At 44.0% G+C, this 115343-nt stretch carries 117 protein-coding genes (1 of these 117 only partly in view); 38 read left to right on the plus strand and 79 right to left on the minus strand.

Annotation, left to right across the window (positions count from 1 at the left end; genetic code table 11):
- The 16 genes in view from PO830_RS11210 to PO830_RS11285 are tightly spaced (at most 58 nt apart) and all read right to left on the minus strand, a layout consistent with a single transcriptional unit that may run on beyond the window.
- Positions 1–221: the start of an O-antigen ligase family protein gene (locus PO830_RS11210; RefSeq protein ID WP_272853663.1), read on the minus strand. Its footprint begins 1108 nt before the window's first position; the window shows 221 of its 1329 coding nt (coding positions 1–221); its start codon is at positions 219–221; the stop codon falls past the left edge of the window.
- A 58-nt stretch (positions 222–279) separates the two neighbouring features.
- Positions 280–1332: a glycosyltransferase gene (locus tag PO830_RS11215; RefSeq protein WP_272853664.1), complete on the minus strand. Its 1053-nt coding sequence runs from the start codon at positions 1330–1332 to the stop codon at positions 280–282.
- Positions 1329–2441, minus strand: a complete 1113-nt coding sequence (locus PO830_RS11220; RefSeq protein WP_272853665.1) for a glycosyltransferase family 4 protein — start codon at positions 2439–2441, stop codon at positions 1329–1331. The genes PO830_RS11215 and PO830_RS11220 overlap by 4 nt, the downstream gene beginning before the upstream one ends.
- A complete protein-coding gene (locus PO830_RS11225; protein ID WP_272853666.1) occupies positions 2438–3565 on the minus strand; it encodes a glycosyltransferase family 4 protein in 1128 nt (375 codons plus the stop codon). Before PO830_RS11225 ends, PO830_RS11220 begins: the two co-directional genes overlap by 4 nt.
- Positions 3565–4935 carry a hypothetical protein gene (locus PO830_RS11230; protein ID WP_272853667.1) on the minus strand — a complete coding sequence of 457 codons (1371 nt, stop codon included), beginning with the start codon at positions 4933–4935 and terminating at the stop codon, positions 3565–3567. Before PO830_RS11230 ends, PO830_RS11225 begins: the two co-directional genes overlap by 1 nt.
- Positions 4929–6146 carry a hypothetical protein gene (locus PO830_RS11235; protein ID WP_272853668.1) on the minus strand — a complete coding sequence of 406 codons (1218 nt, stop codon included), beginning with the start codon at positions 6144–6146 and terminating at the stop codon, positions 4929–4931. Before PO830_RS11235 ends, PO830_RS11230 begins: the two co-directional genes overlap by 7 nt.
- Positions 6136–7251, minus strand: coding sequence for a dTDP-4-amino-4,6-dideoxygalactose transaminase (gene rffA / locus PO830_RS11240; RefSeq protein WP_272853669.1), 1116 nt, complete (start codon positions 7249–7251; stop codon positions 6136–6138). The genes PO830_RS11235 and rffA overlap by 11 nt, the downstream gene beginning before the upstream one ends.
- Positions 7248–7874, minus strand: a complete 627-nt coding sequence (locus PO830_RS11245; RefSeq protein WP_272853670.1) for a NeuD/PglB/VioB family sugar acetyltransferase — start codon at positions 7872–7874, stop codon at positions 7248–7250. Before PO830_RS11245 ends, rffA begins: the two co-directional genes overlap by 4 nt.
- Positions 7871–8800: a glycosyltransferase family 2 protein gene (locus PO830_RS11250; protein WP_272853671.1), complete on the minus strand. Its 930-nt coding sequence runs from the start codon at positions 8798–8800 to the stop codon at positions 7871–7873. Before PO830_RS11250 ends, PO830_RS11245 begins: the two co-directional genes overlap by 4 nt.
- Positions 8797–9453, minus strand: a complete 657-nt coding sequence (locus PO830_RS11255; protein ID WP_272853672.1) for an HAD family hydrolase — start codon at positions 9451–9453, stop codon at positions 8797–8799. The genes PO830_RS11250 and PO830_RS11255 overlap by 4 nt, the downstream gene beginning before the upstream one ends.
- Positions 9454–10434, minus strand: a complete 981-nt coding sequence (locus tag PO830_RS11260; protein WP_272853673.1) for an ATP-grasp domain-containing protein — start codon at positions 10432–10434, stop codon at positions 9454–9456. It abuts the gene before it with no gap.
- The gene (locus PO830_RS11265) at positions 10413–11276 is read right to left on the minus strand and encodes an NAD-dependent epimerase/dehydratase family protein (RefSeq protein WP_272853674.1); all 864 of its coding nucleotides are present in this window, start codon (positions 11274–11276) and stop codon (positions 10413–10415) included. The genes PO830_RS11260 and PO830_RS11265 overlap by 22 nt, the downstream gene beginning before the upstream one ends.
- Positions 11246–12763, minus strand: a complete 1518-nt coding sequence (locus PO830_RS11270; protein ID WP_272853675.1) for an HTTM domain-containing protein — start codon at positions 12761–12763, stop codon at positions 11246–11248. Before PO830_RS11270 ends, PO830_RS11265 begins: the two co-directional genes overlap by 31 nt.
- 2 nt (positions 12764–12765) lie before the next feature.
- The gene (locus PO830_RS11275) at positions 12766–13464 is read right to left on the minus strand and encodes an acylneuraminate cytidylyltransferase family protein (RefSeq protein WP_272853676.1); all 699 of its coding nucleotides are present in this window, start codon (positions 13462–13464) and stop codon (positions 12766–12768) included.
- The gene (gene neuC, locus PO830_RS11280) at positions 13464–14624 is read right to left on the minus strand and encodes a UDP-N-acetylglucosamine 2-epimerase (RefSeq protein WP_272853677.1); all 1161 of its coding nucleotides are present in this window, start codon (positions 14622–14624) and stop codon (positions 13464–13466) included. Before neuC ends, PO830_RS11275 begins: the two co-directional genes overlap by 1 nt.
- Positions 14617–15618: an N-acetylneuraminate synthase family protein gene (locus PO830_RS11285; protein ID WP_272853865.1), complete on the minus strand. Its 1002-nt coding sequence runs from the start codon at positions 15616–15618 to the stop codon at positions 14617–14619. The genes neuC and PO830_RS11285 overlap by 8 nt, the downstream gene beginning before the upstream one ends.
- 117 nt (positions 15619–15735) lie before the next feature.
- On the opposite strand from PO830_RS11285, the gene PO830_RS11290 reads away from it, so the two are divergent.
- Together PO830_RS11290 and PO830_RS11295 are read left to right on the plus strand one after the other, a co-directional pair.
- Positions 15736–16509, plus strand: a complete 774-nt coding sequence (locus tag PO830_RS11290; protein WP_272853678.1) for a class I SAM-dependent methyltransferase — start codon at positions 15736–15738, stop codon at positions 16507–16509.
- Positions 16510–17655: a glycosyltransferase gene (locus tag PO830_RS11295; protein ID WP_272853679.1), complete on the plus strand. Its 1146-nt coding sequence runs from the start codon at positions 16510–16512 to the stop codon at positions 17653–17655.
- Here PO830_RS11295 and PO830_RS11300 read toward each other — a convergent pair.
- Genes PO830_RS11300 through PO830_RS11325 form a run of 6 tightly spaced genes read right to left on the minus strand, consistent with a single transcriptional unit; the run spans position 17652 to position 23144 of the window.
- Entirely contained in the window at positions 17652–18668 is a 1017-nt protein-coding gene (locus PO830_RS11300) for a glycosyltransferase (protein WP_272853680.1), read from the minus strand. The two genes, PO830_RS11295 and PO830_RS11300, sit on opposite strands and share 4 nt — an antisense overlap.
- A 2-nt stretch (positions 18669–18670) precedes the next feature.
- The gene (locus PO830_RS11305; protein ID WP_272853681.1) at positions 18671–19561 is read right to left on the minus strand and encodes a glycosyltransferase family 2 protein; all 891 of its coding nucleotides are present in this window, start codon (positions 19559–19561) and stop codon (positions 18671–18673) included.
- On the minus strand, positions 19549–20355 hold the full coding sequence (locus PO830_RS11310; RefSeq protein ID WP_272853682.1) for a glycosyltransferase family 2 protein: 807 nt from the start codon (positions 20353–20355) through the stop codon (positions 19549–19551). Before PO830_RS11310 ends, PO830_RS11305 begins: the two co-directional genes overlap by 13 nt.
- Positions 20355–21584 (minus strand): glycosyltransferase, encoded by a 1230-nt coding sequence (locus PO830_RS11315; RefSeq protein ID WP_272853683.1) that lies wholly within the window; start codon positions 21582–21584, stop codon positions 20355–20357. The genes PO830_RS11310 and PO830_RS11315 overlap by 1 nt, the downstream gene beginning before the upstream one ends.
- Positions 21584–22330: a glycosyltransferase gene (locus tag PO830_RS11320; protein ID WP_272853684.1), complete on the minus strand. Its 747-nt coding sequence runs from the start codon at positions 22328–22330 to the stop codon at positions 21584–21586. The genes PO830_RS11315 and PO830_RS11320 overlap by 1 nt, the downstream gene beginning before the upstream one ends.
- Positions 22320–23144 carry a glycosyltransferase family 2 protein gene (locus PO830_RS11325; protein WP_272853685.1) on the minus strand — a complete coding sequence of 275 codons (825 nt, stop codon included), beginning with the start codon at positions 23142–23144 and terminating at the stop codon, positions 22320–22322. Before PO830_RS11325 ends, PO830_RS11320 begins: the two co-directional genes overlap by 11 nt.
- A gap of 90 nt (positions 23145–23234) precedes the next feature.
- On the opposite strand from PO830_RS11325, the gene PO830_RS11330 reads away from it, so the two are divergent.
- A complete protein-coding gene (locus tag PO830_RS11330; protein WP_272853686.1) occupies positions 23235–23909 on the plus strand; it encodes a sulfotransferase family 2 domain-containing protein in 675 nt (224 codons plus the stop codon).
- Between the two features lie 3 nt (positions 23910–23912).
- Here the strand turns inward: PO830_RS11330 and PO830_RS11335 are convergent, their stop codons facing one another.
- The 14 genes from PO830_RS11335 to PO830_RS11400 form a co-directional block, all read right to left on the minus strand.
- A complete protein-coding gene (locus PO830_RS11335; RefSeq protein WP_272853687.1) occupies positions 23913–24920 on the minus strand; it encodes a hypothetical protein in 1008 nt (335 codons plus the stop codon).
- The gene (locus PO830_RS11340; RefSeq protein WP_272853688.1) at positions 24917–25741 is read right to left on the minus strand and encodes a glycosyltransferase family 2 protein; all 825 of its coding nucleotides are present in this window, start codon (positions 25739–25741) and stop codon (positions 24917–24919) included. The genes PO830_RS11335 and PO830_RS11340 overlap by 4 nt, the downstream gene beginning before the upstream one ends.
- 9 nt (positions 25742–25750) lie before the next feature.
- Positions 25751–26767, minus strand: coding sequence for a sulfotransferase family protein (locus tag PO830_RS11345; protein WP_272853689.1), 1017 nt, complete (start codon positions 26765–26767; stop codon positions 25751–25753).
- Between the two features lies 1 nt (position 26768).
- Positions 26769–27614, minus strand: coding sequence for a glycosyltransferase family 2 protein (locus PO830_RS11350; protein WP_272853690.1), 846 nt, complete (start codon positions 27612–27614; stop codon positions 26769–26771).
- Positions 27615–27632: 18 nt separating this feature from the next.
- Positions 27633–28559, minus strand: a complete 927-nt coding sequence (locus tag PO830_RS11355; protein WP_272853691.1) for a sulfotransferase family protein — start codon at positions 28557–28559, stop codon at positions 27633–27635.
- Complete coding sequence (locus PO830_RS11360; RefSeq protein WP_272853692.1) at positions 28544–29362, minus strand: hypothetical protein; 819 nt, start codon at positions 29360–29362, stop codon at positions 28544–28546. The genes PO830_RS11355 and PO830_RS11360 overlap by 16 nt, the downstream gene beginning before the upstream one ends.
- Before the next feature lie 56 nt (positions 29363–29418).
- The gene (locus PO830_RS11365) at positions 29419–30930 is read right to left on the minus strand and encodes an FkbM family methyltransferase (protein WP_272853693.1); all 1512 of its coding nucleotides are present in this window, start codon (positions 30928–30930) and stop codon (positions 29419–29421) included.
- A gap of 3 nt (positions 30931–30933) precedes the next feature.
- Positions 30934–32241, minus strand: coding sequence for an ABC transporter ATP-binding protein (locus PO830_RS11370; protein ID WP_272853694.1), 1308 nt, complete (start codon positions 32239–32241; stop codon positions 30934–30936).
- Positions 32241–33104 (minus strand): ABC transporter permease, encoded by an 864-nt coding sequence (locus PO830_RS11375; RefSeq protein ID WP_272853695.1) that lies wholly within the window; start codon positions 33102–33104, stop codon positions 32241–32243. The genes PO830_RS11370 and PO830_RS11375 overlap by 1 nt, the downstream gene beginning before the upstream one ends.
- A gap of 70 nt (positions 33105–33174) precedes the next feature.
- Positions 33175–34149 (minus strand): SDR family oxidoreductase, encoded by a 975-nt coding sequence (locus PO830_RS11380; protein WP_272853696.1) that lies wholly within the window; start codon positions 34147–34149, stop codon positions 33175–33177.
- Between the two features lies 1 nt (position 34150).
- The gene (locus PO830_RS11385) at positions 34151–35434 is read right to left on the minus strand and encodes a nucleotide sugar dehydrogenase (protein WP_272853697.1); all 1284 of its coding nucleotides are present in this window, start codon (positions 35432–35434) and stop codon (positions 34151–34153) included.
- Positions 35435–35531: 97 nt separating this feature from the next.
- Positions 35532–36116 (minus strand): sugar transferase, encoded by a 585-nt coding sequence (locus PO830_RS11390; protein ID WP_272853698.1) that lies wholly within the window; start codon positions 36114–36116, stop codon positions 35532–35534.
- Between the two features lie 15 nt (positions 36117–36131).
- The gene (locus PO830_RS11395; RefSeq protein WP_272853699.1) at positions 36132–38603 is read right to left on the minus strand and encodes a GumC family protein; all 2472 of its coding nucleotides are present in this window, start codon (positions 38601–38603) and stop codon (positions 36132–36134) included.
- A 3-nt stretch (positions 38604–38606) separates the two neighbouring features.
- Entirely contained in the window at positions 38607–39404 is a 798-nt protein-coding gene (locus tag PO830_RS11400) for a polysaccharide biosynthesis/export family protein (protein WP_272853700.1), read from the minus strand.
- Between the two features lie 106 nt (positions 39405–39510).
- On the opposite strand from PO830_RS11400, the gene PO830_RS11405 reads away from it, so the two are divergent.
- From PO830_RS11405 to secA, 7 genes are all read left to right on the plus strand, one after another.
- Positions 39511–41379: an ABC-F family ATP-binding cassette domain-containing protein gene (locus PO830_RS11405; RefSeq protein ID WP_272853701.1), complete on the plus strand. Its 1869-nt coding sequence runs from the start codon at positions 39511–39513 to the stop codon at positions 41377–41379.
- Positions 41379–42152: an O-methyltransferase gene (locus PO830_RS11410; protein ID WP_272853702.1), complete on the plus strand. Its 774-nt coding sequence runs from the start codon at positions 41379–41381 to the stop codon at positions 42150–42152. The genes PO830_RS11405 and PO830_RS11410 overlap by 1 nt, the downstream gene beginning before the upstream one ends.
- Before the next feature lie 53 nt (positions 42153–42205).
- Complete coding sequence (locus tag PO830_RS11415; RefSeq protein WP_272853703.1) at positions 42206–42892, plus strand: ABC transporter ATP-binding protein; 687 nt, start codon at positions 42206–42208, stop codon at positions 42890–42892.
- 9 nt (positions 42893–42901) lie between these two features.
- Positions 42902–43711 carry a class I SAM-dependent methyltransferase gene (locus tag PO830_RS11420; RefSeq protein WP_272853704.1) on the plus strand — a complete coding sequence of 270 codons (810 nt, stop codon included), beginning with the start codon at positions 42902–42904 and terminating at the stop codon, positions 43709–43711.
- A 147-nt stretch (positions 43712–43858) separates the two neighbouring features.
- Positions 43859–44431 (plus strand): cob(I)yrinic acid a,c-diamide adenosyltransferase, encoded by a 573-nt coding sequence (locus PO830_RS11425; protein ID WP_272853705.1) that lies wholly within the window; start codon positions 43859–43861, stop codon positions 44429–44431.
- Between the two features lie 123 nt (positions 44432–44554).
- The gene (locus PO830_RS11430; RefSeq protein ID WP_008272287.1) at positions 44555–44776 is read left to right on the plus strand and encodes a DUF2795 domain-containing protein; all 222 of its coding nucleotides are present in this window, start codon (positions 44555–44557) and stop codon (positions 44774–44776) included.
- Between the two features lie 178 nt (positions 44777–44954).
- Positions 44955–48308 (plus strand): preprotein translocase subunit SecA, encoded by a 3354-nt coding sequence (secA, locus tag PO830_RS11435; protein WP_272853706.1) that lies wholly within the window; start codon positions 44955–44957, stop codon positions 48306–48308.
- 35 nt (positions 48309–48343) lie between these two features.
- Here the strand turns inward: secA and PO830_RS11440 are convergent, their stop codons facing one another.
- Positions 48344–48727 carry a hypothetical protein gene (locus PO830_RS11440; RefSeq protein ID WP_272853707.1) on the minus strand — a complete coding sequence of 128 codons (384 nt, stop codon included), beginning with the start codon at positions 48725–48727 and terminating at the stop codon, positions 48344–48346.
- Positions 48711–49325 carry an RNA polymerase sigma factor gene (locus PO830_RS11445; protein WP_272853708.1) on the minus strand — a complete coding sequence of 205 codons (615 nt, stop codon included), beginning with the start codon at positions 49323–49325 and terminating at the stop codon, positions 48711–48713. Before PO830_RS11445 ends, PO830_RS11440 begins: the two co-directional genes overlap by 17 nt.
- A gap of 108 nt (positions 49326–49433) precedes the next feature.
- Here PO830_RS11445 and PO830_RS11450 point away from each other — a divergent pair, with 108 nt between their 5' ends.
- Positions 49434–49784, plus strand: a complete 351-nt coding sequence (locus PO830_RS11450) for a DUF6249 domain-containing protein (RefSeq protein WP_272853709.1) — start codon at positions 49434–49436, stop codon at positions 49782–49784.
- Between the two features lie 126 nt (positions 49785–49910).
- Here PO830_RS11450 and PO830_RS11455 read toward each other — a convergent pair whose 3' ends face one another.
- The 3 genes from PO830_RS11455 to PO830_RS11465 are packed head-to-tail and all read right to left on the minus strand — an operon-like array spanning position 49911 to position 52588.
- Complete coding sequence (locus PO830_RS11455) at positions 49911–51491, minus strand: hypothetical protein (protein WP_272853710.1); 1581 nt, start codon at positions 51489–51491, stop codon at positions 49911–49913.
- Positions 51463–52062, minus strand: coding sequence for a hypothetical protein (locus PO830_RS11460; protein WP_272853711.1), 600 nt, complete (start codon positions 52060–52062; stop codon positions 51463–51465). The genes PO830_RS11455 and PO830_RS11460 overlap by 29 nt, the downstream gene beginning before the upstream one ends.
- Positions 52046–52588 carry an RNA polymerase sigma factor gene (locus tag PO830_RS11465; RefSeq protein ID WP_272853712.1) on the minus strand — a complete coding sequence of 181 codons (543 nt, stop codon included), beginning with the start codon at positions 52586–52588 and terminating at the stop codon, positions 52046–52048. Before PO830_RS11465 ends, PO830_RS11460 begins: the two co-directional genes overlap by 17 nt.
- 152 nt (positions 52589–52740) lie before the next feature.
- Between PO830_RS11465 and PO830_RS11470 the strand changes: the two genes are divergently transcribed.
- A complete protein-coding gene (locus PO830_RS11470) occupies positions 52741–53298 on the plus strand; it encodes a DUF2383 domain-containing protein (protein WP_272853713.1) in 558 nt (185 codons plus the stop codon).
- A 77-nt stretch (positions 53299–53375) separates the two neighbouring features.
- Here PO830_RS11470 and PO830_RS11475 read toward each other — a convergent pair whose 3' ends face one another.
- Positions 53376–53807, minus strand: a complete 432-nt coding sequence (locus PO830_RS11475) for an organic hydroperoxide resistance protein (protein ID WP_272853714.1) — start codon at positions 53805–53807, stop codon at positions 53376–53378.
- Between the two features lie 89 nt (positions 53808–53896).
- Between PO830_RS11475 and meaB the strand changes: the two genes are divergently transcribed.
- The gene (gene meaB, locus PO830_RS11480; protein ID WP_272853715.1) at positions 53897–54979 is read left to right on the plus strand and encodes a methylmalonyl Co-A mutase-associated GTPase MeaB; all 1083 of its coding nucleotides are present in this window, start codon (positions 53897–53899) and stop codon (positions 54977–54979) included.
- Here the strand turns inward: meaB and PO830_RS11485 are convergent.
- On the minus strand, positions 54969–55913 hold the full coding sequence (locus tag PO830_RS11485; RefSeq protein ID WP_272853716.1) for an NAD-dependent epimerase/dehydratase family protein: 945 nt from the start codon (positions 55911–55913) through the stop codon (positions 54969–54971). The two genes, meaB and PO830_RS11485, sit on opposite strands and share 11 nt — an antisense overlap.
- 94 nt (positions 55914–56007) lie before the next feature.
- Here PO830_RS11485 and PO830_RS11490 point away from each other — a divergent pair, with 94 nt between their 5' ends.
- From PO830_RS11490 to PO830_RS11500, 3 genes are read left to right on the plus strand one after another with little or no spacing between them, the layout of a single operon-like run.
- Positions 56008–56718, plus strand: a complete 711-nt coding sequence (locus tag PO830_RS11490; RefSeq protein ID WP_272853717.1) for a glycosyltransferase family 2 protein — start codon at positions 56008–56010, stop codon at positions 56716–56718.
- Positions 56715–57347, plus strand: coding sequence for a lipid-A-disaccharide synthase N-terminal domain-containing protein (locus PO830_RS11495; RefSeq protein ID WP_272853718.1), 633 nt, complete (start codon positions 56715–56717; stop codon positions 57345–57347). Before PO830_RS11490 ends, PO830_RS11495 begins: the two co-directional genes overlap by 4 nt.
- Positions 57334–58971 (plus strand): ArnT family glycosyltransferase, encoded by a 1638-nt coding sequence (locus PO830_RS11500; protein ID WP_272853719.1) that lies wholly within the window; start codon positions 57334–57336, stop codon positions 58969–58971. Before PO830_RS11495 ends, PO830_RS11500 begins: the two co-directional genes overlap by 14 nt.
- Here PO830_RS11500 and PO830_RS11505 read toward each other — a convergent pair.
- Genes PO830_RS11505 through PO830_RS11515 form a run of 3 tightly spaced genes read right to left on the minus strand, consistent with a single transcriptional unit; the run spans position 58954 to position 61145 of the window.
- A complete protein-coding gene (locus PO830_RS11505; protein ID WP_272853720.1) occupies positions 58954–59526 on the minus strand; it encodes a phosphatase PAP2 family protein in 573 nt (190 codons plus the stop codon). The two genes, PO830_RS11500 and PO830_RS11505, sit on opposite strands and share 18 nt — an antisense overlap.
- A complete protein-coding gene (locus PO830_RS11510; protein ID WP_272853721.1) occupies positions 59519–59749 on the minus strand; it encodes a hypothetical protein in 231 nt (76 codons plus the stop codon). The genes PO830_RS11505 and PO830_RS11510 overlap by 8 nt, the downstream gene beginning before the upstream one ends.
- Before the next feature lie 28 nt (positions 59750–59777).
- Positions 59778–61145 carry an MATE family efflux transporter gene (locus PO830_RS11515; RefSeq protein ID WP_272853722.1) on the minus strand — a complete coding sequence of 456 codons (1368 nt, stop codon included), beginning with the start codon at positions 61143–61145 and terminating at the stop codon, positions 59778–59780.
- Positions 61146–61261: 116 nt separating this feature from the next.
- On the opposite strand from PO830_RS11515, the gene PO830_RS11520 reads away from it, so the two are divergent.
- The 3 genes from PO830_RS11520 (at position 61262) to PO830_RS11530 (ending at position 62908) form a co-directional block, all read left to right on the plus strand.
- Positions 61262–61717, plus strand: a complete 456-nt coding sequence (locus PO830_RS11520) for a DUF1801 domain-containing protein (protein WP_272853723.1) — start codon at positions 61262–61264, stop codon at positions 61715–61717.
- The gene (locus PO830_RS11525) at positions 61714–62115 is read left to right on the plus strand and encodes a hypothetical protein (protein ID WP_272853724.1); all 402 of its coding nucleotides are present in this window, start codon (positions 61714–61716) and stop codon (positions 62113–62115) included. The genes PO830_RS11520 and PO830_RS11525 overlap by 4 nt, the downstream gene beginning before the upstream one ends.
- 82 nt (positions 62116–62197) lie before the next feature.
- Complete coding sequence (locus tag PO830_RS11530) at positions 62198–62908, plus strand: DUF1853 family protein (RefSeq protein ID WP_272853725.1); 711 nt, start codon at positions 62198–62200, stop codon at positions 62906–62908.
- A gap of 234 nt (positions 62909–63142) precedes the next feature.
- Here PO830_RS11530 and PO830_RS11535 read toward each other — a convergent pair whose 3' ends face one another.
- The 10 genes from PO830_RS11535 to PO830_RS11580 form a co-directional block, all read right to left on the minus strand.
- Positions 63143–64564, minus strand: a complete 1422-nt coding sequence (locus PO830_RS11535) for a helix-turn-helix domain-containing protein (RefSeq protein WP_272853726.1) — start codon at positions 64562–64564, stop codon at positions 63143–63145.
- A 97-nt stretch (positions 64565–64661) separates the two neighbouring features.
- Positions 64662–66080: a M28 family peptidase gene (locus PO830_RS11540; protein WP_272853727.1), complete on the minus strand. Its 1419-nt coding sequence runs from the start codon at positions 66078–66080 to the stop codon at positions 64662–64664.
- Between the two features lie 10 nt (positions 66081–66090).
- The gene (locus tag PO830_RS11545; protein ID WP_272853728.1) at positions 66091–66969 is read right to left on the minus strand and encodes a PPK2 family polyphosphate kinase; all 879 of its coding nucleotides are present in this window, start codon (positions 66967–66969) and stop codon (positions 66091–66093) included.
- 2 nt (positions 66970–66971) lie between these two features.
- Positions 66972–68135 carry a sigma-54-dependent transcriptional regulator gene (locus PO830_RS11550; protein ID WP_272853729.1) on the minus strand — a complete coding sequence of 388 codons (1164 nt, stop codon included), beginning with the start codon at positions 68133–68135 and terminating at the stop codon, positions 66972–66974.
- Between the two features lie 2 nt (positions 68136–68137).
- A complete protein-coding gene (locus PO830_RS11555) occupies positions 68138–69025 on the minus strand; it encodes a DUF6268 family outer membrane beta-barrel protein (RefSeq protein ID WP_272853730.1) in 888 nt (295 codons plus the stop codon).
- 44 nt (positions 69026–69069) lie between these two features.
- Complete coding sequence (locus tag PO830_RS11560) at positions 69070–69978, minus strand: mechanosensitive ion channel family protein (RefSeq protein WP_272853731.1); 909 nt, start codon at positions 69976–69978, stop codon at positions 69070–69072.
- Positions 69979–69990: 12 nt separating this feature from the next.
- Entirely contained in the window at positions 69991–71301 is a 1311-nt protein-coding gene (locus tag PO830_RS11565) for an ABC transporter permease (RefSeq protein WP_272853732.1), read from the minus strand.
- 1 nt (position 71302) lies between these two features.
- Positions 71303–72229, minus strand: a complete 927-nt coding sequence (locus PO830_RS11570; RefSeq protein WP_272853733.1) for an ABC transporter ATP-binding protein — start codon at positions 72227–72229, stop codon at positions 71303–71305.
- Between the two features lie 252 nt (positions 72230–72481).
- Positions 72482–73606: a molecular chaperone DnaJ gene (dnaJ, locus tag PO830_RS11575; protein ID WP_272853734.1), complete on the minus strand. Its 1125-nt coding sequence runs from the start codon at positions 73604–73606 to the stop codon at positions 72482–72484.
- A 1-nt stretch (position 73607) separates the two neighbouring features.
- On the minus strand, positions 73608–74165 hold the full coding sequence (locus tag PO830_RS11580) for a nucleotide exchange factor GrpE (protein ID WP_272853735.1): 558 nt from the start codon (positions 74163–74165) through the stop codon (positions 73608–73610).
- Positions 74166–74315: 150 nt separating this feature from the next.
- Here PO830_RS11580 and PO830_RS11585 point away from each other — a divergent pair, with 150 nt between their 5' ends.
- Positions 74316–74984 carry a YceI family protein gene (locus tag PO830_RS11585; protein WP_272853736.1) on the plus strand — a complete coding sequence of 223 codons (669 nt, stop codon included), beginning with the start codon at positions 74316–74318 and terminating at the stop codon, positions 74982–74984.
- 49 nt (positions 74985–75033) lie between these two features.
- On the opposite strand, the gene PO830_RS11590 is transcribed toward PO830_RS11585, so the two are convergent.
- The 3 genes from PO830_RS11590 to PO830_RS11600 form a co-directional block, all read right to left on the minus strand.
- The gene (locus tag PO830_RS11590; protein WP_272853737.1) at positions 75034–75936 is read right to left on the minus strand and encodes a TIGR01777 family oxidoreductase; all 903 of its coding nucleotides are present in this window, start codon (positions 75934–75936) and stop codon (positions 75034–75036) included.
- A 143-nt stretch (positions 75937–76079) separates the two neighbouring features.
- The gene (gene mnmD, locus PO830_RS11595) at positions 76080–76754 is read right to left on the minus strand and encodes a tRNA (5-methylaminomethyl-2-thiouridine)(34)-methyltransferase MnmD (protein ID WP_272853738.1); all 675 of its coding nucleotides are present in this window, start codon (positions 76752–76754) and stop codon (positions 76080–76082) included.
- A 5-nt stretch (positions 76755–76759) separates the two neighbouring features.
- A complete protein-coding gene (locus PO830_RS11600; RefSeq protein ID WP_272853739.1) occupies positions 76760–77284 on the minus strand; it encodes a DUF4920 domain-containing protein in 525 nt (174 codons plus the stop codon).
- Positions 77285–77387: 103 nt separating this feature from the next.
- On the opposite strand from PO830_RS11600, the gene PO830_RS11605 reads away from it, so the two are divergent.
- Positions 77388–78458: a branched-chain amino acid aminotransferase gene (locus PO830_RS11605; RefSeq protein ID WP_272853740.1), complete on the plus strand. Its 1071-nt coding sequence runs from the start codon at positions 77388–77390 to the stop codon at positions 78456–78458.
- A 7-nt stretch (positions 78459–78465) separates the two neighbouring features.
- Here the strand turns inward: PO830_RS11605 and PO830_RS11610 are convergent, their stop codons facing one another.
- Positions 78466–78852 (minus strand): nucleoside triphosphate pyrophosphohydrolase family protein, encoded by a 387-nt coding sequence (locus PO830_RS11610; RefSeq protein ID WP_272853741.1) that lies wholly within the window; start codon positions 78850–78852, stop codon positions 78466–78468.
- Positions 78853–78899: 47 nt separating this feature from the next.
- On the opposite strand from PO830_RS11610, the gene PO830_RS11615 reads away from it, so the two are divergent.
- The 8 genes from PO830_RS11615 to PO830_RS11650 all read left to right on the plus strand — a co-directional run bounded on the left by PO830_RS11615 (position 78900) and on the right by PO830_RS11650 (position 86298).
- Entirely contained in the window at positions 78900–79085 is a 186-nt protein-coding gene (locus PO830_RS11615; RefSeq protein WP_272853742.1) for a hypothetical protein, read from the plus strand.
- Positions 79086–79195: 110 nt separating this feature from the next.
- A complete protein-coding gene (locus tag PO830_RS11620; protein WP_272853743.1) occupies positions 79196–80299 on the plus strand; it encodes a hypothetical protein in 1104 nt (367 codons plus the stop codon).
- A gap of 1 nt (position 80300) precedes the next feature.
- Complete coding sequence (locus tag PO830_RS11625; protein ID WP_272853744.1) at positions 80301–80921, plus strand: hypothetical protein; 621 nt, start codon at positions 80301–80303, stop codon at positions 80919–80921.
- A 5-nt stretch (positions 80922–80926) separates the two neighbouring features.
- Entirely contained in the window at positions 80927–82792 is a 1866-nt protein-coding gene (locus PO830_RS11630; RefSeq protein ID WP_272853745.1) for a sensor histidine kinase, read from the plus strand.
- A complete protein-coding gene (locus tag PO830_RS11635; protein ID WP_272853746.1) occupies positions 82789–83418 on the plus strand; it encodes a response regulator in 630 nt (209 codons plus the stop codon). Before PO830_RS11630 ends, PO830_RS11635 begins: the two co-directional genes overlap by 4 nt.
- Positions 83419–83577: 159 nt before the next feature.
- Positions 83578–84570, plus strand: a complete 993-nt coding sequence (locus tag PO830_RS11640; protein ID WP_272853747.1) for a TolB family protein — start codon at positions 83578–83580, stop codon at positions 84568–84570.
- 23 nt (positions 84571–84593) lie between these two features.
- The gene (locus PO830_RS11645; protein ID WP_272853748.1) at positions 84594–85229 is read left to right on the plus strand and encodes a porin family protein; all 636 of its coding nucleotides are present in this window, start codon (positions 84594–84596) and stop codon (positions 85227–85229) included.
- A 142-nt stretch (positions 85230–85371) separates the two neighbouring features.
- The gene (locus PO830_RS11650; RefSeq protein WP_272853749.1) at positions 85372–86298 is read left to right on the plus strand and encodes a VWA domain-containing protein; all 927 of its coding nucleotides are present in this window, start codon (positions 85372–85374) and stop codon (positions 86296–86298) included.
- A gap of 72 nt (positions 86299–86370) precedes the next feature.
- Here PO830_RS11650 and PO830_RS11655 read toward each other — a convergent pair whose 3' ends face one another.
- Positions 86371–88410 carry a dipeptidyl-peptidase 3 family protein gene (locus tag PO830_RS11655; protein WP_272853750.1) on the minus strand — a complete coding sequence of 680 codons (2040 nt, stop codon included), beginning with the start codon at positions 88408–88410 and terminating at the stop codon, positions 86371–86373.
- A gap of 116 nt (positions 88411–88526) precedes the next feature.
- Here PO830_RS11655 and PO830_RS11660 point away from each other — a divergent pair, with 116 nt between their 5' ends.
- The 5 genes from PO830_RS11660 (at position 88527) to PO830_RS11680 (ending at position 92815) form a co-directional block, all read left to right on the plus strand.
- Entirely contained in the window at positions 88527–89579 is a 1053-nt protein-coding gene (locus tag PO830_RS11660; RefSeq protein WP_272853751.1) for an SRPBCC family protein, read from the plus strand.
- Positions 89579–89950 (plus strand): fluoride efflux transporter CrcB, encoded by a 372-nt coding sequence (gene crcB, locus PO830_RS11665; RefSeq protein ID WP_272853752.1) that lies wholly within the window; start codon positions 89579–89581, stop codon positions 89948–89950. Before PO830_RS11660 ends, crcB begins: the two co-directional genes overlap by 1 nt.
- Positions 89951–89973: 23 nt before the next feature.
- Positions 89974–90612 carry a hypothetical protein gene (locus tag PO830_RS11670; protein WP_272853753.1) on the plus strand — a complete coding sequence of 213 codons (639 nt, stop codon included), beginning with the start codon at positions 89974–89976 and terminating at the stop codon, positions 90610–90612.
- Positions 90613–90816: 204 nt separating this feature from the next.
- Positions 90817–92040 carry an MDR family MFS transporter gene (locus tag PO830_RS11675; RefSeq protein WP_272853754.1) on the plus strand — a complete coding sequence of 408 codons (1224 nt, stop codon included), beginning with the start codon at positions 90817–90819 and terminating at the stop codon, positions 92038–92040.
- Positions 92027–92815 (plus strand): DJ-1/PfpI family protein, encoded by a 789-nt coding sequence (locus PO830_RS11680; protein WP_272853755.1) that lies wholly within the window; start codon positions 92027–92029, stop codon positions 92813–92815. Before PO830_RS11675 ends, PO830_RS11680 begins: the two co-directional genes overlap by 14 nt.
- Here the strand turns inward: PO830_RS11680 and PO830_RS11685 are convergent.
- Positions 92793–93029, minus strand: a complete 237-nt coding sequence (locus tag PO830_RS11685; RefSeq protein ID WP_272853756.1) for a hypothetical protein — start codon at positions 93027–93029, stop codon at positions 92793–92795. The genes PO830_RS11680 and PO830_RS11685 overlap by 23 nt on opposite strands.
- A 109-nt stretch (positions 93030–93138) precedes the next feature.
- Complete coding sequence (locus PO830_RS11690; protein WP_272853757.1) at positions 93139–93576, minus strand: Lrp/AsnC family transcriptional regulator; 438 nt, start codon at positions 93574–93576, stop codon at positions 93139–93141.
- Positions 93577–93692: 116 nt separating this feature from the next.
- Between PO830_RS11690 and PO830_RS11695 the strand changes: the two genes are divergently transcribed.
- Positions 93693–94088 carry a hypothetical protein gene (locus tag PO830_RS11695; protein ID WP_272853758.1) on the plus strand — a complete coding sequence of 132 codons (396 nt, stop codon included), beginning with the start codon at positions 93693–93695 and terminating at the stop codon, positions 94086–94088.
- Here PO830_RS11695 and PO830_RS11700 read toward each other — a convergent pair.
- The 3 genes from PO830_RS11700 to PO830_RS11710 form a co-directional block, all read right to left on the minus strand.
- A complete protein-coding gene (locus PO830_RS11700) occupies positions 94078–95610 on the minus strand; it encodes an alanine/glycine:cation symporter family protein (RefSeq protein WP_272853759.1) in 1533 nt (510 codons plus the stop codon). The two genes, PO830_RS11695 and PO830_RS11700, sit on opposite strands and share 11 nt — an antisense overlap.
- A gap of 95 nt (positions 95611–95705) precedes the next feature.
- Positions 95706–96833: a helix-turn-helix transcriptional regulator gene (locus tag PO830_RS11705; RefSeq protein ID WP_272853760.1), complete on the minus strand. Its 1128-nt coding sequence runs from the start codon at positions 96831–96833 to the stop codon at positions 95706–95708.
- 31 nt (positions 96834–96864) lie between these two features.
- Positions 96865–100290 (minus strand): methylmalonyl-CoA mutase family protein, encoded by a 3426-nt coding sequence (locus PO830_RS11710; protein WP_272853761.1) that lies wholly within the window; start codon positions 100288–100290, stop codon positions 96865–96867.
- A gap of 150 nt (positions 100291–100440) precedes the next feature.
- On the opposite strand from PO830_RS11710, the gene PO830_RS11715 reads away from it, so the two are divergent.
- The 3 genes from PO830_RS11715 (at position 100441) to PO830_RS14830 (ending at position 102440) form a co-directional block, all read left to right on the plus strand.
- A complete protein-coding gene (locus PO830_RS11715) occupies positions 100441–101349 on the plus strand; it encodes a T9SS type A sorting domain-containing protein (protein WP_272853762.1) in 909 nt (302 codons plus the stop codon).
- 77 nt (positions 101350–101426) lie between these two features.
- Positions 101427–102131, plus strand: coding sequence for a DUF4197 domain-containing protein (locus PO830_RS11720; protein WP_272853763.1), 705 nt, complete (start codon positions 101427–101429; stop codon positions 102129–102131).
- Positions 102132–102257: 126 nt separating this feature from the next.
- The gene (locus PO830_RS14830) at positions 102258–102440 is read left to right on the plus strand and encodes a Lacal_2735 family protein (protein ID WP_442870106.1); all 183 of its coding nucleotides are present in this window, start codon (positions 102258–102260) and stop codon (positions 102438–102440) included.
- Here the strand turns inward: PO830_RS14830 and PO830_RS11725 are convergent, their stop codons facing one another.
- The 13 genes from PO830_RS11725 to PO830_RS11785 all read right to left on the minus strand — a co-directional run bounded on the left by PO830_RS11725 (position 102441) and on the right by PO830_RS11785 (position 114938).
- The gene (locus PO830_RS11725) at positions 102441–103208 is read right to left on the minus strand and encodes an ABC transporter substrate-binding protein (protein WP_272853764.1); all 768 of its coding nucleotides are present in this window, start codon (positions 103206–103208) and stop codon (positions 102441–102443) included.
- A complete protein-coding gene (gene pyrF / locus PO830_RS11730) occupies positions 103198–104016 on the minus strand; it encodes an orotidine-5'-phosphate decarboxylase (RefSeq protein ID WP_272853765.1) in 819 nt (272 codons plus the stop codon). Before pyrF ends, PO830_RS11725 begins: the two co-directional genes overlap by 11 nt.
- Positions 104017–104019: 3 nt before the next feature.
- On the minus strand, positions 104020–105096 hold the full coding sequence (gene prfA, locus PO830_RS11735) for a peptide chain release factor 1 (protein ID WP_272853766.1): 1077 nt from the start codon (positions 105094–105096) through the stop codon (positions 104020–104022).
- Between the two features lie 76 nt (positions 105097–105172).
- The gene (locus PO830_RS11740) at positions 105173–105907 is read right to left on the minus strand and encodes a hypothetical protein (protein WP_272853767.1); all 735 of its coding nucleotides are present in this window, start codon (positions 105905–105907) and stop codon (positions 105173–105175) included.
- A gap of 21 nt (positions 105908–105928) precedes the next feature.
- Positions 105929–106660 carry a hypothetical protein gene (locus PO830_RS11745; protein ID WP_272853768.1) on the minus strand — a complete coding sequence of 244 codons (732 nt, stop codon included), beginning with the start codon at positions 106658–106660 and terminating at the stop codon, positions 105929–105931.
- A 58-nt stretch (positions 106661–106718) separates the two neighbouring features.
- Positions 106719–107897, minus strand: a complete 1179-nt coding sequence (locus PO830_RS11750) for an AIR synthase related protein (RefSeq protein ID WP_272853769.1) — start codon at positions 107895–107897, stop codon at positions 106719–106721.
- 70 nt (positions 107898–107967) lie between these two features.
- Entirely contained in the window at positions 107968–109482 is a 1515-nt protein-coding gene (locus tag PO830_RS11755) for a carboxypeptidase-like regulatory domain-containing protein (RefSeq protein ID WP_272853770.1), read from the minus strand.
- The gene (locus PO830_RS11760; protein WP_272853771.1) at positions 109479–110912 is read right to left on the minus strand and encodes a CsgG/HfaB family protein; all 1434 of its coding nucleotides are present in this window, start codon (positions 110910–110912) and stop codon (positions 109479–109481) included. Before PO830_RS11760 ends, PO830_RS11755 begins: the two co-directional genes overlap by 4 nt.
- An 18-nt stretch (positions 110913–110930) precedes the next feature.
- Complete coding sequence (locus PO830_RS11765; RefSeq protein ID WP_272853772.1) at positions 110931–111326, minus strand: curli assembly protein CsgF; 396 nt, start codon at positions 111324–111326, stop codon at positions 110931–110933.
- Between the two features lies 1 nt (position 111327).
- A complete protein-coding gene (locus PO830_RS11770; protein WP_272853773.1) occupies positions 111328–112107 on the minus strand; it encodes a CsgE family curli-type amyloid fiber assembly protein in 780 nt (259 codons plus the stop codon).
- Positions 112108–112112: 5 nt separating this feature from the next.
- Positions 112113–112637 carry a hypothetical protein gene (locus tag PO830_RS11775; protein WP_272853774.1) on the minus strand — a complete coding sequence of 175 codons (525 nt, stop codon included), beginning with the start codon at positions 112635–112637 and terminating at the stop codon, positions 112113–112115.
- 97 nt (positions 112638–112734) lie between these two features.
- Entirely contained in the window at positions 112735–113787 is a 1053-nt protein-coding gene (locus PO830_RS11780; RefSeq protein ID WP_272853775.1) for a hypothetical protein, read from the minus strand.
- Between the two features lie 89 nt (positions 113788–113876).
- Positions 113877–114938, minus strand: coding sequence for a hypothetical protein (locus tag PO830_RS11785; RefSeq protein ID WP_272853776.1), 1062 nt, complete (start codon positions 114936–114938; stop codon positions 113877–113879).
- Between the last annotated feature and the right edge of the window lie 405 nt (positions 114939–115343).

Raw genomic sequence — 115343 nt, forward strand, 5'->3', positions numbered from 1 at the left:
CCCAATGTTAAGAACCCAATTACTGAATACTTGGCAAATTCGTAACTAATGGCTCCCCCTGTCATTCGGGAAAAAACTTCAAAACCCGTAACGTAGGCCGCTGCCAACAGTACTTCATCATGGCGGTTCTGATTTTTTACGATCAAATATAGGAACAACATTACCGCTCCAAACAGAAAGAATTTGGAGGTCCCTTGAGCGACATAAATGGTCATTGCCATCCCCAAATGTAGCAGCAGTAATTGAACGTACGATATGTTTGTGACGGCCTTCAAAGCGTTAAGACAGGTATAATTCAATCAGTTTCGGCATGAGGGCGGTAGCTGCATACTGTTCTTTAATGTGTTTTTGGTAGGCCAAAGCTTGTTGTAGACGTGCTTCAGGATCTGCCATCAACTCTTGCAGGGCTGTTTTCATAGCATCCGGTGCATCTTTAGGCACTACCCGACCAAAGGTACTAATAACTTTAGAACATTGTCCTACGTTCGTTGCCACCACGGCCAGTCCCGCCGCGCCATACTCCAACAACGCCATGGGAAGTCCTTCTGAATCACTGGACAGCACTCCAATGGCCGCTCCTCTCAGCAATGCTGAGACATCGCTACGCTTACCTAAGATGTCAACCTGACGTTCCAATGCATGTTTTTTCACAAAGGAATATACTGCTTCGGAATATGCATCTTGATAATCAGCTCCCACCAATACCAAGGTCCATTCGGAAAAAGACACAGACAGTTTCTGAAAGGCACGCAATAAATTGAGATGATTCTTCGGTTCGCGAAGGTTGGCGAGACAGACGATTCGAAGCGGACGATCCTGACTAGCACCAACAAAACTAGCGTCGGGAACAATGTTGGGAAGATAGTGCACCTGATTGCACCGCAGCTCTTGTTGGCACCACTGCTGAAGCGCTTCATTGACCGTTATTACAGCGGTGAAAAAGCGGGAACAAAGTCGTAATACCTTATGTTGAGATCCGGAAGAATCAACTCGTTTTCCATGATGTTCGTGCCAAATGAGTGTTATCTCCGGGCGTATAATTTTTAGTTGTGTCGCCAAGAAATAAGAAGTGGTATGGGCATGGACATGCGTTATCTTTTCCTTGCGAACAAAACGCTTAAGTAGCCCTAAGGCAGAAACGTCCAGACTGCGTTTTTTATTCAGAAATAGATATCCTACTGCTGGGGCTAAAGTAGCTTTCAATACGCCCTCTTTTCGCGTTGTTATTAAATAGGACGCCTCCACAAAGGGCACTAGCGCATTGGCGAGGGTCACCGCCATGCGCTCGGCGCCACCAGCATCCAAAGAATCGATAAGCTGAAGCACCCTCATATAAGTAATTTTTTGATAGCGGTTTCAAAAGCATCTAAAGTGTATTGATGCGACCAATGCTGTGCCGACAGACTCATGGTCGTATACGTTTCTTTGGAAGCGATCAAGGTGTGAAGGCGCGAGGCGTCTTCGGGCAGCTCACCCGTTAAGAGTACGCCTCGATTCCCTCCGTCCAGCATCCACGGGATACAGGACACTCCCAAGGCTACCGGAATACACCCCCAGAACATGGCTTCGGCAACGACTTTCGGCCAACCTTCAGAGCGACTGGGTAGTAGTAAAAAGTGCGCCGACTTGTACGCGTTCTCCACAGTTTCCGCAGTTTGATTGCCATGCAAGGTAACCCATGAAGCCTCATGAGCATTGATCCATGCTTCTAATTTGAGTCGTTCTGCCCCGTCGCCGTATATATCAAGTGATGTTGCAATTCCTTTCTCACGTAAGGTGTGCACTAGTTCTACGGCATACATCGGTTGCTTTCCGGGCGTTAAGGCTCCTACAAAAATACAGCGTACCGGTAGCTGCATTTCCTTTGGAAGAACTTCCGGAATCTTTTCATTCGAATAGGTCGCTGTAAAGAACGAAGTGATATTAGCCGTTTGTAAAGGCCAATCGCCATAGACCAAAACATCCATGTTTCTGGTCACCAGTGTATTTCGTAGAATTTTTTTTTGAAGTCGGTAACTAAAAGGTTGTTTCGCCTCAGGATCCCAATTCCCGGCATATTTTGCTGTCTTTTTTTTCCACGGAAAGAGCACTTGAACGACACAGCCTACGAGCCCAATAGTCCCCGGGCAACGCAAATGTATGTGTTTCGCGATCGTCATAGCCCGTAGCATCTGAAAAAGCACCCACGGCAATAGCAAAACGGAAAGAACAGCCATCGTTGGCGTTACAAACCCCAATTTTGGAATACGGTAGATCCGAAGCTGTTCATGATGGTAGGCGGCGTGAATTTTAGAGGTTTCAGCCTTACTTATGGGGGCAACTACGATCACTTTTTCTACATGGCGAATCCAGAGATTCATTTCGCGCACATAGGGACCATAGGCCAAGACATTTTCCTCTTGCAGAAAATGGGGCGTATGTGTGATGATCGCGAAGGTCATGCGTAGAGGCTTTGGTAAAAGTCAATATTTTGTTCTAAAATACGGCTTTTGTCGAAGTTCGCTTGAATATGGTCTCGAGCATTGACTCCCATTTCTTTAGCCTCCTTGGGATGTTCAATACACCACTTCATGGTCTCAGCAATGGCTTTGGGGTCGTACACATCACACAGCCACCCGCTCACGCCGTTGGTGATCGTCTCGGGACCCGGACCGTATTGTGTGAAAATCACCGGTTTTTTCATTAACATAGCTTCAAGCGTCACTAACCCTTGCGTTTCCATATGCGACGGAAATACGCAGAAGGCAGCTTCGGCGTAGCGTTTCATCAGTGTTTCTTTTGGAATGCTTCCGTGGAACTGTACGTGCTCAAAATGGGATGTAGGTAATTCTTTCTGAATTCGTTCTATATACGAATCGCCATTAGGATAGTACCAATCCCTTCCGAAGAGATCCAGATGTTTTTCCGGATGCGTTTTCCGAAGCAAATAAAAGGCCTGAAGCAATTGTCGTACTCCCTTTTTCTCGCAAATGGTTCCTGCAAAAAGGACGCGATTGTTATTCACGTTCACCTCCGGGACTGCGAGATCGGTATCCATGGGATGTGGAACTACGGCAACAGGTTTGTTGTGATAACTGAGGTATTTCGCGGTATGCGCTTTGACATAGTTGGATACCGCGATGAATCCATCGGCTTTCGCGAACGAACGCTTTTCGAGCCAGCCTTTCTTTGTATCGATCCCTCTCTTTTCTGCTTCCGCAAAGAAGTGATGCCCGCCGTGGAGTCGGATGACCTTTTTTGCCCTGTGCTTTCTAGACAAGAAGGCCAAGCCCAATTCTGCCGATTCAATGATGTCGATGGGATGCTGTTGCTGTAGCTTCCGTAATTTGCGGTTCAACACGCTGGCATTGTGCCAAAAGGCCGGCTTCCATCCCGTTTTCTTAGGAAGACGGATGAGCTGCACCCCTTCATCTTCCCATCTAATTTCTTGAGCGTCTTTTCCTGCTCCTACAACGGTTACGCGGTGTCCGTTCTGTACCAAGGCGCGACCAAAGGTTTGTAAAAAGCTACCTACGCCGCCCGGCGACCATACTGGGTATTCATGAGAAAGAAAAACGATATGCATTACAACAGCTTTTTGATGTTTTGAGACGCTTCCTTTGGGTGATTCACTACCACCTCGAACCAGGAATCAATTGAGGTTTGAGGCTGTGCTAAGGCTTTCTTAATGATTGTCGCAATATGTTCTTTATCGTTCATCCAGTATACGGCATCGGGAGATGGCATGCTTCGGAAATGCTGGTATTGGTAGATGGTTTCTGTGGACCAGGCCGGGTCCTCCACCGCGTCGTAATTAATATAAATGCAGGGCTTCTGAAACATTCCAAAATCGAATGCCATGGTAGAGCCTACGTTGATCACGGCATCGGCGTGTTTTGCCAGACTTACTAGCAAGCATACATCTTCATAGGTTGGGTAGACCGCTGTCCATACCTTTTTATTAAAATTCCATAAGGGAGGCATGTCGATAATCAAATCGGGATATTTGGCGACCACGGCATCGTATCGGCCAGAAACATCCACCGGACAGCGCCTAAAGAGCAATTGAACCTCCCTATCCATCCCGGCTTCGGTAAGGGCCGCCGCGATATCGGCTAAATATTGCGGATCGTGAGGAGAGGTGCCTACGTCATCTCCTGAAAAGCAGATCCATTGTTTTTGCAGATCAAGTTGGTACGTTGCAGCAAAATCTTCTTTGGAAACAAGGTTGTTGGGATCGTAATAAAACTCAAATTGCGGCGTCCCGGTGACATGAATCGATTCCGCAGGCAATTCAGGATAGAAATACAGCAATTCCTTTTTCATATGCTTTGACCAAACCAAATATTGATCGGCACGTAGGGCCAGTCGCGCCTTCGGAATATTATCCCAAGAATAAATCACAGCTGTCGTTTTAATAGAAATATCCTTTGCGGCAGCAAAAACAGTAGGTGCTTTGAGGGCCCGTTGATGGGTACAAAACACACTGGTAATATCTTCTTCCTTCAATAGTTGCGTCACTTGAGTATAGAAGGTATTTTTCCGAAGCGCCGCCTGATATTTCTTTTCCAGTGATTGAATTTTTTGATACGAACGGATACCACGGGAAGCTCTTGCCACCGACCTGTAGAACAAATTCTTTTTTAGTCCGCCTTTTTTCTTTTTCCAGAATTTTAAGAGGGTCGGATTTTTTGTGATACGGGCGTTGTACTTGATTCGAGCGACATGGATCAACTCGCGATACCAACGTTCTTTCAGGCTTTCATGATAGGATGGAATGACCACATCCCGTTCGATAGTGAGGTGTTGTTTGATCTGTCGCAGGGTGTCTGCATCAAAGTTGTGAAACAGGATGATAGGGCGATCAGAGTCTTGAAATACCTTTGAGTACAGGTAGTTTTTAATTCCTGTTCCGTCTGGAACCATCAGAAGTACGTTTCCGTTCTTAGTCACCATGATATTTTACTAAAATAACCATAACTTCCATAGAGTCCCATGAGGATCAACACCGCGTAATTTCCTACCACGACCCAATTGGGAAGCTGTCTTTCTTCGGAATAGTTCCAAAACCCGATCACCGCGACTGCGAACAGGGAGGTGAGCCAGCGCAATTCCACAAAGGAAATGATAATAAAGGCGAACACCGCGATCATTAACACCAGGAGCATCGGGATGTAATGGGCCGCTGTAATCGCTTTTTGTTTCCAAATACTAACAATTCCGAAGCCAAGTACCGTAAGCAGCAGTAAGCCTACCGATCGCACGCTATACACCAGGATGTACCCCAGATCTTTTACAAATTCTTTTAGGGTAACTACCGGATCGTGTGTGAGTCCGCTAAACACAGATGCAGGCAAGGAATCGTCACCATTGGCAGCAAGATACGCATCGGTTTCCTTCCATGAAGGGTGACTAAAACTAGCGCGTTCGCCACGGTTTACTTGAAGTTGCGCCAAATACTGACGTTGCGCCCAGGTAGCCTTGGTAGCTTTGGGAGGGCTTTTTTGATCATAAGAAATGCCCCAATCCGCTTGAAAGGAGGGAACATTGAGTAGGAGCATCAATACGAGTACGGTAAGCGGAAGAAAGAGTGTTTTCCCACGAATCGAGGCATAGCGCCACAGCATAAATACGGAGAAGGCAACCCCCGGAAGAAATACGATCCAGAGTTTCCGCGTAAAGATCATGAGCACCAGGGCGACCCCCCACCAGATCAGGGAACGATATGACTTCTCCTGGATGAGCCGATAGGTTTCCGCAAAGAAAATAACGGCGCACACTGTAAAGAGTCCGTCGTTAAGCCCCACCATAAAATAGCCAATGGTACAGCACACAAACAACAGCAAGGCAGCAAAGCGCAGGGATCGGATTTTAAGGGTATGAACGCAGTAACCAACCAAAAATGCCAGGAGCAGAATATTAACCAACCGCAACGCCCATACGTCTTCCATTAAGAAGGTAAAGGGATACGTTAGTAGCATGTAAGGAAGCGATATTCCTTTAGCGATCGCCGCCCACCATCCTTGCTCTTGAACAAGCAAGAGATCGCTAATGAATAAGGACTCATCTCCCGTCCCGGCAGGTTTTGACAGAAAATAATAGCTGTTAAAGAAAACATATATGCCCATCACCAGCAAGAAGAGGGGATTCAGCACTCTACGAATCATAGCCTAGCAATGCTTTTATGACCGGTTGGGGGTCGAGTTCATAGTAGAGCGGAAGGCGTACCAGGCGTTCGGTGTATTGATCGCTGTTTTGTAATGCTCTTCCGTCGTGTTTTTTATAGTAAAACGGACTCTCATGCAGGCTCAAGTAATGAAATACTGCGTGTACTCCATGTGCTTTGAGATGCTGGATAAGCCGTGTGCGCTGTTCATTATCACGACAAAACAAATAAAACATATGTGCATTGTTAATGGCATAGTCGGGAATCACGGGAAGTTGAATGCCCAACCTGGCTGCCCATTCCTTTAATTGCTTGTAGTACGCTTCCCAAATAGCAGTTCGTTGTTTCTGAATGCGCTCGCTTTCCTCTAATTGGGCGAACAAATAAGCGGCGTTCAATTCGCTTGGTAAAAAGGAAGAACCAATATCTACCCAACCGTATTTATCGATCTCTCCCCGGAAAAAGGCACTGCGATTGGTACCCTTCTCCCAGATGATTTCCGCTCTGGCTTGTAAGTTTTCTTCATTGATCACCAATAGCCCTCCTTCACCACATTGTATGTTCTTGGTTTCGTGAAAGGAAAAGGCGCTCAGTGCTCCGAAACTTCCCAGAGGTTTCCCTTTGTAGGTAGCTCCAAATGCTTGAGCGGCGTCTTCAACAATAGCCAAGTTATGGGTATCGGCTATCTTCTGAATGAGGTCCATATCGCAAGCGACCCCCGCATAATGCACGACCACAATAGCCTTGGTGTTATCATTGATCAAAGCCTCAATGGCGTGTTCGTCCATACCGGGATGGTCAGATCTGGAATCTACAAAGCGAATCGTGGCGCCTCGCAGTACAAACGCGTTTGCCGTTGAGACAAACGTATAGGCCGGCATGATTACCTCATCGCCCGGTTGAATGTGCAACAAGATAGCTGCCATTTCAAGGGCATCGGTACAGCTAGTAGTGAGCAATACTTTTGGAAACCGGAAGGTGCTTTCAAAATAGGCATGGCATTTTTTCGTGTAGTCGCCATTGCCAGAAAGCTGGCCTCGTGCCACGGCGTCCTCGATGTACCGTAGCTCTTTTCCGGTGATATAGGGTTTGTTAAAAGGTATCATTTTATAAACTTAGCTGGAACACCCACATAGAGACCGCTATTTTTTAAGGAGTCGATCACCACAGCGCCTCCTCCCGTCTGAACGTAATCGGCGATGGTGATGTTATCGATAACGGAGGTGTTGATTCCCAAATTGCAACAGCTTCCTACGGAAACAAATCCGGCGAGCGCCACTCTGGGCGATAAAAAGCTGTGTTCTTTTACGCGTGAATGATGCGCAATAGTACACCCTGCGTTGAGCAGTACATTATTTCCCAGTTGCGCATATTGATCGATTACACAGCCCGGAAAAATGACGAGGCCCTCTCCCAACTCACAACTGGCATCAATAAAGGAGGAGTCATGAATGACATTGGCAAAAGGTATATGATTTAAGAACCGTTCAAAAATCATTTTTCTAAACCCAAAATGTTTGTATCCTATACCTACACTAAGACAATCAAAAGTTTCTTGTTGAAACTGCAGTTCAATTTCAGCCACGCTTCCTAGAACGGGAATATTATAGATGGTTTCACCCACATTTTTTGTGTCATCGAAATAGCCCACTACCTCGAAGGCATCCTTTGCCATATGGGCAATCAGTTGCCCTAAATCACCCGCACCTATGATCGCTAGCTTTTTCATTCGTCCTCGATATTGGTTAATTCTTTGATTGAGAATAAGGGTCGGCTTTTAGATTCTTTGTAGATCTTCCCGATGTAGAGCGCTGCGATTCCGATAAAGAACAAGAGAATTCCTGTAGAGATGATCATAGCGCCAATGATGGAGGGCCATCCCGACTGAAAATCGACTATGGTAATTTTTAAGATGACGATCGCCAGCAGTATTAGAATTCCGAAAATAATAAAAAACACGCCCATCTTTAGCGCTAGCTTTAGGGGCAGTTCCGAAAAGTCAAAAATGGCATTAAAGGCCAATTCCATTTTCTTTCTGAAATTAAATTTACTCGTACCGGCAAAGCGTGGACGCTGCTCAATTTCAATATGCGTTTGTCGCAGTCCGATATGCATAAAAATACCTTCAATAAATCGGTTCTGTTCCTTGTAGCGCAAGAACTGATCGGCAAAACGCCGATTAAAAATTCGCATAACCGCTAGGCCTTTGGGCAGTTGTAGTCCTGTAAACTTGCGTAGTACTGACCAAAATATTTTGGAGAATATGCGATTGACGAAGCTGTCTTTCTTTTCCTTGCGAACGCCAAAAACCAGATCATAGCCTTTTTCAATTTCTCTAATAAAACGTGCAATTTCCTTCGGCGGATCTTGTAAATCGGGATCCATATAGAGTACGTATTCTCCTTTGGCATGCGTAATCCCCGCAGTGAGAGCTGCTTGTTTACCGTGATTATAAGAAAGCTCAATGAGTTTTAAGCGCGTGTCCTCTTTTGCCTGTTTTTTAATGATCTGAACAGTGTTGTCGGTACTGCCATCGTCAATAAACACGATCTCGTAGGAAATACCAAGTTGTGCGAGCGCTTCTGAAGTTTCCAGAATAAACTGAGCGATCACCTCCTCTTCGTAATATACCGGTACAACGAGCGATAGCTTCATACTTCCCAGATTTTTAGAAGTTCATGTAAGGATGTTATGCGATCCTTATTCTCACTAAAATATGAATCGCGATCGATAAGCCTTACCTGCATGCCTAGTTTCAGGGCAGGAGCAATGTCTAGACGTATTGAATCTCCCACATACAACACGTTCTCTGCAGCAATCCCTAGTTGCGCTAAAGCTTTTTTAAAAATTTCAGTATCAGGTTTACGAATGTTCATTTCTTCGGAAATAAATACGTCTGAAAAGGAAACTTTTTTCATCTTTTCCTCTATAAGGGAGCGTAGTCCGGAATTAAAATTAGACAAAATTCCGATCTTCACGGGTATACTCGTTAGTGCCGAAGTATCCTCAAAAGTATCCCACGGTAAATTTTTACAACGTGTGAATAATGTGTTAAGCAGCGCCTCTTCCGCAACGATCCCGAGGTTATTCAAAAAACGAGTATTAAATCGTGTGTAGAATGTTTCCGAAGTACGATCCGGAAACTCCAATGTTTCACTGGTTAGTTTGTGCACGTATCGCACCCGCTCCATCGGAAGCACATATCTTTCGCTTCGCAACACTTCCTCCACACGTTCCCACAACAGAGGTTTGTGTAACAAAGTATTTGCTACATCGAAAAGGACATATTTCACGGGAGCCTGTTTCATTTAATACAGATAATGAGCATTATTCTTATCGGTAAGTTGTGAATACTCCTGTGTTCCTTTATAGATAACATCCATGAGAATTCGCGCGGCACTTCCCGGCTGAATAACAGGAGGTTTGGGTATTTCATCAAAAAGGTATTCGGCTAAGGTATATTCTACATCTCTAAAGCCAAATTGAGAACGAATGGAATTAGTTCCTGAAATCCGACAATTAATTTCAAAGGGAATTATCGCTCCCTTGTCATTTACAATGGATTGTACATTGGCAGCCCCTCGTATTCGGGTAGCCGAAATCATCTTTTTGATTATGCTTTCCATAGCCTCGTCATACGATTGGGTTACCCGACATAGCTGTGTGGCGCCATTTTCTAAGGATCTTACAAAAGTAATATGCCCATGTAGTGTATTGTCTTTGGTCACATAAAAGGCTGTGGTGATTTCTTTGCCAATAATTAGGTCTTGAATCATGTACGCTTCATCCGAATATTCGGAGAAATCTACAGGGTTGTGTACGAGTCCGCGCGACCCTCTCCCCTCTCTTGGCTTTGCGATACAATTTCGGAAGGAATGATCGTAGGCGCTTGGCAGATACGCTTCGGCAAAAGGAATTTCATGGGCTTTAAAAAACTGAAAGGTCTTGTATTTATCAAGATAGATGCGGGCGGTATCCAGATCGGAAACCGCAACGGCACAGGGAATCTGGTCTTTGAAGGAAGCGAGATAAAACACCTCATAATCGGTAGCAGGAATGATCAGGTCTACTTTCTCTTTTGCAACAATATTGAGAATCGCATGCAGGTAGTTGTCTTCATACGCATAGGGCACCTTGTAAAAAGCATCACACAAATGATTTCCGCCAGAGAATGAATCCACGTTAGTACCAATCACGAAGGTATCGTAGGGTGAAGCATGGATATTTCGAAGTATCCCCTGGCCCACGTTTCCGCCAATTCCGGTAACTATAATTCGTTTTTGAGGCATGTAATCAACGTATCTATAGCATTCTTAAATGACCTATGCGTAACAATCCCTAACGCCTTTCGCGTAGCCGCATTGTCGTAACAAAAAGAGGGAGATGTATCCGTTCCCGTATGTTTAATAGTGGTGTCGGGTAGCGCCTCTTGAATGACTTCAGCGACTTTCAGATTGCTGACAGATTGTTCGCTTACGGCCAAATATACCCCATTATTTTCAGCCTTGGCGGCTTTGATTAAATATTTTGCCGCATCGGCAACGGCAATATAGTTTTGTTTCCGGGTTCCGTTTCCGAAGAGCGTGATATGATGCTCGGTCAACGCCTGCAACGCGATACGTGGAAGGAAGGTCGTAGGACGCATTCGGCATCCAAAAATAGAGGAGAAACGCACGATTGCATACGAGCGACATCGCGCAACCATCTGTTCTCCGGCAAGCTTACTTTTTCCGTAGGCGGTGGCAGGCGCTAACGCACTCTTTTCGTCCCGTACAGCAGCAGAGGCTTCATAGACGGAAACGGAAGAACAAAATACGATCCGTGTCGTTGAGAAGGTTTTTATCACCTGATCTACCAAATCAATATTGGTTTTTTGAAGGTTCGCTTTTATCTCTTTGTCGGTTTTCTTCGGAATATAAGCGGCCACAAGAAATACCCAATCGAAGTTTGTTTTCAGATGAGACAGCTCAGTATAGGCAACCTGAGACATCGACGGCTCCAAATTTTCGGTCCCTTCACGATAAACACCCGTAACCTGATGGCCTTCCGCCAGCAGTTGTTCACTCAGTTCACGCCCCAAGAAACTATTGGAGCCAATAATCAAGGCTTTTTTATTGCCGTGTCTTTCCATAGTTTTAATGTTGATGACGATCCGTCCCATTGCAATTCGCCCACGGCCTTCCACTCGTTCTCTAGATTGTTCTGAAGCCAATCTTTTTCCCATTCAAAAGTGACATCTGTTTTTTTCATAACGACCGTAAACGATTCCCCTTCCAAATTAAGTTGTTGCTCATGCGCCCAAAACGCCGCATACCTTACGAGTCCGCGTTCCAGGTCATCTATATTTTGCAGCACTTTTGGGCCATTCACCCGAAAGTTAAAATTAGCCCATACGCCTCCTTTCAAATACGCTCCAGGCATTCCGTCTTCGGTATACATAGGAAGTAAGGCTCCTTTATACGAGAGTGTAAAAATCTGATTGTACCCAATAAAATGATTGTCTACAAAAACACCATGTGGCGTGATTCCCATAGCGTGTTTTGAGAAGGTTCGAAGGTCTTTCTTCAAATGAATGAATCCATCAAGCCTCGATTTGCTATTGGGCATTTCTTTGTTGATGTAAGAGACAATGCCTTCGCTTAAAGGAAAATTAAAAGAGGAATTAAACTGAAGCAGTACCAACGATACCAGCAGCATCTTATAAAAATTGGTTCTAGGGTCCTTGGTAGCTTGCTGTTGAACTGAAGGCGCTGTTTCGCTTCCAAACCCGGACACTTTCTTCTCCATATACTCCCAAAGACTCACGGGCAACAATAAGGTATAGATCGCGAGAAACCCAAAGGCAAAATAAGGAATCGGGAATTGCAGAAATATTCCAAAGTGAAGTAGGAAGCCAATAGAAAATACGAGGAGTCGATATTTTTTCCGAAAGAAGAAAAACAGAAATAGCAATTCAAATAGAAAGGTAATGTACCCCATGGAAACTATGATCCACTGTTGATTCAACAGCCATTGGTTGTTCCAAATAGTGGCCTGGGGCATAGAGGCCGGTAGCCATAAGCCCAAGCCGCTTGTCCAGCTTACACTCTTCACCTTAAAAATAATGGAGTCCACATACACGAATCCAATGCCCACTAACACGATCAAAAAGTAATGCAACACCGCTACTTTTGAGAGTTGCGGCTGACAAACCAATTTGCGGAACCCCCTTCCTAAATTGTAACTAGCATCAACCGAATAGTGTGCTCCCAAGGGAGTAAAAATCGTCACAAAAGAGATCATCAAATAGATATGATCCATATGATATTCGAAGAGCCCAACCTTATTGAACACATAGACTGCAAAGAGATAATTCAATACAGAGAAAAGTCGGGTCGCCACTCCCAGCACTAAGCACATGAGCACCCCCATCCAAAGAATTAACCACAATCCCATGTTGACCTCCGCAGGGATAAGAAATGGAATAGGATCAAAATACAATTCGTGTTTACCGTAGATCCAATAGACCTCTAAGAAAAGATTAAAAAAGAATAGGATTCTGAAGACGGCCAATCCTTTTGCAGAGATTTTTTTTAGATATAATTTTTCTACAAAAGCTAATGGATCTCTACGCACCATTTTTATTTGATTGAATTAATAACTCGCTGCTCTGCCTCATTCCAGTCGGCTATCGTATCAATATTAATACTTTGATCACTTTCGTGTAGCACATATGTTATGTCCTTTCCGTAGAACGTCTTTTCCGAAAGAAGTAGTGAAGTAGCGGTGATATAGATCGCACCGTTTCGGATATACGCCTTTGGCAATTCCTGCCGTCGCGTGATAATGGTTTCTTCACCGGTAGCCAACGTAAGCTTACCCTTATTGCACTCTTCAAACACCCAATGCGGATTGTATTGATGCGGAACCTCGGTGACCGAAATCAACGAATCTGCCTGCTGTGATTGAAACGTTTCAACCGCCTCATCAATTTGCTTTGCGGTACGAAAGGGCGTCGTAACCTGCAATAAGCAAACCGCATCATACGATTTGCCCAATGCCGCTAATGTTTCAACGGCGTGGACTACCACGTCAATTGACCGCGCGCTATCGGTTGCCAGGGCTTCGGGCCGTTCAAAAAGCACCTGAGCTCCAAAACTTGAAGCCAAGGTTCGGAGCGATTCATCTTCCGAAGAAAAAACCACATCGGTCAATAGCTCTGTTTGCAAGGCCGCTTCCACCGTATATTGTAGTAAGGGCTTTCCGCCCAACAATTTTTTGTTCTTATTCGGAATGCCTTTGCTTCCCGCACGCGCCGGTATCAATCCAAGAATCCGCATTAGTAAGTAATGGTTTTGTGAAAAGAAAGCGGAGCTTCCGCTAAGATCTCAGCAATTCTTTTTCCACTATTCCCGGAACCATAAACGTCGCTAGGAGTATTTCTAGGCTGTTCCAGTTGCTGCTCAATGGCAAGTTTTATGGCTGCCTCTTTGTATGTAACATCGATTACATTATTGCCTCGTAATCTTCGGTTTTGCCGCGTTCCTATATTGACCACAGGAACGCCTAAAAAAGAACATTCTCGAATGCCCACGCTACTGTTCCCGATAAGACAGGCGCTATTTACGAGCAATTTCAGAAAATCATTGGGCTCCATGTTCTTAAAAAACCGAATGTGCTGCGGATTGTGCTTCTCACGGTACGAACGGATACCGTTAGACGTCCCGTCGGCTCCGGCATCCACATTAGGCCAAAACCAGTAGGTGGGAATTTTCAGTGCATCGATCACTCGAAGTGTTTTTAATACATCCTCTTTGGCCTGATGGTATTCGGTAGTCACAGGGTGTTGCATGACGACCAAATATTGCTGATCTGCCTTGAACGAACCTCCTACACCGCCATAGCGTTCAATAGGGTCAAAATCCAAAAAAGGAGCATCTTTAACTTCCGCAGCAATATCGATAGACGGACAACCGGTATTATAAACGGCTTCCGGGTTTTCGCCCATTTTTATCACCCGTTCTTTGGCGTCTTCGGAAGTCACGAAATGAATATCCGCCAGCTTGGTATTGGCATGACGCACTTTTTCGTCAATATTTCCGGTCACTTCCCCTCCCTGTAAATGGATCAGAGGGATATTTTGATAGGCGGCTGCAATGGAAGTGGCGATGGTTTCAAACCGATCGGCTATGGTGAGCACCGCGTCGGGTTGCAGGTTATAAAACACATTGGAAAGCTCCATGACGCCGAGTCCGGTAGTCTTCGCCATGGCTGTTTTATTCTCTCCTTCCAGCACCATAAAGACTTTCTCGTTGATGGTAAATCCGTCTTTTTCAATAAAGTGAAGGGCGTTTCCGTAGCGATCTAATAAGGCCGACCCAGCCACTACGAGCTGCAATTCCAGCATAGGATGTTCTTTAATAGCCTGTAGCGCCGTCTTTACTCTGCTGTACGAAGGTCGTGCCGTGATCACAGCGCATATTTTTCGGGGCTTACTCATGCTCAATATCGTTTTCCGTTACAAAATCCCAGGCCTTCAGGTCGTGTTTCAGTTTGCTGCCGATGACGGTTCGAAATTCTTTTGCGTCGATGCCAAAGCCTTTTGGTTTCTTCGCTTCCAGATCGTCGAAGGTTAACACATGTCCCTTGGGTAACGCCTTGTTGACGGCTAACGATTTCTCAAAAATAGCCTTCAGGTCAGAAAAAGCGTTATTGGAATGTTTATCGACAGGATGCTGGAGGGCTTCAGCAATGGCATTTGCGCCTGCTACTAATTGGGTAGTTTCCTCCAACGTGAGGGAAGAACTTACATCAGGACCAAATTGTGCTTTACTGAAAACTACGTGGAATTCTAAGAGGGTCGCTCCTAAGGCTACCGCTGCGATGCCGGTAGCGACTTCCGCAGAATGATCCGAAAAGCCCACCGGAACCTGATAACGGTCTTTAAGTTCCTGAATAACATTCAATCCGTATTGTTTTGGTTGGGTAGGATAGCTGGTGGTACATTGTAAAAGGGAAAAATCGGTCTTGTGCTCTTTCAGAAAGTTTACCGTATCATCCAATTCAGCATACGAACTCATGCCACTGGAAATTATAATGGGTTTGTTGGTTTCCACTACTTTTTTCAGCAGCAAAAAATTAGAAACTTCTCCACTTCCTATCTTGTACTGTTGCACATCGGCTGCTTCTAAAACGTCGACTGCGGCGTTGCTAAAGGGACTGCTAATGAAGGTGAGTCCAACTTCCGCACAATGCGCCCCTAATTCTTTCCACTGTTCGGGTGTAAACTCCATGCGCTTCCAGTAGTCAAATCGCGTCTTGTCTTGGGTAGAGAAACGTACTCTAAAGGGTTCGTGAATACTGCTTTCGGCCTGAGCGATATGGGTTTGAAATTTAATGGCCGTAGCCCCCGTTTTGGCAACGGCATCAATATAGGCATGCGCCATTCCTAAACTTCCTTCGTGGGCTTGTCCTATTTCAGCGATTGTAAAAATCAATAATATTATGTTTAGTTGGTGGTTCTTTTCTTAAAAACCCTATTTTTCCGACAAATTAAAGGATGCATCGCTAATCACTGTAAATGATGCTATATTTATGGAAAATTTCGTCGAATGGGAGTCGTTAAAAAATTAAAATCTAAGATAAAAAATTTACCTGCAATACACTATTATCTTGCGGGAAAGACACTTTTGAATGACAAAACCTTCAAAGAAGGCCAAGAATTAAGCACTCTAGAGAAGAAAAAGCAGCCCAAACGAACGGTGATACTTAATTTCCTCTTAGATCAGTTTTCGGGACCTACCCATTATCTAGAGATTGGGGTAAGAAACCCAAACCACAATTTTAACCATATCCATGCGACTCACAAGTATTCGGTTGATCCCGGAATAGAATACGCCGAAAACCCTGTGGATTTCCCATATACGAGTGATGTGTTTTTTGACAAGCTTTCCAAAGGCGAATTATTGGAAAAGAATACCAAGTTTCATGTAATCTTTATAGATGGCTTACATTTGGCGGATCAGGTAAATAGAGACATTGAAAACGCGTTAGCATGTATTGAGGAGGATGGTTTTATTGTGCTACATGATTGCAATCCTCCTACCGAATGGCATACACGCGACACCTACGGTTATACACAAACACCAGCCAACAATTATTGGAACGGCACCACCTGGAAGGCCTTCCTAAAGTTTCGGATGAGAACGGATCTATATTCGTGTTGCATCGATACCGATTGGGGGGTGGGCATTGTATCTAAGTCTAAAGATTTTGGTGGTAGTGTTGCGCCGTCAAACGAGTTTTACGAATATCACCTATTTCATCACCACCGAAAAGAACATTTGAATTTAATGCCCTTTACAGACTTTAAGAGCCTCTTTTAATTGAACCGTTCAAAAGACATAAAAGAGGTTACGGTTTTTACCAAAGGTGATGCTTCTAAATTGCGTACCTGGTCTAATGTGCCCTATTTTTTTACCCACACCTTAGAGGAGAAGGGAATTATTGTACGTCGTGTTGCGATTGAAACCAACCCACGACTGGAACGGATTTTCACCAAAACTATATATCGTATCTATAGCAAACTTTTTCCGGGTACAACCTATAGCTTCCAGCGCTCTTTCTTGCACTATATTGCTGTGCGTCGGAGTATCAAAAAAGCAATCAAGAAGTATCCTGCAACCGATGTGTTTTATTTTATGACCTTTAGTTTCTCGTCTATCGGACTTTCCAAAAAACCGTGTGTAATGATTTGTGACTGGACCTACGAATACTATTTCAAATACTTCGTAGAACGAGCTCCCGATACGCTGGAGCGTACCGCCATTGCCCGGGAGAACAAACAGATACGGGATTCGGATCTTACGGTTCCCTTATTTCCCGGGGTAGCTGAATTTTTACAGCATACCAAGCACATGGATAAGGTCCATTATTTTGGACACATTATCAATTCGTTGGAATCTTGTAATGTGCAGGAGGTACTTGAAACGAAGCAACATGCAACGAGTATTGTTTTTATAGGAAGTAAAAAGTACCTGCAGGGCGCGGAAGTATTAATACAAAGCTTCCAACAACTTAAAAAGAGGTATCCACAGCTAACGTTGCATATTATTGGGATGGATGGAGATGGTTTTTCGGAGCTTCCGGAAAGTATCGAATTCCATGGATATCTAGACAAAGAAATACCTTCAGAGCGAGCCACATACTACAACATTCTTCGAGAGGCAAAATTTATGGTCAATACAACGCCTAAATGGGGCGCTTTTTCGGCTACCGTGGAGGCCATGTATTTCTGTAATCCTGTGATCGTAGCTCCGTACAGAGAGTTCGTAAAGACCTTTGGCACGGAGATTTCTTTTGGCAGCTTTTGTGAGGAAAATACTACCGAAGTTTTGGCGTCTCTTATGGAACAGCTACTATTACACTCTGAATACAAAGCGGTTTGCACCGCAGCGCATCAAGCCGTTTCCTCTTTTACCTGGAATACCTTTGTAGACCGGGTACTCACCCATACTCAAAAGAATCTCTAATATTCAGAACGTTCGTTTGCGCTAAATCCTTTTTGTCGTAAGAACTGTTTTTGAAAAAAGGAGGAGGAAGAAAGTTTTCCTAACAATCGCACCACTAGGTTTGCTACCCATGTAGGTTTTCGCATGGGAGGAAGCTTCGGTTTCGGAATCGGTTCTTTGGAGGGCTCAATGGTTCTTTGCGTTTCTGCCATCCAAGATTCCGCGGTATTGCCCATGTGATACGTGTAGTTTTGCGCCGTCGCCAAACGCCACATGCTGCGATTGGCTACCGGAGCATCCAAAAAGGTGCGAACGCTATCGGCGCCTAATTTGAGATGTGAATAGGATTTCTGCAATTCATAAAAGATCTCCCCGCGATAGGTCGCTACAAAATGACCACTTCCTAGTACGGCTTTCGTACCATTCTCGTAAAGCGTCAATGCTTTCGCATAATGAACCTCTTTAAAAAAGCGATCGTTACCAATACTGGAGGCAAAATGCCGGAGCGCATCTGGATTCTCGATGGGGGCTGCTGTTAGTCGATTAGAAAAGAAAAATCGCCACAACAAGGCTCCGGTGTGGTATTTCCACAATTTTGGATTGGGCGTGGTGGATACAAAACCGGTTTTTGGGTAGGCTTCAAAGATCGCATACGAAGCCGCCTGCCATCCATTTAAAAAGAGTACATCTGCATCGGCAATGGTGATGAGTGAAAACCGATGTCCGCCTATCCCTTTAAAAAAGGCATTGATCTTACCTACGTTAGTCGTGTGAATCACTTCATGGATTTTTTGCTCTTGATACAAGGTATCGATATACGAGGCCACTTTGGCCATACTACCATTATCGACAAGGGTTATGAACGTTTGCGGATGACAGCTTTTTAAAACGGATTGTATGCAATGTTTAAAAATGACAAAACTGTCTTTGTAATACCCTTGGTCTTCCGGGATATATACAGGAATGACGAGCTGATGGTAGAAATCGCCTTGGGCAACTTCGGTATTCTTTTCGGGGTTGGTACCAATGCGCATTCTTATGAATCTAAGATGAATTTCTTTACGAACAGTTTTGCATTTCCAGGATGAAAGTACCAAAAAGGAGATAATTGAAAAAGTCTTCTTAGCGTTTTTCGCTTTCCATGAAAAGACTCCTTTAGCTGCTTTCGAATAATATTCACCCGAAGCGAACGCCAAACTTCCGAAGTAATAAGATTTTTACGATAGGCTTCAGAAACGGCATGATAAAGATGTTTGGGCAAATCAAAATACGCTTCTCGATGTAACTGACTAATTCCATCATGGCGCCGATATCGCACAAACGGAGTTTCCAAATAATAAAACCGTCCGTAGAAAGAGCAACGGGTCCAAAACTCGGTATCTTCTCCGGCTGCCTCCATTTGCTCGTTAAAACCGCCTACCCTTTCAAAAAGACTTTTTTTCAGTAGGACCGAGGAGGTCATAAGCGTCCAGTTTCCCGCCATTCGACCGGCTACGTTCCCGTGCTTTAATTGCGGTGTTGCGGGGCGACCAATAACTTCATCGGTAGGCGTACCCTCAAGATCCATCACCTGGCAAGGAGTGTGCACCAAATCGTAGTCCGGATGGTTTTGCAAGATTGCTACTTGTTGCTGTAGCTTCTCGGGTTCCCAACAGTCATCATCATCTAAAAAAGCTAGGTACCTTCCGATTGCCTTGGAAGCACCTATATTTCTAGGATGTGCCGGTCCGCCTGAATTTTCAATCTTTTCATAGCGAACATGAGGGAACTGATTGCATAGCGTTTCATTTTCTTGATGCGGTGTACCATCATCGATGACCAAAATCTCAAACCCTTGAAAGCTTTGACGCACCACACTTTCAATAGCCTCTTTAAGGTAAGTAGGCCTGTTATATGTGGGGATAATAATACTCACTAAAGTCTCCATAAGGCTCGTATTCTTTTTTTCACGCGCTTCATAATACCCTTCACAGAATATTTAGGAACTGCATTTGCCTTTCGTTCTTGCTGTAATTGCTTCCAATACGTCTCGAAATCGTTTCCATAGAGCGCTCGCATCATGTGAAGGTCTTCCTCTTTTTTTTGTTGCTGAAAAGACGGATCGTTACTTCTGCCAGAAAGGTCAAATTTCGTTAAAAAAACGGGAAGATGTTGAAATTGGAAAGCGCCCGATAGATATGCTTTAATATAAAACGCTCTATCGGCTCCAATGGCGTAACTTTCGTCGTATCCACCCAATAGGTCAAAAACCTTCTTGTGAAACAAGGTTGCCTGGTGCGGCAGCGAGGTTTTCATAAAGTAAGTAGGTGTTAGCTGATCAGGATACCGTTTGTGTCCCTTTTCATACTGATAATCCCCATAGATGATATCTCCCGAAAAATTGGAATGCCGAATAAACTGCCCTAAAGAATCGTTAGAAGTGAGCGTATCGCCTCCATTCAAAAAAAAATAATAGGTACCCTTAGCCTGCTTCAACCCTTTGTTCATGGCATGATAGATGCCACGGTCAGGTTCCGAAACCCAATAGTCTATCAGCGATGTGTAGTTGGAAATAACCGCTTTGCTGTGATCTGTTGAACCGCCATCGATCACCAGAAGCTCAAAATCTGTATAGGTTTGCCCTGCGATAGAATCCAGTGTTTCCTGTAAGGCATTGGCCTGATTGTAGTTTATCGTAATGATCGAGAGAAAAGGGTGGGCGCTAGCTGTCATACTCATCATCAAAGGGTGATCAAATCTTTGTATACTTCTTTATAGGCCTTCGCCTGAGTCGCTTCTGAAAAATGCTGCTCTGCATACGCTCTAATTGCTACGGAAGAAAACCTTTCAGGGGCATCTAAAAATCGATCGATGGTTTGACTCAAAGCGGAAGCGCTCATTTCAGGTACAATCATTCCATTTTGCCCCTTCCCAATGTGTTCTGCCATACCTCCATTCGCAAAACTTATAACAGGGGTACCACAAGCAAAGGCTTCCAACATAACATTGGGCAAATTATCTTCCTGACTCGGCAAGAGTACGACCTCAGCGCAATTGTAGGCCGCGATAATACGGTTCTCCTCCTTGACAAAACCCAGAGAGACTACGCTGACTTTTGGATTGTTCACCGGTACCGGGGTTCTGCCTAATGTCAACAGTGTCAAGGGCGAATTAACTTGTTCCAAGGCAGCTATAAGAAGATCGATTCCCTTTCGCTCGCTCATGCCCGAATCGGTAATGTAGAGCGCGATAGGTTGAGTGGTGGTAATACCCAGTTGATCTTTGGCTTCCCTATCTGGCATGGGAATAAACTTCTCTAGGTCAATGGCATTGGGGAGTGTTCTTTTCAGATCAAACGTATGAAACATCCCACTAGCGATAGCTTTGTTGAGCATCCATCGCGACGGACAAACAATTGCGCCTTTTGAGACCTGTGCGTAAGCGTTCTTCTTTATTTCTCGTTGTTTGTTATCCAGCTCCTGCACTAAGGATTGGTTTCGGGACGCGTCTCCTTCGTAGTGAAATACTCCCATAAAGGGATTCATATCGTGCAAGGTCCAAACCACCGGGCAATCGATGGTTTTGAAGAAGGTGGGAAAGTTGATGATCCCTCCTACCCAATGAAGATGGATGATGTCTGCCTCCTGCACCCACGGATGTGTTTCCGTAGCATACGGAGCCAACGCAAGTGACGGTCCCTCACAACGCTGGTCGGTGACCTTCTGCTGAAGCGCAAGCTGTTGCTTTTTGTATTCCGAAGGAAATAATCGATTGGAAAGTCGTTGGAATAAAGAGGCCGCTTGATATTCAAAAAACGGGTCCTGTTGCAGACTTCCATCGTAGTCAATACTTTTCTTTTTGGTTAAAAAGGCAGAAGCGACTCCGCATCGTCTCAAGGCATTATGCAGTCTGAAAGCCGCGATTCCTGCGCCGCCTTTGGGTGAAGTCGTAATGTGTAGCACCTTCAACATTACCTTCCTATTAATTGGTGATACGCTTTTCGCGCAAATTCTTTGGTGTACCGTTTCCAATACGCAGTCGGGTAGCCGTAAAAGACCGTGTCTACCGCAACACTGTTTATGTTATGAAGACACCCCCAAAACCCTGGTGCTTCTCTCTTTTTCCAGGAATGATCCCACAAATGCACGGCGACCGTATCGTCCTGAATATAAGGCTCGTGATCTTCGCCTCGCTTCTCATACGGTAGCGGATAGAACACCGAAGGCGGAGCAATATGATCGTTTGCACCTAATTGTTCTTCGTTGACAATCGCTTTAAACGTATGGGTAATGACCGGAGGAGAATAACTATCGAAGCGATGGGATTCATAAAACTGGTTCATTTGTTGAATGATAGGATGCTTCGGAATGGTACCAAAACAACCATACGCAGCACGTCCTTCCACCTCATATCCCGTAAAAAAATCGTAGTTCAAAAAAGAATCTAAAGGAGCCACCAAAAGCATATCGGTATCCAGATACACGCCTCCTTCCGAAGATAATACGGCAACTCTTAACGCATCGGCTGCAAAGGCATATTTACGCTTCCGCAAGGCATCCTGCACAAATTGATTTTGATACGGTAGGTAATTTTCCTCATTCCATTCCATAATTTCGTACTCGGGGCAAGTTTGTTTCCAGCTCTCCAAACATCGCTCAAAACTGGCGGGTTTATTTCCGCCACCAAACCAACAATAATGTATCTTTTTAGGAATCATGAGAGGCCGATTTGTTCGTCTGAGTCCATGCCACCACCCGCTTCCATAAAGGCATCATCGCTTTGCCAGGTTTTTTGCTCGGCACTTCGTTCTGCTGCTTCCAGATTGCCCCGTGTTCCCGCCACCATTCCTTGAAATGTTTCGCTAAGACCTGAGCTCGTTCTTCATGTATACGCGCTTTATTGGCCGGATTGTTAGACATTCCTTGCAGGTCAAAGACGGCAATGGTTTCTTCCAGATGTTCATAAGAGACTCCTTCCTTACATACGGCCACTATGAAAAACTCCCAATCGGATACGATGCTGTAGGTTTCCGAATAATAAAAGAGTTGGTCGAATAGGGTTCGTGAAATAAAGGTTCCCGGATGGGGTAAGGAGCGCGTAAGAAAATGCTCAAAGTCTAAGGTGCTGGGGTACTCTTGAATAAAATTATTGTCCTTCGAAGAAAACACCAAATTGCCGTAATAGAGTTCTTTATCCTTTAATTTTGGCAACACTTTTTTCAGTACATGTGGATCCACAAACGTATCGCCACTGTTCAAGAACAACACGTATTGACCCTGAGCTTTTCGAATGCCTTTGTTCATGGCTTCATAAACACCGCGATCGGGTTCGCTTATCCAGGAAGTTATGCCCGCTACATTTTCTTTAATGACGCGAATACTATCATCGGTGGACCCGCCATCGATCACAATGTGTTCAAATCCGGAGAACGTTTGAGAACGCGTACTGCCCAGTGTATGGCGCAATCCTTCCGCATTATTGTAATTCACGGTGATAATAGAAATTTTGATTGTCTTAGACGCTGCTTGCATAAATTGGTTACCTTGCCTCCTCTTTCTATTGAATTAGGGTAAAGATAGTTTCTTTTAGACAGGAAATAAAACGATACAAAGGACCAGAACATGATTTCGAAAGAACGGGAATTCATTTTCATTCACAATTTTAAAACAGGAGGCACCAGTATTGAAAAAAAACTAGGTCATTTTGATTCGTTAGCGATTGATGTCCAAGATCACCGATCATTACGAGACATCGAACTTCTTACCAATCGGTCGCTTTATTTTCGAAAAAGCCTTTACGCACTTCTAAAAAAAGGAAAACCACAGCGGGCCTGGCAGCATTTCCAACAAGGGCTTTCACCAGAACTCACGGCAGCAGAATACGAACGTTTTTTCAAATTCACCTTCGTTAGAAATACCTGGGCGCGTATGTATTCTTGGTACGCAAATGTGATGAAAGATCCGCATATGCGGCAATCCTATCGTATCACCGACCTCAACTTTTCTTTTGAAGCGTTTCTTACGGAAAAAATTCAACCGGAAACTTTTTCGCAGTGGTATTTCATTACCAATCGGTCTGGTGTGGTGGGAATGGATTTTATTGGGCGATTTGAGCGATTGCAAGAAGATTTTGATACCGTGGGCGAACGCTTGCAGTTGGAGGATACACAATTGCCCAAGTTATTGGTTCGGAATTACACCCCCTATACCGAGGCCTATACAAGCACTACCAAAGATTTAGTATACCAACAATACCGTACCGAAATTGACTATTTTTCGTTCGAATTCGGAGCGTAAACGCTAGGACTCCGTCCATCTGATCAATCGCCAACCGATCTTCCGCAGGATCTTTGCGCCAATAGAGCGGCGCTTAGCTTCGGGCTTGAGATTCATCTTTACCGGATAGGCAATTGGTATCTTTTTGTATTCGGCGTACCGGGTTCTTTCTAAGTGCGCTTTATACTGCTGATACAATTCTTTAAGGATCGGAAAATCCGACAACTGATAACGATCGTATTCGCGTGAAATAGCCGTATCGTCTTCCGCAAGCTTACTAAAATGATAGAACACCAAGGAAGAGCCATCATTAAGGGTTATCGCATTGTCTTTTCTGGAAACAATAGCACGCTCATGCAGGTTCCACGGGCCCATATTGTACCCGAAGCTTGTAAGCACCGTCATGTTTCTAAAAAAGAGGGGGGCCTGCGTCATCCATAGCTGATCGACAAAATAGCCTTTATTGGGGCGGTCGTATCCAAATTGAAGCACCCGTGCTTCCCACCAATCCAGTAGTTGCTTCGTTTCTTCCTGTTGCGGATTGACCCCGAAAAATCCTAAATTATAAATTCCGAAGCGAAAAAAGGTATTCTCATCGGGTTGCTTTCCGTCTCTGGGAATGGGCGAAAGTATGTGCGGTGTAAGCGCCGCCGAATGATGGGCTAAAAGCTTGGTTACCTCCTTCAGCGAATCGTAAAAATAGAGGTCGGGATCCAAATAGTACATCGCTGTGGCCTCCGGATGTTTCCTGGCGAGGTGTTTAAACATCGTTGGTTTGACCGAAGTATTCAGTTCTATGATATAATACCGTTGAATCAGGTCTTGAAGGTCAATTTCGGGAATGTCCTCAATAAACAATACGGTTGCCGGCGCCACTTGTTCGTAGTCGATGGCATCGTTGGGTTTGTCTACCAGCACTACATAAAAGGCAGCTTCAGGATGATGGTCCACAAATGATTCCTTTAGGGCCAACGCCTGTCCTAAGTAGTTGTTCGAGCAGATGGTAAAAGCAACTGTGGTGGGCGCGCTCATGAAAATAGATTCCGAATTTTACGTGTTACATTCTTCACAAATGTACTTAGTTTGACACGAACCGGATACTGCTCTCGTTGTTTTTTCACCACTCGCGGATAAAACCACGTGCCTTTGATGGTAAGCATTGGGTGGAACAACCCCCAGCCAAAATAGCTTTGAAGATTGGAAACAAAATCGGCTGCCAGGGCGTGATCGGTGCTTTCCGTAGAGGCGCCTCCTGCCGCAAAACGCGCGACAAGAATAGGTACATACTGCACCCTTCCTTTGGCAAAACAGCGCAGGTTCACATCCCAGTCGGCACTTTTAGCGTACCGAAGGGTATAGTCACCAATTTCTGTAAGCATGAAGGCTCTTCGATAACAGATGGCCTGATGGCAAATATTCTTCTGAAGCAATTTTTCCAGTGAAAACGCACCGTCATATACATCGCCATCAATCGCCCAGCCCGTATTTCCAATTATTTTTACATCGCCATAGAGCATATCAGCGTCATAGGTAGTGATCGCTCCTGAAAGTTCTTTCAATACCGATTCGGAATACAGCGTATCATCACTTCCCAGAAACAGTAACCAGTCTCCCGTTGCGATGCGCATGCCTTTGTTCATGGCATCGTAAATACCGTTATCAGGTTCTTGATGCCACTGTATGGAAAGCTTTTTCTGCCATTGCTGCACAATCTGTGCTGTAGCATCCGTAGAGCCCCCATCTACAATACACACCTCAACCGAAGCTTCCTCTTGAGCCGCAATAGAACCCAATGCGGCTGCTAAGGTAGCGGCGCTATTAAAGGTTGGGATGATGATGGAGAACACATTCATTTATTAGGATTATTTAGATCGGAATATCCTAAATGGTGCCGTTAGGATTGATCCTAATTTAAACGAATTAGAATCTTTTAACCTATTGATTTTACGTTCTAACTGATTATTTTTTTGTCTTAGCTGCAATACGCCTTCCAAACCGTATTCTGAAAATTCAAATAATCCTTTTTGCGATAAAAAATCATCAAATACCGCAGTGGGTGTTATTGTTTTATGAGGAATATTGAAATTATTCCGATGGAAGTAATCTTCGCCGAGGTAGTGAGTATATCCTACTAAGAATTGATGAAAACTATCTGTTTCAAGAAATTCATTATTGGCCTTTACTGCGTCGGTGTTGTTAGTTTCTAGATTTTGGTACGGATCTCCAAAAGTTCCAAGATGTTTTTTGTTGTTTTCGATGTCAACTGAGTCTTTATGAAATGGAATCTCTAACCAATCATACAAAGACGCAGTTATTTCTGTTGGATTCTTCAATAACGATTCATACTGAACACAACGTATTTGAGGATTCTGTTGATGTTCCTTACAAAATTCTTCAAGTTTTTTCGGAGCGAATAACAAATCCCTTCGATAATTGTTAATCATAGATAAAGAGTTCAGATTCCAAGTACGAACCATAGACTTTGCTATATCTAAAGGGCTGCGATGCAAAACCACAAGTTTACTTTTAGGAAACATTTCGGCGATCTCATCCACAATTTCCCAATACCGCGGAGTCTTGTCTAGGAAATACCGACACTCCCCTTTTAATGGGGTATATAATTCCAGTAAAAAACTTCGGAACGCATTCGTATAATCCACAGGGCCTGCTTTCTTGAGATATTCTTGAAACGCTTCATGTGTAAGGCGGTTATTTACAGAAGTATGTACCAAAGTAGGATCAAATTGATTCATGAAATTCAATAGAATCCAAGGTTCACTTACGGTGTTTACCTGAGCATTGTTGGATAGTATGCGCTGAACATACGTAGAGCCACTACGTGGTGCTGAAATTAGAAATATAAGTTCTTCTTCTTTCAAATTATCTGCCTAAAATATGTTTCACCTTCCTTCTAAGTCGCTGTAGAAAAGTTTTTTTCTGCTCTAACCTAATTGCTTTCTTCCCTTCAACTCTACGCAAAAAATTGTTCATTTTAGCTTGTGCAGGTTTTGGAAGCACGTTTATAGCGGCTTGATGTTTGTTATAAATATAGCGAATGCACTGTGAATGTACTTCTCTTTTCTTTCTAGAAAGTCCTTCGGAATGCAATCTATAGATGCTTAAAGGCTCAAGACTGAACGCTGGGGTAGCCACTTTTGCCATTCGAATTCTAAAATCGTAATCTTCGTAGATGGAAAGATTCTCGTCATAGTGGCCGCTCTCATCCAATAGTTTTCTATCAAACAGTTCATAGCGAAACAAATTCTCATCCGGAAAATCCCGTATTAAAACGGCCCTCTCAAAAGAAGCGTTATTAGGAACCTTCTGAAGATCATTGCACCATATTTTGGTGCAGTTTTCCAATGTATCCTCAGCATAGTAAAAGTTAGTAATCGCCAGATTGGCATTGGAGTTGGCAATGAGTTCTTTTTGAATTTCTAATTTTTTAGGAAGGTACATATCGTCCCCGTCCAGTGAGGTTATATAATCGCCTTTTACTAGACTCAATGCACGGTTTCGAGATTTAGTTATACCTACATTGGTCTCGTTAAAATGACTTCTAATCAACGTTGGAAATTCCTGTACATATTCATGGATCACTTCTTGAGAGCCATCGGTTGAAGCGTCGTCTATAACCAGTATTTCAAAAGGCATAAAGGTTTGCTGGAGCACACTATCAATGGCCTGTTTTAGATATTCTTTCTGATTATATGAAGTTATGTACACTGAAACCTTCAACGGCATTTAATTTAAGATTCGCTTGGGCGTATTCAAAAACCTAAACTTTCGTTTATAGATAGGCATAATGGTACGGCATATCGCTTTTTCGAGCAACGTTGGTTCTTGTAAGTATTCTTGATTTCTGTTGATAAAGGTATTCTTTCGAAATAAATATTGAAGAAATATTCGCTCTTTATAGGTTAAATGTTCAAACAGTTGCGCTTTGCTTTGAACTTCCGCCGGATTCATTTTAAACTGTTTCGAAGTATACCAAATTTGTTTTTTGGTCATAGTTGCTTCCCCCGGATGATCGAGCTCATAAAAGCGCAGCACTTTATCATTCCATGGTACTTCTAAAAATGAGAATAGTTCTTTCGCTGTACTTTCGAAATGGTTTATGAAATCTTCATAGCGAACCAACGTCACTCGATCGGGATATGAATGTAAAATTTCTTCGTGAAGTTTATAGACAGCCTCCATATAACCGGCAGCCATTCGGTAGTCTTGCGTAAAATCGGGTGGTATAATCTGTTGGTCTTTTGCCTTTTTCGCTACGTTCTTCATAGAATTAAATACCGCTAAAGGATTTCGCAATACCATAATGAATTTAGCTTCCGGAAATAACTCTAATAGTTCATTAAAGAAAAGAATATTCCACGGTGTTTTTTCACTTAGGTGCGTATAAGACTCCTTCGTCGCGAGTGGCTCAATAAGAGTTGATATAAGAGCTCGGATTTCTTCGTCAATTTGAGCTGATGTGGTATAAACATCAATGCGCTGGGCCTTTAATGACCGTTGTAATTTATTACGCAGGTCTACAATATTAGGAATACGGTCAAATTCTGGCCCTGCGTAAACCTGGGGGTGTGCATTTAGAAGGTTCTGAACTAAAGTCGTTCCTGAACGCGGGAGTCCGCCAACGAAAATATGTTTATTTACTTTCGACGCCACAGCTTTTTAAATTTGTTTTTGGAAGAGGATTTGTCTCTTTTTTGATCGGTTGTAGCAGTTATAGCATTTTGCAGCAAATTCCAATGTTTATGTAGCACTTGATGATCAAGAAAACTATCATTCTTTGCTTTTAGACTGTCGTACACCTTTAGTGACTCTCGGCAATTATGATCAAAATAATCTCGATATTTCGGATTTTGCCAAATTTTATCCTCTCCTAGGTGAAATGTTAAGTGTTCTTGTTCAAATAACTGAAATTCCGACCCATAGATAATAAGATTAGCGAGAAGGGTTATACCCACTTTACTTGCGCCGATACAAACGTTTTGAAGATCAAAATTGGCAAATAAATCTGACTTAAAAACAAAACAATCAAAACCTGGATGTTTAACACCTACAGCGCTATAAGCTGCTGCTAAGGTATCAAGAGAATAGGAACTTGCAATGGTTCTGCGGTTGATAACAAAGGCATCTAACCCTTGTTCGATTTTCTCTTTTATGAATAGATAGAACTGTGGTTGAAGGGCAATATCGGTATTTGTATAGATAATATAGTCGGCATTGGCATCATGCTCAACCGCACGCTCTAGAATATCTCGCAAAAGCGGAAGCTTACGCGGCACTGAAAATGAGCCTACATCCAATACCGAACGGGTTAAATTAGGGCTCACTTCAAAATAATTAGGAATGATTTCCTTGTCCTCTTCATATTGCGTGGTAAGTAAAGTGACAGCAACGGCATCCTTTGCAAACTCCTTTGCCCTGCGCATGCTTTCGAAGGTAATGGGTTGCGCTTTATACAAGTCGGACGTTTCTGGAACGACTACAGGGTTGATAATGTGGGTTATCGTAAGCATCCTTAAAAAAGTGAAAATGAATTTACTTTTTTTATAAAAGCTTCTGAAGGTTGGAATTCCGGTGCAACTGCTTGAATCGCCAATGCATCACGCACCGGGTGTTTTTGATTGACGGCGATATAACCTTTATCTGTCAATTGTTTTAAATTCTTTTTCTTCATTGCTTTCTTGTGCATGAAAAAAATATTTTGCCGGTTATCGCCCACCAAACGATACGCTTCATAATTTTCAAAAAACGCAACGATTTGATTTCGCTCTTTCAAGGTATTGGCCTCTATGATGAAAAGGTCTACACGAATTTGGTCAAGGTTCAACCCTTTCAACACCTCAACCTCAAATCCTTCCACATCAATTGATAATATATCGACATGCTTTTGCCGTCGGGAACTTAAAATATCACCCAGCGTACTGGCCGCTACGGTTACCTTGTTCGGTTCTTTATAGTCTAAGCCACGATTCGCATAACGGCGTTTTACATCCTCTTCATCATACGAAACGCCTGAAAGAACTCCAATTTCTTCATCAAAAAAGGTTACTTCTTGGGTTCCGGGATTTCCAACGACCGCTTTATTAATGTTGATAGCGTTTGGCCGTTGTTTTTCCAAATACTCAAAAATTCTTGGGTTTGGCTCGATACAAATGGCCTTCCATCCATATTGCTCGAGACTATAGCTATTGCTAAGGTGTACGCCATCGAAAGCGCCTACTTCTACCACGACACCTTTTGACCGTTTTCCCAATAATTGCCAAGCAATAAAATCATCGGCATGTTGACTAAAGGAAAGAAATGAATCGGTTTTAGGCCAATAGAGGGTATATTGGTTTTCCAGCAAATAGGAATATGCAAGTGACTCAATTAAAAGAATTGATTCATTACTCAAATGCTTTAAAAATTGATCTGTTGACCCATCGTGTATATGATTGCTATGAAGCAAGGTTTCTTTATCAAAAACCTGATGACTTATAGTGGTTTTATGTTCTTCAGGTATATTGGCTTGTTGTGCTTTTAAACGATTTACATCTAAAGAATCTTCGATCGTCTGATACTGCTCGGGCGTTATTGTAATACCTAAGAAATCGGCTAGGATTCTTAATTCGTTTGAAATTTGAAAGGCAAAATCTTCATACTTTCTAGAAAGCATTGTTGCATCACAGCTCATCCATTGATCATGGGTCCTTAGATAATCGTTCGTCGCTTTTAGAATGTGTTCCTCGTTTTCTTGAATCCACCCCTTATTCATAGACGAAACAATAACATCACGAACATCTCGATACCCGTGTACAACCTTCGCATTGCCTTTTTTGATTTGGTCTTGTAATGTAGGTGTTAAGCTATGAGATTTAATAACTTTCATGCCCTTATATTCGGCATGTTCTTGAATCACGTCAGGAAATGCTTCAGGTTTGAAATAAGTAATTCGTTTACCAACTCCAGCTTGTTCCACCAAATGTGCCACCATGTTGTATTGTAGCGTAGATCCTGATCTTTTTCCGCCAGCGCAAATTATCCACATATACTATTCGTTAGAAATGAATTCTTTGGTCCAATCAAAGTCAGGTCGTAGCGGTCCTTTAGATTTACCCATCCATCTTCCCAGCTCAATTGGTCTTGGTGTTACAATAAAACTAAGGAGGGCTGTTTTACTAAAAAGAGTCACGTTCTTGCCGTCTACATGTTCCTTAACAACCAAATTTGTTGAAAACTCACCTTGATTGAAAAAGTTCTTTTGAATTGTCATTCGCAATACACATTTTCCATTCTCATTGGATTGAGAGCGGGTTTCGTTAAACTGACTTGTTGTTGCGAAAAGTATGCTTCCGTTGTCGTCTAAAAACTGTGTGTTTACGAAAATATCTCTTTGCAGATCATCAACTTCTAATTGATATTCCAAAATGATTTCATCATCCATTCGAATAGGCTCATCTTCAGACTTACCTTTACCATATATTCTTCCAGATGTCAAGAAAACCCCTTTATCGTTCGGTTGATTTGCTTTAGACCATCGCTGTACATTAGAACGGATGTGACCTTCATGGTTTTTTAAATAATGACTAATACCATCTTCTGTGTCGCCTTCAAAATCTAATTGACCATTTTTTAAGACAATAGTTCTTGAGCACAAACTAGAAACGCTCGCCATATTATGACTTACAAACAGTACCGTACGCCCTTCTCCAGAGCTAATAGCCTGCATCTTTCCGATGGCTTTTTTCTGAAATTCGGCATCGCCTACGGCCAATACCTCATCCACCACCAAAATATCGGGTTCTAAATGGGCGGCTACCGCAAATCCTAGTCGGACGGTCATTCCGCTACTATACCGTTTGGTAGGCGTATCGATATACATTTCGCAGCCCGAAAACGCGATGATCTCATCGATCTTCGCTGTGATCTCGGCTTTGGTCATTCCCAAAATCGCTCCGTTTAGGTAAATGTTTTCGCGACCCGTCAGTTCCGGGTGAAAGCCGGTACCCACTTCCAACAAAGAGGCAATACGCCCCCGACTTTTGATGGTTCCGGTGGTGGGGCTGGTTACCCGAGACAATAATTTTAGTAAGGTTGATTTCCCGGCGCCGTTCTTCCCGATGATGCCAAGCACTTCGCCTTCTTTTACTTCAAAGTTGATATCTCGCAACGCCCATACATAGTCTTCAGAAGCAGCGGCACTTCGATCGTTCACGGCCCCCACTTTGAGGTACGGATCTTCCTTTCCGCGAATGCGGTGCCAAAAACGATTCATATCGTGCACCAAGGTACCCGTGCCTACCAGTCCTAATCGATACTGTTTGCTGATATGTTCTGCCTTGAGGATGATATTGCTCATTATACGGTATCGATAAAGGTTTTTTCGGTTCGGTTGAATAAGGCGAGCCCAATAACAAACAACACCAGGGCCAATGCGCTAATCACTCCGAAACTCTCCCAACTGAAATACGCCATGGCATCATTGAACAGCACATAACGGAAGCCTTCAATGATATAGGCCAACGGATTGTATTCCACCACCCAGCCGTAAGACGAGTCGGTTAACTCGCTCATAGGATATGGCACTGCCGAGATATACATGAGCAGTTGCATGACAAAGCCCAGCAAAATCGACAAATCGCGATATTTGGTGGTCAAGGTAGAGATGATCATCCCAACGCCCAGACCGTACAAGGCCATCAATAATACATAAACGGGTATCAATAAGGTATAGACCGAAGGTGCAATGTCGAAGCCTTGCGTAGCGTAATAGATGTAGAAGCCAATTAAGATAAGGAACTGAATCCCCAGCTTCACCAAATTAGAGATCACCTTCGATAAGGGCACGATGAATCTGGGAAAATAGACCTTTCCGAAGATCCCGGCATTCGACCGAAAGGTGTTGGAGGTACCCGTGAGGCAAATCCTAAAATAATTCCAGGCGGTAATCCCCGACAAATTGAACAGGAAGGGCGGTACAGCTCCGGTATTGATCTTGGCAATATTGTTAAAAACCAGGGTGAAAATCACCGAGGTGAACAACGGCTGAATAAAAAACCACAACGGCCCAAGAACCGTCTGTTTATAGACGGTAACGATGTCTCTTTTAACAAACAACACCAACAGATCGCGGTATTGATAGATCTCCTTGAAATTGAGCTCGATCAATTTTCGTTTGGACGAGATCTCGAACAACCAATTATCGTTCTTTTGGGTTTGCAAGGAGGTGTAGGTTTTGGTTGGGGACTAAGATACTAAATCCTTTGAATGTTGCCCATTCCTTTTGCCGCGTTTAAAAGTGGTTCCAGGTAACTTCCAATCCTTGCGCTACCGAGAATTGAGGGTCGTAGCCCAACAAACGCTTTGCTTTGCTGATATCTGCCAACGAATCACGCACGTCGCCTTTTCGGGGTGGCCCGTATACGGCCTCCACCTCAGCATCCGATAATTCCTTTAAAGCGGACCACAGTTCATTAAGGCTAATCCGTTCGCCATACGCCACATTAAACACTTCATTCACGGCTGCGTCTTCGGCGAAAAAGGCTTTAACATTCGCTTGCACGGCGTTCTCAACATAGGTAAAGTCGCGTGTTTGCTCGCCATCCCCATTGATGGTAGGAGCTTTCTGGTCTTTAAGCGCCTGCATAAAAAGTGGGATCACGGCCGCGTAGGCACCCGTAGGACTCTGATTAGGCCCAAACACATTAAAATAACGCAAACCGATGGTAGGCGTTCCGTAGGTTTTGTGGAACACATCCGCATAGATCTCGTTCACCAGTTTGGTGACCGCATAGGGAGAAATGGGGTTGCCAATGTTGGGTTCTTGCTTCGGAAGCTGTGTGCTATCGCCATAGGTAGAACTTGAAGCTGCGTACACCAGGCGCTGTACCGTATCGCTTTCATTCTGTGCGACCAGCATGTTCAGAAAGCCGGAAACATTGACTTCGTTAGACGTAATGGGATCGTTGATAGAGCGGGGAACGCTTCCCAACGCCGCTTGATGCGACACGTAATCGATGCCTTCCATAGCCTTTTTACAGGTCGCCAGATCGCGAATGTCGCCTTCCATAAATTCAAAAGCATCATGATCTTGAAACGGTTCGAGATTATGTTGAAATCCCGTGGCAAGATTGTCGAGCACCCGTACTTTTTTGGCTCCGTAGGTTAGCAGGTACCGTACCAGATTAGAACCGATAAATCCGGCACCTCCGGTAACCAGAAAGCTATATTGTGAAAGGTCGTTGGTGTGATAAGGGCTTGCAAACATATTATAATCTTCCGTCAATTTTATCTTTAGGCAAAAATGCTTTTACGTCGAATACCACACTTTTTTTCGCGCGGCAGGCGTCAATATCAAAATCGTTGAAGGCACTATGCGCCACGGCCAGCACCACTGCGTCGTAAGACGTTTTCAAACTGTCTTTTGACGTGTGTAATGAAAGTCCAAATTCTTGTTGCACTTCCGCTTCGGAAGCCCATGGATCGTACACATCAACGTTTAGGTTGAATTTTTGTAGTTCTGAAATCACATCGATCACTTTGCTGTTTCGGATGTCGGGACAATTCTCTTTGAAGGTGATTCCCAACACCAACACGTTTCCATTCTTTACTTTGGCGTCCTTCTGAATGAGTAGTTTCAGAATTTCTTGTGCGACATAATTTCCCATTCCATCGTTCATCCGGCGACCCGCCAAAATGATCTCGGGATTGTAGCCTTCTTCCTGCGCTTTTTGCGCCAGATAGTAAGGATCCACACCGATGCAGTGTCCGCCTACCAAGCCTGGTGTAAATTTTAGGAAATTCCATTTGGTTCCGGCGGCTTCCAGTACGGCTTGGGTATCGATATCCAACAAACGAAAGATCTTCGACAATTCGTTAACGAACGCGATATTGATATCACGTTGCGAGTTTTCGATCACTTTGGCAGCTTCCGCCACTTTGATGGAGGGCGCAAGGTGCGTCCCGGCCGTGATCACAGAAGCGTACAGCTGGTCGATGTATTCGGCAGCTTCGGGCGTAGAACCGGAAGTCACTTTCAAAATTTTGGTCACCGTATGTTTTTTATCACCGGGATTAATGCGTTCGGGGGAATACCCCGCGTAGAAGTCGGAATTAAACTGTAACCCCGAATGTTCTTCCAGGATCGGAATACAAATGTCTTCAGTCACGCCCGGATAGACGGTACTTTCATAGACCACCACATCGCCCTTTTTCAACACAGATCCAACGGTTTCGCTCGCCTTTTGTAGGGGCGTGAGTACGGGTTGGTTGTACTTGTTGGTAGGGGTAGGAACCGTTACGATAAATACGGTTGCTTCCGACAGATCGGAAGCTTTTTCGGTAATGGTGAGTCCGTTGTTTTTGTCATGTAGCACATCGGTAAGGGCTTCCGAAGAAACCTCCAGGGTTCGGTCGTTCCCTTGTTGTAGTTCGGCCACTCGCTGGGAATTGATATCAAAACCAATTACGGCATATTTTTCCGCGAAAGCGACCGCCAGTGGGAGTCCGACGTACCCCAACCCGATAATGGCAATAGTAGGTTGTTCTTTCATAATCAAGAAACTCGTTCTTAGCAACTGCAAAGATACATAGCTTCCAAGAAACTAGCGGGTTTCCTTTGTATTAGTTTTAGGTTTCGTTGGGGTTATCTTAGAAAGAGCGCCAGATATAATAGAGGTCTTTTTTGAATGACCAGTTTTGACCGTATGCGAGATTAATCTTAACCTTGTCGGGCCAAAGCACCGTATCATTATAGTGCTGTGGATCTGCTTGTTGCAGCAAGATCGCTTCTTCATCTTTGTACTTCACGGTCGCGGGGCCCGTAAGTCCGGGTTTAAGCTGAAGGATTTCTCGATCGGCTCCGGTTAAGGTATCGGCATAGCCGGGAAGGTCGGGGCGTGGGCCCACCCAACTCATATCACCTTTCAGGATATTGAACAGTTGCGGCAGTTCGTCGAGTTTGGTTTTCCGAAGCCATCGGCCGAAACGGGTTTCGCTGTTCTTCATCGAAATAGGATCGGGATGTTCGGTTCCTTTGAGCGATCGAATCTTATACAATTTGAAGCGTTTCCCATATTGCCCGATACGTTCCTGAACAAACCAGCCCCATTGTCCGGTACTCAAGGTGGCAATGAACAGCAATAACAGTATTGGAAGCAGCGCACATGGAAGCAACAGTAACGCCAGTAGCACATCAAACCTTCTTTTACTACGTTGCTGTTTCGCGCTTAGCATCTATTTAGGAACTATCTACTTGCGTTGAAAGAAACGTTTGATACGTTTCCAAAGGGATGGCTTGCGTTCGTCTTCGTGGTACCCCTGGCCATAGCCGCCATACCCATACCCATAGCCGTACCCGTAACCATAGCCGTAGCCATAGCCGTACTTGGCCTTTTCTTGATAGAAATTGAGTACAAAGCTGATGTGTTTAACCTCCCCGCGCTTGTATTTCTCATTGATCAGCGCGAACATCCCTTTCTTGGTGTAGTTTTGGCGCACCATATAAATGGTCGCGTCCGCGAATCGGGTGAGCACTAAAGAATCGGCTACCAATCCTACCGGTGGAGAGTCTAATACAATATAATCGTAGCTTCCTTTCAGTTCTGCCACCAATTGCTCCATCCGCTCGCTCATAAGCAATTCGGAAGGATTCGGAGGAATAGGCCCCGAAGTGATCACATCCAGATGCGGCACTTGCGTTTTTTGAATAATATCGGGCAATTCGGCGTCGTTGATCAGATAATTGACGACCCCTACGTCGTTATTAATATCAAAATCTCCGAAGATCTTTGGTTTCCGAAGATCAAGCCCAACCAACACCGTTTTCTTTTCGCTTAAGGCAAATACCGAAGCAATATTGATGGAGGTAAAGGTTTTTCCTTCCCCGCTAATAGAAGACGTAATGAGTAAGGTTTTCGCTCCAATGATCCCCTTTTCATTGTAGAAGAATTGCAGGCTCGACCGAATGGCACGAAAAGATTCGGCCACAGCAGATTTTGGTTTTTCAATCACCGCCAGGTTATTCTCCATTTTCACTTTTCCAATGGCGCCGAGAATCGGAATTCTGGACATGCGTTCAATATCTTTCAGATTCTTCACGCGATTGTCGAAGAAGGCTTTCAGAAATACAAACAAAAACGGAATTAGCAGTCCGAACAGTAGGGCCATAACGTAATTGAGCTGGGTGTTGGGGCCCACCTTCCCGCCTCCTGTGTCTTTGGCCGGATCGATGATCATTACGTCACTCACGTTGGCTGCTTTTACCAGTCCCGCCTCACTGCGTTTGCTGAGGAATAAGTTATAGGTACCCTGGCTAAGGTTGAGGCGGCGTTCGATTTTTAGCAGTTCCTGTTGCTCGGCAGGAAGTTTTCTAATTTGCGCCTCAAGACTCCCTATGTTGTTATTGATCGCCTGCAGTTGCTGATTGATCAAGCCTTTTGAGGACCGAATATTTTCAAGCAATACGGCTTTCACGGCATCGATCTGTCGATCAATATCGGCAAAAACGGGTGCGCCTTCTTTATAAGAATATTGCAAGCGGCCGCGCTGTTCGGCAAGGGTAATAATTCTAGCCACGCTTCCCCCAATACTTCCTTCGGAAATACCCGCTACCGAGGGTGCCGGAATATTTCGGTAATCGGAACGGCTCACCAAATACTCTTCCAGGGTATTGTAATAATTTAATTCTCGTAAGACATTTTCTTTCTGAAGGTCTAGCGAAGTAAGTCGATTGCTGATTTCGTTTCCTTCAGACTCCAGGTTGAAGATCGCATTCTGATTCTTGTAATCGTTGAGTTCATTCTCGACAGCAGTGAGCTCTTGCGACTTTTCTTGCAAACTGCTGTCGATAAATCGAATGGTCTTGGTAGCAAAGAGGTTCTTCCGCTCCAGCATATTTTCACTGAGTACGGCTACGGAAGTATTTAAGTAATCGACGATGCGTGCCTTATTCTTTCCGTTTTGTCGAAGAATCAAGATCGACGAACCACTGGATTCAGGTTGCACATTAATTCCGAGATAGCGCCCAACCGAACCGTTAAAATTAGAAAATGAGAAGTAATACGGTTTCCCTGGAACAACCGACCGATCTTCCACCGGCATCAAGGTCACAGATAAATAGGAAAGCTGTACCGATTCTCCCAATTGATAGGTTTTCTCGAAGGTCTGTGCTTCCACAAACTGACTCTCGCGTTCTTTTTCCTCATTGAAGAACTGAATAGGATATCCTTTAGAGGTTTCAAAAGTAGTGCTTAGTGAGTACCGTGTTGAATCTAAAAACCGAACGGTAAACGACTTATTAAGGATCTGTGCCTTCGAGGTATCCACCTCCACCACAAATGGCGTTTGCTTGTAGGCATCTACACGCTGGTATTTTCCTTCCCGTTCGTAGTTCAAATAATACTGTAGTTTATCCACTACTTCTTCGTTATGCGAACGAGAGCGTAATGTGATGAGGGCTGTGTTCACCTTATCGGTAGTCCCACCCCAATTAAAGGTTAGGCTGGTATTGGATGTAAAGAAGGGATTTTGATCGTCTTTGATCGACACCATGGTCGAAAGTTGATAAATAGGCAGCTTCCGAACATTAAAATAGTAAGCGATTCCAAAGGCGATCAATAAGGATACGATAAACAGCGGCCAATGCGACAGCAATTTTAGCATGAACCCTTTTAGATCAAAAATCGCCGCACCCTGTTGTTGATATTCAAACTCTTCTTCCATGGCCTACAATCTAATAAATAATAGTACGGTGGTGGTAAGTGCGGTCAAAACCGTTAAGATAGTTCGAAAGGACTCCAGGCCTGTCACACCTGTACCTAAGCTCTTTTGCGGTAAGGGATTTATCAAAATGAGATCATTGGGCTGTACGTAATAATAGGGAGAATTCATGGCATCAATATCGGTAAGATCGATATGATGTACTTTCTGTCCCAATGGGTATTGACGTATGATCACTACATTTGTCTTATCACCAGTCGAAGGAATATCTCCACTATTCGCAATCGCTTCCATGATGGATACTTCGTCTCTGTAAATAATTTGAGAGCCAGGCCCCCCAATTTCGCCACTAATCGTATATCGAATACCCGCCAACTTGACGGTTACAAAGACGTTCGCTTCTGCCTTAAAGTAATCATCCAACAGAATTTTTTCAATCTTTTCACGAACCTCCTCTACTGTAAGCCCCAACACCGGAAGTTCGCCAATGGTTGGAATTCGAATGTTCCCATGGGCGTCTACCACAAAGCCATCGTAGTACAATCGTTCTTCACCGGTGGCATTTGGATTATTATTTTCTACCGGGTTGAAAATATTCACCAGATCGTCGTCCAGGGCTTTTACCCGAATGCTCAACAGGTCGTTTACCTGCAACCGATACGGTTCCTGCACCTTCCGAAGCGTCACCAAAGTATCCTGTCGCCCGTCCTCATCTTCTTGAAGATACGTAAGTTGTTTTTGAGTGATACAGGAGGTAAAACTTGCGGCAGCAAAGAAGAACAGTAACCAATTGACTAACTTCATGGTAAGATCGCGGTTGTTAGTGAGCAAATATAAAGCAACCAAAGTAATAATAAAATATAATTGCAGGGAACTGCTGAATTTCTATTTATTTTGCAAAAAAGTCCCTATGAACTACGTTTCGGTTGAGAACATATCTAAGTCGTATGGAGAACGCGTTTTGTTCACCGATATTTCCTTCGGAATCAATGCCGGACAAAAAATTGGTTTTGTCGCTAAAAACGGAACCGGAAAAACAAGTTTATTGAACATTTTGTCCGGAGCCGACACCCCCGATACCGGGGAGGTGATCTATCGGAAAAAATTGCGAGTGTCTTTTCTCGATCAGGAACCCGATCTTGACCCTACCCGAACCGTAGAAGAAACCATTTTGGCTTCCGAAAACCCGATACTGGCCATCATCGCCCGGTATGAAAAAGCGCTTGAAAACCCTGAAGATTCCGAAGCCTACCAAGCTGCCTTCGATGCTATGGATGCTCATAATGCATGGGACTTCGAAACGCGTTACAAGCAAATTCTCTTTCAGCTGAAGCTCGAGCAATTAGATCAAAAGGTAGCGAATCTCAGCGGCGGACAAAAAAAACGACTGGCTCTGGCGATCGCCCTCCTTACCCAACCCGATTTATTGATCATGGACGAGCCCACCAACCACCTCGATCTGGAAATGATCGAGTGGCTGGAAGCCCTGTTCGCCAAAGAAGCACTCACCCTGTTTATGGTGACGCACGACCGCTATTTTTTAGAACGGGTATGCAATGAAATTGTAGAATTAGATCAAGGAACGCTGTATAGCTACAAGGGCAATTATAGCTACTATCTGGAAAAGCGCGAAGCCCGACTGGAAGTGGATGCCACCGAAACGGCCAAAGCGAAACAATTGTACAAATCGGAATTGAGCTGGATCAGGCGACAACCCAAAGCCCGTACCACCAAAAGTAAGTCGCGCATCGATGATTTTCAGGAGATCAAGGCCCGGGCACACCAACGTCGCAACGATCACGAAGTGCAGCTAGAACTCAATATGGAGCGTTTGGGTACCAAAACCGTAGAACTTCACAATATTTCCAAATCGTACGGTGATAAAGAACTGTTCGATTCTTTTGATTATAACTTCAAACGGGGGGAACGCGTAGGGATTATTGGTAAGAATGGTACCGGGAAATCTACCTTTTTAAACATACTCACCGGCAGTTTGCCACCTGATACGGGCAAGGTGGTTATTGGAGAAACCGTGCAATTTGGGTATTACACCCAAAAGGGAATTACCATGAAACCCGGGCAAAAGGTGATTGAGGTGGTTCGGGAATACGGCGATTTTATTCCGCTGAAAAAAGGGCGACAAATCTCGGCAGCACAATTGCTGGAACACTTTTTATTCGACCGAAAAAAACAGTACGATTACGTAGAAAAATTGAGCGGAGGCGAACGAAAACGACTGTACCTGTGTACGGTCTTGATCAAAAATCCAAATTTTTTGATTCTGGATGAACCTACCAACGATCTGGATATTGTTACGTTGAATGTGTTAGAGCGATTTCTGCTGGATTTTCCGGGCTGCTTACTGGTGGTTTCCCACGACCGATATTTTATGGATAAAATCGTTGATCATTTGTTTGTCTTCCGCGGAAAAGGAGTTATAGACGATTTCCCGGGAAACTACTCCGATTTCAGAGCCTATGAAAACAGTCAGGATCCTGCACCCACCGAAAAAGAGTCGGATGCCAAAACCGACTGGAAAAAAGACCGACCCAAAGCAAGCTTGAGCTATTCGGAACAAAAAGAATATCAAAAGCTCGAAAAGGAGATCGCCAAACTGGAAGGAGAGAAAGAAGCGCTTCAGAATAAATTCGCGACCGAGAATTGGGATGGAGAAGAAATTGATATCCAATCGCAAAATCTGCAAGACCTCATCGATACCATTGACGAAAAAACCGAACGTTGGTTCGAACTATCCGCTAAACTGGAAGGCGCTGAGTGATGAAACACGCGATTACATCGTACCTTCAATTTTTGTGGCGCTCCAAAAATCAGCACGGCGTCCACTCCCCTTTTGTTTACCATCTAGTTACCCAGTGTTTCTATGACCGAAAGCGCTATCCCGAATACGAAACCCTTTCGGCGGTGCGAAAGGAGTTGACCCACGACCACAGTACCCTTCAGGTTTCTGATCTGGGAGCCGGATCGCGGGTCTTTTCTTCAAACAAACGCAAAGTGAGTCAAATCGCAAAGCACGTGGGCATCTCTAAAAAAAGACAGCGGTTGTTATTTCGACTCGTACGCTACCTACAGCCCGCAAACATGTTAGAGCTAGGAACTTCCCTGGGCCTCGCCACTACTGCCATGAGCTTAGGAAAGCCAGCAGCATCGGTGATTAGCATCGAAGGCTGCGAAGAAACGGCACAACGCGCAAACGCGCTTTTTGAGACCTATGGGTTGGAGGGCATTCGGTTGTACACACAAGCGTTTGAATCTTTTTTTAAAGAACATCCTATCGCCACCTACGATCTGGTCTACGTAGACGGGCACCACAGTAAAGAACATACGCTTCAGTATTTCGAATGGCTGCTACCGCACGTTCATGAACATTCGGTATTGCTGTTTGATGATATTTATTGGAGTGCTGAAATGACCGAAGCCTGGAAACAAATCTGTGCAAACGAACGAGTAACCGTTAGTATTGATACATTTCAATGGGGATTCGTATTTTTCCGAAGCGAACAGAAAAAACAACATTTCGTGATTCGTTTGTAACACGTAACGTACCTTTGCGTCCTATGGATGACGTCTAAAATAGGGAATTGCTTATGAGCCTAGTCATTAAAATCCGAAACATTAAACGCGACTTCCCCCTGGGGCAAGAGGTCGTAAAAGTATTAAAAGGGATCGATCTTGACATCGCCCGCGGCGAGTACGTTGCGTTAATGGGACCCTCTGGTTCGGGGAAATCTACCCTGATGAATTTGTTGGGTTGCTTAGACACTCCTACCTCGGGAAGCTATGAACTAAACGGCAGAGACGTGAGCAATATGACCGATGATGAACTCGCCGAAATTCGCAATAAAGAGATTGGCTTTGTGTTTCAAACCTTCAACCTGCTTCCCAGAACAACGGCACTAGAGAATGTGGCCCTTCCTATGATTTACGCCGGCGCCAGCAAAGCCGAACGCACCGAACGGGCAGAAGAAGTTCTTAGTGATGTAGGACTGGCCGATCGTATGGATCACCGACCTAATCAACTTTCTGGAGGACAACGACAACGCGTTGCCGTAGGGCGCGCTCTGGTAAACAAACCTTCCATTATCCTTGCCGATGAGCCCACAGGAAACTTAGACTCCAAAACCTCGGTCGAGATCATGAAACTGTTTGATGACATTCATGCAGCCGGGAACACTGTCATTTTAGTTACCCATGAAGAAGATATTGCCGAACACGCCCACCGTATCATCCGACTGAGAGATGGAATGGTAGAAAGCGATAAACGAAATCGATAACATGCGCCCATGGAAACGGTAGAAAAGACGCTGGAAAAGAATAAGAAGCAGAAGGAGTTCTACAATACCAAAAAGAAAAACCTACCCACACGACTCTGGTCGTTTATTCGGGAAAAGGGCCTCAAAGACATTCGCAAAGAACTTGGCGTATTGCAACAAACCTATGCCTTGCATCGAAAATGGCTGGGCGACCTAAGCGACAAGAAGGTGCTGGACCTTGGTTGCTATTCCGGAAACAACTTATCGCGCTACCTCGCAGAAAATAGTGCCTCGTACGTGGGGATCGATTTGAGCGATAAAGCCATTGCGAAACTCAACGAAAAATTAAGTGATATTCCCAATGCTAAAGGCATGGCTGTAGATTTCTTTTCGGGGGAATTTTCGCAAGGCCCGTTCGATATCATTTATGCCTACGGCGTGCTACACCACTTCAAGAATGTGGATATGTTGATAGACCGACTTCAGGAAAAGCTGGCTCCGCAAGGAAAGATCATCAGTTACGATCCACTGAAGACAAGCTACCCGGTGTGGTTGTTAAGAACCCTATACCGACCCTTCCAAAGTGATGCGGCCTGGGAGTTTCCCTTCGGAAGAAAGACCTTTCGTAAATTTGAAGACGCCTTTACCATTCTCGATCAACGTGGGGTGCTGGGCACCTCAAAGTGGTATTTTTTAGTTACCTTATTACCGCTTCCGAAGCATACAAAGGAAGCCTGGGGTAAACGTGCCCATCAAAAGGACTGGGAACGTTCGGCCCAATCGAAACGCCATTTGTTTCGTTGCATGCAATTAAATCTATTACTTCAGAAAAAAGAATAAGGTGTTTTATTATTTAGGACTGGCCGCAGGATTGTTTCTACTGGTATTGTACTTTGTACAACGCAGCAACAAATCCCTTCGTAAGCGCGATCGACGCAGCTTCCGTACCCGATATAAAGATCGAAGAAACGAACAGAACGACCCCTCATGAAGATTTACACGAAAACAGGAGATAAAGGAACCACCGCCCTTTTTGGCGGCACCCGAGTTCCCAAACATCACATACGCATTGAAAGCTACGGAACCGTAGACGAATTGAATTCTCATATCGGGCTCATTCGCGATCAGGAGATCCCTTCGGAAACAAAAGAATTTCTGGCAGCCCTACAGCACGATCTCTTTACACTGGGAGCCATGCTTGCCACAGACCCTGAAAAGGCGCAACTCAAAAGCGGCAAAGAGCGATTAAATATTCCAAAAATTGATGTCGAAGCTGTCAAACGATTGGAAAATGAAATTGACGCCATGAATGAGACACTTCCCGCCATGACGCATTTTATCTTACCGGGAGGTCATCCTACGGTGTCATATTGTCACATTGCGCGCTGCGTGTGCCGCCGTGCGGAACGTTTAGCGACGCTACTCCATACGGAAGAACCGGTAGATGCGCAGGTGCTAACGTACCTCAACCGACTTTCTGACTATCTTTTTGTGCTGGCACGGAAGTTGTCTAAAGTGGTAGGAGCCGAAGAGACGCCCTGGATACCCGAAAAGAAGTAGGGAGTGATAGTGACCAACGTTTCAAAGCTCTAGCGCGTTCTTTAAAATACAGCTGAAATAATTGTTTTTTTTCTTGGCTTTTTGAACTAAAAAATTATTTTTGCAAAAAATTAAATCGATACCATGTACTGGACATTAGAATTAGCATCTTATTTAAGTGATGCGCCTTGGCCGGCAACAAAAGACGAATTGATAGACTACGCCATCCGTACGGGGGCTCCCTTAGAGGTGGTAGAGAATCTTCAGGCGATCGAAGATGAAGGAGATTCGTATGATTCTATCGAAGAGATCTGGCCAGATTATCCAACAGATGAAGATTATCTTTGGAACGAAGATGAATACTAAGAAAACCGCATGAAATATGCGTTTTTCAAACAAATAAAAACAACAAAAGCCTCTTTGTAAAGGGGCTTTTTTTATACCTTATTGATAACAGAAACCTTTGGCAAAACGGTTTTTTTGCAGTTGCTTTGTAGCTTACGCTAATGCAACTGCGACAGCAACGATAAAATAGCATAATCCCATGGGAATTTTAGATAGTGTACTTAAAGTATTTGTAGGAGATAAGTCCAAAAAAGACATCGGGGACATCCAACCCATAGTCGATCAGGTGAAGGCACACGAAGCGGCCATCGCCAAGTTAAGCCTGGACGAGCTCCGCGCCAAATCGGATGCCTTCCGAAGACGCATTAAAGAAGATCAACTGGACATCCAACAACAGATCGAATCTTTGGAAAAAGAGGCTGAAACCATGGAGGATATCGACCAAAAAGAGGCCATCTACAACCAAATTGATGCCCTACAGGACGATCGCTACGCTATTGAAAAGACTACCTTAGATGAAATTCTTCCCGAAGCATTTGCCGTGGTTAAAGAAACGGCAAAACGCTTTAAAGACAATACCACTCTTGTCGTAAATGCCAGTCCGTTCGACCGCGAACTTTCGGGCGAAAAGGATTACGTAACGCTCGATGGGGAAAAAGCCATCTGGAGTAATTCCTGGGATGCCGCCGGAAAAGAAGTGACCTGGGATATGGTTCACTACGATGTGCAGCTGATTGGAGGGGTGGCCCTTCATCAAGGCAAAGTGGCCGAAATGCAAACGGGGGAAGGTAAAACACTGGTAGCAACCCTTCCTGTTTACTTAAACGCGCTCGCCGGAAATGGCGTACACCTCGTTACGGTAAACGACTATCTGGCCAAGCGAGATAGTGCCTGGATGGCTCCTATTTTTGAATTCCACGGAATGAGCGTTGATTGTATCGATCACCACAAACCAAATTCTGCAGCGCGACGCAAAGCGTATAATGCCGATATCACCTACGGAACCAACAACGAATTTGGATTTGATTACCTCCGTGATAATATGTCGCATGCGCCTCAAGACCTGGTGCAACGTCCGCATCACTACGCCATCGTAGATGAGGTGGATAGCGTGTTAATTGATGATGCACGAACACCGTTGATCATTTCGGGACCGGTTCCTCAGGGCGACCGACATGAATTCAATGAATTAAAGCCGAAGATCGACGATATCGTGAGCGTGCAACGAAAATACTTAACAGGAGTACTGGCGGAAGCCAAAAAATTAATTTCGGAAGGCGACACCAAAGAAGGAGGGTTTCAACTGCTTCGGGTGTATCGCGGGCTCCCAAAGAATAAGGCCTTGATCAAATTTCTTTCCGAAGAAGGCGTGCGACAAATTCTTCAGAAGACGGAGAATTATTACATGCAGGACAACAATCGGGAAATGCCGAAGATTGATGCCGAATTGTATTTTGTGATCGATGAGAAAAACAATCAGATCGAATTAACCGATAAAGGGGTAAATTACCTTTCCGGAGACGATGACCCCGATTTCTTTGTGATGCCCGAGATGGGAACCGAAATAGCGAAGATCGAAAATCAAGAACTCAGCAAAGAAGAGGAGGCCGAAGCCAAGGAAGAATTATTTCGTGACTTCAGCATCAAAAGTGAGCGTATTCACACCATGAACCAACTCCTTAAGGCGTATGCCCTGTTCGAAAAGGATACGCAATATGTGGTGATGGATAACAAGGTGATGATCGTGGATGAACAAACCGGACGAATCATGGATGGGCGTCGTTATAGCGACGGACTCCATCAAGCGATTGAAGCCAAAGAAAATGTAAAGATCGAAGCGGCCACGCAAACCTTTGCGACCATTACCCTTCAGAATTACTTTAGAATGTATCGCAAGTTGTCGGGTATGACGGGTACTGCCGTTACGGAAGCAGGAGAGTTGTGGGAGATCTACGAATTGGATGTGGTGGAAATTCCTACCAACAAGCCGATTGCTCGAGACGATCGCGAAGACAAGATCTATAAGACGAAACGCGAGAAATACAATGCCGTGATCGAAGAGGTTCAGGAACTATCAGAGGCCGGACGCCCGGTGTTGATTGGTACTACTTCAGTAGAGATCTCTGAGTTGCTCAGTAAGATGCTGGGGATTCGGAAGATTCCGCATAATGTACTGAACGCGAAATTGCACAAAAAAGAGGCCGATATTGTTGCGGAAGCCGGTAACCAGGGTATGGTAACCATTGCTACCAACATGGCCGGTCGGGGTACCGATATTAAGCTTTCCAAAGAAGTAAAAGAAGCAGGCGGATTGGCCATTATTGGTACCGAACGCCACGATTCTAGACGTGTAGACCGCCAGTTGCGCGGGCGTAGCGGTCGCCAGGGAGATCCGGGAAGTTCTCAGTTCTACGTGTCGCTGGAAGATAATTTGATGCGTCTCTTCGGAAGCGAACGAATTGCCAAGATGATGGACCGTATGGGATTGAAGGAAGGCGAAGTAATTCAGCATTCCATGATTTCAAAATCCATTGAGCGCGCCCAGAAAAAAGTAGAAGAGAACAACTTTGGTATCCGGAAGCGTTTATTGGAGTATGATGATGTGATGAACGCCCAACGAGAAGTTGTGTACAAACGTCGTTACCACGCGCTTTTCGGAGAGCGTCTCCGAGTGGATATCGCGAATATGATCTACGACACTTCGGAAGTGATCGCCGAAAGCAACAAATTGGCACAGGATTACAAGAACTTTGAGTTCGAATTGATCCGCTTTTTCTCGATGAGTTCGCCTATTTCTGAAGCGGAATTCGAAAAAATGGACGCCAAGAAGATCGCCGGAATTATTTACAAGGCAGCTTATGAGCACTATCAGGAAAAGATGGCGCGCAATGCGGAAATGGCCTTTCCGGTCATCAAAAATGTGTACGAAACCCAAAAGGATAAGTACAAGCGAATTTTAGTGCCGTTCTCTGACGGAGTAAAAACACTCAACGTAGCGACCGATCTGGAAAAAGCTTACGAAACCGAAGGCCGACAATTGGTTCAAGATTTTGAAAAGAACATTACGTTAGCCATTATTGATGATGCCTGGAAAAATCACCTTCGGAAGATGGACGAACTCAAGCAATCGGTTCAATTAGCGGTGCACGAGCAGAAAGACCCGTTATTGATCTACAAGTTTGAAGCCTTCGAATTGTTCAAAGAAATGATCGATAAAGTAAATAAGGATGTTATCTCGTTCTTATTCAAAGGAGAACTTCCGCAGGAGAATCAACAAATTCAGGAAGCGCGACAAACACGTCCGAAGGAAAAGCTGAGCGAACAAAAAGAAGAAATTCCAAATATGGACGAACGCGCAGCACAATCACGTGCCGCCGGAAACACCCAAAAACAACCGCAAGTAACAGAAACGATTACCCGAGAACGCCCAAAAATTGGGCGAAACGACCGGGTTACCATCAAAAATGTGATGAGCGGCGAAAACAAAACGGTGAAATACAAACAGGCCATTCCGCTACTTGACAAAGGCGAATGGGTGTTAGTAGATCACTAAAGAGTATGGAAGTCCGACACCTTTGTCGGACTTTTTTATTCCTTAGAAATGCGCTGTTTTATCAAAAATGGTATTTGAAGTAGAAACAGCGACAGGAACGCCACGGCGTACATAGCATGCTGAGAGAGATTTGGGAGTTCTATCGCAGGGTTCCATTTCCATGTCGCTATAATGGATCGCACTTCAGAATTAAAGAATGTAAGATTTGGCCATCCCCACAGCAGTAACGAAGCTCCCAAAAAGCCACTTCCAATACACCAAAGCACCGTGTTGGATATCAAGGGTGGGGTTTTCGAAAGCGGTTGAGGCTGCAGTCGTCTCATAATATTTTCTGAAAACTGATTGGAAACCCTTTCCAGCGGTACTTCCTGAAGTTGTTTGCGTAAAAAAGGATCCTTTTCGTTAGATGGCTTTTCCATGTGGTTTCGATAGATTCGGAAGTACATACTGCTGCAATTGCTCGTACAGCTTGGCACGACTTCGATGTAACTTTACTTTAATATTCGATTCTGACAGCTCGGTTATTGCTGCGATTTCTTTAACCGAAAGATCGTCAAAATAATACCAGGTCACTAAGGCGGCGTCGGTTTCCGGCAACATTTCTATACTCTTTCGAATAATGGCTTCTCGTTCCTTCTGCTCTAATTGTTCCAACGCGTTTTGAATGGGTGCTACCGCCAACACAGCGGCCCCTTCCTCCCACTCTTGCATGGGGTTTCGCTTTGCCTTCCGAAGATAATCGAGCGCTTTCCGATAGGCAATGCGATAGAGCCAACTCGAAAACTTTGCATCGCCCCGAAAACTCGCCAGCGAATGATAGGCTTTCACAAAGGTGTCTTGCGCTAATTCCTCAGCAATTTCGGGAGTTTTAACCATGCGAACAAGAACGGTATAGACCAAGCTTTGGTAAGTGGTTACCAAAAGACCAAAGGCTTTGGTATCACCCTTTAAACTCTTTTCAATGAGCGCTTGGTTAGTGTCATGGTTCATCCCTATTAAGACGTTTTTATCGGGCATGTGGTTACAAAATAAGAAAAGATAATTTTCGGCAAATTATGTAACCGAAGTTGTAAGGAGTACGTCCTACCTTTAAAAACGAACAATAGTCATTAAATCAATCAAATTATGGGATCAGAAGTAGTTATCTTACCAATCGTCTTTGGCGTTATTTTCGGAATTTTTTACTTGTACATTTCAGCACGCAATCGCGAGCGCCTTGCGCTTATCGAAAAAGGTGCCGATGCGTCTATTTTTTACTCGAAGGAACGAAGGGTCACTCCCGTGTGGAAAGTCATTGTCATTAATTTGGCCCTTTTGGCGATGGGTATCGGTCTTGGTATTTTTATCGCCGCCTTTTTCAGTCAGGTTCTAGGCCTTGATGAAGATGTAGCCTATCCCGGTACCATCTTCTTTATGGCAGGCGCCGGATTGTTGTCTGGGTTCTTTATAACGAAAAAACTGAATCGAGAAGCATAATCAAAATTGAGAACACCTAACGCAAGCCACTTCTGCCACAGAGGTGGTTTTTGTATATAAAAAAGGCATCGAAGGTCGATGCAGAAGAAGAGAGAATATACGCCTTACCTGGAATACGTAAGGCGTTTAATTTTTTAGGGTAACGTCGCTGTAGCGCGCGTCAATCTTGAAGGAAGCACTGTTGTTTTGGGACTTATGATAGCCGCGAAGCAGTACATTGTTCCCGTTTTTCGACTGATTTACCTGTAAGGATTTAGGGTGTAGCAGTCGTGTTTTCTTTCCGTTGAAATAGAAATCGAACCCAGCATCGGGAAGCAAGATAGTGGCGTTCGTATTGTCGAGAACGATATCAACCACTTTGAAGTTGTTCGCCACTTTATTTATAAAAAGGTTTCCGAAAGACCCTTGTAGCAAGGCTTCTCGATCGAGCACATTAATTTGAACATTGCTCGAATTGGCCTTCAACACAATGTTTTTTACCTCGTTCAATTTGCAATCCTCCACATAATCCACATCCAGAGAGCCGTCGTTCCATTCATTGATATACACCGGCGCATAGGCCGCATTGATGAGGGTACTCCCCCCATCAATGCTATTGGCTGTAAGCGCTGCATAATTCAATTTCGCACGTACGTTATAGGCATCGGCCATTTTCACTTCTCCGTGACGCACATTGATATCTGTTTTGCCACCTTTGGGCATCTTGATAATAATGGTTTTTCGTGCCTCGGGATGGATCTTTTTACCATCCTTCTCTTTTAGGATATACGCCTTGACGTTGTGCTTTTTTCCATGCGGACCTTCATCAAATTGCTCGGCCCAGGCTTCCATTTCTCGCCCAAAGTTCTCTCCCCAGGCTTCCATTTCTTTCTCAAATTCTTTTCCGAATTCTTCTCCCCAAGCTTCCATCTGCTTTCCGAGGTTCTCTCCCCAGGCCTCCATTTTTCGCTCGAATTCGGGCCCAAACTGATTGCTAAATTTCGCTCCAAAATCTTCTCCCCAGGCTTCCATGACCTTTTCAAAGCCTTTGGCCCATTCGTCCACATCTTTTAACCAGCGATCGGTTTGTTTTACCGTCACATTGGTCTTGTACTTACGGTTCAACTTATCGACATACGACTGCTTGTTGCGTTCGTATTCCGACTTATCGAACACATAGCTCCCGTTATTGTTAAAGTTGAAGTTCGTGTAGCCATCTTTGTAATGAATGCTAGCGCGTTCTTCGGTAAAAGGCCAGTTTGGCATTTCTTCATAATCGGGCACATCTGGAACGACCACATCAAAATTCATGGTGGTTAGATCTTTCAAAATAGGCATTTCAGGAAGTTGCTCGAGCACTTTCAAACTTTCCAGTGATTTCAAGGCGCCTAGTCCTGATAACGACTCCATGCCACTCCACGATCCTCCCGCATGAGAGGTAATCACTACCTTTTTGCTGTTTCCCAGGATATCAAAATCCCAGTTGTCAAAAATCTCTTTTTTCTGTGCTTCGGAAAGGTTTTCACCCTCGATACGAGCTTCCACTTCCACGATATCTTTGTTCCAGGTCTCGAAGACCACATGGGTGTGACTGGTATTTACAGACACCAGCACATCTTCTCCAACACTAAAGGTTTCTACATATTTCTTTTGTGCAAACGACACTCCCGAAAGGAGTATTGCGACGCTCAACAAAAAACTATGCTTCCATATTGATATATTTTTCATCATCTGTTTCTTTTAGTTCTTTTAATTTGTTTTTCAGTTTGAACAGCAATTCCAAACGAAGTTTCAAATTATCTATAAGGGCGTTGATGGTCGCTTCTGTTGGGCCCAGTGTGTTAAGTTCTTGCGTTAATCGTGTGTATTCTGCATCCAGATCTTTTAGGCGTCTCATATAGCCGTCAATGAGATCTTTATTCTCATTAGAAGTATCTAAGGAGGCAAGCTGAACATTGATACCAGCAGTATAAAACTCTTCTACTTTCTTCAAATCAGGAGAAAGATCTCCCAGGGTGATCTGTGGTGTGAGTGGTGTCTCAGAGGACGTATTATCGGTATCAACGATAGTGGGAGGCGTCGATTCGTTGGTCAAGGATCGATATCCAAAAATACTCAACGTAAGCAACACCAAGCCTACGGCAGCAATCTTCATAAAGAGAAACGCAGGGCGTTTCTTTTTCTTCTCTTCCGGAAAGGCCGCAGCAAGTCGTGCCTCGAACCGTGCTTCATGTCCTTTTGAAAGCTTCTTCGGTTCGGAAGTGTCTTCTTTCAAAAGCGATCTAATATCCTGTGCCATATTGCAAATGCTTTAAGTGTTCTTTTAATTTGTTCTTTCCGCGATGTAGGTTCGTTCTCGAGGCACTTTCAGTGATGCCCAGTATTTCGGAAATCTCCTGATGGTCATAGCCTTCTAATAAAAAGAGCGTTACTACTACGCGATAGTTCTCCGGAAGGGCCGCAATGGCTTCTTTTACTTCCGCAACGGTGGTGGCATCGGGCACGGTCCAGTTGTCATCCTGTACAATCGTCAACGTTTCCTCATTCACAGGATCGGTTTCCAATTTTCGCGCCTTCAGCACATCCAGGCAGGTATTGATCACGATCCGTTTTAACCAGGCTCCAAAGGTGACGTCTCCCTGAAACTGATCTAACTTTGTAAAAGCCTTGATAAAGGCCTCTTGCATCGCATCTTCTGCCGCAGCCGTGTCGTTTATATACCTGCTAGCAACAATTAACATGCCTTCACAATATTGATTGTACAAGGCCATTTGCGCCTTTCGGTCATGCTGTTTACATTGCTCAACAAGTAGTTGGTTCGACAAACTTGATGGTTTTTTTGGTTGCTGTTCAGTTAAAAGACGAGGGATTCTTTCCCGCGTTTCAAAATATTAACTTTTTTTAAGTTAAAATATAATTAAGTACCCCTTCTTGGACTGTCTTTTGTTGTACATTTAGGATGAACTAAGAGAGGGTTATGAAAGATAAATACAAAGATTTTGATCGACTGAATAGATTGATGGTAGCTTGCTTTAGGGCTGAACAATACTATTATAACGCAGCTCAGGATGCACAAACCACCGACCTCAAGCGATTTATGAATTACATGGCGACCGAACGTAATCGTATCGCCAACGATATTTCCAATCAGTTGAGTTCAAGAGATATTGAACCACTAGAATTGGACGTTGAAAAAGGAAATACCGATCGCACCTGGAGTGAGATCAAAGAGGCACTAGACAACTACGATGCGGTTGATATGCTGGCGGAAGGAATGGCAAGGGATAAAGGGATCGTCACCAAAATCTCTGATATGCTGAAAACGGAAGAACTTCCGGAGCCTATCCTGGAAATGCTTTACAAACACCGCAAGAAGATTCAGTGGTACCTAAAGCAAGCCGAACAGCATAAAAAGAACCACTTCAAAGATAATAGCCATAAGAAAGTAACCGAGGCAGAGGTGATGTCGGACGGGTCCCAAGAGGATGATGACGATGATAACGACGCCAGAATCATACAGATGCGCGCTATCTAGTTACCCATACAATAATAACCACAATAAAAAGCCGGAGTACATTGCTCCGGCTTTTTCAGTGTAAGAGGGTGATCTTTTTAGTCTTCGTCAATGAGGAGGTTTAGATTCACGGTAATGTTATCGCGCGTTGCTTTTGAAAAGGGACAAACCTCATGTGCTTTATTAACGAGCATTTCACCCGTTTCGGTATCAACATTCGGGATGTAAACATCTAAGGTAGCCTCTAGGAAAAACCCTTCCTTATCCTTACAAAAACCAATGGTTGCTTTAACACTCAAATTGTCCTCGTCTATGTCGATATCTTCAGCAGCCGCTACCGATTGCACCGCACCGCCAAAGCAAGCAGCATAGGCGCATCCAAACAATTGCTCTGGGTTGGCGCCGTCGCCCCCATCGCCTCCCATCGATTTAGGGACCGATAAGGATAGGTCGACAGGACCGTTGTCACTCTTCACGTGGCCTTTTCGCCCGCCGGTGGCGGTAGAAATACCTTCATATAATGTTTTCATGATTATTTTATTTGGTTTGAATAATCAATATACCAAGGTTGCGTATTTTTAAGAAACCCTTATTCATAAAATTGTCATAAATTTCACGCATGGCGGAAGAGAAACAGGACAGCGGAGCCCTTTCAGAAAAAGACGGCGTTACCACGCCCACCAACCTCAGTAAACAGGCGGCAGCGACCATTAAACAGAAACGAAAGCAATCCATTTCAGTCGAAACCCTGGTGGCCCAGCTGAAATTAGGAGACACCACTGCGTTAAGTCGGGCCATCACCTATATTGAAAGCGAAGCCCCACAACATCAAAACATCAGCAAATCGATTTTAGAACAATGCCTCCAGCATGCCGTTCCTTCCTTTAGAATTGGAATTACAGGAGTGCCCGGCGTGGGTAAAAGCACCTTTATTGAGCGCTTCGGAACCTATCTCACCAAAAAAGGACATCGGGTGGCAGTTCTTGCAGTGGATCCCAGTAGTACCGTAAGTCGGGGCAGCATTTTAGGCGATAAGACACGCATGGAGTCGCTGGTAAAAGACCCAAATGCCTACATTCGCCCTTCCTCCAGTGGAACTTCCTTAGGAGGCGTAGCCCGTAAAACCCGTGAAGCTATTATTCTCTGTGAAGCCGCAGGCTTTGATACCATCATTATAGAAACGGTGGGGGTAGGACAAAGTGAAACAGCCGTACACTCCATGACCGATTTCTTTTTACTTCTGAAGCTCGCCGGTGCCGGCGATGAACTGCAAGGTATGAAACGGGGAATTATGGAAATGGCCGATGCGATTGTGATCAACAAAGCCGACGGAGACAATGTGAAGGCTGCAAAACTCGCCCGAACTGAGTTCAATCGTGCCCTGCATTTGTTTCCGCCGAAGGAAAGCCAATGGACCCCAAAGGCTATGACCTGTAGTGCGCTGAAGGACGAAGGGATTGATACGGTATGGGAGGCGCTTCAGGATTATCTTGATACGGTAAAGGACAACGGATATTTTTCAGAAAAGCGAAAGCAACAGAACCGATTTTGGTTGCTTCAAACTATTGAGAATACGTTACAGCAAGCATTCTTTAGTAATGTAGAGGTTAAAAAAGCATTTGAGGCGCAACTTGAGCGTATTCACGAGCAAAAAACAACCCCTTTCGAAGCCGCAGCCTATCTGCTTTCACTTACGAAATAAAATGTTCCTGAAACCACGCGACCTGTGCTTCTAATCCCGTTTTTAGCGACGTTTTCGGGTTATAGCCAAGAACTTTTTTGGCTTTATCAATATTTGCCTTCGTTCGGGATTGATCGCCGGGACGCGGAGGTTGCACATCGACCTGAATAGTGGTATCTAGAATTTCTTCTACCGTAGCAATCCCGGTCGCTGTACTATTTTCTTTTTCAGTGCCCAGATTAAAAATCTCACCATTACATTCGGTTTCCTTTCCAATCACGCTCACAATACCATCAACAATATCCTGAACATATGTAAAGCTGCGCAGGTGATGTTCGCTTCCTTCAAAAAGCGGAAACGGCTTCCTGTTTAAGCCACAATCGATTAAACGGGTGTAAAGCTTATCGGGGCGTTCTCTAGGGCCATACACCGAATACAACCGTAGGGACGTCCCGGTTAAGAGTCCGCGGCGAACATAGGCCAACACCAATTGTTCGGCGGCCAATTTGGTAACACCGTACCAAGAAGCTGGGCGCGGAGCTTCGTCTTCGGTCATGGTGGCTTCCAAACCATAGATAGAGGAGGTGGCCATATTCACAAAATACGGTCGTTGTGATATGGTTTCAAGCGCTTCGAGCAGTCGGTGCGTCGCCAATACGTTATTTTCATAATAGTCGCGAAAGGTACTGGTAGAAGCAATTCCCGGCTGAGCTGCAAAGTGAAAAACGTGCGTGAACTCGTTTTCCAATAATTCGCCTAAATGAGACAGGCGAAGGTCTAATTGCTGCACGACAATGCCTTGTTGGGAGAGTGCCACAGCGTTGCGCTTTTTTAATTCGGGATCGTAGTACGGAGAAAAATTATCGATTGCAACTACCTCACACCCCATGCCTTGTAAGCGTTGTGCAGTGTGCGATCCAATAAATCCGGCGGCTCCGGTAACGAGTGCTTTCATAGGTACGATTCGACATACAAAGAAACCATTTTTTTATGGTTCTGGGTATTCTGCAAAAAAGAAATACTTTTGCAGGGATAACCTGCGATCGAATATGTACGAGTTTACCGTCATTATACCCGTGTACAACGAAGAAGACAATCTGGAACGGGTAGAACAAGAACTTTTAGCGTATCTAACAATCGCTAGCAAGAAAACGAAGGTGCTTTTTGTAAATGACGGCTCAAAGGATGCGAGCCAGTCGCTGATAGAAGCCATTTGCCTTCGAAATGAAGCGTTTACATATATCTCCTTTGTCGAAAATCGAGGCCTAAGCGCTGCCATTAAAGCCGGATTCGATCATGTAGAGACTCCGCTGTTGGGATACATCGACAGCGACCTGCAAACCGCTCCCGCAGATTTTAACCTGTTACTAGAGCATATCGATGATCACGAATTGGTGACGGGAGTTCGGGCAGATCGCAAAGATTCCTTCGTAAAAAACACCTCTTCGAGAATTGCCAACGGAATTCGCAGAGCGTTTACCCATGATGGCATGGACGATACAGGATGCCCGTTAAAGGTGATCAAAACCGAGTACGCCAAACGCATCCCGATGTTCAAAGGATTGCACCGATTCCTTCCTGCCATGATTTTATTACAGAAGGGCCGCATCGTTCAAATTCCGGTGCGGCATTTTCCAAGGGTGGCGGGAACCGCGAAATTCGGACTCTGGAACCGACTGCTAGGTCCGTTGATGGATTGTTTCGCCTATCTTTGGATGAAACGAAAGTATATCAATTACGAGATCCAAGACCAAGGATGAGCACGGCGCTTATTTATGGCATCGGCTTTCTGGCACAGCTCCTTTTTTCAGGACGCTTGCTCCTACAATGGATTCTTTCGGAACGGCAAAAAAGAATTATCACTCCTTCCCTCTTCTGGAAACTTAGTCTATTCGCCTCTTTTTTGTTATTCGTTTATGGGTATTTGCGAGATGACTTTGCCATCATGTTGGGGCAAACGCTTACGTACTTTATCTATATTCGAAACCTACAACTACAAGGCGAATGGTACAAATCACCCAAAATTTTACGCTGGTTCTTACTCGTCTTCCCGGTGCTGGTAGTGATTTATGGCTACAACAACGGTCAATACGACGCGGTAGAACTATTTCAGAATGAAGCCATCCCTGTCTGGCTTTTATGGTTGGGAATCATCGCGCAGCTTATTTTTACCCTCCGCTTTGTCTATCAATGGATGATTTCCGAAAAAACAAAAACCTCCCAGCTCCCTGTTGGTTTCTGGCGTCTCAGTGTGTTGGGGGCCGCCTTAATTCTTACCTACGCTATCTTTAGAAAAGACCCGGTAATGTTTGTAGGGCACAGCGCCGGTTTGATTATTTATATTCGAAATATCTTCATCGGAAAAAAAGAACGCCATGAAAACGCTTGAGAAACATCCTATCCTCTTTCTGACCCTGGCGTGTCTTGCCATCTTTTTCTTTCACCTCGATGCGATCTATATCAATATCATGGAAGCGCGTAACTTTATTACCGCGCGTGAAATGATCGATGATGGGCATTGGCTGCTTACCACACTAAACGGCGAGCCACGCTATCAAAAACCTCCACTACCCACATGGTTAACGGCTGCTTCCGGGTTGGTATTCGGACTCAAAAGTATGTTTGGGCTCCGACTTCCAGCAGCGCTTATGAGCCTATTATTAGTGCTTACCTCCTATCGACTGGGCAAACGTCTGGCGGGCGATTCGCGCTATGCATTCATTTCAGCCTTAATTCTGGCCACCTCTTTTTACATCATTTTCTCCGGCCGAAATGGACAATGGGACATTTTTACTCATGCCTTTATGATGGTGGCTATCTACCAAATTTTTCGATGGTTTCAAACCCAAAAGAAACCGTACGTTCGTGCCCTATGGGCAGGAATTTTTATCGGACTGTCGTTTATGAGCAAAGGTCCGGTTTCGGTGTATGCCCTTTTTCTACCTTTTCTCATCGCCTTTGGAGTGACCTATCGGTTTCGATCGCTTCGGAAACAACTACTGCCCATCGTACTATTGCTTGTGATTGCAACACTCTGCTCGGGGTGGTGGCATTGGTATGTGTATACGTTTGATGCCGAAGCCGTCGCTGAAATTACACGCCGTGAAGCGGCCAATTGGACGGGCTACAATGTACGTCCCTTCTATTATTACTGGAGTTTCTTTACGCAAAGCGGTATTTGGACGCTCCCAGCGTTTATCGGATTGCTCTATCCCTATCTGAAGAACCGCGTAAGTAACAAAAAGGGGTATCAATTCACGCTGCTTTGGACGCTAGTTGCCGTAGTGCTGCTCTCTATTATTCCTGAAAAAAAATCGCGTTACCTGCTGCCGGTCTTAATTCCTATGGCCTTAAATACCGCATATTACATAGAATATCTGTTTCGAAAATTTCGCAACCTCCCCCATAAAGGGGAAACCATTCCCGTGTTCTTTAATTTCGGACTGATCGCTTTCATCGGACTTGCATTCCCGATCGCGGGCTATGTTCTTTTGAAAGATCAACTTACCGGGCAATGGGTATGGTTTGTATTGCTTTGTGTGTCTCTGGTAGTTATAAGTCTGCTCATGCTTCGACATTTACGTTGGAAGCGCATCAAACCGGTATTCTACCTGACCATCGCTTTTATTATCGCCATTATTTCCTTCGGAATGCCTATGGCGTCTGCTCTCACCGTAAATCCGGAGTATCGGCCACTTTCTGAATTGCAGGATTGGCAAGCAAACAATGCGCTTCCGGTCTATGAATTAGGCGGCTTTACGCCAGAATTGATCTGGGACTATGGAAAACCCATCCCCGTGCTCACCGAAGACGGCGTGACGGAAGTTCCCGAAGAGGCTGCTTTTGGAATCTTGGTGGCCGAAGAAAACCTTCCAGTACTCGAACAAGAATTTCCGAAGCAACACTTCGCCGTAGAGAAAGTGATACGTTATGACATGAACCCGGTAGGGCCTGAGCATCGCAATCATAAGCCAAGGCTGTACCGAGATTTGTATCTAGTTAGAAAGCGCTAAGCGCTGCTGAGCATATTTTTGTAAGGTGTAAAAGAGTCCTCCCAAACTTCCACCAATCGCCATACCTGTGATAATATCTAATGGATAGTGCACGCCTAAATAAATTCGACTATAGGCAACCAGCACAGCCCAGGCAAGGAGCAGAAATGGCAAATAACGGTACCATGAACGCAATACCAACCCTAAAAACACTGCCGCGGCCATGGAGCTGGCGGCATGGGCCGAGAAATACCCAAATCTACCGCATCGCTTTGCCACAAAGCGCATGGCCTCCTGTAGTTCAGGGACTTGACAGGGTCTAGGCCGCTGTACTCCATATTTAAAAAGATTGGCCAATTGATCAGTCGCGGTAATCATGAGCGCGACCGCCACCAAAATAAGTACGGTGCGTTTCCAACCATAGTGTTTGAAAATGAGCACTAACAATAAGGCATATAGTGGAATGGACGACCATTTTTCGGTTACTATGGTCCAGAACCCGTCCCATGACTCAGACCCTAAGCTGTTGAGAAAGAGAAAAAGTTCGGTGTCGTATTCCAACAGCTGTTCAATCATCCTCGTAGCGTGCTATTTCCCGATCGTAGAACTCGGTTGCCTCTCGAATATAGGTTTCGGTTTCGGTTTCTAATTCTTTTTGATCGTGCTGATCAAATTCTTCAAGCCACTCTACCTCATCGGTGGTCAAATCGATAATAAATCGAGGAAAATCGGTATGTATCACGAACAACGAATCCGGGAAGTCGGAATTATCGCCCATTAAATATTTCGGTATTTCCATGTCAAACAAGTTTACGATACAAAGATACTTATTCGGTAATCAATTTTTTGGACAGTCTGTTAAACCTTAAAAATAACAAGACCCCACAAGTGGTGAGCCCTGCCAATAATCCCAGCCAAATTCCGGAGCTTGCATAATCGGTGTGCATTCCTAAATAATAACTTACGGGAAACCCAATCAACCCATACGAAAAGAAGGTAATGGCCGTGGGTACTTTGACATCCTGCATCCCGCGCAAGGCCCCTAAAAAGACTACTTGTAGCGAATCACTAATCTGAAAAATGGCGGCGATCAACAATAATTTTGAAGCGATGCTCCAAACTTGAAAGTTATCGGCAAATTGTGTTGCATCATCGTAGTCTAAGTACAACTTCGGAAATTGTTCTCGAAATACGGCGAAGGCAATGGCAAACACTGTAGCGAGCAAGGTATTTAGCAGCACAATGGAAAAGGTAATACGGCGCAGTTCTCGAAATCGTTTAAGTCCTTTTTGGTTCCCCACACGAATCATGGCCGTAACGCTAAAGCCCGTTGCCACCATAAAGGTCATGGACGAGAGGTTGAGGGCTATTTGATTGGCTGCTTGTGGATTTTTTCCCAGAATTCCGGACAACCAGATGGCCGCGGTAAAAATGGCTACTTCAAAAAACATTTGTAGGGCTGAAGGAAAACCGAGATTCATCAATTTTTTGAGCATCACCTTCCGAAGTTCAAAAAACCGTATCTGAAGCACGTAAAAGCGCGATTTATGATGCTGCGACATCAAATACCATAAATACGCCAGCATAATGATACGAGACGCGAGCGTCCCAATGGCGGCTCCCACAACGCCCAACTTCGGAAACCCAAAAGCGCCGAAGATGAAGACATAATTGAGTACAATATTCACTACATTGGCGAGTATAGTGGCGTACATGGGGTAACGTGTCATTGAAAGTCCGTCGCTACACTGCTTAAAGGCTTGAAAAATAATCAGAGGAACGAGCGATGCGGCCACAAGCGTTAGATACGGCATTGCCAGTTCGACCACCTCAGCCGGTTGGTTCATGATAAACATTAGGGGTTTGGCTCCTAAAACCATCAGAAATAAAGCCACGCCAAGTACCGTACACAGAAAGAGTCCGTGTTTAAACGCAGCCTTCCCCTTGCCTTCATTCTTTTCACCATCGGCCTCTGCGACCAATGGGGTAATAGCAGTAGAAAACCCGATACCCAGTGACATGGCAATGAACATAAAACTATTCCCTAAGGATACCGCTGCCAGTTCGGCCGTACCCAATTGCCCTACCATGATATTATCGAAGAATGCCACTAAGGTATGCCCTAACATGCCCAAAATGACCGGAGTAGCGAGCTGAATATTATAGCGAAATTCTTTGGTGTATTGAGATAACACTGCGTGTGCTTTTCAGCAAAAATAGAAAATACCCGTGCAACATCCGGGATGGATGTGTTGAGAAGTAATCCTTTTGTATCTTTCCTTACGGAAAAAGATCACTAAATTATGAGCCTATGACCTCAAATGCCACCACTCCAGAGGCGTATATCGCCACCTTACCGGAAGATCGCAAAGCCCCTATAAAAAAATTGCGGGCCACTATTTTGGAAAACCTGCCCGAAGGTTTCGAAGAACAGATGAATTATGGCATGTTGGGCTATGTAGTGCCCCACGAACGATATCCCGATGGCTATCATTGCGATCCGAAGCAACCGCTGCCGTTTATGAACGTGGCTTCGCAAAAAAATCATATTGCATTGTATCACATGGGACTTTACAGTGATCCCGAGCTTTTAGCGTGGTTCAAAAACGCATATGCGGAACAAGTTACTACCAAACTGGATATGGGAAAAAGTTGCATTCGCTTCAAAAATCCAAAGCACATTCCATATGAGTTGATTGGTGAATTGACCACAAAAATGACTGCTAACGACTGGATCGAGCGATACGAAAAAGCGGTAAAGCGGTGAAATTAAAGGGCATCTTGCGCTATTGGTTGCTCTCAGTGCTTACGGGAAGCTGTATTGTTTCGGTCTTTTTGTATGTTCATGAAGCCGTACTATTGCAATCATTTAGCAATTGGGAAATGCTCTACGGAAATGCCGTGTTTGCGCTGTTTTTTAGCATGCTACTTTCGATTCCCGTTCCTTTGCTTTTTGTGATACTGTTCTTTTGGACCCGGATGGAAACCAGACCAGCCGACTTCTATATGCGATGGATGTGGGGACTTTCAGGGGTTTATCTGCTAGTGGGAGTGTTTCAGTCTGGATGGTATGACAGTTTGCGGATACTCTATTTTGGAATTTCTTACGCCCTCCCAGGATGGTTTTTTCTTCGGAAGGAATTAAAAAAAAGACAAGACTATTAATATATTCGATTCCTTTTTCGCAACCCCCAATCTGCCCATCGCCCGGGCAAAAGACCTTTTTGCGGACCTTACCCTAACGGAAGTGTTGAACCACTCCACTCCTTCAGAATCTATAACACCGCTACTCTTAGGAAAACAAGCCGAGTATCTCATGGAAGTCTATCTGAAGCAGTCAACAAGATTTGAGTTGTTGGCTTCGCAACTTCAAATTCATGGTGCCAAAAGCACCCTGGGTGAGTTAGACTTTTTGCTTTACGATAAAAAATTCGAGACGCCAATTCATTTGGAAATGGCCTGTAAATTTTATCTTTTGGATACGTCTTCTGAAGAACACACGCTCTGGATAGGACCAAATCGCCGCGATTCTCTTCCGAAGAAATACGAGAAATGGAAAACCCGTCAATTTCCGATGCTCTACCATGAGATTACCCAAAAAATGTTGGCAGATTTGATTCCCTACACGGTGGAAAGTTTTCAGCAACGTTGCTACTTACGCGCTTTTCTCTTTATTCCGGAAGCACATGACCCACGTAGCCTGACTCCCTCTGAACAACGCTCTTTAGTGGGGACGTACCGCGGAAAAGAAGCCCTTAACGAATTAGACCCCAACGCCTATTATGCGCTGCCACCAAAACGACACTGGCTTCTACCCCCACCACTATATCCCGATTGGATTCCACAGAAAGAAGCGCAACCTAAAATAGCCGAAGCCATAGCACGGGAGCGAGCGGTTTTAGTGTATGAAAAAAAGGGTAGCGACATCAAACAGTTCTTTATCGTTTGGTGGATATAAAAAAGAGCCCTTGAAGAAGAGCTCTTTTTTGCACAAGGATAGATAAACTAACCATCAAATTTTCTGTTTGCAACAGAAAATCACTACAAAAGAAACAACTAAAGAGGACTGCCAAGGCTTTACCAACCAAACCATCATTATGACAGTCCCTTTGTTTATTAATTAACTACAGTTCAAGTAACGATTAAAATGGTAAAGAAACGTAAATCCCGATAATGATTTTCTTACTTGAGCCTAAGATTGGGATAAAGAAGCGATGAATTGGGAAGGCGTTGTGGCTGCGATTCGTTTGAACGATTTGTTGAAGCTTACCTTGTTGTTAAAGCCTACTTCGTAAGCAATGTCGATAATATTTCGTTGTTGGTTGGCTTCCGATTCTAACAATTGCATGGCGGCGCGCACCCGGTATGAATTGATCAGTTCGTAAAAATTCATTTGAAAATGCTGATTGATAACCTGTGAGGCGCTATGTCTGGAAGTTTCCAATAGTTCTGCCAATTTCTGCAGGCTCAAGCTATTGTCTTTGTATACTTCTTCCTGTTCCAGCAAGCGTAGAAGTTCTTCTTTTAATTCTTCGGAAAGCGAATCGGTAAGTCGCGATTTTTTATACTTAAACAGATTTCCCGGATCAGGCAATGAGGTCTTGCCAGCGAATACTTCAGGTTGGTTGTAGGTAACATATGAAATGTACAGCACCAAAACGATCATGACCACAATTTGCGGATGGATGAGTTCGCTTACCGGTACCCACTTCACTAAGACGAGCGCATAGGCAATATAGGCAACAACATAGCTACTATAGATGGCCACAATGTTTCGTTGCCATAATGCTTGAGACGAATGTTCTTTGGAAGCCGAACGGTTTTTTTCATACAAACGATAGATCAGAAATCCGTAGATGGTTAAGGAAAGTATCTTCCCAAAAATAATCCAAACGGCACCGGGCATCAGATAGTCGGTTCTCGAAAATAGAATTTCAACTTTTGAAATCTCTGGAAGTAAGTAAAAAGGAACTATATATAAGAACAATCCTACAGAAGGTACTAAATGCAAAAGGTCAGACCACCGGAATGTATAGTTTAGGATTACCCGTTTAAAATAGAAGTACAATAAGGGACCATATAGAAACGAAAAGGTAGTAGATAATAACAGCGCATGTGGAAGGCTGTACTGTAAGTTCGTTACATACAAGCTTAGGTGTAAGATGAAGAGCGAATGAAAAAGAACGAAGGCGCCCATCAAGCGATAGGTTACGCTCTTTTTGGTCCTTCTGAAAAACAACATAATGCTAACAAACACACCAAATAATCCGGCTAATATGTAGAGCACCCCTAGCAAACTCAGTTTAGGAAGGTAATGCGCTTTTAAGTGGGTGTAAGCAGCATCTTCCTTAATTGAAGCAAACAAATGATCATTCAGGAGGGTGAGGTCGCCAGTTGCAGACAGATACTTTTCAAGCGCTTCCGTGGCTGCTTCGGCATCACCCGCAGCGGCAGATTGTAAGGCCTGTTCTTTATAATTTGGAACGGCATTTCTTGCTTCCCCATCTAACGCCTGTGCGCTTGCATTGGTAAGAATTATTGCGAAGCAGCACAACCATAATAACCCTTTTCCAAAGGATTTAAAGCAAATACTGTATAGCGAAAATACCGGCATAGCTATCATTCGTTTCCACTTAAAGATAGCGAAATCGGCTCAAATTCAGAATGATATTAGGAAATCCCTATCAAGATTTACCCTGGTGCCTCCTTTATTAATTCTTTACAGGAGTCATTTCTGTTTTCGTTCCATAGGTGTCAAAAAGGTAAATAAGACTAGCCATGGCGGCGCCTCCAAGTTCCAGTTCGCGTTTATTTACGGCATCGAACGTATCGTTTTCGGCATGGTGATGATCAAAATAGCGTTGTGAATCGGGTCGCAGTCCGGCGAGCACCATTCCTTTTTCTTTGAGCGGTCCGATATCGGCGCCGCTTCCCCCCATTTCAAAATAGTGAATCAAATACGGCTTGAATAGTGGCTTCCATGAGGCCACTTGTTCCATATTAGCCTGATCCATATCAAACGAAAAACCTCTGGGGGTGAATCCGCCTGCGTCGCTTTCTAAAGCAAATACGTGCTGTTCGTTTTTAAGTTTGGCCTCTTCCGCGTATTTGTTACCGCCGCGAAGGCCATTCTCTTCGTTCATAAACAAGACCACCCGTATGCTATGTTTGGGCTGATAGTTCAGTTTTTTGAACAACCGCAATACTTCCATCGACTGCACACATCCTGCCCCATCGTCGTGGGAACCATCTCCTAAGTCCCATGAATCCAAATGTCCACCCACTACCATATATTTATCGGGATAGGTACTACCGGTTATTTCTCCAATGACGTTATAGGACTGTACATCGTCATAGGTCTTACAGTTTTGTTTGAAATAGAATTTTAAATCGGGTTTGATCTTTAAAGCACTGCTGAGATAGTCGGCTCCATTGGTGCTAATGGCGCAAGCTGGAATTCGTTGATTGGCCGGAGTGTCTCCATAGCTCATTGAGCCGGTGTGTGGATAATCGTCTTGCCGTAAATTCATTGAACGAACCACAATGCCCACCGCTCCATACTTGGCGGCTTCCATAGCGCCCGCATACCGCTGATCGACACATCCGCCATAGGCTTCAAACGTATTGATGAGATCGGCCTGCATGGGACGATTGTAGAACACTATTTTACCCTCAATCGCTTCTCTTCCGTAGCGCTCTAGGTCATCAAGCCCTTGTACTTCAATCACCTCCGCTTTGAGTCCGATAGCCGGGGTAGGAACCGACCCTCCCAACGCACAAATATTGGTTGTTGTAGAGATGCCCGGCGCCGTTTCAATATAGGCGTACTCTTTGGTACCTCGCGTCCATTTGGGCACCATGACCGGTTGCAGCCAAACCTTGTCCAATCCCAATGCTTTCAATTCTGCTTCGGTATATTTTACCGCTCGTTCGGCTTCTAAGGAACCTGATAACCGACCTCCTATCTCGTTAGAAAGATACTCGAGCCACTCATAGCTTTTCCCTTGAAGCAACGCCATATCGTAGATAGAACGTATCATAAGAGAATCTTTCTGTTTGACTTGTTGTGCCTTCACCGAATTGAAACTACCCAGGGTAAGAAGTAATAAGAGTACTAGTATACGTGACATATTTGATGCATTATTCATGTTTCAGTCGGTCTTTGAACGTTTCTATTTCGGCTTTTATTTTGGGGGCGAGTTCGGGCTCTTTGATATCTTCATACTGCTGCAGTTCTTGCAGGAGTATTTCAGCAACCGTAAACCGCGCCGTCGGTTTGTCGTCTGCGGGAATTACGTACCACGGAGCATGCGGAGCGGACGTTCGATTGATAGCATCTTCATAACATTCCATATAGCGATCCCATAACTGGCGTTCGTCCAAATCGCCCGGAGAGAACTTCCAGTTTTTATTGGGCTTATTGAGTCGACGAAGCAACCGATCTTTCTGTTCCTCTTTCGACAAATGGAGAAAGAATTTAAAAATGATTGTACCGTTTTGAGCGATCGATTCTTCAAAATTCTTAATCTGCTCGAAGCGGCGATGCCAAAAGGCGTCGTTTATATCATCGAGATCGTGAACATCGGGAAGGTGTTCACCTAAAATATATTCGGGGTGTACTCGAGTTACCAGTACATTTTCGTAGTGGGTTCTGTTGAAGACCCCAAATTTTCCACGCGCCGGCAAGGCGATATAATGCCGCCACAGATAATCGTGTTTTCGCTCAAGGTCGGTAGGCACCTTAAAACTATGTACTACCACACCACGCACGTTAAAATCTTTAAACACTTCCCGAATCAGGCTGTCCTTCCCCGCGGTATCCATTCCCTGGAGACATACCAACACGGCGTATTTCCCATGGGCATACAGCGTATCTTGTAATTCTCCCAGTATTTCACGAGTGTTTTTAAGTGCTTTTTTAATTTCTTTTTCTGAACCCTCTAAATCGATCTCCGTCTCGCGGTCGTGGAGCTGAATGGGTTCGGTGACTTTAAAATCTGATATTTCAATAGCTTTCATACTTATTTGCTTGCAAAAGATTGAACATCTTTTTCACTAACTTCACTTCCCCCTAAGATAATGAGGCGCTCAACGACATTACGCAGCTCGCGTACATTTCCGGTCCAATCGTATTCTTTCAATAGCTGCAGGGCCTTTTCTGAAAAATTCTTTTGGGCGGTTCCATGCTCGTCGGCAATCTTTTCCGTAAAGTAATTAACCAATAGCGGAATGTCATCTCGCCGCTCATTAAGGGGTGGCACTTTTATCAAAATAACCGCCAAACGGTGATAGAGGTCTTCCCGAAAGTTCCCTTCCTCAATTTCCTTCTTGAGGTCCTTGTTGGTGGCCGCGATAATACGAACATCTACTTTAATGTCTTTATCGCTACCCACGCGTTGTACCTTATTTTCTTGTAAGGCACGCAGTACTTTCGCCTGAGCAGACAGACTCATATCGCCTACCTCATCCAAGAAAATGGTTCCTTTGTTGGCGGCTTCAAACTTTCCGGCCCGGTCTTTATTGGCGGAGGTAAACGCCCCTTTTACATGTCCAAACAGTTCGCTTTCAATAAGTTCACTTGGAATAGCGGCACAATTTACTTCGATCATCGGACCTTTGGAGCGATCGCTTTTTTGATGCAACCAATGGGCTACCAGTTCTTTTCCTGTCCCATTAGGCCCTGTAATCAACACCCGCGCTTCGGTAGGAGCTACCTTTTCGATCATGTCTTTGATCTGTTCGATCTCTTTTGAATCTCCGATCATCTGGTAGTTTTTACTCACCTTTTTCTTCAGGCGTGTATTTTCTTTGACCAGTTCTTTTCGATCCAGCGCATTCCGTACGGTATTTAGAAGTCGGTTGAGGTCTGGCGGTTTCGAAATATAATCAAACGCCCCCAGGCGCATAGTATTCACAGCTGTATCCAGATCGCCATGTCCGGAAATCATTACAATCGGAATTTCAGGTTTTATTTTTTTAACGGCTTCCAGAACTTCGACACCATCCATTTTGGGCATTTTGATATCACAAAGTACTAAGTCAAAGTCTTCTTTCTTAATCAGTTCAACTCCCGCCAATCCGTCTTCCGCCTCCTGCACTTCATATGAGTCGCTTTCTTCCGTTAAGATTTTTACCAATACGCGACGAATGGCCGCTTCGTCCTCAATTATTAAGATTTTGGGCATGTTTAAAATTTAAATTTAATTCCGGTTCTAAAATAAAAGGAATTTCCATTATCGATCACATACGCCGTTTCTCGTGTGTCATCGCGCAATCGAAATTCATTGTGCAAGGTATGTGCCAGATAGCCGTAATATAATAAATGATCGGTAAAGTAATGTTCGTATCCCAATCCGGCCAGTACGTTTGTCATCGAAATGTTTTGTGCCGGAGTGTTGGGATTTCCGTTTACGAAAAAGTTATTCTGAATGTTCGCAAAGAAATTATCAAGGGTCACAAAAGCCTGTAAAGCATCCTTATGAGAGGTATTGAGATACCGTCGTAAGTTCATTTTTGGCACCCCGACAGTGTAGGTCCAATCGGGATGAAACTCCCGATAATAGTTGATCAACGGCAGTGGAAAATTTCGTCCCGGGGTTGAGGTATAATTAAGTCCCATGATCAAACGCCACGGTTTGGAAACGCTCTCGTCTTTTTTGTGATCGATAATAACGTAGGCGGCGGCGGTGTAAATAATGTCATCGGAAATAACACTGCTTTCCAAATTCGAATTGATTCGTGCTCCGGCGCGAACGCCCATGATCCAGTGTTCTTTCAACCGAAAGGTATAGCCGAGATATCCCTCAATTCGATGCAGAGTGTTTACCTGATCTATTTGTTGTTGTGTCAACACCAGATTATTTTCAATGTCGATATCGATAAACCGATATTCGAGTCCGACAACAAAGTATTGATCGGTATCCCGATCTATCGGTATCGGCGCCTGCACCAAGGCTCGATAGCGTTGTAGGGAGTTATCGGAGCCCGAAAATGGAATGTACAAGTATTCTACCCTCGCTATGTCGGTAGTTTGTGCATTGGCTATTGAAAATACAGAGCAACATACGAGGCTCATTAAAAGATGTTTGAAAGATATCTTATGCATAAAGTTTTTATTAATTAAAGGTTCTTGGTTGAAGGGGTTTCAAAAATGTGAACATCGCGTTGTGGGAATGGGATTGTGATCTTATTATCTCGGAAGAGCGAATCGATGCGAAAACGAATTTCACTTTTAATCCGTGGATCGACAAAGCTATCGTTGATAAAAAAGAGAACACTGAAAATCAAGGCGGAATCTCCAAAGTCTTCAAAAAGCACAAAGGGCTGCGGCTTTTTGAGCACACCCGGTTGTTTATCGACAGCCTGCAGCAACAACTTTTTAACGAGTTGCGTATCACTTCCGTAGGCAACGCCAACTTGTACAGATTCGCGAGTGGTGCGATGGTTTTGCGTGTAGTTATAGATGATATCTTCTATGAACATGTGGTTGGGAATGATAATGATCTTATCATCCCTGGTTATGGCTCTACTGGTACGTAATTTAATATCGATTACACGCCCCACCTTACTATCTACCTCAATAATATCTCCTACCATGAGCGATTTATCAACCATGATAAAAATACCTCCCATCACATCTTTAAAAAATTCCTGTAGCGCTAAGCCTAGTCCCACCAGTAAGGCAGCAGAGGCTGCCAGGAAAGGAGTGATGTTAATTCCCGCAAAGCTCAGTGTTGCAAATACAACGATGATATAGGTTACGTATTTGATGAACTTGAAGACACTGATAAATTTCAGCTTATCGGTCTCTTCCATTTTACGTGTGAAGAACATCCGGATCCACCGTAATATGAAACTGGCAGATAAGAACGAAAGAATCACCAAGAGCAGGAGACCAATGGTTATATGGATCTGGTTTTGCTCCTCCCCGAAGTGAAATCCTAAGTCTAAAAATTGCTTGATGCTGCCCCAAATATCTTCGGTGACAACCTCCTCAATTTTATCTTTAACTTTTTCTTCCTGTATCACGATGCTATCTGCTTAGTACTTTAACCATTTTATCAATTCTTTGTAGCTCGCTTTCTTTCCATACATTAAAATTCCAACGCGATAGATCTTCGCTGCCAACCACACGGTTGCAAAGAAGGTAATAAAGAGAATGGCCACTGAAATAAGTTGCTGCCAAAGGGGAACTCCAAATGGAATACGCATAAGCATGACTACCGGCGAAGTAAACGGAATGTATGAGAACACCTGCGACACCATGCCATGCGGATTATCGATCACGGTAAAAAATCCTACATAAACCGCCAGGATCAACGGCATCAAAATAGGAAATATGAATTGTTGCGTATCGGTTTCGCTATCTACGGCAGCCCCAACAGAGGCATAGAGCGAAGCGTACAGTAAATACCCGCCTACAAAAAACAACAAGAACATAACAATTAGGTTTAGGATAGGCAGGTTACTAATCTCCATGAATACATCCTGCACCATTTTCTCCATACCGCCCATTGCGGCCGCTTGAGTCGCTGCTTGTTGTTGTTGCATGGCTGAAGGGTCGATTCCAAAGATCGCTGTAATTACCCAACCGAAGACACCAATTAAAACAACCCAAGCCGCAAACTGAGTCACCCCTGCCAGTGAGGTTCCAATGATCTTCCCTAATAATAACTTAGTAGGCTTAACCGAAGAAATAATGACCTCCACGATCCTACTGGTTTTTTCTTCGATCACACTTCGCATGATCATGTTTCCGTAGATAATAATGAACATAAAGAGCAGGTACCCTGCGGCGCCTCCAAAGATGAGCTTTAATCCAGAGCCCATTTTAGAGGTTTCTTCCCCGGCGAAGGTTTCCAATTTCGGACGAATATTTAATCGGAGGTTTTTAATCGTAGTGGCATCGTACCCGGCTTCCTCGAGCTTTAGGGCATTGGCCCGCGATTCCAACGCATTTTCCAGATCGTTCATCATCGTCAGTGCGGGCGAATCTTCCGAATAAAAAACAATACTCGATTCCAGTTCTGCGATCGTACTCGTTTTGGGGATGTATAGTAGTCCGTAGTCCTCCGATTCGGAACTATTTGTTTTGGCTTCTTCTAAAGAGGTTTCTTCGGAAAGCATTTCAAAGCTTATATTCTCATTACCTTGTAAATAGCCTCGAAACATGCCGCTCTCATCTAGGACATCGATGACGCGTATTTTCTCATTATTGAGTTGTGATAAATAGGCGACCAAAGCAAAGATTCCCACCATGATCAACGGACTCATAAACGTCATGACGATGAAGCTCTTGTTTCTTATCTTGGTGAGGTACTCACGTTTTATCACTAATGATAAATGGTTCATGCTAGTTATTTTTTACAGTTTCAATAAAGATATCGTTGGCTGAGGGCACTACTTCCACAAAATGTGTGATTTGTCCGCGTTGCGTCAAAAACTGAATCAGATCATTAGGGGAAGCCGTTTCCGGAATTTGAATTTTGTATTGCAGCTCGTCGTTAATGGTTTTAAAATGTGCCGGGTTTACTTCAAAACGCTCTTTTAGTTCAGCCACCACTTGCGATTCGTTTTCGGTTAGCAAGCCCACTTCATAGGTATTGTTCTTGTAGGCACGCTTGATATCCACCAACCGACCGTCTAGAATTTTATTCGACTTGTGAATGAGCGCAATATGATCGCACATTTCCTCCACGCTTTCCATACGGTGGGTCGAAAAAATAACGGTAGCTCCTTGTTCTCTTAGTTGAAGAATTTCGTCTTTTATTAGATTCGCATTGATGGGATCGAAGCCGCTGAAAGGCTCATCAAAAATGAGTAATTTGGGTTGGTGCAATACAGTGACCACAAACTGAATCTTCTGTGCCATTCCTTTGGAGAGTTCCTGAATCTTTTTGTCCCACCAATCTCCAATTTCCAGACGTTCAAACCAATACCGAAGTCGTTTCTTAGCCTCCTGCTTGTCCAGTCCCTTTAACTGTGCCAAATACAGGGCCTGCTCCCCTACTTTCATCGATTTATAAAGTCCGCGTTCCTCCGGCAAGTACCCGATGTGTGCAATATGAGAAGGATGTAAGGGTTCACCGTCTAAGGTAACCGAACCCGTATCGGGCATGGTAATTTGATTGATAATTCTGATAAACGTTGTCTTTCCCGCACCGTTAGGGCCTAACAGACCAAAAACACTGCCTTTGGGGACTTCAATAGAAACGTCATTCAATGCGGTAAAGCTGCCAAAAGATTTTGAAACGTTCTTCGCTACTAGTAGTTTTTCCATAGATATAATGCGTAATCGTAAAGATAGCTATTTGCCTGCGAAGCCAGAGAAACATTAAGATTATTTTAGGGGCTTTGCGCGTATCATCCCTTTGAAAGACATAAGTGGAAGAAATAAAACTGAAGTAAAAAACAAAACCCACCCTAGACAATGCCTAGGGTGGGAAAAAAATTGCTATGAAAAAGAAAAATTATCGCTTATCAAGACTAAGCGATATTCAAATATAGATAAATAATTTGAATTAACGTTCTCTTAAGAAAACATATCTTTTACTTTTTCAAAAAAGGATTTATCTTGCTTCTCAGGTTTCGGCTGAAAATGCTCGTCATCACTCATCTTATCAAAGAATTCGCGCTGTTCTGACGTAAGGGTTTTGGGTGTCCAGACATTTACATGAACCAGCAAATCTCCCGAACCGTATCCATTAATACTCGGAATTCCTTTATTGCGTAGTCGGAGTATTTTTCCGCTCTGCGTACCATTCTCAATCTTGATGCGCACTTTCCCGGTTACCGTATCAATTTCTTTGGAGGTTCCCAGCGCTGCTTCGGAAAAACTAATGTATAAATCGTAATGAAGATTATCCCCGTCGCGTTGCAAGGTTGGGTGTTGCTTTTCCTCAATAGCTACCAAAAGATCTCCCGGAATTCCATCGCCCGGCGCGTCATTCCCCTTTCCGGAAACTTTAAGTTGCATACCATCTACAACACCGGCCGGGATCTTAATAGAAACCGTTTCCTCTACGGTGGCCAATCCATTCGAATCGGCTCCATCCCCTTTGCGGTCCATCACTTGTCCGGCGCCTCCACAGGAAGAACAGGTGGTTGCCGTCTGCATACGCCCGAGTATGGTGTTCTGAATACGTGTCATTTGCCCGGTACCGTTACAAGTGCCGCAGGTCTTGAACGTAGTCCCTTTCGCGACTTTCTTTCGCTTCACCTTAATTTTCTTTTCAACACCGTTAGCGATTTCTTCCAAGGTTAATTTCACGCGAATGCGCAAATTACTTCCTTTAACGCGACGCTGACCTCCGCCACCAAAACCGCCAAAGCCACTGAAGCCGCCACCGCCTCCAAAAGCACTTCCGAAGATATCACCAAACTGACTAAAGATATCGTCCATGTTCATGCCACCACCGGCACCGCCAAAACCACCTTCAAAGGCCTGATGACCAAACTGATCGTATTTAGCCTTCTTATCGGGATTGCTCAGCACTTCATAGGCTTCTGCCGATTTTTTAAACATCTCCTCGGCCTTCTCGTCCCCCGGGTTCTTATCGGGGTGATACTTAATGGCCATTTTTCGGTATGCCTTTTTTATCTCAGCAGCCGTTGCATTTTTTGAAATTCCTAGTATGTCGTAATAATCTTCCTTCATATTATTGTCCTATAACCACTTTTGGATAGCGGATGATTTTTTCTCCCAGCGTGTATCCTTTTTCGATCACATCAATGATTTTTCCTTTCATATCCTCACTGGGTGCAGGAATCTGCGTTACCGCCTCGTGTATTTCAGAATCAAAAACATCTCCCGCTTTTGTTCCAACAGGCTCCAATCCTTTCGCCCGTAACGTTTCACGCAACTTATTGCTGATCAGTGTTACGCCTTGAAATAGCACATCGTCATCACTTTTTTCAATCTCCTTCAAAGCACGATCAAAGTCGTCTAACACGGGTAATAACGACACCATTACGTCCTGGCCCGCCGTTTTAAAAAGTTCGATGCGTTCCTTTCCGGTTCGCTTCTTATAATTTTCAAAATCAGCAAACAATCGGAGGTACCGTTCTTTCTCCTGGCTCACCTCATTTCGCAACTGATCTACTTCATTATCACTGCCTTCAGAAGTTTCTGAAGCCATTTCAGTAGTGGCTTCTTTTTCTTGAACTGCAACGTCTTCCGCAGACGTTTTGCCTTTCTTTTTATCTTTTTTGCTCATACAGCTTTGTCTAATTTTTTCAGAAGGGAACAAAAGTACTGCCATTCCTATTAAAATGTCAAAATGTCATTGAATTATTTAATAGACTTTTAAGAACATCAAACGGCCCTCTTAAATATCTTTGTAGTCTAACCTTAAAAAACCAACTAAATGATGAAGCAATTCACTTTGAAAGCCTTACTCGGACTCGCGCTTCTTGCGAGTGTTGCTTGTAATGATAATGCCAAAAAAGACGCGGAAGTTTCTGAAGAAAAGGAAGTAGCCGAACGTTCTGACGCATCTACCGTGTATTCGGTAGATACCCAAAAATCGGTCATTAATTGGAAAGGGCAAAAGCCTACCGGAACCCATACAGGAACTGTGCAATTGAAATCTGGAGAATTGACGGCTGTAGACCGCAATATCGAGTCGGGTAGTTTTGTTATGGATATGAACACCATTACCGTAACCGACCTGGACGGAGATATGAAAGCGAATCTGGAGGCGCACCTAAAGGGAACCGACGAAGATAAAAAGGAAGATTTCTTTGATGTGGGACAGTACCCAACCGCGACGTTTGAACTTACGGGGGTTTCTGGCGAAAACGGCAATCTCACCGTTAGCGGAAATTTGACGATTAAGGATGTAACTCAAAACATCGAATTCCCGGCTACGGTTTCTTTTCCGGGAGATGAAATATTCCTGAAGAGCGAAACGTTCACCATCGATCGCACCAATTGGAATATTAATTTTAAGTCGAAGAGCGCATTCGACAACCTTCAAGATAATTTTATCAACGACGATATTGAGTTAGTGATCGAATTGCACGGAAGCAAATAATGCAAGCAGTCAACACATTAAAAAAACGCCCGAATCGGGCGTTTTTTTGTTATAAGAGGTCTTCTAAAGCGAGCTGAGGGTTCACAAAATGGAATTCGTACCCGGCCGCTTCAATTTTCTTGCTGCTTACCAATTGCCCTTCCACCACCAAGACGGCCATTTCACCTAAGACTAGCTTTAAGAAGAAGGAAGGTATATTCGGCAACCAAATATTCTTATCAATAATTTTAGCGATGCAGAACATAAGGCGTTTGTGCGTTAATGGGTTGGGAGATGCTACATTGTAAACCCCTTCTAGCCCGTGTTTAATAATGTGTAAATAGATACCTGCAATATCTTCTATATGAATCCAGGATTGCCATTGTTTACCACTGCCGAGCAAGGCTCCAAAACCTAATTTTAGCGGTTTGACCAATTGCGGTAAAGCGCCTTCTTCGGCGTCAAAAACAATTCCTGTACGCAATTTGGCAACTTTAAGGTCCAGTTCTTTGAATCGGTCGGCGGCAGCCTCCCAGGCCACTACGACCTTTGCCAGAAAACTATCATCCACGGCTGTTTCTTCTTCTGAATACAGGCGCGTTTTTGAGTTCGGATAAATGCTTATTCCGCTGGCCGAAATATAATGGGTCACCACATGATCTATCTCTTGAAGTGTGTTGTACAATAATTCAGCCGTTTGAATCCGACTGTTCATTATCTTTTTCTTGTTTTGGGAAGTCCAGCGTTTTGATACCGAAGTACCTGCCAGATTCACAATAGCAGTGACATCTTTAAATGCGGCCTTATCAATCGTTCCATTGCTGGGATCCCATAAGAATCCCTTATAATGTTCCTCTTTTTTTATCGCTTCTTTCCGTGTTGTTAGGTAGTGAACCCCTATCCCCGCATCCAGTGCCTGCGTTACTAACTCCGTTCCAATAAGCCCTGTTGCTCCTGCAATCAATATCCTCATAGCCTCGCTTCATTTTTGTAAAAAGATACTATTTTTATAGCCAATATTGCTGCGGATTAACGCGCTATTAACCAAGTTTAACGATTATAGGGAATATCATCACTTCTCTCGCTCGCAACCCTTGCAATCACCCACATGCTGCCTCACATTTTCGTGGCACGAAGCATTTCTCGTTTGCCCGGTGGACCCGGCAATCGTTCTACCTTAAATCCAATCGCTTCTAAATTTCGGCGAACGGATCCTTTCGCACAATACGTGACTAGAACACCGGCCGGTTGTAAGGCCTGATATAAGCGTTCTAATACGGAAACTTCCCATAATTCGGGTTGTACCCGTGGCCCAAAGGCGTCGTAGTATACGAGGTGATATCTATTATCCTCTTGAAGCGTTTCGAACTGCTGTGCTCGTTTTTCCAAGTGAAAGAAAGGACGCAATGCGTGTACCTCGCCCCACGAACAATCGTGAAACGCCTGAAAGGTTTCGGCAGGCACCGACAATTGTTCGGCATAATTTAGAAAAGGTATTTCTGAAGATTTTATGGGGTATCCTTCAATGCCTACGTATGCCACTGGAAGTTCAGTTTCCATTGCGAATTGAAAGGTAAGCAGAGCATTAAGCCCTGTCCCAAACCCCATTTCGAGCACCTGAAGGGGTGTTGGTATTTGGGGTAATGATGCGAGAAGGTGTTCTAATCCCGAAGCGATAAAGACATGTTTTGCCTCGGCGATGGCACCGTGTTTTGAATGGTATTGTTCATCCCAATTGGGTAAGCGAATGGTCATAGAACCGTCACCCGTTTTGAGAAATTCCCGTTTCAAAATACCTATTCTTCGTCTACAACCAGTAAGACACCGTCTGAAATAATGGAAAGGGTTCGCTTGGGCTCGGTAATGGCCGCGACTTCTTCCGGCGTTTTTCCGGCATCTTCGGCAAGATGACGTTGATCGTCTACACTCATCTCATCGACAAAGGCCAGCCCGTTTACAATTACCTCGTCGCCCGCGATATCTTTCGGCATAAAGAAGCCGTAATCCTTGAATTTCACTAAGGTTTCTTCTTCTCCTGTATCCAAACGCATCCAACAGCCTTTGTTCTGACAGACCGAATTTACTTCTGCCTTAAATTTTACCGCTACAGTATCTCCCGGCTTCAGGTCTTTAAACTTTGAAGCCATTTCGGCGGATGTCATCGCTTCTTCGTCGGTAATTTTATCTCCAAATGATTGATAGTCATTCATCGCCACTTCTTCGCCCATTTCAGGAGCTTCAGTTTCGGAAGTTTCTGAGTTTTGTTTGCAAGCTGAGAGCGACAGTAATGCAACAAACAATAACGGTAGAGTAAATTTCATGATTCGCTTTTTTGTTTCCTAATAAGATACTGCAATTTTAGCAAAAAAATTGATTTTTAGTGGTCATTTTTTTACTTAATTTTACAGCCTTAAATGACCGACCATGAGTGAGATTTCCCAGCAACATATTTCCATTACGAAAGCCGAAACTTCCAAAATCAATGAGGTAAATTTTGACGCTCTTGTCTTCGGAAAGAATTACACAGACCACATGTTTGAGTGTGATTATGTGGACGGTGCCTGGCGAAATCCGAGTGTCAAGCCTTTTGGCCCTTTGAGCTTATCACCGGCGACCAAGGTATTCCATTACGGTCAAGCAGTTTTCGAGGGAATGAAGGCCTATGTGGATGAAAACGGCAAAACCTTTTTGTTTCGTCCTGAAGAGAATTTTAATCGGATTAACCGTTCTTCAAAACGGATGGCCATTCCAGAGTTTCCGCGAGAATACTTTTTTGAAGCCCTGCATGCCTTACTACATCTAGACAAGGCATGGATAAAACCCGGGGTTGGAAATTCGTTGTACATCAGGCCCTTTGCAATGGCCACGGAAGCCGGAGTGTCTGCCTCTCCTTCCAATCAGTATAAATTCATGATCATCATGTCACCCGCGCAAGCGTATTACACAGGAAAGGTAAAAGTAGTATTTGCAGAATCCTTCAGTCGGGCCGCCGACGGGGGTGTGGGCTATGTGAAAGCGGCTGGAAACTACGGGGCGCAGTTCTACCCTACCAACTTAGCGAAGGAGCAAGGGTTTCAGCAAGTGGTGTGGACCGATGCCAACGAACATAAATATTTGGAAGAAGCTGGGACGATGAATGTCTTCTTCCGAGTAAACGATACCTTACTTACCGCACCGACCAACGATCGAATTTTAGATGGCGTGACGCGTAAAAGTGTGATCGCTTTGGCAGAGAAAGCGGGCGTTGACGTGCAAGTTCGCAGAATTTCTGTGGAAGAAATCGTAACCGCCGCAAAGAAAGGAAGCCTGAAAGAAATATTTGGTGCAGGAACAGCCGCTGTTATTAGTCCGGTGAGTGCCTTCAGCTATCAGAAAAAAGAATACCCCTTACCCGAAATTGCTGATGGTTATGCGGCACGCTTCAAAAAAGAGCTGATGGATATTCAGCAGAATCGCGCGGAAGATCCGTTCGGTTGGCGTTATGCGTTAGACTAAGCTCCAGCTATTTTTTTAGAATCGCTTCAATATTGGGTTGAAAGTAATTAGGCCCTTTGAGCACCTTTCCATCTTCCCGATAAATAGGCTGGCCGTCAGCTCCTAGTTTACTCATGTTGCTACGCTGGATTTCTTCAAACACTTCTTCGATCTTGTATTGCATACCGTGCTCTATGATTGTTCCACAAAGAATGTAGAGCATATCGCCCAGGGCATCGGCCACTTCTACCAGATCATTGTCATTAGCAGCCTCCAAATACTCTTCGTTCTCTTCCCGCATCAATTTGTAGCGCAGTAAATTCTTCGCTTTTCCTAGATCGGCTTGAGGCGTTTCTTTGACACCTAGTTTGAAAGCTTCGTGAAATTTGCGAACGGCTGCGATCTTATTCTTCATAGACTAAATATTAGGTTGTACTTTTACAGCGTCTAAAACTACGAAAAATGATTAGTACCGGACAGCTTATCTTCGCCCTCTGTTTTGTGGTCGCCTTTGTGATTGTGATGATTTTTAGTTATCGAAAAGACAAACGCCTGCATAAAAAACATTACAAGAATAGTTTTTGGATTTTAGTAGGTTTTTTGGTCTTCGTGGGGGCACTGTTATTGATAAAGTGGTACTTGAAGTAATAGATATCTCCCTTTCTTAGAACTAATAATTATATAATCGACTGAAATATACCCGATAATGGGTATGGTTATTTTTGCCTATCTTTTCTTTCTTGTAAAAAACTACAGGTGTGGAGTATGATTTTCGTTGCTTTTCAGATTATGAACGTGTAGAACAGCCACACAATTCGTACTGGTGCTGGGCTGCCTCATTGATGAATATTTTCCGGATACTCCATATCCACGAAGACGTTTCCATTTGCGATGTTGCGACACAATACAAAAAACAAATAGACATCACGGTTTCTGAAGATGAGTTAAGGACCTGTTGTGAAGCATTCTCTCGGCAGGGCACTCCTACAAACCTTTGTGACATTACCATAGATGCCGATCATCTGGCGGAATTTTACAGCAGATTTAGCCTTCATTGTGAAGAAATTCCAACAGAGGAACTACACGGATTTATTTATGATTATGAAGCTGTAACCAAGCAACTGGAAGAAAAAAAGGCTCCCATTGTACTAATGTGTCAAGGTGCCGTGTCGCACATTACCCTCATCATTGGTTTTGGCTATTACAACGACTGTAAATACTACCTTATTTCAGATCCCATCGCCGGCATGTCTGAAAAATACATACGAGTTTCCTCCCTTAAAACACATGATCGCTATAAACCGCTGAGGGCATGGAGCTGCGCTTCCGAAGTGGCCACTCATGTTCGCACTGAACTACCAAAAGATACCAAATTTACTGAGAAATTGGCCGTGTTTCGAAGGGTGTTTGAACATAATGCATTGTCTTTTTCAGACCCAAAACCCCCTCTGAATGCCTTGTCGGTGTTTAGCAGCGATTTTCAGAAGCAACTTGTTAACGAAAACCCGTGGAAGTCTAAAACTATAAGCGTTGCTACCATTCTTTCGGCGCTGGAAGCATTACAACGTAGCTGTAGCGATGATTATTTGCGATCCCTAACCGACTACGCTCCTATCAACACCCTGATAGATGCCCTTCGCAATAAACATTCGGAACTAGTAATTCCACCAAACAAAACGCGCTATCTTGAAGAATTCGCAACCGAGATCGTACATGGACTGCAAGCAGGTGAACGAAAAATTAAGCCAGTCCGATTTCCAAACAACTATTCGCTTTCAAAAGAGTGGCAATCGGTTGATGATTTTGAAGACGCACTGAAAGGACAACCTAAAATTCAATATGTAACTCCTAAAAACAATTAATATGGCTCATGAAAACTTAAAGTTCAAACTGCATTTAGACGACTATCAAGAATGGCAGCCCATTCTAGGGTCTCAGGATTTTGGCACCTTCTACATGGTATACATCAAGTTTGAGAAGTACGAAAATGAAGAAAACCAATTTGGTGTTGACGAACATCGATATACTTGCAAGTTTAGAATTCAAAATTTCAAAGGCCCGGTGACGATTGGCTTTGTAGGCAAACCTACTATTGGACACGCTGATAAGATCAAAACAGATGATGATATTCATGTGTATATAGATATACAGCTGGGATGCTTTGTCTACAACGAATACAGCGAAAACACCATCAAGCTCGACAAACCCATACCCCGTAACCGTCCGCTAATGACCCGATATACGATGCGTCTACCGGATAGCGTCACTATGATGGATACGAAGCAAGAATTTTACAACGCAAATGATCCTATGAAATCACCCTTCCTGTATCCTTACAAATACGAGCGTGACGGAGATGGCGCCTTTGAATTGGGCCGACGCCCCTTTGATAGCAATGGCGACTTTGAAACCATCCCGAACCCCGATCAAGGGGGTGGCGGGCCTTACGGAATTTGCTCACCCAACACCAGCTGGACAATATAACGCTTGTGAGAACCACTATATTTCTATTTTTTGTACTATTACTCCCCTTAACCTCATTTGCTCAAAATGAGGTTAAGGCTTTTTTCGATTTAACCAAAAGAGGACAATACCTGCAGGCACAGGATTTATTAACTTCCCATAGCGATGCACTGCCGGCCTTTGAATTACAAACCTATCTTTCTATTATGAAGGAGGGTAATTTCCCTGAAAAGAGACCTCCTGCACAAATAGACGTTACCTCCCGTACTGGACAATTGCGCCTCCTAAACAACGCCATCACCCTATATGCGAAATTTGGCGATGAAGTCGCTGCCTTCCAACAATTGCACACCGTTTTAAATGCGGCCAAGAAACATCAGGATTCGGTCTTGGTGTGTGAAGTCTATCGCAATACCTTAGAGATTTACGAACGCTTCCACATCTATATTGAAGATGATAGCTATGACTATATGCTAAAAGATTACTGGAGCTGGGCCTATGATACTTTTGAAAAAGAGGCTCACACGGTATACGCCTATCGACTCATACAACGCTTCCATTACAAGCAACCAACCGTTGTTTCTAACTACTACCAAACGCACTGGAACCGATTAGAGGACATTTCCAACTCGTTTCTCGCGGCCAAGAGAGATCTCACCCATTATGTATACCATCAGGATTTTACACGAGAAATGGATAGCGCAGCCTACTACCTGAAGCGAGCTTTACACTTGCTAGAAAATAAAGATGGTTATTTTGAAGCCGAACGAAAGCGCGCTGCCGCCATAAACCGAGCTTCGTATTTGATGCTCATCGATCAACCTCAACGAGCCTTGTCAATATTTGACTCCTTAGAACGACATCCTCCCGCAACGAATTACCTATTTCAATCGCTGGATAAATTTATTGATTACCGTAAAGCCCTTGTCTACGGAAGTCTGAATCGCGAACGAGATAGTCTTATAGCGATGAATCGGTATTTATCTAAAGAACTAAGCTTCAATCAAGCAGACAACCTTCAGGTGGTTTCAGAATACGAAACTAAATATCAGACTGCCGAAAAAGAGAAGCAACTCCTCATAGAAAAAGACAAACGTACTCAGAATCGAAACATTGCCATTGGTTTGGGAGGCGGACTCGCAGCCGTATTACTGCTTTCTGTGCTACTTTTTAAAAATTCGAAAAAGAAACAGCGTATCGCCGAACAGGAAAGAGAAATTGAAATTCAGAAGAAAGAAAAGATTCTAAAAGAACAAGAACTAAACGCCATTGACGCCATGATTGCTGGCCAGGAAAAAGAGCGACAACGGCTAGCCTCCGATTTGCACGATAGCGTGGGTGCCACACTTTCGGCGGCAAAACTTCAATTTGAACATTTAAAAAAGAACAAAAACCAACTTACCGCGCTGGATGCGCTCTTTGAGAAGACCGGAACCTTACTGGATGAAGCCTATACCGAAGTGCGTGCCATGGCGCATGTAAAACACAGTGGTGTGATCGCGAAGGAAGGCCTTCTTCCGGCGGTCGAAAAACTTGCCAAAAACGCCTCCTTCCAGCAATCACTTCGGGTGGAAGTACAAGATTTCGGTCTTACGGAACGCCTGGAGCCCTCTTTAGAAATCGCTATTTTCAGAATGATTCAGGAATTGGTAACCAACATCATCAAACACGCTAATGCTTCCGAAGCGACCATTTCCATTACCCAGCACGAGCATAGTCTTAGTATCATTGTTGAAGACAATGGTAAAGGATTCAACGCTTCCAAATTTCAGCAAAAAGAAGGCATGGGACTTTCCAGCATTGAACGTCGTGTTGAGTTTTTAGAAGGAACCATGGAAATTGATGCCACCCCCGGAAAAGGAACCACCATTTTAATAGACATACCTATATGATTACTGTAGCCATAGCCGAAGATCACCAATCCCTTACCGACGGTATACATCTGTTACTTGAGTACGAAGACGATATTTCGCTCATCGGGCAAGCGGTAGATGGAGAAGCACTACTAGAGCTCGTTCGCGACAAAGAACCCGCCGTCATTCTTATGGATATTAAGATGCCAAAAATCGACGGCATTGTCGCCACGCGATTGATAAAAAAAGAATTTCCGGATATCGCTATCATCGCCTTTTCTATGTTCGATCAAAGCAGCGCCGTTTCCCAAATGCTGGATGCCGGGGCCTCGGGCTATTTATTAAAGAATTCGCCTTTAGAAGAAGTACTTAATGCCATCAGGGCAGTGGCGGAAGGCAAAGAGTATTTTGACGCTTCCCTGGATATCGAAGGGTTGCGAAAGGACGCAGAAAAAACCAAGAAAAAACCGCTGCTTTCAAAAAGCGAACGTGAAATCTTGAAACTCATCGGACAGGGAAAAACGACGAGTGAAATTGCAGACCTTCGTTTTACTGCGGTGTCAACCGTAGAAAAACACCGTAAGAACATGATTCGAAAATTGGGACTTACCGGAAAAGGAGAACTCCTTCGCTACGCTCTGGAGCGAAAATATAAATTTGAATAATCGAGGTTTTCTGAAGTAGGTATTCACCTTGCGACGCCACCAATTTCCTTCACAACACTAACGTTTCCACATACTTCCTAAGAATATACCCCCCAATGGGTATTTTAAGAGCCTGCTTGCGAGTTTAGTTTTACCCCATAACTAAACTAAATTTCAAGTATGAAACTCTTCAACCAAATCACAGGATTGGCGCTAGCAGGATTACTCACTGCCTGCGGCGCTTCTAATGTGGAGGACAGTAAGATTCCTCAAGCCACTGCGAGTTCTTCAGAATTGGTTCGCATTACCGATGACGAAGCTCCTGAATTTTCACCCAAGCTGTCGCAAGAAGGACAGCGATTGTTGTACACCACCCGCGATGACAGTAAAAGCGGAAGCGAACGTTGGAGCATTCGACTTAAAAGCGATGTGAATAAACCGGGGTTCTCTCCTATTACCGACGCCCATTGTTTGAATCCGTCCTGGCATCCAGAGTCTAAAAAGTTTCTGTATTCCTACTTTAAAGGAAAAGAGCCCATTTTAGCGATCTCCTCTACTGAATCGTTGGGAATCACCTTCGTCGCCCAAAAGGGATATGGTGAGTACGACAATGATGCTTCCTACTCGCCGGATGGGTCGCGTATTCTAATGTCAACTTCCATTCAAGGAAAAACGGCTATCGGAATAGTGAACGCGAACGGTCAGAACTTCACCCTTATTGGGGAAGGTGCTTCTCCCGTATGGCACCCGAATGGAAACATGATCGCATTTGTGAAAAACAGTGGAGAATTTGCTCAAATCTACTTTTACAACTTGACGAACAATCAAATTACGCAAATCACTTCGGGCGAATTCCATCATTTGAGTCCGACCTTCTCGCCCGACGGAGAGCGCTTTGTTTTTGTGTCGAATCGCGACAGCGAAACCTTCCACATCTATACGATGCGCATGGACGGAACCAATTTAACGCAACTCACCACGGGATCCACTACCGAAACGCAGCCCTTTTGGGGAACCGATGGCTACATCTACTTCAGTAGTGATGCGGGAACCAAAAAGCGCAAGACCAATATTAGCGGTCTGGCAGGTTCTCCCTTATTTGAAATCGTAAACTTCAATCAAGGATGGACCTATGCCGATATCTGGAGATTGAAACCCTTATTAATCAATTAAATAAAACCATAACCCTTTCAATTATGAAAAAACATTGTTTACTAGTTTTTGTGTTAGCCTTATTTTCCCTTACCGCCATGCAAGCTCAGGAGTTTGTATTTGGTGCCAAAGCGGGGGTAAACCTCGCGAGCCTTTCGGGTGATATCGAAGGAGATTCGAAGAGCCGTTTGGCCTTTCACCTTGGCGGTGTGGGAGAATTTAAATTTAGTGATGCCTTTGGGCTTCAAGCGGAATTGTTGTACTCCGGTACCGGAGCGAAATTTGAAGAATCAGAGAGTTTCGACGGGGAAACATTCACTGCCGAAGCCACCACACGCCTCTCCTATTTGAGCGTACCCTTGCTTGGACGGTATCACATCAACGATAATTTCAGCCTGGAAGCCGGACCGCAGGTGAGCATTTTGATCTCTGCGGAAGAAGAATATTCTGAAACGATAACCTTCGACGGAGAAACGGAAAGTTTTTCGGAAACCGTTGATATTTCAGACGGTTTAAATACACTGGATGTAGGATTCGCTGCTGGAGCCACCTTTACGCTTCCGCAGGGAATTTTCTTTTCTGCCCGCTATGTGGTGGGACTCACCTCCATCGATACGTTTGGGGAAGCTGATGTAAAAAACAATGTATTTCAACTTTCAGCCGGATATCAATTTAACTAGGTTCTGTGTTTGGTTACAGTCCGTCATTACCCTGTTCACAGGCTATGATGGCGGACTACCTTTTTGGAAATCAACACGGCCATAATTTGTAGAAATCAAATAAAAGTCTATTTTCGCACCAATTAAAAACCAAATTTCAATTATGAAAAAATTACTATTATTACTTTTTGTAGGATTAGCTGTAGTATCATGTAAAAAAGATGATGACGCTTCTCTAAGCCTGGACATGCCCACCAGCGTAGATGCTAGTAGCAGTTTCTCTCTTAAGGTAGAACTTACCTGGGGAGATGTTAGCAATGCTGAAGGATATAATATCTATCGCGCCGACGATATCTTTGAAGATCCTGAAGGGTTAGATTATGAGCTTATCGGTACTACTGATACGAATAGCTACGATGACCTTTCGGTTGAGTCTAGCAGCGCTTACTATTACCAGATTGAAGCGTTCAGCGGAAGTACCACCAGTGACCTAAGTGCACCCGTAGCGGCTTCTACTACTACCATCACTGCAGATGAAGCCTTTGACGTATTGGCTGAATATACCGGAGGTCGCCGTTACGACGCTGCGTCTGCCAACGATGTTCCAAACATCATTATTGATGTGATCAACGAACAAGCTGTTGCCGGAACTGATTTGGTATTCTTAATCGACAACACAGGTAGTATGAGTGATGACATCGCGCAGGTGAAAGCTGCCTTGACCGATATCATCTCTAACTTACCTCCAAACAACCGATTGGCGATGGCGGTTTATAACGACGCCAACGAAGATCCTGACGGATGGTACGAGTGGTTCGATCTTACCGAAGATTACTCACAAGCCCAGATGTTCTTAGATGACATTAGCGTGTATGGAGGAGGAGATTTCCCGGAGTCTGTTTATGATGGAATTTACAATACTGTAGATTTCCTTAGCTGGGGTTCTGACACCAAGCGTATGATGCTCGTAATTGGTGATGCACCGCCACTCGAGGGCTCATTGACGGTACGCACCCTTTCAGAAGTGGTAGATATTTGTAACGACATGGACGTTGTGGCAAACCTTTACCCAATCTTGATCAACGACTAAGCGATTTTTTAATCATCATAAAAAAACCCATCAGCGTGCTGATGGGTTTTTTACGTTTAACTAGTTTCACGTCTATTCATCTGCGGTAAGATTGCTGTAGGCTTCGCTGTATCGCAACATTTGTGATTCGAAGCTTTCCGGTTGTTCGATGGTGAATCCAGTGATCTCACCGGCATCGTTCATGGTTGGAACAATATCAGGGTTTACGAAGCCACCATACGGCGCCGTCTTAAACTGACTATTGCGCTCCAATACTTCTTCGTGAATGGTACGATTTACTTTCACACCATAATCTTCCACCAGGGCTTTGGCTGCTTCATAGTCGCCTTCGGAAGTAATTCGCTGGGTCTCACGCAACAATTCTCCAAATAAGGCACGTAGTTTCTGGTAATCCTTAATATCATAATAGGTTTTGCCATCACGCGTCGCTTTTTCGATCACGTTTTCTTCCTGGCCTTTTTCGAATACCCAGGCACTCACCCATTGACGGTTCCGCATATGCGCTTCTTCTACGTCTTTTCCTAGTTCTAATCGAACTAACTGTGTGATCAACCCATTGCGGATATATCCATCATAGGCTGCTTTCCCAGTACCTTCCCAATCTTCTACCAAGCCTAATTCCTCAAGTTTTGGGTCCATTAAGTAGTACAATCCAAATAGATCGGCACGTCCCTCTTCAATAGTCGACTTGTAACTCTTAAGCGTTTCTTTGGGTGTCCCCACGCCTTCATTGATCTTTCCGGAGGCATGCCCTACCACTTCGTGAAGCGCTGTATGTAACTTGCTGGCATTCTTTCCATATTTTTCCTGTAGCTCAATTTCTTCGGCATCGTGGGCGAATTCTTTTAAACGTCCGCTTCCACCGGCATTGTTGTACGAGTTGATGATATTTCCGAGGGAAACCGACTTACTTCCGTGCTTTTGGCGAATCCAGTTGTTGTTGGGTAGATTTACACCAATAGGCGTGCTAGGTGAGGCATCTCCCGCTTCCCCGGCAACGATTACCGTTTTATACGATACGCCGGTCACATTTTCCTTTTTGTGTTCGGCCATCAACGGACTATTATCTTCGAACCACTGTGCTTCTTTCGACAATACGTCCATTTTCTTTGACATATCGAAATCTTTGATCTCAACAATGGTTTCGTAAGAACCTTTATACCCTTTTGGATCGTTATACACTTCAATGAAGCCGTTGATCCAGTCGATATCACCTTCGGTGGCATTGACCCATGCCACCGCGTAGTCATCCCAGGTATCCAAACTTCCCGTTTTGTAATATTCGATTAGAAGTCCCAACGCCTTGGCCTGGTTCTCATTTTCGGCTACTCCTTTGGCTTTTTCTAACCACTCGATGATACGATCGATCGCGGCCCCGTAACGACCTCCACTTTTGTAAACTTGCTCTACAAGGGTACCGTTTTCTTTTACTAAGCGAGAATTTAAACCCACTTCAATGGGTTCATCAGCATTTACTTCAATCGCTCCATAGAACGCCTCAACATCGGCCGTTGTGACATCGGGGCCGTAAAAGTTAATGGCGCTCGCCAATACAATATCTGCGTCTTTGTTTAGGTTTACTTTTTTGGCATCCTCCCCGTTGAAGATCACTTCTAGCGCTTCTCCTTCAAGCGTCGAGTTGGTTTCCGTTAGCAATTCCTGTAGGTATTCTTTAGAGAATTCAGGTTTGATCTTATCGTTGCTATAGTGATGGTGGATTCCGTTGGAAAACCATACCCGTTTAAGATAAGTTTCAAACTGTTTCCAATTTTCGGAGTTTTTATCTCCAGAATAAGTAGTATAGATGTTCTCGAGCGCCTTTCGGATCTTGAGGTTGTGGCGATAATTCTGATCCCACATAATATCACGTCCTTCGAGTCCGGCTTGCGTGAGGTAATAGACCAACTTTTGCTTGTCGAGGCTTAGATCTTCCCAGCCCGGAATTTGATAGCGAAGAATTTTAACGTCAGCAAATTGATCGATCTGATATTCAAACGTATCTGAAGTCTCTGCAACCGCTACCTCTGCAGGCGCGACTTCTTTCTTGTCGTTATCACAAGAAAACAACAACACAGCACACAAGGTACAGGTTGTCCAAAATATTCTTTTCATTGTTTTGTGGTTTTGGTTTCCCACAAATGTAGCAATTTCCTTGCTTCTGGCGCAGCTAACCTGCAGCATCAAAGAGAATTTGATTATCTTAGCTGTATCGACTAAACACACCCATCATGAAAGTAATCAAATACCTATTATTACTACTGCTCATTGTTATTATTGGCGGCGCTATTTACTTTGGAACCCAAGACGGAACCTACGATGTAGCGGTTTCTAAGAATATGAACGCACCAGCAGAAGTGATTTATAACAATGTAAAAGATTACAAGAACTGGGAGGCGTGGGGGCCTTGGATGAAGACCGATGAAACCATGGAAATCTCCTATGCCGAAAAAACTTCAGGTGAAGGCGGTTCCTATTCTTGGACAGCAGATGAGGCCGGAGACGGAAGCATGAAAACGGTAAAGGTCATTCCGAATAAAGAGATCGATCAGAAGATCACCTTCAACACACCGCTAGGAGATAGCGAGAGCGATGTTTACTGGCGTTTTAATGAAAATGCCGAAGGTGGCACCGAAGTAGTTTGGGGAATGAGAGGCGAACAATCTCTCATGGAAAAAGCCTATATGGCTTTTCAGGAGGAAGATTTTGAAACCACCTTGAAAGGGATGTTTCAGCAAGGTCTTGACAGTTTGAACCAGGTGGTAATGAAGGAATTAGAAACCTATTCGGTGAACGTGAATGGTATTACACGCTATGGCGGAGGCTACTATATGTACATGACTACCGCAGCCAAGCAGAGTGAACTTTCCGAAAAAATGGGAGTAATGTACGGGCAGATCATGTCGTTCATGCAAGACAATAATATTCAAATGTCGGGCATGCCGTTTACGATCTACAACGAAATGGACGAAGCTACCGGGAGCTTTATCTTTTCCGCGGCTATCCCGGTGAAAGAACGCATTATCACACCTCAGGGAAGTGCCGTGCAAACAGGCTTTATGGAACCTACTCAGGCGGTGAAAACAGTGCTCAAAGGAAATTATAACAATCTCGATAAAGCCTACGCCGAGGCCGAGGCCTATATTGAAAAGAACAATCTAAACCGCGATCCCGCCACGCCCATGTTCGAAATTTATGCGAATGATCCTGGAGAATTTCCAAATCCAGCCGACTGGCTCACCGAGATCTACATTCCGATCATTCCGCAAAGTCCCGCTAATTAATGAAAGCCCTGTGGCTGGTTTTCTTGGGAGGAGGTTTAGGCAGCACCCTGCGCTACCTATTGGGACTCTACCTCAATAGCAGCGAAAACGGGCTCCCCTACGGAACCTTTATTGCCAACATTTTAGGGAGCTTGCTGATTGGGATCATTTTGGGGTTGGCCGCCAAGTATACGCGTATCTCACAACACATGTTATTGCTCGCTGCTACTGGCTTCTGTGGTGGATTTACCACCTTTTCCACCTTTGCATACGAGAACCATGTTTTTTTAAAGTCGGGAGATATGGCCTCGTTTGCTTTGTATACGATGTTAAGTTTTGTACTTGGCTTCGGTGCCGTATTTTTGGGAATTTGGCTCACCCGCTTTTTTTAATATTTTTGCGGAAAACACTCGCTATGACCTCATCTAACTTCCTCAGATGTTGCCTGTTTTCCTTACTCCTTATCGGATTCCAAAGCAAGGCGCAACGCATCGAAATTGACAAAGAAAAGTTACAGTTTCTTCAAACTGAAGACACCATCAATGTCGTTTTCACCTATCAGGACCTGCACGTACAACTGCCCGAGTTTACGGAAGCCGATTTTTTGGCCGACAAACAGCAACGAATGTCCACTGTCCATAATTCCGAAGAGATTGAGGATTGGATGACACAATACCAGGACGCCAAACAGCAACTCTGGCCAAACGAACTTTTAGCTATTCTCAATGAACGTGTCAAAGACTATAAGAATGGACCTGTTTTTATGCGCAATGCGCCAAAGGCAGCCTACACCCTTACCATCAACACGTATTGGTTGTATTTTGGCTACAATGTGGTCATTAAGAAAGAACCGGCCCAGGCGAGTATGACCCTAAATTTTCACCCCACCAACTACCCCTTAAGCACCAAATATAAAACAACCCTACGACGCGCCATGGGTTTGAACGATGATGCCTATAATTTTGAGGGATGGGAAGAGATGCGAAGAATGGGCGAAGCGTATGAACGGGCTGGCTATAAACTGGCAAAGGCATTAAAACGCGTAGTCGATTAAGTTACTCGCGTCGAACCTATTACTTTTTACCCTATCTTTATTCCATAATTAGACGATCATGAAAACAAACACTATTTGTATCACCCTTCAGCAAGTCACCCAAACTGGGTTGCCATGGTGGTATAGGTAGGATTATTAAGGTGCTAACAGCCTTAAAGAAACGTCCGGCCGCCACGCCGGACGTTTTTTTTTAAACCAACCCATATGAAGAAGCTTTATCGCAATTACATTCAAAATTTTCAAGGCCTATCGAAAGAGATCTGGTTTTTATCGTTAGTTACGTTTATTAATCGTGCCGGCGCCATGGTCATTCCCTTCCTGTCGTTATATTTAGTAAACGACAAAGGGTTTTCGTTGCCGGAAGTGGGCTGGATCATGACGTGTTTCGGACTGGGGTCAATTTTCGGAACGCTGCTTGGAGGAACGCTTACCGACCGATTTGGCTTTTACATAGTAATCGTTGCCAGTTTGTTCTTTGGGGGAATTGCATTCGTCTTAGTAGGATTTTTACAAAGCTTTTTTGCGATCTGCCTTGGGATCTTCTTGCTGATATTTATAGCGGATGCCTATCGGCCGGCTATTTTTGTTGCCTGCGAAGCCTACAGCAAACCGGGCAATGTGACCAGAGCCATTGCCCTTCTAAGGCTGGCCATCAATCTCGGCTTCTCTATCGGTCCGTTGATGGGTGGAATTATCATTACAAGTCTAAGTTATGGTAGTTTGTTCTGGATCGATGGAATTAGCTGTGTGATCGCGGCCGTGATGCTATTTATGATGCTTCGACCCAAAAAGATCGATGCAACCGAACAGGAGGCAGTTCGCATTAAACAGGGCCGTCCTCCGCTCAAAAATGGAGTGTTCGTGCTATTGCTGATCATCATGGTAACGCAAAGCATTGTATTTGTGCAATATTTTTCGGTCGTTCCACTCTATTATGAAAAGGCGCATTTTCTTACTCCAGACCTTATTGGTTGGTTGCTGTTCCTGAATGGTGCGATGATCGTAATTTTTGAAATGCCTCTTATCGGCTGGTTAGAACGAAAAAAAATTTCCAAATCAATCGCCACCCTCTGGGGGGTGTTGTTGCTGGCGGCCAGTCTTTTTATTCTGAATGTAACGCCTTGGAGCGGTATTCTTATTTTCGGAATGCTCTTAATGACCTTAGGCGAAATGATCGGATCTCCTTTTTCGAGTGCGCTCGCATTAGAAATGGCACCTAAGGGAAGAAAAGGAAATTATATGGCGTACTTTAGCATGACCTTTTCGGTATCACACCTGGTAGGACACAATACGGGTATGAATTTGGTCGATACCTGGGGGTTTGAATATACCTGGTACGCCATGTCAGGTTTTTTAGTACTCATTGCCGTACTAACTTTAGGCCTATACCGCCAATTGAAAAATTCTCCAACCTATGAAAGCACTTAAATGGATCTGGCTTCTTAGCCTCGTAGTACTGAGCTTCGGAAGTACTTCCTGCCAACACAAGAATGTTGAGACAAAGAAAAATACTGTTTCGGAAGCAACACAAGATAGCACGCAACGTATTCCGAAGAAGCGCTATGACAGCACGCACTATCAGGTTGCTTTTTTACTTATGGACGGCGTTTACAATACTGAACTTACAGCGCCTTACGACATTTTTCAGCACACAAAGTTTAGAGAAGGGATTAAGCCAATGGACGTTTTTACCGTGGCAAACACGCTGAAACCCATCACTTCCTTTGAGGGCTTACGCCTACTCCCAGACTATAATTATCGGTTGGATTCGTTGCCTCCCATAGATATTCTGGTAGTTCCCAGTGCCGAACATCACTTGGATGCTGATTTGGAGGATGATGAAATGCTTAATTTCGTGAAGAAGATTGCGGAAGAAGCCGCATTTATTACTTCTCATTGTGATGGTGCCTTTGTTTTGGCACAAGCCGGACTTTTGGAGGGTCGTGTTGCGACTACCTTTCCAACTGACACGGCGCTGATGCAACAAAAATTCCCGAACGTAGACGTTCGGGAAGAAGTGTTGTGGGTGCATGACGGGAAATTCATTACTTCCGCCGGAGGCGCGAGGAGCTTTGAAGCGGCCTTGTATCTCTGTGAGTTTCTCTACGGAAAAGAGATCGCACGCTCTTTAGCTAGCGGACTCGTCATCGATTGGGACGTGGACGATTATCCTCATCTCGTTATTGGTTCACCTTCACTTTAGAAGGTTTTACCTTTAATTCTTTTTCTGATTGTATAACTTTTCTACGCTTTCGACGCGACAGAATAACGGCGTCTAAACACGAGATAAAAAGTCCGATAAACGAAATGAGAAACGCAAATCGAACAAAAGTTATTCCCGTATACTCGTATGAAGAGAATCCGGCAATCGCTAAAAATATGGTCGTCATCAAGAGGGTAAAGGTGAATCGTTTCATGGTTCAATTGTTTTTTTCGTTACCCCAATATAGCTTCAGAAAAATCGTTGTTCCGCTAAGGAATTCTTAATTACCACAAGTTTAACGGAAGTTAATAGTTTTTAAGAAATCAAGGACGAACAGGATTGTTGCCTACCACCTGAGACAAGACGATTTGGGTTTTAGTTTCTCCGTAAACAATCAGTTCATCGATAAATGACTCTAAGTGCTTCTGATCTTTTAATACTACTTCCATCACAATATTCTCGTTCCCGGTTACCCGATAACAATTCACTACTTCTTTATACGACTGTACCTTCAGTAAGAACGGTTTTAGTTTTCCCATAAAGGCGCGAATAGTGATGATGGCCTGTAATTGATATCCGGCATCCACGTGAGAAATTTGAGTAAAATATCCGTCAATAACACCCGAATCTTCCATCTTTTTAATTCGCTCTCCTACAGCGGCAGAACTGATCCCAACCTTCTTGCCTATAGCGGTATTAGACTGTCTCGCGTTCTGCTGCAAGCATTGCAGTATCTTCCAGTTTAAGGTGTCTATCTTCATATTTAAACCTTATTCGATTTTTTCTTTAATATCTAATGTAAATATAGTTTTTTGAATTAAATATTATATACAATAACCAATATAGCTTTGTAAATTTGAGTAAAATTGCTACAAAAATGAATACTTCTTCTCTAGCCACTACATCACACTCTCCTCTTTATGAGAAGGCTATGGAAATTTTCGCCTTGTCGAAGAATATCTCCAATTATTTGATGGAGGATATTAGTTTGTTGGAAAAAGACGGGAAAGAACACGCCTACGTCTATGTGGCCGGGGATATTGTTCAGCAATCGGTTTCGCTAGTTCCAGAGATTATGAAAGCGGAACAATGGAGACATTCTGACAAGAAGCACAAGTATGCTGCGTCGGTGACCCGATTGGCCAATCGACTTTATCGCAATTGCGAACGGTTGGAACTTATCAACAACAATGGTCGCGATTTTATTCCTATTCTTCAGAAAGAATTAAAGAAATTCCGAAAGTTGCAGCGCCACTGGATGCTTACCCTTTAAGTTTCGCTCGCACCCTATCTAAGTAGCGGAGCAATTCTTCTCGCACCTTCTTCCGAAGCAAAAAGAGTCCGATCATATTGGGTACAAGCATGGCGAAAATCATCGCATCACTGAAGTCGGTTACCGCTCCTAACGTAGCGGCGGCACCCACAATGGTACAGACACAGAACAAAGTCTTATAAACATATTCCGTACGCCGGGCTCTTCCGAAGAGATAGCTCCATGCCTGATAGCCATAATACGACCACGAGATCATCGAGGAAAAAGCAAATAAAATAACGGCAAACGATAATAAATACGGAAACCAAGAAATGCCAGTTTCTAAAGCCGTCGCCGTTAAGATCACACCTTCCTCGTCGGTTAATGTGGTTCCTGGGACGATTTGACCCGTGATGATCAATACGAGGGCGGTCATGGTGCAGATGACTACCGTATCAATAAATGGCTCCAACAAAGCTACTAGGCCTTCACTCGCGGGATGCTGTGTTTTTACCGCGCTATGAGCAATAGAGGCACTTCCTATTCCGGCCTCATTGCTAAAAGCCGCCCGTTTGAAGCCTTGAATCAGCACCCCAATAAATCCGCCTACCACACCTTCCGGGCTAAACGCACCTTCCCATATGGCTTGAAAAGCGGAAGGGATAGCGCTCGCGTTCATTCCTAAGACAATGATCACAGCAAGAATATACATGACCACCATAAAGGGAACAATCTTATCGGTAACCTTTGCAATTTTTTTGATCCCACCAATAATCACAATCCCTACCAGAATTGCCATGACCAAACCAAACAACCAACCCAGCCCATGAATGAAACTATCCGACCCACCGGTAACATATTCAAAAAGCTTAAAGGCCTGATTCACCTGAAACATATTTCCGCCTCCAAAAGATCCTCCTATACACATGACAGCGAACACCACAGAGAGCACTCCGCCCAAGCGTTTAAGCCCTTTCTGCCGCAGTCCTTTCTTCAGGTAATACATCGGACCTCCGTAGATGGTCCCTTTGGCATCCACCTCTCGATAGGCTACTCCCAGGGTGCATTCCACAAATTTGGATGACATCCCTAACAAGCCCACCAGAACCATCCACAAGGTCGCACCCGGGCCACCGATAGATAAGGCAATGGCTACTCCGGCGATATTGCCTAAGCCTACCGTTGCTGAAATTGCGGCAGTTAGGGCTTGGAAATGGGTGACCTCTCCGGCACCTTCCACACGCACGGTATCGGGATTATCGCCTGAAACTGTTGATACCGACTCGGAAACCGTTACGGGTTGTTCTTTTTCGAGATCGTCGTAATGGCCGCGTACTACTCGTATGGCTGTGAGAAAATGGCGCACATTAACAAAGCGATAGTAGCACGTAAAATACCCCGCACCTACTAAAAGCACCAAAAGTACCCAGGGAACTCCTACCGAGGCGGTAATGGGAATTTCCGCGAAGATGGCATCGACAAACCATCCGGTAGCGGCGTCGAAATAGTGATTTATTTGTTGATCGATACTGGAAGCATTCATAGGAGTTTATTTTGAATGCCAAATTGCTGCGAAGTTCGATCTTTTGCAAGGTTAGCTACCGTTTAAAATAGACAACCATATGGTTAACTATAGTCTTATTTGGGTGCGGCGACCGTCGCAAATCGTAGATAGTCATGAGCGATGGCAAATTCAATAAGCTGTTCTTTCCCTCCGGCTCCGCTGATTTGCAATTGCTTTTTGATCTGATGGATATGTGTCTGAAAACCGTCCACGCTGATATGCATGGCCTGGGCTACCTCTGTATAGGAAGCGTTGGTTCCGAAGACCGCCAGATTTGCCAATACTTCTTTTTGACGGTCGGAAAGCGTTATATTTCGGGCCTGCCGCAACTGCTCCAAACGATCCTCTAGATCTTGAATGGTCGTGAGGTATTGTTTTTCTGCTTTGCTTGTTGCTTCCAGTCGCAGTTTCATGGCTTCCGTAGCGTCTAACAAGGACTGGGTTCTGCTTTGGTGCATTTCATTTTCAGAAAGAAATTTCCAGCTGTATAGCAATATGGAGAATAATAGTATGAAAAGAAATTTAAAAGAAATAGCAGTGATACTTCCGAGCAATCGCCAAAAGTCTTGATCTACATAAGCGATCACTTGATCTTGCGGAATGATACGATGGGAAACCGCCACCAGAATCAAAAAGAACAAGGTACCTGTAGGGAGCAGCATAAACTTCATCTGTCGGGCAATGAACGCCTTATTCAATTCTATAAATAGAGAGATAGCCACTATGATAGAAATCGGGATGTCTATGAGCCAAATAAAATGGTTACTAATGTTTGTATTGCTGTACGAACTTACCACAAAGACAAAAGCGATCATTGCGAGTATAACAGCGTAAAGTCCGATGAATTCTCGGGGTTGAAAACGTGTGACCATACCAACCACCCAGCCTTTTTTTCCTTCATATTCAATAGAAGGTAGTGATAATAAAATAAAAAGAGAGTTCGCCAGTGACACTGCCAAGCCCCAAAATATAACCGTTTTATCGCTGGGGTCAAAAGATAGGAGCGCTAACAGAATGACATTGATCAATGCCCCGATTCCCCAGGCCCAAATGGCCCAACCAAACCACTTGATACCGGCGGTGGCCGCAAGGGAACTTCCTCGTTTGCGTTCTTTGAAATAGATCCGCTGGATGACTACGGCAGAGAGGATACAAACAATGGCTGTAACCGAGTATTCTATGGTCGTCAACACAGATTCCATTACCTAAAGGTAGGAATTCTACCGAGATTCGCTACATATTTCTACGATACTGTCCGCCTACTTCAAATAATGCCTTTGTTATCTGACCCAGCGAGCACACTTTGGTTGCTTCCATGAGTTTTTCAAAGATATTTTCGTTTTGAATGGCGGCCTGTTGTACCTCCTCGATAGCGGCATCCGCACGATCTTCATAGGTTTTGTGCAGTTTTTCTAAGGTGGTAATCTGCGCTTGTTTTTCTTCTTCGGTAGCTCGAATTACCTCCTTCGGAAGAATGGTAGGTGATCCCTTACTGCTCAAAAAGGTGTTCACGCCAATGATCGGAAACTCCCCTGTATGCTTTAAGGTTTCATAATATAAACTCTCCTCCTGAATCTTACTTCGCTGATACATGGTTTCCATGGCACCTAAGACCCCTCCACGTTCGGTAAGTCGATCGAATTCCAGCAATACCGCCTCTTCTACCAAATCTGTCAATTCTTCAATGATAAAGGCACCCTGGATCGGGTTTTCATTCTTTGCCAGGCCTAATTCCTTATTGATGATCAACTGAATGGCCATGGCGCGTCGCACACTTTCTTCCGTGGGAGTGGTAATGGCTTCATCGTAGGCATTGGTGTGAAGCGAATTACAATTGTCATAGATCGCGTATAAGGCTTGTAAGGTCGTTCGGATATCGTTGAAGTCGATTTCCTGCGCGTGTAACGATCTACCCGATGTTTGAATATGATATTTCAACATCTGAGCCCTCGGGTTGGCACCGTATTTATGCTTTAAGGCTTTAGCCCAAATTCGACGTGCTACACGGCCAATCACCGCATACTCAGGATCGATACCATTGCTAAAGAAAAACGACAGGTTAGGACCAAACTTATTGATATCCATTCCGCGGGACAGATAGTATTCTACATAGGTAAACCCATTTGCCAGGGTAAATGCCAATTGTGAAATGGGGTTCGCCCCTGCTTCGGCAATGTGATAGCCACTAATAGAGACAGAATAGAAATTACGAACCTTTTTCTGAATAAAATACTCTTGCACGTCGCCCATGAGTCGGAGGGCAAATTCGGTAGAAAAGATACAGGTATTTTGCGCCTGATCTTCTTTTAAGATATCGGCTTGTACGGTTCCACGGACTTGCTGCAAGGTGGTGGCTTTAATCTCTTCATACACCTCTTGTGGCAACACCTGATCTCCTGTTACGCCGAGCAACATAAGTCCCAACCCATTATTTCCTTCGGGAAGCTCTCCTAAATAAGACGGACGCTCTTCTCCCTTATCTTCATAGATGGCAGCGATCTTGCTTTCAATATCTTTTTCGATGCCTTGCTCTTTGATGTACTTTTCACAATTCTGATCGATCGCCGCATTCATGAAAAATCCTAGCAGCATGGGGGCAGGTCCGTTAATGGTCATGCTCACTGAGGTCATAGGATCGCTCAAATCGAAGCCACTATACAGTTTTTTTGCATCATCCAAACAACAAATAGAAACCCCCGCATTACCGATCTTTCCGTAGATATCGGGTCGATGGTCGGGATCGTTTCCGTACAAGGTGACACTGTCGAATGCCGTTGACAGACGTTTGGCCGGCATGTCCAAACTTACATAGTGAAACCTTCTGTTGGTCCGTTCGGGACCTCCCTCGCCTGCGAACATTCTAGTTGGGTCCTCTCCGGTACGTTTGAAAGGGTATAAACCTGCTGTATACGGAAATTCCCCGGGCACATTCTCTTGAAGTACCCACTTCAAAATATCGCCCCACGCTTGATATTTTGGAAGCGCTACTTTTGGAATTTGCGTGTGAGACAGCGATTCGGTATGCGTATCTATTTTAATTTCCTTATCTCGTACGGTAAATGAGTACACCGGTTTTTTATAGCGATCCACTTTTTCACTCCAACCCAAAATAACCTCCCAATTGTAAGGATCCAGATCCATTTTGACGCGATCAAATTCGGCCAGCAATAGTTTGGTTAAATCCTTTGTTTCGCTTGCTTCGGAAGAGTTGTCTAAAAGCAAACCTGATTTGTCGATTCCGGGTGTTTGCTTCGTTACTGTTTCCAAGGTTTTAAAGAGTCCATACAACGATTGCGCCACCTCCACTTGCTTGGCAGCGGTGGTATCGTACGTTCTGTTGTTTTCAGCAATCTCTGAAAGGTAGCGCGTTCTCGCCGGCGGGATCACAAAAATCTTTTCCGACATTTCATCGCTAATGGTATAGTCACTTTCTAAACTCGATTTTGTTTGTTCACTGATGCGTTTCATCACCTCCTTGTACAGGCGATTCATCCCGGGATCATTAAATTGTGAAGCAATCGTTCCATACACCGGTAGCTCCTCTTGCGGTGTTTCCCATAGTTGGTGGTTTCGCATGTATTGCTTCTTCACATCACGCAGCGCGTCTTTCGCGCCACGTTTATCGAATTTATTGATGGCCACGAGATCTGCAAAATCTAACATGTCGATCTTTTCCAGCTGCGTAGCGGCTCCAAATTCGGGAGTCATTACATACAAACTTACATCACTGTGATCGAGAATTTCGGTATCGCTTTGTCCGATTCCAGAAGTTTCTAAAATGATCAAATCGTAGTCAGCAGCTTTAAGTACTTCTACCGCTTCGGAAACGTATTTGGAAAGGGCGAGATTGCTCTGTCGTGTTGCCAAACTACGCATATACACCCGAGGCGAGTTGATCGCGTTCATCCGGATTCGGTCTCCAAGCAACGCACCGCCCGTTTTTCTTTTGGAAGGATCCACAGAAATGAGTCCGATGCTCTTTTCAGGAAAATCAACTAAAAAACGACGCACCAGTTCATCTACTAAGGACGACTTCCCCGCGCCTCCAGTTCCGGTGATACCGAGTACCGGAGTGATGCTTTCTTTATTTTTTTCGTGAATTTTTTGCAAGGTTTCTTTTGCGACTTCCGGAAAATTTTCTGCCGCCGAAATGATGCGTGCGATGGCTCCGGGTTCTTTTTCTGAAAGTCGGTCTATTTCACCATTTAGTTTCGATCCCAACGGATAATCGGCCTGTTCTACCAGATCATTGATCATTCCTTGCAAGCCCATTTCTCTTCCATCATCGGGCGCGTAAATACGGGTGATCCCATAGTCCATCAAGTCTTTAATTTCCGAAGGCAAAATAACCCCTCCGCCACCACCAAAAATTTTGATATGGCCCGCTCCTTTCTCCTGCAACAGATCGTACATATATTTGAAGTACTCATTGTGCCCACCCTGATATGAGGTCATCGCGATGGCGTTCGCATCCTCCTGAATGGCGGTATTTACGACCTCTTCTACACTTCTGTCGTGCCCTAAATGAATCACTTCTACTCCGGTGGATTGAATGATTCGTCGCATAATATTAATGGCGGCATCGTGACCGTCAAATAGCGATGCGGCCGTAACGATTCTTACTTTATTTTTAGGGATATATGGTGTTTGTTGCTGCATTGATAAAAAAGCTATGAAATAGTTCCACAAATTTACGAAAAACGTATTGAGGTATGGCTACAAGCCGTTGAAAAAAGCGACGTGAATTAATTTTCTCTCCAAGCGAAAACACTTTTTTTGTATCTTTAAGTAACATTAAACCAAACCCTTATGAAACATTTTTACTTATTACTGGTAGCTGCAATGGTTTTCGCAGTCCCCATGCAAGCACAATTCAATGATGATATTGAAAGTTATGCGGTCGGTCCATTAAACACCTATCCGTGGGATAGTTGGGATGAAACAGCGGGAACCGCAGATGATATTTCCGTAACCGATGAGGAAGCCAATTCGGGGACCCAATCGGTGCTCATTGCAGAAGGCGGCGTAATCGACGGACTTCTAAAGTTAGGAAATAAAACCTCAGATACGTGGGGTCTTACTTTCATGATGTACATACCTTCGGGAAAGTCGGGATACTTTAACGTTCAAAACGAAGAAACCCCCGGTGTGCAGTGGAATTATCACGTAACCTTTAACGAAGGAGGTAGTTCGCTAGGTGTTATTATTTTTTATGATGCCTCGGGCACCAACCAAGGTCCTGGTGCCATTCTGGGTACTGGCTCGTATCCTGTTGATGCGTGGTTTGAAGTTTCTCTCATTACAGATATGGATAGTCTGATAACGCAACTATCAATAGACGGAGCCTTGATTGCAACTACGCCGTACACCGGAACCCAACTGGGGGCGATTAATTTTTATTCGAATGAAGGCGGTGGCGAAAGCAACCGGTATTATATCGATGACGCGGTGTTTGAAACCACCGTATTTGGAGTAGATGATGTTGCCATTGAGACCCTTTCGGCCACTCCTAACCCAATGAGAAATCAGCTAACCATATCGAGCCAAAACCGTGTGATAAACGAGGTTGTCTTCTATGATGTTTTGGGCAAAAAAGTATTAGGGGTACGTCCTGAACGTGCCAACCCCTCTATCGATACGAGTTCATTACCCTCAGGCATCTATCTCGCGCAGGTGTTTGTTGAAGGAAAAATCAAAACTATTAAGCTAATCAAATAGATTTCATTTATTTTTTCTCTTTAATAGACCCTCCGCTTGGAGGGTCTTTTTTATCTTTGACCTTCAATCCTACTCTCATGAAAAAACGTATCACCCTAGTCCTTAGTATTTTCATGCTTATTTCTTGTGCTGAATTACAAGGTGTGATTAATGAACTTCCCAACCAGACGGGTATTGACAATAACACCATCGCTTCCGGACTGCGCCAAGCTTTAGACTTTGGTATCGACAAACAAGTTACCAAGCTTACTCAGGAAGACGGATTCTACAAAAATCAATTGGTAAAAATACTACTTCCCGAAGAGCTTCAGAAGGTAGATAGAACCCTTCGCGACATAGGGTTAGGGAGTCTGGCCGACGAAGGCTTAAAAGTGATGAATCGCGCGGCCGAAGATGCCGTGAAAGAAGCAACACCCATTTTCGTAGATGCTGTACGGGGCATTACCTTCAACGATGCGAAAAACATTCTGCTAGGAAACGATAGGGCAGCCACTAGCTATTTGGAAGGACGTACGCGTCAGGCATTATACGCCAAATTTAATCCGGTGATCCAGAATTCTTTTTCAAAGGTAGGTGCAGATCAAATTTGGACCAATATTATTAATCAGTATAATGCCATTCCATTTGTAAATCAAGTAAACCCTGATCTTACCGATTACGTGACGGGTGAGGCCTTGGACGGTGTTTTTACGATGATCTCCGTAGAAGAAAAAAACATACGAACCAAGATTAATTCGCGAACGACCAACTTATTACGACAGGTTTTTGCACTTCAGGACTAAGGGTTTGTTAACATTTTAACGAATTGGTCGAGTATCCTTCAAGGTTTAGCAAATCGTTAACGAGTTCTTCCCATTTTCTATACGTTCCTGAAACTATCTTTGTAGTTGTAATTAATTAATAGAGAAATGTTTCAGTGGCTTACAGGAAAGACGAAGTTAGACCGTTTGAAAGAACGGTATAGTCATCTTATGAAGCGATCCTTCCGTACTGCTCTACACAATAAGGAGGAAAGTGATCGCATTAATAGGGAAGCTCGAAGGCTTTATGAGCAAATCAAATATTTGTCGCTTCAAGAAGCCGACAAATAGCTAATGTAACGTCCGAAAGTACTGATACACCGCTTCATTGTCCGCCCCATACCAACTAAAGGCCGTTCCATCTACCAAGACCGTCTTCACACCACATTGTTGCTCCACCTCGTTTGCTCTTTCTTCAGTAAATGGAAAAGGTTCTGAGCTTAAAAGTAGCAGATCGGCCTTCGATAATTCCTCCATGTCAACTTCAGGGTATCGCAATGACTTAGCACAATTCTCAAAATGATTGCGTTGCAGCATAGCATCGATATAGGTTCCCTTACCGGCTATCATGTAGGGATCTTTCCAGATCAAGTAGTACACACGTTTCCACGGTTTGTTTTTCATGAATTCCTGAAAAAAATTCCGTGCCGTCTCATGGGCTTGTATTAAAGAGATGCCGCGTTCTTGTATTTGGAACAATGTTGAAAGTTTTTCTATCAAATCCATGTGAGTCTGAAAGTCGGCTACATCACTCACCCAAACGGGAGCGATTTCTGAAAGTTGCGCAACTATCTTCTTTGTATTTTCTTCTTTGTTCGCAATGATGATATCCGGATGAAGGGATGCGATGTCATCTGCTTTTACGGCTTTGGTTCCGCCAATGATGCGCTTCTCTTTCCGAAGATGCTCGGGAGAAACACAAAATTTAGTGACACCAACGATATTGTCTTCTAGACCGAGACCCACTAACAACTGTGTGATTGAAGGAACCAGTGAAACAATAGTCTTTGGCTGCTTAGGAAAGTGTAGTATTCTATTAAGCTGGTCTTTACAGCGCATCCAATTCGGCTTTCATGGCTCGTTGCAGCGCTGTAGCCTCTCTTGCAGCCGCCTCAGCAAAATCTTTCTGATGGGAGGCGTAAATAATCCCTCGTGAAGAGTTCACAAGCAAGCCTACATCCTTTGTCAAACCGTGAAGACATACTTCCTTCAAACTTCCTCCTTGAGCGCCTACTCCAGGTACCAGTAAGAAATGATTGGGTGCCAAGTCTCTCACTTTCTGAAGTCGATACGCTTGTGTCGCTCCAACAACATACATTAGTTGTTCCGAATTCTTATAGGATTGAGAAGTTATTACCACCTCTTCAAAAAGACTATGATCTCCCACTTTTTGCGTTTGGAAATCTTCCGCCCCTACATTCGACGTCAGCGCTAACAAAATGGTATGCTTATTATTGTATGCCAGGAAGGGCTCCACCGAATCACGCCCCATGTAGGGAGCGACCGTAATCGAATCGAAGTTTAGATCCTCAAAAAAAGCCCGTGCATAGCGATCGGCGGTATTCCCAATATCCCCACGTTTCGCATCCGCGATGGTAAACACTTCCGGGTACTTCTGGTTGAGATACTCGATGGTCTTTTGAAGGGCGTTCCAACCTGAGACGCCATAGGTTTCGTAAAACGCGATGTTGGGCTTGTAGGCCACCGCCACGTGATGTGTGGCGTCGATAATCGCTTTATTAAACGCGAAAATAGGATCTTCTTCGGTACGCAAATGGGTCGGAATTTTTTCCAGATCTACATCTAACCCTACACACAAGAACGATTCTTTCCGTTTGATTTCGGCAATAAGTTGGTCGCGATTCATAGGCTAAAAGGTTTCTCCCGCTTCTTTCAGCTTTTCGGTATTGCTTACCAATTGTAATTCATCAATGATCTTTTGAATGTCTCCATCAATGATATTGCTAAGGTCGTATAAGGTTAAATTGATGCGGTGATCGGTAACCCTTCCCTGCGGATAGTTATAGGTGCGAATCTTCGCGCTTCGGTCGCCACTGGTAACCATAGAACCCCGCTTTTCGGCATCCTCGGCCTGTTTCTTGGCAAGCTCGAGATCGTACAAACGTGAGCGCAGTACTTTAAATGCTTTTTCCTTATTCTTATGCTGTGATTTCTGGTCCTGACATTGCGCTACCAATCCCGTGGGCTCATGCGTAAGACGTACAGCCGAATAGGTAGTGTTCACCGATTGTCCTCCAGGTCCGGAAGAGCAGAAATAATCGATACGCACATCTTTAGGGTCTATTTCAATATCAAATTCTTCGGCTTCGGGGAACACCATGACCGTAGCGGCACTGGTATGGACGCGACCTTGCGTTTCGGTTTGAGGCACACGCTGAACGCGGTGTACACCGGCTTCAAATTTCAGAATACCGTACACATCTTCGCCTTCAATTTCAAACTGGATTTCTTTATATCCTCCGCTCGTTCCTTCACTGAAATCGACCACACTCACTTTCCAACCTTTGCCTTCGCAATATTTAGAATACATTCGGAAGAGATCGCCCGCAAAAATACTCGCTTCATCACCACCGGTTCCGGCTCTAATTTCCATAACGGCATTTTTGGCATCTTCCGGATCTTTCGGAATCAACAAGAATTTTATTTCTTCATCTAGGGTTGCGATATGTCCTTTCGCTTCATCCAACTGCATTTTGGCCATTTCAACCATCTCGCTATCGCTTCCGTCTTTGATAATCTCTTCTGCTTCCTCAACGCGTTCGGTAGCCGTCAGATAGGCTTCTCGCTTATCCATTAACACACGTAGATCTTTGTATTCTTTATTGAGCTGAATGTATCGTTTCTGATCAGAAATTATATCGGGTTGTATGATCAGGTCGCTTACCTCATCAAAACGCTGTTTTACTATTTGAAGTTTTTCTAACATATTTAGGTACTAGTGCCGCAAATTTACAATAATTGAATGATTAAAATACGCGCAATAAAACTGAAAACAATTCTGATTAAAAGAGTTTAGAAATCAGTTGTTCCCGCTGCGTTTTGCGAAAGGTTGTAAAATGTACCAAGAGAGAAAACGCTACGATCAATAGGGCACGAGCCAAATACACTGAAATTTCCGCCAGTTCAAAGTCGTAATAGGCTATGGCGCGAAATACTTCAGAAAAGATCAGCGCAAAAACAAACAATGTAAAGGTTAGGGAGGCCGGACTGCTAATTACGTGATTGTACACCATGGCGCAAAATCCGAGGGCTACCAATGCCATGCAATTAAGTAAGATGGAGAGGTAGTGAGCGTTGCTCAGGGTAAAGTCCCGCATCATCCAAATGAATTCATAGAGGATGTACGAATTGATAATAATGAGTAGTGCTAGCCCCACCCCTAAAAAAACACCAATTCGCTTGAAAGAGACTTTCGGAATAACTGCTCTGAGTAATAGCAGCAATCCCAAAACGTTGACACTCATAGAAAGAATGGCAAAAACATTGTCCTCATACCAAATGGTTAGTACACTAGAACTTCCGTAGCAAAACGTGAATAAGACAACTAGTTTATTCAGCGGTTTCTGGCTCATGAAGAACATTGCAATCAGATAGCAAAAGACAGTGAGACCGCGTAAAAATCGATACAAAAGATAATCTCCCAGATTGTAAATCCAAATGCTCGCAGCAAGTAACAAAATGCCGAGCGTTAGCAACCACCAGCTATTACTTTTTCGATATGTTAGGAGATTCGCCATGGCTTCCCGTGGGAAACCAATTTAAAGCAATGATTGTTCTTCTAGGCCTTCCGATTCCCAATGATACACGCTTTTAGAGTTCTGAATCCAAGCGTAGTACAATAACAAAGTTAAGGAAATAAGATAGAATATACGTTCTGGATAAAAGGCTACCTGGTATTTAAAGAAATAGGCCGCCAAACCACACAAATCTCCGAAGACGAAACTAAGGGTTATGTAGAGGTAAATCAGTGGAAGTTTTCCCCCTATCCTGCCATGATATAAATAGCCTACTAACGCCATGATCATCATCAAGGCCCCTTGTAAGATAAAGAGTATGAGTTGCAAATCATTATCTAAACCCGGACGAATGGCTTCCGATAAGTACAAGACATTAAAAATATTAAGTCCGACGATTGCAGTGGAAAAAATAAAAACCAAACTGGTACTCACATAAATTCGGATCTTCTTAAATACCATATAACTTAACAGGCCATAGGCCGCAATCGTAACCAAGAACCCGATTGTTTTCATGATAGGCACTTCATAAAATACCACAGAAACATCGCGAAGTAGTAAGAGAGCAAAAACCAGTAGCAATCGGCCTTGCTTCCATCCAAACTGAAGAATAAAGTAAGAGAACACGAGTAAGAACGTTCCTAGCCGCAATAACCGACTTATTTCAATATCGAATTGCGCGATCACCCACATGTGCAGGCACACCAATAGGAAAAGCAACGGGCCCCAAGTGCTCCTATTAAAAAACTTATGCATTATTAATTGTTAAGTAACTGAACAACGCGAAGATAAAGAACCTATAGGAGTTTTCCTGTTAATATGTGAATTTTCCGTATTCGGAATCGATCGTCAATTTTTTACTACTAGCGTGCTCCACGCGTCCGATAATCTTAGCCGGCACCTCAAAGGCTTCTGAAATGCTGATGATTTCTGAAGCAAGGGTTTTAGGAACGTATAGTTCCATACGATGCCCCATGTTAAAAACCTGATACATTTCCTTCCAATGTGTATTGCTTTCTTCCTGGATCAAACGAAACAAGGGAGGGGTCTCGAAAAGTTGATCTTTAATAATGTGAAGATTCTCCACAAAGTGTAAAATTTTGGTTTGAGCGCCTCCGCTACAATGAACCATTCCGTGGATTTCTTCGGAAGAAAACTTCTCAAGAATTTTCTTAATAATAGGCGCGTAGGTTCTCGTTGGAGACAAAACGAGTTTTCCTGCGTCAATCGGACTCCCGGTGACGGGATCAGTCAATTTTTTACTTCCGGAGTAGACCAGTTCCTTCGGAACACTATGATCGTAGCTCTCGGGATAGCGCATGGCGAGTTCATTATGAAACACGTCGTGTCGGGCAGAGGTAAGTCCGTTACTACCCATCCCTCCGTTATAAGAGGTTTCATAGCTGGCTTGCCCAAAAGACGCCAAGCCTACGATCACATCGCCCGGCCGAATATTCGCGTTGTCAATCACTTTGTCTCTGCGCATACGTGCCGTGACGGTGGAGTCAACAATAATGGTTCGCACCAAATCCCCCACGTCTGCTGTCTCTCCACCGGTAGACCGAATGGTAAGACCATAGCCTTCCAATTCAGTAATAAGTTCTTCAGTACCCGTGATGATGGCTGAAATGACTTCTCCGGGAATCAGGTTTTTGTTTCGACCAATAGTGGAAGATAACATGATATTATCGACAGCTCCTACGCATAATAGGTCGTCAATATTCATGATCAAGGCATCTTGCGCGATTCCTTTCCATACCGAAAGATCGCCTGTTTCTTTCCAATACATATACGCCAGCGAAGATTTTGTCCCGGCACCATCGGCATGCATTACTAGACAATGATCGGGATCGCCCGTTAAATAATCAGGCACGATCTTACAGAATGCTTTCGGAAACAATCCCTTATCTACATTTTTGATGGCCTTATGAACATCTTCTTTTTGCGCGGAAACACCACGCTGGGCATAACGTTTAGAAACTTCTTCACTCATGGTACAAAGGTAAAAAACAAAAACCTCATAGAATCTATGAGGTTTTGGGTTTCTTTATGAATTGTGGAAGTTATTCCCAATCGGGCATAAAAGATTCGGTAAACAACAAATCCCGTAAGTTTTGATTGTCGAGGTCTGTTTTATAAATATCCTTCCGAGAGATACCATCATTAGAGGTGTTTACATAAATAACAGCGCCCTCGTTCGCAGAAAATTTAGCATCGAGATCGTTGGTACCTGCAGGGCTAGCCGTATCCACTTCCACTGCAGTGTCTGTTGCGAAAGTGTAGATAAAAATTCGGCTATCCAGTTGTTGGTAATCGGGACTTTCGAACCCGGAAACATCACGAGTATACAATAGCTTAGTTCCATCTATAGAATAATCAATTCCTCCTAGAGCCCCCGGTTGATTTTCGATCACTACATCTGTTTCAATGCCAGTATTTGGATTGATTACTACGATGCGCGCGTTATAGCCGTTTGCGTCATTGGTTTTAATAGCCACCAGGTTGTTCGCCTGATTGGTATCTATTTCTGTAATAAAGGTACCGGCTGGCGCTTCATAGATCAAGGTATTACCCACTCCCGTGACATTGATAGAATACAATTTATTCAAATTAGGATAGTAGATTCGATTGCCATTTAAGAACCAGGAAAAATCAACCTCATCCTGTCGAAAACCAAGTACTGGAACCGTACTGGTAACCTGTGTGACTTCGGTACCATCTGGATTCATGGTGAATAGGTGAGTTTCACTTCCCGCGGTTCGCAAAAAGGCAATCTTCCCTGCCGTATTATTTTTTCGGGGGCGGAAACTATTCTCACTCGTGGAGGTAAGTTGAATCACGTTCTCGTCGGGTTCATCGTCTTCTAAATTACTACCCGAATAAATAACATTTTTGGTACCCACTTTGCGTACAAATAGGAACCGGTTATCATTAGGGTCGCGAGTAGAAAAACTACTGATACTGCTTTCCACAGGAGGCGTAATATCATCATCAGCCGTTACCTGCCAGAAATAATTTACCCCCAAGGTTAGGTCGCTTACTGTGTAGGTGGTATCCTCAATCTCTTCAACCATCAAGATCTCGTTGGTAGCACCATTACGAAGTTCGAAGGTATATTGAATAGGATCTGTGTCGGAATCGGAAGACGTCCACACAAATTGGGCCTCACTACCAACGTCCGACGCGTTGTCTTCCGGACTCACCAAAACAGGGCGGAGTGGTGGATTGTTGGTAGAGGAAGACAAGGAAAGTTCAAAGACAACGGTGCTGGCTTCCCCGGTAACAACTGTTACGCCTTCAAAAGCAGTAAGGTAATCGTCTAATTCGGCTTGCACAGAATAATCGCCAGAAGGGACACTAGTAAGTACAAACTGACCGTTAGTATCTGAAAACACCGTAGTAGAAGCCGGATTGGTGGTTATTTTCACATTGGCCAATGGTGTGTTCTCTCCATCCACAACGACGGTTCCGTCTATGGTTCCGGTGCCATCTTCATCGATACCATCTTCTTCGCAAGCAGCGAAAGCAAGGGTTATCAGTAATAAAACCCCTAGTAATGTGCGAATCTGTATGTTCATTCTTCTAAAGTATTTTCTGGTTCTGTTAATTCTTCTTCGGAGAGATTTGTTCTTTTAGATCGTCCTTTTCCGAAGTGATAATTGAGGCCTACTCCGAAAGCATAATAGAAATCATCTCTTTTTCCGCGCTCCACCTCATCGATTTCATCTGAAAAGAAAAAGTTGGCTTCAGCAAAGGCACGCAGCGAAAAGGAGTCGGATATTTTAGCATCTATTCCCAATCCGCCCTGGGCTTTGTACTGGTCTTCCAGTTTGATATTGGTATCATTTTCATCATCAATATTGACGGTATATCCCGCCCCTGCGAAAACAAACGGCGTAATATCGTCATACGGCAATAGAAACCCTTCAATATTTAAGTCGGTAGTCACATAAACCTCTTCATACGAGCTACCCGCTTCGAGTGTTAGATAACTCCCTTTGAGTCCAAGCCCCAAATAATCGGTAAGTCTTCTGGAATATCCGAAGGAGGCCCCGTAGCTCAGCGGTTTTTTTGAGAAATCACTTTGAAATAAGGTGGTAAAACCGCTAATGTGAAAGCTATTTTTCTTTGATACTGGAGTTTGCCGACGCTCATAGAGCAAGGTCGATTCTTCAAGTTCTTTCTCCTTATTATATTCAGCCACCAATTGCTGGTTGACAGCTGCTCCGCCACCTGTAGACCAAAGATTTTCTTCTATTCCTTCTACAATTAGTGCTTCCACGGCCTTTTCAATGGCGTCTTTCATCGCCAACTGGACGGGTTCATTTTTGGTAATACCGGTTTCTACTTCAAGAAGTCGTTGAAAGTTCACATAGCGAAACAAACTCGCGTCAATCGCTTGTGACAGGATTGTTTTTGAAACATAAACGGTCTTTAATATTTTTCCATTAGAGGTAGAAACAGCGCGCAGGTATAATGTAAGTCGATCTTCCCGATACTGCGTAGAACCTCCCACACCAAAGTAGCGTGCTCCCAACCCTCCGGTGATGATATTAGAGTCGTAGGAAACGATTCCACCTTCCAACAGTATCCCCGCAAACAGAAGTGGCGGTAAGGCAGGCTGTGGATTACCCTTTTTGGCAAATTCTTCCCGAGTGGAACGAATAATATTCCGTTCTTGAGTTAGATTCCCCAAGTTTTCACGTTCAATGGGCGTAAACCAATTAGAATCCTCTAGGGCTTTAATCAACATGGTGGTTGCTCCCTGGCTGACGGCGGTACTAAAGGAACTTCCATTTTCCACGTTTTTGTACTGACCCGTTTGATCTTTGAAGTTATAGACTCCAACAATGATTGGCTCTTGAGGGGGTGGTAATTCTCGTAGTACTTTACTTTTTGGAGTTAATTCTCCGGTACGCGCTTTCTGGACCTGAACCGGTTGGTTTAAGTAGGTTCCACATCCTGTAAAAAGCAGGCCAATGAGGCAAATTGAGATAAAATTTCGCATTTAGAACATTCAAATTTCTTAATTGGGAACAACTATTTGCGTTTGTTCTCCTGTGGTGGTATCTAAAATATTAATAACGACTCCTTCTGCCGAATCAAATATTTCGAGAGACAAGGTACCTAAATTATACGTTCCGGCTTGAAGTCCTTGCCCTAATTGCTGTCCGAAAATAGCCCGAGAAAGCTGCCCCAATACTTGCCGATTGATACTTTCAGAAAAAGTATCAAGATCAGAAAGACCTGCGCGGCTATCTGGGTTGGTAAAAGAGTTTTGCGCATTGGCAGAACTTAGCAATTGTTGGTAATTAAAGGTATCACCGCCAAAATTGGGATTCACTGGACGATACACCAATTGTTGTGAAAAGCCTATTCCCGCAACTCCTAACACAAATACTAAAAACAGTAATTTTTTCATATCAATAACGTTTAACATAATTATCTCCCCGACTTCGAATATATTGAAAATAGCGATTTGTACGTTCTATTGCGGCAGCGACCATTTGGTCTAAATACCCAGCTCTAGGGTTTACAAAGAACTCAAAAATTAGCTCTCCCTCGACAAGTACCTGAATCTTAGTATTAATTCCTAGCGCCAGTACTTCTTTTATGGCCACGATCATTTCACCATTAATTTCTTCTTTGTCGTATTTACGCTTGTATAGGTAATAGAAATCCCTCCCAGGTTTCGTTTTGGTATCTTCTGTAACGATCCCGGTTAGGGGTACATATCCATCCTCACCGGCGTTATTTAAATCTTCCGAAACGGCATTTTTAGCATCGATAATGAGTTTCGTGGGATCTACGTTCTCTGGGCCGTTTAGAACAATCCTATCTTTCCCCACAATTTGATCATCTTGGTCGTAAATGAGCAATAGTATGATGGTTCGCTGTTGTGGGTCTACGTTACGGAACACACTGGCAAGTTCTTTACGTTCGTTCGGGTCTAATATGAAACGTCCCTCTTCTTTTTCAGGAGTAGCGGCTGCTTCGTCTACCGCTTTGTCGGTAATGGTCAATACGAACCGCAGGGAATAGTTGGTTATCGTTTTATTAATCCCAAAAGCTTTGATGGTAATGAATTCTCCGTTTGATTCTTGAAAAATCTTTGCTTCGATATCGGAATTGATTCCTTGTGAGAACACTGAAATTGAGAACAGTAAAAGAAATGCCTGTCCGATATAGGAGAGAGCCTTCATAGGAGTTAATTGAAACTTCGAACGATAATGGATTGGCTATTGCCTTCCATATTTATCTTCATTTTTTCTGAAATCGAATTGGTTCCGTGAAAGATGATGTTCTGATCGGTGCCCCGTTGGATAATCTCAAGGTCTTGTACGTTCGGATTATTACTGAAATTCAGTATTTCGTGGCCATCACCTTCTTGGAGGATGTCTTGAATTAAGGTTCGAGCTTGTACACTTAGATATACCAGATTGTTGTTTCCCAATTGTGCAACATCAAGCGTGCTCGTTGCATCTATTTGGTTCGAAACCTCGACGGTGTTACGATCTCCGATTTGATTTACGAAGATAATATTTTCCGAAGCCGTTGACCCCCCCTGTATCTGATTGTTCAGAAGGTTATTTACGGCACCGTTATCCAGGGAAGTTTCAAGTCCCAGGGTGTTGTTGTCTTGCCCTATGTAGTTTTGAGCGTAAATGCCGCCAGAAACCGCTATTAGAGAGAGCAGCAGTAGTAGTAAAGTATAGGTGCGTTTTCGTTTCATAACCAGGCAATTAATTGCAATATAAAAAATTTGTTAAAAGTAAGAGCAAAAACGAATTATGTTTTTGCTCTTACAGTAAAGTTAGGTATGGATAAGATTAGTTACTCTGCGTTACTGTAGAGCTGTTTCCATTACCAATCTGAAAAACAGAACTTACATGCGTAGTACCCATTTGGCTTACCACGCTAGAGTTGCTATTTCCATCTTGAATGACAATACTAAAGTGTCCCATTCCAGTTTGAGAAACGGTACTTGCATTCCCGTCTCCGTATTGACCAACGCCTGAGATGTTGTTATCTCCGGTTTGAACAACACCGCTAATGTTACCGTTTCCAAACTGTTCTACGATACTAAAGTTATCATCTCCAATTTGCTTCACGTCACTAAAGTTGAAATTTCCAACTTGCTCAACGCTACTATCATTAGAATCTCCTTGCTGGAACACGCTACTATTGTTCAATAAACCGTCTTGGTCTACGTCACTTGAGTTATCGTTTCCAACTTGAGCCACTCCCGAAGTATTGTTGTTTCCGGTTTGATTTACATCCGACTCGTTGTTATCACCATTTTGGTTTACCAACGAATTGTTGGCTGCGCCAATTTGATAGACAAAAGAATCGTTGTCGTTTCCAGTTTGAATAACGGCACTTCCGTTGAAGTCGCCTTCCTGACCTACAAAGCTATCATTGTCATTCCCTGTTTGTGTTTTAAAACTGATGTTGTTATCAGAGTCACCCCCTACAGTGTATTGATCGACATGTGAGCTATTTCCGTTTCCTTGTTGCGAAACCACACTCGTGTTACTATCGTTTCCAGAGCTCAAGCCCGAGAAGCCTTGATGATTGTAGCTGTCGTTGTCATTTCCAACCTGAGAAACGTCAGAAGTATTGCTGTTACCCAATTGCTGAACGTCTGAATAGTTGTCATTACCATCTTGTAGCATGACAGAGCCATTTGTATCTCCTATTTGAAGCACATCGCTTTCGTTATCATCTCCTAACTGATCGACATCAGAGTTGTTCATAAATCCAGTTTGTGTTACATCCGAATCGTTTCCAGATCCCAATTGATACACATCGCTGGTATTTGACTGAGCGAAAAGGAGAGAAACTGACAATAAAGCAATGGCGCTAAAAAGTAATTTTCTCATAAATATTTTGGTAGCGAAAAAAGAGCCTTATTCAGGAATACCAAATAAGGCTCCAATTTTCAATTAATAAATTTGGCTTACGTCTTCTCTTAGTTACTCTGTGTAACGGTAGAAGAGTTTCCGTTTCCAATTTGGTCAACGATACTGCTGTGCGTAGCACCCGTTTGTGTTGTGTTGTTGAAGTTCATGTTACCATCTTGTGTGGTACGGCTGAAGTTCATTACACCATCTTGCGTAGCAGTAGCGTCGTTATCGTCTCCTAACTGAGTGTTTTGAGCATCGTTCATATCACCATCCTGGTCGATAACTGCAACGTTGCGATCTCCAACCTGATAGTTTCCGAAGAATCCACCGTTAGCGATGTTGTCATTCCCAGTTTGAGAGATATACGATTGGTTCTCATCACCGTACTGTCCAGCACCAGAGTTGTTACGGTCACCATCCTGATCATTGTCAGCGATGTTGTCGTTACCTAACTGACGAATACCCCAGATCAATCCAGGAACTGGATCACCACCAAGGTTGTCGTTTCCGTTTTGGTCGGAAGTAGCCGTGTTTCCGTCACCATCTTGGGTGATTAGGAAGTAGTTGCTGTTTCCAGTTTGGAAAGAGTTACCGAAGTTACTATTTCCGTACTGCCCGATCTCAGTTTTGTTGTCATCACCAATCTGACGAATACCGAAGTTTCCTCCATTCGCAACGTTAGCGTTACCCACTTGGTCGATAGTCGCCATGTTGCGATCTCCTTCTTGAGAGGTACCCGCGTTGTTATCGTCCCCTACAGAAGAAGTTGTAGACATGTTGTCGGTACCGATTTGACGTGTTCCCCAGATTAAAGAAGGACCACCCCCAAGGTTACGGTTACCTTCTTGGTAAACGTCAGCATCGTTCGTAGTACCTATCTGATCTACATCATAATCGTTGTCGTTTCCGATTTGATCTACATCAGAATCGTTAGACGTACCATCTTGCGTAACTTCAGAAGCGTTGCCGTCTCCTGTTTGATCAACGTCGGACATGTTCGTCATTCCAGTTTGAATCACTGAAGATGAATTGCCGCTTCCTGTTTGTGTAACTGTACTCGTATTAGATTGAGAGTACCCAACTGCAGCAAAGATTAAAGCTGCTGCACTTAACATTAATTTTTTCATAATTCTGAAAATTTAAAAGTTTAGTTAATAAATATGTAATAGTTAGTAATCCAATTTTGTAGGCACAGTATATTGCGTGCGCCTAAACGCAAGAATTAAATAAATACTTTAAAGGGGATACTAAGTAAGGATTGTAATGTGTTGCCACATAAGAAGGCAAACGGTAGAATATTGGAGCGTGGCCGGGGGATGTAACAGGCTCATCTACAATAGTTCTTATCCCTTGACTTCTGTATCAAATATCTGAAAAAATTGGCTATCCTACATACGTAGAAGTACGTATATAACTGATTTACAGTGCCTATAAGAAGTATTTTCCTACAAAAAAATTTAACACTTTCGGTTCAATTACATCTTTAATTCGCCGAATGACACAAAAAGAGGAAAATTCTTCAAATGTTAAAT

Origin of the sequence: Altibacter sp. HG106 (genome assembly GCF_028561755.1) — a bacterium.
Taxonomy (GTDB): domain Bacteria; phylum Bacteroidota; class Bacteroidia; order Flavobacteriales; family Flavobacteriaceae; genus DFVG01.

Excerpts from the sequence above, each read along its gene's own strand:
- PO830_RS11655 (WP_272853750.1), bottom strand. The coding sequence starts at position 88,410 with ATGAAAAGAATATTTTGGACAACCTGTACCTTGTGTGCTGTGTTGTTG.
- PO830_RS11685 (WP_272853756.1), bottom strand. The coding sequence starts at position 93,029 with ATGAAACGATTCACCTTTACCCTCTTGATGACGACCATATTTTTAGCG.
- PO830_RS11680 (WP_272853755.1), top strand. The coding sequence starts at position 92,027 with ATGAAAGCACTTAAATGGATCTGGCTTCTTAGCCTCGTAGTACTGAGC.
- PO830_RS11610 (WP_272853741.1), bottom strand. The coding sequence starts at position 78,852 with ATGAAGAATAAGATCGCAGCCGTTCGCAAATTTCACGAAGCTTTCAAA.
- PO830_RS11460 (WP_272853711.1), bottom strand. The coding sequence starts at position 52,062 with ATGGCACAGGATATTAGATCGCTTTTGAAAGAAGACACTTCCGAACCG.
- PO830_RS11750 (WP_272853769.1), bottom strand. The coding sequence starts at position 107,897 with ATGAGTGAAGAAGTTTCTAAACGTTATGCCCAGCGTGGTGTTTCCGCG.
- PO830_RS11600 (WP_272853739.1), bottom strand. The coding sequence starts at position 77,284 with ATGAAATTTACTCTACCGTTATTGTTTGTTGCATTACTGTCGCTCTCA.
- PO830_RS11420 (WP_272853704.1), top strand. The coding sequence starts at position 42,902 with ATGGAAACGGTAGAAAAGACGCTGGAAAAGAATAAGAAGCAGAAGGAG.
- PO830_RS11705 (WP_272853760.1), bottom strand. The coding sequence starts at position 96,833 with ATGGAATCTGTGTTGACGACCATAGAATACTCGGTTACAGCCATTGTT.
- PO830_RS11585 (WP_272853736.1), top strand. The coding sequence starts at position 74,316 with ATGATGAAGCAATTCACTTTGAAAGCCTTACTCGGACTCGCGCTTCTT.
- PO830_RS11535 (WP_272853726.1), bottom strand. The coding sequence starts at position 64,564 with ATGCCGGTATTTTCGCTATACAGTATTTGCTTTAAATCCTTTGGAAAA.
- PO830_RS11580 (WP_272853735.1), bottom strand. The coding sequence starts at position 74,165 with ATGAGCAAAAAAGATAAAAAGAAAGGCAAAACGTCTGCGGAAGACGTT.
- PO830_RS11510 (WP_272853721.1), bottom strand. The coding sequence starts at position 59,749 with ATGGAAATACCGAAATATTTAATGGGCGATAATTCCGACTTCCCGGAT.
- PO830_RS11300 (WP_272853680.1), bottom strand. The coding sequence starts at position 18,668 with ATGCGCATTGGTACCAACCCCGAAAAGAATACCGAAGTTGCCCAAGGC.
- PO830_RS11690 (WP_272853757.1), bottom strand. The coding sequence starts at position 93,576 with ATGAAGATAGACACCTTAAACTGGAAGATACTGCAATGCTTGCAGCAG.
- PO830_RS11645 (WP_272853748.1), top strand. The coding sequence starts at position 84,594 with ATGAAAAAACATTGTTTACTAGTTTTTGTGTTAGCCTTATTTTCCCTT.
- PO830_RS11650 (WP_272853749.1), top strand. The coding sequence starts at position 85,372 with ATGAAAAAATTACTATTATTACTTTTTGTAGGATTAGCTGTAGTATCA.
- PO830_RS11215 (WP_272853664.1), bottom strand. The coding sequence starts at position 1,332 with ATGAGGGTGCTTCAGCTTATCGATTCTTTGGATGCTGGTGGCGCCGAG.
- PO830_RS11765 (WP_272853772.1), bottom strand. The coding sequence starts at position 111,326 with ATGAAAAAATTACTGTTTTTAGTATTTGTGTTAGGAGTTGCGGGAATA.
- PO830_RS11385 (WP_272853697.1), bottom strand. The coding sequence starts at position 35,434 with ATGAAAGAACAACCTACTATTGCCATTATCGGGTTGGGGTACGTCGGA.
- PO830_RS11275 (WP_272853676.1), bottom strand. The coding sequence starts at position 13,464 with ATGCGGATTCTTGGATTGATACCGGCGCGTGCGGGAAGCAAAGGCATT.
- PO830_RS11565 (WP_272853732.1), bottom strand. The coding sequence starts at position 71,301 with ATGAACCATTTATCATTAGTGATAAAACGTGAGTACCTCACCAAGATA.
- PO830_RS11670 (WP_272853753.1), top strand. The coding sequence starts at position 89,974 with ATGACCTCATCTAACTTCCTCAGATGTTGCCTGTTTTCCTTACTCCTT.
- PO830_RS11740 (WP_272853767.1), bottom strand. The coding sequence starts at position 105,907 with ATGGCGAATCTCCTAACATATCGAAAAAGTAATAGCTGGTGGTTGCTA.
- PO830_RS11415 (WP_272853703.1), top strand. The coding sequence starts at position 42,206 with ATGAGCCTAGTCATTAAAATCCGAAACATTAAACGCGACTTCCCCCTG.
- PO830_RS11330 (WP_272853686.1), top strand. The coding sequence starts at position 23,235 with ATGATTTCGAAAGAACGGGAATTCATTTTCATTCACAATTTTAAAACA.
- PO830_RS11590 (WP_272853737.1), bottom strand. The coding sequence starts at position 75,936 with ATGAGGATATTGATTGCAGGAGCAACAGGGCTTATTGGAACGGAGTTA.
- meaB (WP_272853715.1), top strand. The coding sequence starts at position 53,897 with ATGGCGGAAGAGAAACAGGACAGCGGAGCCCTTTCAGAAAAAGACGGC.
- PO830_RS11545 (WP_272853728.1), bottom strand. The coding sequence starts at position 66,969 with ATGAAAGCTATTGAAATATCAGATTTTAAAGTCACCGAACCCATTCAG.
- PO830_RS11390 (WP_272853698.1), bottom strand. The coding sequence starts at position 36,116 with ATGCTAAGCGCGAAACAGCAACGTAGTAAAAGAAGGTTTGATGTGCTA.
- PO830_RS11430 (WP_008272287.1), top strand. The coding sequence starts at position 44,555 with ATGTACTGGACATTAGAATTAGCATCTTATTTAAGTGATGCGCCTTGG.
- PO830_RS11635 (WP_272853746.1), top strand. The coding sequence starts at position 82,789 with ATGATTACTGTAGCCATAGCCGAAGATCACCAATCCCTTACCGACGGT.
- PO830_RS11505 (WP_272853720.1), bottom strand. The coding sequence starts at position 59,526 with ATGATTGAACAGCTGTTGGAATACGACACCGAACTTTTTCTCTTTCTC.
- PO830_RS11410 (WP_272853702.1), top strand. The coding sequence starts at position 41,379 with ATGAAACACGCGATTACATCGTACCTTCAATTTTTGTGGCGCTCCAAA.
- PO830_RS11245 (WP_272853670.1), bottom strand. The coding sequence starts at position 7,874 with ATGAAAAAGCTAGCGATCATAGGTGCGGGTGATTTAGGGCAACTGATT.
- PO830_RS11695 (WP_272853758.1), top strand. The coding sequence starts at position 93,693 with ATGAATACTTCTTCTCTAGCCACTACATCACACTCTCCTCTTTATGAG.
- PO830_RS11225 (WP_272853666.1), bottom strand. The coding sequence starts at position 3,565 with ATGCATATCGTTTTTCTTTCTCATGAATACCCAGTATGGTCGCCGGGC.
- PO830_RS11755 (WP_272853770.1), bottom strand. The coding sequence starts at position 109,482 with ATGAACATACAGATTCGCACATTACTAGGGGTTTTATTACTGATAACC.
- PO830_RS14830 (WP_442870106.1), top strand. The coding sequence starts at position 102,258 with ATGTTTCAGTGGCTTACAGGAAAGACGAAGTTAGACCGTTTGAAAGAA.
- PO830_RS11475 (WP_272853714.1), bottom strand. The coding sequence starts at position 53,807 with ATGAAAACATTATATGAAGGTATTTCTACCGCCACCGGCGGGCGAAAA.
- PO830_RS11470 (WP_272853713.1), top strand. The coding sequence starts at position 52,741 with ATGAAAGATAAATACAAAGATTTTGATCGACTGAATAGATTGATGGTA.
- PO830_RS11660 (WP_272853751.1), top strand. The coding sequence starts at position 88,527 with ATGAAAGTAATCAAATACCTATTATTACTACTGCTCATTGTTATTATT.
- PO830_RS11615 (WP_272853742.1), top strand. The coding sequence starts at position 78,900 with ATGATTAGTACCGGACAGCTTATCTTCGCCCTCTGTTTTGTGGTCGCC.
- PO830_RS11310 (WP_272853682.1), bottom strand. The coding sequence starts at position 20,355 with ATGATGAGTATGACAGCTAGCGCCCACCCTTTTCTCTCGATCATTACG.
- PO830_RS11305 (WP_272853681.1), bottom strand. The coding sequence starts at position 19,561 with ATGGAGACTTTAGTGAGTATTATTATCCCCACATATAACAGGCCTACT.
- PO830_RS11380 (WP_272853696.1), bottom strand. The coding sequence starts at position 34,149 with ATGTTTGCAAGCCCTTATCACACCAACGACCTTTCACAATATAGCTTT.
- PO830_RS11455 (WP_272853710.1), bottom strand. The coding sequence starts at position 51,491 with ATGAAAAATATATCAATATGGAAGCATAGTTTTTTGTTGAGCGTCGCA.
- PO830_RS11640 (WP_272853747.1), top strand. The coding sequence starts at position 83,578 with ATGAAACTCTTCAACCAAATCACAGGATTGGCGCTAGCAGGATTACTC.
- PO830_RS11490 (WP_272853717.1), top strand. The coding sequence starts at position 56,008 with ATGTACGAGTTTACCGTCATTATACCCGTGTACAACGAAGAAGACAAT.
- PO830_RS11720 (WP_272853763.1), top strand. The coding sequence starts at position 101,427 with ATGAAAAAACGTATCACCCTAGTCCTTAGTATTTTCATGCTTATTTCT.
- prfA (WP_272853766.1), bottom strand. The coding sequence starts at position 105,096 with ATGTTAGAAAAACTTCAAATAGTAAAACAGCGTTTTGATGAGGTAAGC.
- neuC (WP_272853677.1), bottom strand. The coding sequence starts at position 14,624 with ATGAGTAAGCCCCGAAAAATATGCGCTGTGATCACGGCACGACCTTCG.
- PO830_RS11365 (WP_272853693.1), bottom strand. The coding sequence starts at position 30,930 with ATGTGGATAATTTGCGCTGGCGGAAAAAGATCAGGATCTACGCTACAA.
- PO830_RS11370 (WP_272853694.1), bottom strand. The coding sequence starts at position 32,241 with ATGAGCAATATCATCCTCAAGGCAGAACATATCAGCAAACAGTATCGA.
- PO830_RS11315 (WP_272853683.1), bottom strand. The coding sequence starts at position 21,584 with ATGTTGAAGGTGCTACACATTACGACTTCACCCAAAGGCGGCGCAGGA.
- PO830_RS11325 (WP_272853685.1), bottom strand. The coding sequence starts at position 23,144 with ATGCAAGCAGCGTCTAAGACAATCAAAATTTCTATTATCACCGTGAAT.
- PO830_RS11250 (WP_272853671.1), bottom strand. The coding sequence starts at position 8,800 with ATGAAGCTATCGCTCGTTGTACCGGTATATTACGAAGAGGAGGTGATC.
- dnaJ (WP_272853734.1), bottom strand. The coding sequence starts at position 73,606 with ATGAAGGAAGATTATTACGACATACTAGGAATTTCAAAAAATGCAACG.
- PO830_RS11700 (WP_272853759.1), bottom strand. The coding sequence starts at position 95,610 with ATGAATGCTTCCAGTATCGATCAACAAATAAATCACTATTTCGACGCC.
- PO830_RS11775 (WP_272853774.1), bottom strand. The coding sequence starts at position 112,637 with ATGAAACGAAAACGCACCTATACTTTACTACTACTGCTGCTCTCTCTA.
- PO830_RS11270 (WP_272853675.1), bottom strand. The coding sequence starts at position 12,763 with ATGGTGCGTAGAGATCCATTAGCTTTTGTAGAAAAATTATATCTAAAA.
- PO830_RS11745 (WP_272853768.1), bottom strand. The coding sequence starts at position 106,660 with ATGCATAAGTTTTTTAATAGGAGCACTTGGGGCCCGTTGCTTTTCCTA.
- PO830_RS11500 (WP_272853719.1), top strand. The coding sequence starts at position 57,334 with ATGAAAACGCTTGAGAAACATCCTATCCTCTTTCTGACCCTGGCGTGT.
- PO830_RS11405 (WP_272853701.1), top strand. The coding sequence starts at position 39,511 with ATGAACTACGTTTCGGTTGAGAACATATCTAAGTCGTATGGAGAACGC.
- PO830_RS11335 (WP_272853687.1), bottom strand. The coding sequence starts at position 24,920 with ATGAGCGCGCCCACCACAGTTGCTTTTACCATCTGCTCGAACAACTAC.
- PO830_RS11710 (WP_272853761.1), bottom strand. The coding sequence starts at position 100,290 with ATGCAGCAACAAACACCATATATCCCTAAAAATAAAGTAAGAATCGTT.
- crcB (WP_272853752.1), top strand. The coding sequence starts at position 89,579 with ATGAAAGCCCTGTGGCTGGTTTTCTTGGGAGGAGGTTTAGGCAGCACC.
- PO830_RS11605 (WP_272853740.1), top strand. The coding sequence starts at position 77,388 with ATGAGTGAGATTTCCCAGCAACATATTTCCATTACGAAAGCCGAAACT.
- PO830_RS11785 (WP_272853776.1), bottom strand. The coding sequence starts at position 114,938 with ATGAAAAAATTAATGTTAAGTGCAGCAGCTTTAATCTTTGCTGCAGTT.
- PO830_RS11555 (WP_272853730.1), bottom strand. The coding sequence starts at position 69,025 with ATGAGCCTCGTATGTTGCTCTGTATTTTCAATAGCCAATGCACAAACT.
- PO830_RS11425 (WP_272853705.1), top strand. The coding sequence starts at position 43,859 with ATGAAGATTTACACGAAAACAGGAGATAAAGGAACCACCGCCCTTTTT.
- PO830_RS11570 (WP_272853733.1), bottom strand. The coding sequence starts at position 72,229 with ATGGAAAAACTACTAGTAGCGAAGAACGTTTCAAAATCTTTTGGCAGC.
- PO830_RS11675 (WP_272853754.1), top strand. The coding sequence starts at position 90,817 with ATGAAGAAGCTTTATCGCAATTACATTCAAAATTTTCAAGGCCTATCG.
- PO830_RS11265 (WP_272853674.1), bottom strand. The coding sequence starts at position 11,276 with ATGGAAAGACACGGCAATAAAAAAGCCTTGATTATTGGCTCCAATAGT.
- PO830_RS11450 (WP_272853709.1), top strand. The coding sequence starts at position 49,434 with ATGGGATCAGAAGTAGTTATCTTACCAATCGTCTTTGGCGTTATTTTC.
- PO830_RS11445 (WP_272853708.1), bottom strand. The coding sequence starts at position 49,325 with ATGCCCGATAAAAACGTCTTAATAGGGATGAACCATGACACTAACCAA.
- secA (WP_272853706.1), top strand. The coding sequence starts at position 44,955 with ATGGGAATTTTAGATAGTGTACTTAAAGTATTTGTAGGAGATAAGTCC.
- PO830_RS11395 (WP_272853699.1), bottom strand. The coding sequence starts at position 38,603 with ATGGAAGAAGAGTTTGAATATCAACAACAGGGTGCGGCGATTTTTGAT.
- PO830_RS11725 (WP_272853764.1), bottom strand. The coding sequence starts at position 103,208 with ATGCGCTGTAAAGACCAGCTTAATAGAATACTACACTTTCCTAAGCAG.
- rffA (WP_272853669.1), bottom strand. The coding sequence starts at position 7,251 with ATGATACCTTTTAACAAACCCTATATCACCGGAAAAGAGCTACGGTAC.
- PO830_RS11235 (WP_272853668.1), bottom strand. The coding sequence starts at position 6,146 with ATGATTCGTAGAGTGCTGAATCCCCTCTTCTTGCTGGTGATGGGCATA.
- PO830_RS11340 (WP_272853688.1), bottom strand. The coding sequence starts at position 25,741 with ATGAATGTGTTCTCCATCATCATCCCAACCTTTAATAGCGCCGCTACC.
- PO830_RS11220 (WP_272853665.1), bottom strand. The coding sequence starts at position 2,441 with ATGACCTTCGCGATCATCACACATACGCCCCATTTTCTGCAAGAGGAA.
- PO830_RS11540 (WP_272853727.1), bottom strand. The coding sequence starts at position 66,080 with ATGTCACGTATACTAGTACTCTTATTACTTCTTACCCTGGGTAGTTTC.
- PO830_RS11485 (WP_272853716.1), bottom strand. The coding sequence starts at position 55,913 with ATGAAAGCACTCGTTACCGGAGCCGCCGGATTTATTGGATCGCACACT.
- PO830_RS11495 (WP_272853718.1), top strand. The coding sequence starts at position 56,715 with ATGAGCACGGCGCTTATTTATGGCATCGGCTTTCTGGCACAGCTCCTT.
- PO830_RS11715 (WP_272853762.1), top strand. The coding sequence starts at position 100,441 with ATGAAACATTTTTACTTATTACTGGTAGCTGCAATGGTTTTCGCAGTC.
- PO830_RS11255 (WP_272853672.1), bottom strand. The coding sequence starts at position 9,453 with ATGAAACAGGCTCCCGTGAAATATGTCCTTTTCGATGTAGCAAATACT.
- PO830_RS11780 (WP_272853775.1), bottom strand. The coding sequence starts at position 113,787 with ATGAGAAAATTACTTTTTAGCGCCATTGCTTTATTGTCAGTTTCTCTC.
- PO830_RS11440 (WP_272853707.1), bottom strand. The coding sequence starts at position 48,727 with ATGGAAAAGCCATCTAACGAAAAGGATCCTTTTTTACGCAAACAACTT.
- PO830_RS11520 (WP_272853723.1), top strand. The coding sequence starts at position 61,262 with ATGACCTCAAATGCCACCACTCCAGAGGCGTATATCGCCACCTTACCG.
- PO830_RS11230 (WP_272853667.1), bottom strand. The coding sequence starts at position 4,935 with ATGGTGACTAAGAACGGAAACGTACTTCTGATGGTTCCAGACGGAACA.
- PO830_RS11550 (WP_272853729.1), bottom strand. The coding sequence starts at position 68,135 with ATGCCCAAAATCTTAATAATTGAGGACGAAGCGGCCATTCGTCGCGTA.
- PO830_RS11320 (WP_272853684.1), bottom strand. The coding sequence starts at position 22,330 with ATGATTCCTAAAAAGATACATTATTGTTGGTTTGGTGGCGGAAATAAA.
- PO830_RS11290 (WP_272853678.1), top strand. The coding sequence starts at position 15,736 with ATGGGAGTCGTTAAAAAATTAAAATCTAAGATAAAAAATTTACCTGCA.
- PO830_RS11260 (WP_272853673.1), bottom strand. The coding sequence starts at position 10,434 with ATGCCTCAAAAACGAATTATAGTTACCGGAATTGGCGGAAACGTGGGC.
- PO830_RS11625 (WP_272853744.1), top strand. The coding sequence starts at position 80,301 with ATGGCTCATGAAAACTTAAAGTTCAAACTGCATTTAGACGACTATCAA.
- PO830_RS11400 (WP_272853700.1), bottom strand. The coding sequence starts at position 39,404 with ATGAAGTTAGTCAATTGGTTACTGTTCTTCTTTGCTGCCGCAAGTTTT.
- PO830_RS11770 (WP_272853773.1), bottom strand. The coding sequence starts at position 112,107 with ATGAAGGCTCTCTCCTATATCGGACAGGCATTTCTTTTACTGTTCTCA.
- pyrF (WP_272853765.1), bottom strand. The coding sequence starts at position 104,016 with ATGAATCGCGACCAACTTATTGCCGAAATCAAACGGAAAGAATCGTTC.
- PO830_RS11760 (WP_272853771.1), bottom strand. The coding sequence starts at position 110,912 with ATGCGAAATTTTATCTCAATTTGCCTCATTGGCCTGCTTTTTACAGGA.